Raw genomic sequence first — 115,343 nt, 5'->3', positions numbered from 1 at the left:
TGTTCTTCCTTCTTCTCTCTTAATTCTTTCTTTATCCTTGGAAAGAACCAGCTCTGCATTCTGCGCAGCAAGTTCCATGAGTTTCTCTTTCTGTCCTCTCTCAGGAACAGTAATATATACTCTGCTGCCCTTTCTCTGAGTCAGCCATTTCTCGATGATCTCCATGTCCTCTATTGGCTCAGGAAGCATCAGCTCTCTTGGTATAAATGGAGTTCCGGCATAGAACTGTTTAACAAAGTTAAGAAGTATCTCTGCCTGCGGGTTTTCTGATACATGTGTCATATAGAAATGCTCTCTTCCAATGAGCCTTCCATCTCTTACAAAGAAAACCTGAACTACTGCATCTTTATCATCCGATGCTATTGCCACAATATCTTTATCCTCCATAGAGGAGTCTGTCATCTTCTGTTTCTGGGCAACCACTTTGACGCTAGAGAGAAGGTCTCTGTACTTGGCTGCATTTTCAAAATCAAGTTCTTCGGAAGCAGCTTCCATCTTATCCTGCAGGTCTTTGATGATCACTGTATAGTTGCCGTTTAAAAAATCCAGTGCGCCATCAATTCTCTTTCTGTACTCTTCCTTGGAAATAGCGCCGGTGCAAGGGCCGCAACACTGCTTCATATGATAGTTGAGGCATGGTCTCTCAAGGCCTATATCTCTTGGAAGCACTCTGTTACAGGTCCTGAGCCCATATATCTTATTGATCAGGTCAATTGTGTCTTTAACAGCAGCTGCGCTGGTAAAAGGTCCGAAGTATCTGGACTTGTCTTTTTTCATAAGTCGGGAAAAGAGAACTCTTGGATAATCTTCTGATACGGTCACTTTAATATATGGATAGGTCTTATCATCTTTGAGAAGTGTGTTGTATCGCGGCGAATTCTCTTTTATCAGGTTGTTCTCCAAAACAAGAGCCTCAAGTTCAGAGTCAGTTACGATATATTCAAAACGGGCAATCAGTTTGACCATCTGATCTATCTGAGGGCCACGTCCAATATTGGCACGAAAATAAGACCTGACACGATTGTGCAGGTTTATGGCTTTTCCAACATACATGATGGTATCATTCTCATCACGCATGATATAAACTCCGGGCTTATTGGGGAGTTTTTTAAGTTCTTCTTTTATATCAAAATTACTCATCTATACAATAATATCACACAAGCCCTGCTCACGATATTGTGAACAGGGCTCTAATGTTTTTTATTTTATAACTTATTATTTGTCAAAATCATTTGGTACATTTGAAAATCTTCCGCGATTATCATTTCCTACTTCCGGCTGATCATTGCTGTCTGAATTATCACCGGCAGGTGATGCTGTATTCTGAACACCGTCATCTGTTACCTGGGCGTCGAATATACTCTGGAACTGTCCGTATTCAGGCGCCTGACTCTGATCAGGATTCTGTGGATTTAATGATGAACCGTTATCCTGGTCAAATATCGATGGAGTGTCTGGTGTCTCTTCCTTCTTGGGAGTTTTAACTGGAACATTCTCACCAACAAGTGCTGATTCAGCTCTTGTAGCATAGATACGTCCACGCTTAGCTGCCTCAATTTCCTCTTCTGTAGGCTCAGGAATATTCTCAACCTCGCGGTATATCTTCATGAATTCCTTACCGGTAATAGTCTCTTTTTCAATAAGGAACTGAGCAATCTTGTCCATAGCATCAAGATGTTCTCTGATGATCTGTTTAGCCTTCTCGTAGCACTCTGCAAGGAGCTTCTGAACTTCTGCATCTACAAGAGTTGCTGTCTCATCACTGCAATTGAGAACTCTGTTGCCATCAAGGTATCTGTTCTGAACTGACTCAAGCTGCATAAGTCCAAATCTGTCGCTCATACCAAACATTGTGATCATGCTGCGAGCCATTGATGTGGCTTTCTCGATATCATTCTCAGCACCGGTTGTAACAGTGTTGAAAATAACTTCTTCTGCTGCTCTTCCGCCAAGAGATACGATAATGTCATCAATGATCTCATCTTTGGTCTGAAGGTATTTCTCATCTTCAGGAACCTGCATAACATATCCCAATGCTCCCATAGTTCTGGGAACAATTGTAATTTTCTGTACCGGCTCTGTATTCTTCTGAACGGCGCTGATAAGTGCATGTCCAACTTCGTGATAAGAAACGATCTTGCGTTCTTCCTTGCTAAGGATTCGGTCTTTCTTTTCCTTACCAACAAGAACCTGCTCAACAGCTTCCATAAGATCCTGCTGACATACATACTCACGATGAGCCTTAACCGCATTGATTGCAGCCTCGTTGATCATGTTGGCAAGATCAGAACCAACTGCTCCGCTTGTAGCAAGGGCAATTCCCTTAAGATCAACAGTTTCATCCATCTTAACATCCTTGGAATGAACCTTGAGGATTTCCTCACGGCCCTTGAGATCAGGCTTGTCAACTATGATCCTTCTGTCAAAACGTCCTGGTCTAAGAAGGGCTTTATCAAGGATTTCAGGTCTGTTGGTTGCTCCAAGTATAAGAACACCCTTTGAAGAATCAAATCCGTCCATCTCAGACAAAAGCTGGTTAAGAGTCTGCTCTCTTTCCTCATTGCCGCCACCGTACTTACTGTCACGGCTACGTCCGATAGCATCAATCTCATCTATGAAAATAATACATGGCGCATTCTTACTTGCCTCGCTAAAGAGATCACGTACTCGGCTGGCACCTACACCAACATAGAGCTCAATGAAATCTGATCCTGCAAGGGAATAAAAAGGAACATGCGCTTCTCCTGCTACAGCCTTGGCAAGAAGTGTCTTACCTGTTCCTGGAGGGCCCACAAGAAGTGCTCCCTTTGGAAGCTTGGCACCAATCTTGGCATACTTGGCAGGATTGTGAAGGAAGTCTACAACTTCAACAAGTGACTCTTTTGCCTCATCTTCGCCAGCTACGTCCTTGAAAGTAACACCTGTTTCCTTCTGGACGTAGATCTTGGCATTGCTCTTACCTACGCTAAGAGGACCTCCGCCTCTTCCCATCTTCCTGAAGATCAGTGAAAGAATGAGCCACATAAGTAATATAGGAGCTACATAATATAAGAAGAATGAAAGAATGACACCTGAATTATCCGGCACTTCGCTGCTGACTGTGACACCTGCCTCAATCATGCGCTGCGTCAGATCGCTGTCATCCTCTGCCTTTCCTGTGTAATAGGTCATTGTGCCAACGCCGCCCCAGGTAGTTACAAGACTTGGTCTTCCTCCCTGTACTTTGTCAGCATCTTCCTTTAATGTAATATTGATCCTGTCGTCAGTAATAACTATACTATCGACTCTACCTTCATCCACAGCCTGTATAAACTGTGTATAAGTCCATTCCTGATTAGTATTTTCTGAGAAGGCACGAAGGAAATATGTCATGCAGATCATGGTAACAAGAGCTGCAACCAGTAACAATATTATATTCTGCCTTCTGGGTGAATTTGATCCATCACCAAGTGGATTATTATTTCTTTGATTTTGATTATTATCCATACCTTTTTTCCGTTTCTTACATTATAATTATTAATGTTATGATAATTGAGCGTTTTAGTCAAACCTCTATTAGCAATATAAAGCCCGATATTATCTAATATTTGTTTCTTTCGCAAAATTGTATCGCGTACAATATATTTTTTCAAGTTGATAATTCTAAAAGATTTATAAATATTTTTCCAAAATTACCTAGATTTTCTATCCTATAATATATATAATAGGATTTTGTTTTGAAGTAACAATTCTACAAATTCATAAAGTATCTCGTCAATTATCAGGAGGAAATCATTAAAATGGCAGTTAAGTACATTTTCGTTACTGGCGGCGTTGTATCCGGACTTGGCAAGGGTATAACAGCAGCATCACTAGGAAGACTACTCAAGGCTCGTGGCTATAAGGTTACGATGCAGAAGTTCGACCCCTATATTAACATTGACCCCGGAACTATGAACCCTGTTCAGCACGGAGAGGTATTCGTGACTGAAGATGGTACTGAAACTGACCTCGATCTTGGTCACTACGAAAGATTTATTGACGAGAATCTAGATAAAAATTCTAACGTTACAACCGGTAAAATTTACTGGTCCGTTCTTCAGAAAGAGCGCCGCGGAGATTATGGCGGACGCACCGTGCAGGTAATCCCTCACATCACCAACGAAATAAAGAGTAAATTCTATAGAAACTTTACCGATGATGAAACGCGCATCGCAATTATTGAAGTCGGCGGAACAGTCGGAGACATCGAATCTCAGCCATTCCTTGAGGCAATCAGACAGTTCCAGCATGAGGTAGGACATGAGAACGCTATGCTTATTCTCGTTTCACTCATTCCTTATCTTCGCTGCTCTCAGGAGATCAAGACCAAGCCTACACAGTCTGCAGTTAAGACAATGCAGGGAATGGGTCTTCAGCCTGATGTTATTGTATGTCGTACAGAGATTGAACTTGATCAGGAGACCAAGGATAAGATAGCTCTTTTCTGCAACGTTCCTAGCAGTCATGTACTCAATAACCTTGATCTTGAGTACCTTTACGAAGCTCCTCTTGCAATGGAAAAAGAGCATCTGGCTCAGGTAGCATGTGAATGTCTCAATCTTAATTGCCCGGAACCTGATCTTACAGATTGGAAGGCAATGGTTGATACTCTCTACTCACTCAAGCATGAAGTTAAGGTTGCTCTTGTTGGTAAGTACACACAGCTCCACGATGCTTACATCTCTGTAGTTGAAGCTCTCAAACATGGTGGTATCTCTAATCAGACAGCAGTCGATATCAAGTGGGTTGATTCTGAGGGAGTTACTGATGAAAACGTTGATGAAATCTTCAAGGATGTAGACGGAATCATTGTTCCCGGCGGATTTGGCGACAGAGGTATCGAGGGAATGATCACTTCTATCAAATATGCGAGAGAAAACAACGTTCCATTCCTTGGACTTTGCCTTGGAATGCAGCTTGCAATAATCGAATTTGCAAGACACGTAATTGGTTATAATGATGCTCATTCAATCGAGTTTGATCCTAATACTACTCATCCTATGATAGCTCTTTTACCAGATCAGAATGGTGTTGAGGATATCGGCGGAACCCTTCGTCTTGGTTCATATCCTTGTGTACTTGATAAGGATTCCAAGGCTTATCAGCTCTTTGGTTCAGAGAATATCACTGAGCGTCATCGTCATAGATATGAGGTTAACAACGATTACAGAGCAGTTCTTGTTTCTAATGGAATGAAGCTTTGTGGCCTTTCTCCAGATGGCAGGATTGTTGAGATGATTGAGCTTCCTTCTAATCATTTCCACATGGCTACACAGGCTCATCCTGAGCTTAAGAGCAGACCAAACAGACCACATCCACTCTTTGCCGGTTTCATTGGAGCTTCACTTGAGCATGAGAAGAACCGATAAGGCTTTTCACTGAGACTACCTTGTGTAGTCTCTTTTTTTTTGCGTAAATAAAGCCCCATGGTTTGAAACCATGGGGCTTATCGTTGAAAGGAAACTAACTCAAAGCTTTGGGCCAGCTGCTACAAGAGCCTTACCTGCGTCATTGCCTTCATACTTCTTGAAGTTCTTAGTAAATCTCTCTGCAAGATCCTTAGCCTTTGTCTCCCACTCAGAAGCATCAGCATATGTATCTCTAGGATCAAGAATTGTAGGATCAACTCCTGGAAGTGATGTAGGAACTTCGAAATCGAAGATCGGGATCTTCTTAGTCTCAGCCTTGTTTACATCGCCATTAAGGATTGCATCGATGATACCACGAGTATCCTTAATAGAAATTCTCTTACCTGTGCCGTTCCAACCTGTGTTAACGAGGTAAGCCTTAGCGCCAGACTTCTGCATCTTCTTAACGAGCTCTTCGCCGTACTTTGTAGGATGAAGCTCAAGGAATGCCTGTCCGAAGCAAGCTGAGAATGTAGGTGTAGGCTCTGTGATACCTCTCTCTGTTCCAGCAAGCTTAGCTGTGAAACCTGAAAGGAAGTAGTACTGAGTCTGCTCAGGTGTAAGGATAGATACTGGAGGAAGTACTCCGAACGCATCAGCTGAAAGGAAGATAACGTTCTTAGCATCAGGACCAGCAGAAACCTTGTTAACCTTCTGAACGATATTGTTAATGTGATCAATAGGATATGATACACGTGTGTTCTCTGTAACTGACTTGTCATCAAAGTCAATCTTACCAGCAGCATCAACAGTTACGTTCTCAAGAAGAGCGTTTCTCTTGATAGCGCCATAGATATCAGGCTCAGCGTCCTTATCAAGACCGATAACCTTAGCATAGCAGCCGCCCTCGAAGTTGAATACTCCGTTGTCGTCCCAACCGTGCTCGTCATCACCGATAAGAAGTCTCTTAGGATCTGTTGAAAGAGTTGTCTTACCTGTTCCAGAAAGACCAAAGAAGATAGCTGTGTTCTTACCTTCCATATCTGTGTTAGCTGAGCAGTGCATAGAAGCCATGCCCTTAAGAGGAAGGTAATAGTTCATCATTGAGAACATACCCTTCTTCATCTCTCCGCCGTACCATGTATTGATGATAACCTGCTCACGGCTTGTAATATTAAATGCTACGCAAGTCTCTGAGTTAAGACCAAGTGCCTGATAATCATCAACCTTAGCCTTAGAAGCATTGTAAACTACGAAATCTGGCTTGAACTCAGCAAGCTCAGCATCTGAAGGCTGAATGAACATATTCTTAATGAAGTGAGCCTGCCAAGCAACCTCAACGATGAAACGAACTGCCATACGAGTGTCTTTGTTAGCTCCACAGAACGCATCAACAACAAAAAGTCTCTTGTTGCAAAGCTCTTTCTTGGCGATCTCTTTAACCTTAGCCCAAACTTCTTCGCTCATTGGGTGGTTATCGTTCTTGTACTCGTCAGATGTCCACCATACAGTGTCCTTAGAATTCTCATCCATAACGATGTACTTATCTTTAGGAGAACGACCTGTGTAGATACCTGTCATTACGTTAACAGCACCAAGTTCAGTGTCAACACCCTTCTCATATCCTGTAAGATCTGATTTTTTCTCTTCTTCATAAAGAAGCTCATAAGATGGGTTATGAACTATCTCGGTAGTACCTGTGATGCCATACTGGCTTAAATCGATGTTTGCCATTTTGTGACCTCTCTTCTTATAATATTTTTGTTACGAAAAATCCTATATTGCTGTTATAGACAACAATCTATGTCAGATTATTGTAATAGCGATAAACAATATACAGATAATTCGCAGATACACAAGTAAATTAGTGGGCAACTTGCGCCCGCTACTACATTTATACTACAAAGTCCAGTTTTTAACAATCTTTTTAGGGCAATTTTCTATTAAATTACTGTAAAAAAAGTTAGCTTTTGCTAAAGGTTTCCCCTGCTTCAATCTCGAAACAAACGACGCTGTGAGGCTTTAACTTTACTTCTTTTTTATCCTTGATAGTGTACCTGCTGCCTTCCCATACATCTATAGCCGGAAACTCATCTTTTGTATCAAGTCCAAGGTCCTTGAACTTGATCTTAGCCGAATTTTCTTTTTCTCCAATATTAAACACAGCAACGTAGAGCTTGCCGTCCTTGGTCTGGCTCTTCCAGATAACCATGTCATCTTTTCTGGATATTTCTCTTGCCTTCTTGCCGTGCTTATGCATATTAAGAAGCTTTTTGTTAGTTAAAAGAGATAAAGTAAACTCGTCATTATCTCTCATTTCCGCACCGATCATAAGAGGTGATCTGAAAATGCACCATAATGTCATGAGTATTTTCTGTTCATCCTCTGTAAAGTGTGTATAATGGCCCTTGTTTGCTCTCGCAGGATCATCTGAAAGTTTATGTGTTTCGTCCCCTGATGCATCCTCACAAACGCAGAGATGGCCAATTGGAAGCATATCACAATCAGGCCAGTGATCCTTACAGCCAATGCCTTCCCACGCTTTACATCTCTCAAACATTCCATAGAGAAGATCCCATTTGTCCCAGAAATCGTCGGTCATACGCCACATATTGGCATTGTCCAGAAGGAAGTCCTTCTGTTCTACTCTTGCCGGTCCGGGAGATAAAGACAAAACGATATCTCTTCCGCAGTTAGCGATAGCTTTCTTGATCATTGCGATCTCTGAAAATCCCGCACCTGGTGCCTCCGGTCCGCAGTCAATTCTGGCTATATCATCAACTTTTACATAGTCAATTCCCCATTCAGCATAGAGCTTGAATATCGAATTATAATACTCCTGCGCACCCTCACAATTTGCATCTACACCATACATATCTGTGTTCCACATGCATATTGACGCTGGATGTGCAATATCTCTTGCTGTAGCTTTGCTTCCAAGAATAGGAGTATTCCTGTGAACCGCCTGTCTCGGAACACCTCTCATAATATGGATTCCAAACTTAAGCCCCATATCGTGAATCTGCTCTGCTATAGGTCCAAATCCTTTTCCATCCCTTGCTGAAGGAAATCTGTCTGTTGCCGGCATTAGTCTGGAATACTCATCCATCTCGAGATCTGTAAACTTATGATATGCATGGGAGTCTGCTCCGGGTTCGTACCACTGAATATCACAAATAATGTACTCCCATCCAAATTCCTTGAGATTCTCTGCCATATATCTGGCATTGCCAAGTAAAATATCCTCAGTTACAGCTGCGCCATAGCAATCCCAGCTGTTCCACCCCATAGGTGGTCTTTTCGCTACATAGCTTTTTTCTTCGCTCATAACACCTCCAAATACTATATTTATTCCCCAAGTAATTCTTTATATATCTCTCTTTTACCTACGCCTCTGTCAGCAGCAACCATCTTCATAGCTTCTTTGCGAGGAATTCCCTGATCTTCATAGAATTTCATGTGATCCTCTACTGACATATCCTGCCATGATTTACGTTTTTCTTCATCCTGCTCCTCAAGGCTCTTTCCTTCTATCACCAGAACATACTCGCCTCTAGGCTCATTATCCTTGTAAAAAGAAATAGCTCTTTCTATAGTTGTTGGATTAACATCCTCAAACTTCTTGGTAAGTTCCCTGCATATAGAAATTCTTCTGTCTCCAAGACTTTCATACAGATCATCTAAAGCTGCTCTTAAATGATGCGGAGCTTCATATACTATAATAGTTCTGCTCTCATCCTTAAGGTCTTCGAGGATTCTTTTTCTGGCCTTCTTATCATCCTGCGATGGAAGAAATCCTTCAAAGCAAAATCTCCTTGTAGATAAGCCTGACAGAGTAAGTGCTGTGATGCACGCAGCAGGTCCGGGAAGCGATGTTACTGTAATTCCGGCCTTGTGGCACTCTGCAACCAGAACTTCTCCGGGGTCTGAAATCGCCGGAGTTCCTGCATCAGTAATAAGTGCGACGTTTGTTCCTTCTTGCATCTTCCCAATCAAGTATTGTGCTTTATCATACTTGTTATACTCATGATAACTTGTCATTTCAGTATGTATGTCAAAATGATTTAATAGCTTAATGCTATTTCTTGTATCCTCCGCAGCTATCAGATCAACGCTCTTTAAAGTCTCAAGAACTCTGAAAGTCATATCGTCCAAATTACCAATCGGAGTAGCACAGAGGTAAAGTTTTCCTGCCATCTATTTCTCCTCTATTTGATATATGCCTATATCCATTAGTATCCGTAAATATCGTATATTTCTCTTGTGTACTTGCCCTGCTCTTCGTAGATTATCAGCGGCTCTTCCACCGTGATCCTGGGTTTACCGCCTCTGGCCCCTTCTATCAGCACCATACTTGGTTCCTTATCCACAAAGGGATACACAAGCCTCATTCGCTTAGGCTCTACCTTGTACTCATGCATTAGAACCATTATTTCAGTCAGTCTAAATGGCCTGTGGACCATATAAAACTTACCGCCACTTTTAAGACATCTGGCTGCTGCCTTTATTACATCCTCAAGATCACATTTGATTTCATGTCTCGCAATAGCCTTAGGTCCATCCGGATTCTGCAGTCCATGTCCGCCTATCATATAAGGTGGGTTGCTTGTTACAACATCAAAAGAGGCAGCCTCAAATAATTGATCTGCCTCCTTAATGTCTCCTTGTACAATTTTCACCCTGGCCTCAAGGTCATTAAGAAGAACGCTCCTATTCGCCATTTCTGCAGAAGCTTCCTGGATCTCAAGACCAATCAGTTCTCTGGCATTTGTCTTGGCTGCCATAAGGATCGGGATGATTCCTGTGCCTGTTCCCAGATCAAGACATCTTCCCCCCTCAGGAGCATTTGCAAATCCGGACAAAAGAACTGCATCCATCCCAAAACAGAATTTATCGGGATCTTGTATGATCCTGTAGCCATTTCTCTGCAGGTCATCCAGCCTTTCATTAGGCTTTAAATCAATTGTCCCCAAGTTTAGACTTCCCTTCCTGTTTCTCTTTCTTCTCAAGAGCCTCAAGCTCTTTGATCTCTTCGTCTTCCTGAGAATTCTTTTTATTATTGTTCTTTTTCTTTTGCTTCTTTTTGATAAATTCAAGTTCCTCGAGCTTGTACTCGTGAACCTCTTTCTCATCATCTACATCAACGAGAATCTTAACTGTCTGTCTAAGAATATTGACGCTTGAAACTTCTCCCTCAAGTCCGTCATTGGCTCTGCAGAAATCGCCCACACCCGGCATTTTCCTGTTGAGTTCTTCGTAAACATCCTCTTCATTCTTGAGGCAGCACATAAGTCTTCCGCAAACACCTGATATCTTGGTTGGGTTAAGGGACAGACTCTGTTCCTTGGCCATCTTGATAGATACAGGTACAAAATCAGAAAGGTAGGAGTGGCAACAAAGTGGTCTTCCACAAATGCCGTAACCACCTATAATCTTGGTCTCATCACGAACGCCTATCTGGCGAAGCTCAATTCTGGTCTTGAAAACCGCTGCCAGATCCTTAACTAATTCTCTGAAGTCAATTCTTCCATCGGCAGTAAAGTAAAAGAGAATCTTGTTATTATCAAATGTGTATTCTGCATCAATAAGCTTCATATCAAGGTTGTGCTTTTTGATCTTCTCAAGACACACCTTGAAAGCTTCCTTTTCTTTTTCCCTGTTAGCCTTCTCCTGCTCGTCATCCTTGGTACTTGCAGTTCTAAGGACAGTCTTGAGAGGTTTAACCACCTCTTCATCTTCAATATCCTTGGGAGCAGCTACTACTGTTCCGTACTCAATTCCTCTTGCAGTCTCAACAATTACATGGTCACCCTTTTTGATTTCGTATTTACCTGGTGAAAAGTAATATATCTTGCCGGCTGTTCTAAATCTTACGCCGATAACTTTTGTCATAAGTTCTCCTTAATGCCAAGGAGCATCAGCTCCAAAGCTATATCTATATTAACATTGGAATTAATGCGATTCTTCGCTGTTTCCATATTCTTAATAATACGATTAATTCCATCATATGTACAACTGCGTGTAGCATCTCTAATATACGATATCTTATCAGTGAAAATCAAGTGATTATCTTCTTCTGTAGCCTTATACACCAGCATATCCCTAAAGAGAAACAAAAGGACGTCCATAAAGTCCTCAAGTGCCTTGGTATCTATGCCTTTCTTACTGTTCTTGTCATCTTCCTCAGAAGGAGCAAGAAGTTCATGAACTCTGTCCATCATATCATGGATTTCAAGCCCTTTTAATTTACTTACTAACTCAATAGTTCCATTTTTGAGCTCATCAAATCTTTCATTTGAAGCAAGTTCGAGTGCCTTTCCGACATTTCCTCTCGCAAAAGAAGCACATAATACCGCCTTATAGTCAACCACATGGCACTCTTCCATCAGGTATTTCCTGATAGAATCATCCTTAACAGGTTTCATTGGAAGAACTATGCATCTACTGATGATCGTCTGTAAAAAGGCATTGATATTGTTAGTGAGGATAATGATAACAATATATGAAGGCGGTTCCTCAAGTGTTTTAAGAAGTGCATTCTGCGCTGCCTGAGTCATTTTCTCGCCTTCAGGTATAATGTAAATTTTATACTCACTTTCGTACGGCTTGATAACTACATCATCACGAAGCTTCTCCCTGATGTCATCTACACCAATACTATTGGGCTTCTCATGAGTGATGGTAATTATGTCCGGATGATTATCACTTAAAGCCTGCACGCATGAATGACATTCGTTGCAGGCTTCTATATATTCGTTCTTATTCTCTCTGTGCTCACACTGCAGTGCTTTGGCAAATATCCTGGCAATATACTCTTTTCCGGAGCCATTCTCTCCCGAAATAATATATGCATGAGAAACCTTGCCTGTACTAAGCGCATTCTGCATGTGCTCTTTCATCTGATTCTGGTCTATTATGTCGGCAAAATCTGCCATTTTATATCCCCTTATCCCCAATTATCTCTACAATGCGGTATTTAGAATACTATCTCTCTTGGCTGTAATAGCTTATTCCGATTATTAAGTGGCTGATTTCTATCAACGTTCAGGTGAATATATCAAGCAAAAGACCCTGAATCTGCCCGATTTTTGCAAGAATCGCAATATTATCCTTCTCATCCTTAACAAGTTCTCTTGCAAGCTCATCAAGCTCGTCGTCCACCTGTCTGATAATACCGTAAACCCTGTGCCTTCCTTTTCTATCAAGGAAATTCTCTCTGGAAAAGACATGAGACCTTGTAACTACTTCATTCATGAAGTCTTTGATAAGGATGCGGTATCTCTGCATGTCCTTAATATCATTCTTCTTGGAAATCCTCTCACCTTGCTGAACAATATCCTGCATCATCAAATTCAGGCGTTCTGCGAGAGATGAATCTTCAAGCTTACTGGTGAGCACAAACTTAAAATCCCCACCTGCCTCCTGAACCTGTTCAGGTGCCGGTGCCTGTTGCGGCTGCGTGATATTATTTATCTTAATATCCATGCTGTGCCCTCCTGTACTCAAAAAGAATTACATCTTGCCTATGACCATACTTACAATAGCTTTTAGATTAATCACTTCTTTTTACCAGCAATGTGTTCTATATTTCAATTATAATACATTCGCTTTTCTGTATTAAATATTTATATCAGGCATTTCTATTTTGAATAGTTAGTTCTACTATGATTACTTATTATCCTGAATAAAAGATCTTATCTCTGAGATACAGCTCTGTACATCATCATTATTATTAAAACGTCTTGTAACTCCTGCCTCAGAAATCTTGTCCTCGCTAAAATCCTCTTCGTCAGCAAGAAATCTTCTGCACATCTCATCATACTTGGGATTTTCCTGCTTATCTTCTCTGTCCAAAGCCCTATGAAGCCTGATCTTAGTATCAACATTTATCAGAACCGGTGCTACTATTTCCTGGCCAAAATAATCTCTAAAGGAACAATATGACTCCAGAGTACCTATAACGAGATAGTCTCCTTTTGCAAGGTCTATCTGTCCGTCATCTACTGTAAAGTATCTCCACTCACCATACTTGGTGTGGTACGTTCTCTCCTCGATGATCTTTTCAGCATCTTTAAGTTGCTGATACTCCTGTTCATTTTTAAAATAATACTCTGCCCCATCTTTCTCGCCATCCCTCATAGGACGAGTTGTGTAAGGCACTATCTTTTTTAAACCGAGCTCTTCATCCTGAATAAGATACTTGTAAATTGTATCCTTGCCTGATGTGCTCTTTCCCATCAAAAGAAAAATCTTCCCCATTGTCTGTTACCGTTTTCTACTATTTATTCCATAAAAAGAATTAAGCACAATATTCATATCATATTGTGCATTTAATTCTAATCAGTTCTATTTATTTTATCACAGTTCTTCTACACGAATCATATTTGTTCTGCCTGGAATACCAAGTGGTACACCTGCTGTCAGAACTACCTTATCTCCTGCCTTGAGATAGCCTGCATTCTTGGCAGCATTGATAGCTTCCTTGAACAATTCATCTGCTGTATCTTCCTGTCTGATGTGAAGTGGAGCAACACCCCACATGAGGTTTGCCTGTCTGCATACAGTAGGGTTGATCGTACAAGCGATTATCTGGCAATTTGGTTTATATCTTGAAACCATACTTGCTGTAAAGCCGGACATTGTGACTGTAAGGATAGCATCTGCATTAACTTCTGCAGCAATATTACATGTAGCATGTGAAATTGCTGTTGTAGAATCTCCGGGAGCGTAATCTCTTTTACGGAGTCTTCCTACATAATCAATATCGGCCTCCGTTCTCTCAGCAATTCTAGCCATAGTCTTAACAGCTTCAACCGGATAATCTCCTGATGCTGTCTCACCAGAGAGCATGATTGCTGTTGTTCCGTCGTAAATAGCATTGGCAACGTCTGTAACCTCAGCTCTTGTTGGACGTGGATGATGTATCATAGAATCAAGCATCTGTGTAGCTGTAATAACATATTTGCCTTCAGCTTCTGCCATCTTGATCATTTCCTTCTGAACAACAGGAACATCCTCAAATGGAACTTCTACACCCATGTCACCTCTGGCAACCATGATTCCATCAGCTTCCTGAAGGATTGACTCAAGATTGTTAATACCCTGTGTGCTCTCAATCTTGGCAATAATCTTCATCTGACTGTTCTTCTCTTTAAGAATTTCTCTGATAGCTAGAACATCATCCTTAGTTCTTACAAAAGAAGCAGCAACAAAGTCAAATCCCTGCTCGCATCCAAAGATAATATCGCTCTTATCCTGTTCACTGAGGTATGGCATTGTAAGCTCTGCGCCAGGTACATTCACACCTTTTTTATCTGAAACTGGTCCTCCGTTAATTACTGTACAGATAATATCTGTATCTGTTACTTCATCAACTCTGAGTTCAATAAGTCCATCATCAAGAAGAATTGTCATGCCTTCCTTACAATCATTTGTAAGCTCTTTATATGTGATAGCAACTTCATCCTTAGTGCCCATGATATCTCTTGAAGTGAGAGTAAATCTCTGGCCTGTAACAAGTTCTTCCTTGCCATTCTCAAAATCCTTGAGTCGAATCTCAGGTCCCTTGGTATCAAGCATAACTGCGATAGGAAGTTCAAGTTCATCTCTCAGTTTCTTGATCCTGTCATATTTTCTCTTGTGCTCCTCATGAGATCCATGAGAAAAATTGAAACGAGCAACATTCATTCCTGCGAGCATTATCTCGCGGAGCTTCTCCTCACTTTCACTGGCAGGTCCGATTGTGCAAATTATTTTTGTCTTACGCATATAAATCCCTTTCTATACTCCATACCCTGATTCCTATCATCTGTGCATATGTCAGCAAGTCCCTGCACATTCATCCCCTGATCAAGGTAATGCCTTATTTCATGAATAATCTTCCCGGAAAAGACTTCTCCCGGTGCTATAAGTGGTATTCCCGGTGGATATAGATTGATAAATTCAGCCGAAACTCTGCCTTCCGCATTAACCAAACAAACAATCTCCGTATCAGAGTCCCAGGCCTCGCCCAAACTAACCGCCACCTGCGGAAGTGCATACTCCACTCTGGAGCATGTATCATTCTCATCCGTTTCCAAAGTCGTGTTTAATTTATCGTCGTTGAATTTATTATCAGATTCTCGTGCCAATCTGGCATCTATTTCCAAGACTGCACTAATGAGTCTATTAATTCCCTCATCAGTATCCCATCCAGAAATAATAGCTAGAGCATATTTATCTCCGGCCATTTCCAACTGAAGATTATATTCCTCACGAAGTATATCATATAACGACTGTCCTGTCATTGTGCCATTCACAACATAAATCACGACTTTTGAGGCATCATCTATTGCACTTTTCCCCAAAACCTTTAAAAATCGGCATTTTCTTGTGTCATTTTGAATCCGGTTTCTTAATTCAAGTAACCTGTCTACATATTTATTACCATTTTCCCGCATTTCTTTGATACATAAATCTATAGATGACATAAGTACATATGAAGGGCTGCTCGTTTGATAAATACGCAAAAACCGTTTTAACCTGCCCCTGTCTATAAGATTTCCCTGTACATGTAAAAGGGCAGTCTGCGTCATTGATGGCAGTGTTTTATGAACACTATGGATCACAATATCTGCACCCATTTGTATTGCATTCTTAGGCAGACAGCCATATTCTTCATCACTATATGTTTTAGCCCCAACAAAGCCTAAATGCGCACCGTGCGCTGCATCGACAATAAGCGGTATATTTCTTTCATGACAAGCCTTGGCTATTTTCTCTATATCTGAACACTTACCTTCATATGTTGGTGATGTTATAAATACAGCTCTGATATCATCAGTAATATTAGGTACTACATCTTCTAATGAATAACTATCGGGTATACCATAAACAGAGTCTATATAGTAAGGAAGATACTTAACCTTTAGATGCCTCAAATAGACTGCATTATAAAAAGACTTGTGGCTTCCTCTCGCTGCCAGAATTGTCTCTCCCTCATTTAAAGCAGCTGATACTGCTGATAGAACACCACTGGTACTTCCATTTACCAAAAAGTATGTCTTATCACTCCCATATAATTCATTAGCTCTATTCTCTGCATCAAGTATTATTCCTGATTCGTCATGAAGATTATCAAATCCATCAATTTCTGTTATATCACAACGAAAAGCACCCTTCATCGGGGTGCTCTCTAAGTTTCGCTTATGTCCTGGCATATGAAGCGGATACATTTCCGAATCAGCCAGCTTGATCAGTTCCTGGTACAAATCAGGCATAATTAACTCTTATCTTTCCTTTTCTAAGCTTGAGTGTTTCCAATACTGAAGAATACTTATCTGCAAGACATACTATCCAAGCCTCTCTGCATCTGGGAAGATGGCTTACTGTAAGAGGCCACATGTGCTTGTATATAATATCTTTCTCTCTCTCAGATAAAACAAAATCTCTTGTCGCATTCCTAAGTGCAATTCCCGGATGATAAAAACCGTGAAGCTTAGGATGAAGATTTCCCGGAGAATCCGCATTGTGCCAATCATACAAGAAATAGTCATGTAGCAGAGCGCCTCTAACAAGCTCTCTTTCCTTACAATGAACGCCTAAAGCTCTTCCAAGTTTGATAGCACAAAGAGCTACATGCAGGCAATGCTCATAAACTGTTACATTACCATGTTGAACAAATTCCTTAAGTCTTAAATATTCATAAGAACCAAGAATATCTGATCCATGTTTGATTATAATACTCTTGTATTCTTCATTAGCCTCTAATTGGTCTAAGACTTCCGGATTAAATGTATCAGGATCATAATCCTTAACATCCAAAAGCTTCCTAATTGCTTGTCTATCTTCATTCGTAAGCATATGATGCATACTTACTACCTCGCCCTCTCTACTCTGATTGTTTTATCTTAACATTAATATCGGAGAAAAGGATAAAAAACCTGAAAAAAGAGGATTAAGAATTATTTTTATCAATAAAAAGGGAAAAAAGAATTTAGAAAATAAAAAAGATGCCTAGAGTCGGAATCGAACCAACGACACGAGGATTTTCAGTCCTCTGCTCTACCAACTGAGCTATCTAGGCATATAGTAGCGGGGACAGGATTTGAACCTATGACCTTCGGGTTATGAGCCCGACGAGCTTCCAGACTGCTCCACCCCGCGTCATTATAAATCCGCACCTCGTACGAATTGTATGTTAATTTTCTTTGTCTAAGACAAAAAAATAAATGGATGGCGGTGGATTCGAACCACCGAAGCAATTTGCAGCAGATTTACAGTCTGTCCCCTTTGGCCACTCGGGAAGCCATCCATATAGAGCCGATGAGCGGACTCGAACCGTTAACCTGCTGATTACAAATCAGCTGCTCTGCCAATTGAGCCACATCGGCTTACACACGAATTGTGTTTTTGTTTTTGAGTGGGGCCTACAGGGCTCGAACCTGTGACCCTCTGCTTGTAAGGCAGATGCTCTCCCAGCTGAGCTAAGACCCCGTACAAACAAAATAGCCAAAATTATGAAGTTAAGCGACCCGAAGGGGGTTCGAACCCCTGACCTCCGCCGTGACAGGGCGGCGCTCTAACCAGCTGAGCCACCGGGCCATTTATGAAGTATTTGTACCTTCAAAACCGAACACTGATAATCTAAATCCTAACCTCTTTCTTGTTCCTAACCTTCTTTGGATAAGCCCTCGACCTATTAGTACACATCAGCTGAACACGTTACCATGCTTACACCTTGTGCCTATCTAACCTCATACTCTCTAAGGGGTCTTACTGCCGAAGCAGGGATATCTCATCTTGAGGGGGGCTTCACGCTTAGATGCCTTCAGCGTTTATCCCTTCCGGACGTGGCTACCCAGCCTTATGCATCTGGCGATGCAGCTGATACACCAGCGGTCCGTCCATCCCGGTCCTCTCGTACTAAGGACAGCTCCTCTCAGATATCCTACGCCCGCGCCGGATAGGGACCGAACTGTCTCACGACGTTCTGAACCCAGCTCGCGTACCGCTTTAATGGGCGAACAGCCCAACCCTTGGGACCTGCTACAGCCCCAGGATGCGATGAGCCGACATCGAGGTGCCAAACCACTCCGTCGATGTGAACTCTTGGGAGTGATAAGCCTGTTATCCCCAGGGTAGCTTTTATCCGTTGAGCGATGGCAATCCCACTTTCATACCACCGGATCACTAAGTCCTACTTTCGTATCTGTTCCACCCGTCGGTGTCACAGTCAGGCTCCCTTATGCCTTTACACTCTTCGAATGGTTTCCGTCCATTCTGAAGGAACCTTTGAGCGCCTCCGATACCCTTTCGGAGGCGACCGCCCCAGTCAAACTCCCCGGCAGACATTGTCCCCGGACCTGTTTCAAGATCCTTGGTTAGAAGCCCAGCATCATAAGGGTGGTATCCCAACAGCGACTCCGCAGCAACTGACGTCACTGCTTCATAGTCTCCCACCTATCCTGTACATATGGTACCGGACCCCAGTATCAACCTGGAGTAAAGCTCCATGGGGTCTTTCCGTCCTGGCGCGGGTAACCAGCATCTTCACTGGTACTTCAATTTCACCGGGTGCATTGCCGAGACAGTGCTCAAATCATTACGCCTTTCGTGCGGGTCGGAACTTACCCGACAAGGAATTTCGCTACCTTAGGACCGTTATAGTTACGGCCGCCGTTTACTGGGGCTTAAATTCAAAGCTTCGATTGCTCTAACCTCTCCTCTTAACCTTCCAGCACCGGGCAGGCGTCAGCCCATATACCTCACCTTTCGGTTTCGCATAGACCTGTGTTTTTGCTAAACAGTTGCTTGAGCCTCTTCTCTGCGGCCTGATTTCTCAGGCTCCCCTTATCCCGAAGTTACGGGGACATTTTGCCGAGTTCCTTAACAATGCTTCTCCCGTCGGCCTTAGGATTCTCTCCTCATCCACCTGTGTCGGTTTACGGTACGGGTTATGTATACGCTATAGTGGCTTTTCTTGGCAGTCATATCTGTCGCTTCTCTACTTATTTTCGTTCCCCCTTGCGGGACCGGTTCTTCCTTCCCCGGCTCGACCCTTTTGCCTGCGTCCCCACAGTTCTGATATACATAAGTGCAGGAATATCAACCTGCTGTCCATCGCCTACGCCTCTTCGGCCTCAGCTTAGGTCCCGACTTCCCCAGGGCAGATCAGCTTTACCCTGGAATCCTTGGATATTCGGCCTGGAGGATTCTCACCTCCATCTCGCTACTCATTCCGGCATTCTCTCTTCTATACACTCCGCTGCTCCTTTCGGTACAGTTTCTATGCAGTACAGAATGCTCCCCTACCGATCAGATGTACCCGTAGATACATCCAATCCCTAGGCTTCGGTGTCGTGTTTCAGCCCCGGTAATTTTCGGCGCAGGACCTCTCGGCTAGTGAGCTATTACGCACTCTTTGAATGTGTGGCTGCTTCTGAGCCAACATCCTAGCTGTCTATGAAATCCCACATCCTTTTCCACTTAACACGCACTTTGGGACCTTAGCCGTAGATCTGGGCTCTTTCCCTTTTGACTACCCAACTTATCTCGTGTAGTCTGACTCCTGCGCTCAGCCTATATGGCATTCGGAGTTTGATAATCTTTGGTAAGCGGTGAAGCCCCCGCGGATATTCAGTGCTCTACCTCCATTAGGCATGCTACAGGGCTAGCCCTAAAGCTATTTCGGGGAGAACCAGCTATCTCCGAGTTCGATTGGAATTTCTCCCCTATCCACAGCTCATCACCACCCTTTTCAACGGATGTGTGTTCGGACCTCCACAGCCTTTTACGGCCGCTTCATCCTGTCCATGGATAGATCACCCGGTTTCGGGTCTATGTGAAGTGACTTATCGCCCTATTCAGACTCGGTCTCCCTTCGGCTATTTACCTTAAGTACTTAACCTCGCCTCTCCACATAACTCGCCGGACCGTTCTACAAAAAGTACGCGATCACCCTCGTATGGGGCTTTCGCAGCTTGCAGGCACAGGGTTTCAGGTTCTCTTTCACTCCCCTCCCGGGGTTCTTTTCACCTTTCCCTCACGGTACTGTTTCACTATCGGTCACCAAGTAGTATTTAGCCTTACGGGGTGGTCCCCGCGTGTTCAGACAAGGTTTCACGTGTCTCGTCCTACTCTGGATACTGTCTCGCTTTGACCGCTTTCGGATACGAGGCTTTCACTCTCTCTGGCTGGCCTTTCCATGCCATTCTTCTAGCAGTCTCCATCGATTTTACAGTCCTAACCCCAGGAAGCAAGCTCCCTGGTTTGGGCTCTTCCGCGTTCGCTCGCCGCTACTTACGGAATCACTTTTGTTTTCTCTTCCTCCGGCTACTTAGATGTTTCAGTTCACCGGGTTCCCTTCCTTAACCTATGGATTCAGTTAAGGATGACAGAGGTCTTCTCTGCCGGGTTGCCCCATTCAGATATCTGCGGATCAAGGATTATTTGCATCTAACCGCAGCTTTTCGCAGCTTATCACGTCTTTCATCGGCTCTTGGTGCCAAGGCATCCGCCCTGCGCCCTATACAGCTTAACCATTTTCAGTCAGCTTATAGGAACTGTCCATTATCTTTCGATAATCTTAGTTCTCATTTCTTATGATGTATAGCGTTACTCATAAGAATGATTTATTTTTTCTTGTTTTGGATTTTCGATGTCTTTTAATCGTAGATTATATCTGGATTAAAATATTTCTCAGTATTCGGTTTTCAAGGTACAAACTTCTGACCGCTTTAGCAGTCATCAGAGACCAAAAGCTTTCTGATCTCTGATCATTGTTAAAGCTTTTTTATTGATCCGGCAGCCACCTATCCTCCCATACCGTTGCCAGTATAGTACTTTCGGCCGCCCACGTCTTAACCGTCGTGTTCGGGATGGGAACGGGTGTTTCCCATGGGCGCATCGCCACCGGAAATTTCTTGATGCCCTCGGCATCTAAACAGTAATACAACTCCCTACTTCATTCCTTCTCTTTTCCTTAGAAAGGAGGTGATCCAGCCGCAGGTTCTCCTACGGCTACCTTGTTACGACTTCACCCCAGTTATCCGACCTGCCTTCGACGGCTCTCTCCTTACGGTTAAGTCACCGGCTTCGGGCATTTCCGACTCCCATGGTGTGACGGGCGGTGTGTACAAGACCCGGGAACGTATTCACCGCAGCATGCTGATCTGCGATTACTAGCGATTCCAGCTTCGTGCAGGCGAGTTGCAGCCTACAGTCCGAACTGGGTCGTTATTTTTGAGATTTGCTCCGGATCGCTCCTTCGCTTCCCTTTGTTACGACATTGTAGCACGTGTGTGGCCCAGATCATAAGGGGCATGATGATTTGACGTCATCCCCACCTTCCTCCAGGTTATCCCTGGCAGTCTCCATAGAGTGCCCATCTTACTGCTGGCTACTATGGACAAGGGTTGCGCTCGTTGCGGGACTTAACCCAACATCTCACGACACGAGCTGACGACAACCATGCACCACCTGTCTCAGATGTCCCGAAGGACTAAATGCATTACCACTTATTCATCTGGATCTCAAGATCTGGTAAGGTTCTTCGCGTTGCTTCGAATTAAACCACATGCTCCACCGCTTGTGCGGGTCCCCGTCAATTCCTTTGAGTTTCATTCTTGCGAACGTACTCCCCAGGTGGAATACTTACTGCGTTAGCGACGGCACTGAATGCCTATGGCACCCAACACCTAGTATTCATCGTTTACCGCGTGGACTACCAGGGTATCTAATCCTGTTTGCTCCCCACGCCTTCGAGCCTCAACGTCAGTTGCTGTCCAGTAAGCCGCCTTCGCCACCGATGTTCCTCCTAATATCTACGCATTTCACCGCTACACTAGGAATTCCGCTTACCTCTCCAGTACTCTAGTCAAACAGTTTCCAAAGCAAGCCCACGGTTGAGCCGTGGGGTTTCACTTCAGACTTGCTTGACCGTCTGCGCTCCCTTTACACCCAGTAAATCCGGATAACGCTTGCCCCCTACGTATTACCGCGGCTGCTGGCACGTAGTTAGCCGGGGCTTCTTAGTCAGGTACCGTCATCTCTCTTTCGAGCCTTTCTTCCCTGCTGATAGAGCTTTACATACCGAAATACTTCTTCACTCACGCGGCGTCGCTGCATCAGAGTTTCCTCCATTGTGCAATATCCCCCACTGCTGCCTCCCGTAGGAGTTTGGGCCGTGTCTCAGTCCCAATGTGGCCGTCCGACCTCTCAGTCCGGCTACAGATCGTTGCTTTGGTGGGCCGTTACCCCGCCAACTGGCTAATCTGACGCGGGCCCATCTCATACCACCGGAGTTTTTCACACTGAGTCATGCGACTCTGTGCGCTTATGCGGTATTAACAGCCGTTTCCAACTGTTATCCCCCAGTATGAGGCAGGTTGCCCACGCGTTACTCACCCGTCCGCCACTAAGATACAACAAGCTTTGACCGAAGTCTCTGCAGCGTTATATCTCCGTTCGACTTGCATGTGTTAGGCACGCCGCCAGCGTTCATCCTGAGCCAGGATCGAACTCTCACGTTTAAAAGTTTGATCAGGCTAGAACTAAGCTTGGCTTTTGTTCTGTCCGTTATTTACTAATTCTTTGTTCTGAATAATTCTCTTGGAATTTTTCAGGGTTGCATTACTGTTTATTTGTCAAGGAACTTTGTTGTAGCTCTCGGCTGCAACTCATTTAGAATAACACAGCTTCAAGTTCTTGTCAACAACTTTTTAAATTTTGTTTCTGCCCTTTTCGAAAACAGTTACCGGGTCAAAGCCTCTTTCTATAAGTAACTGCCCTTCCGCAACGGGCAAGAGCTATTATAGCAAAGCGATTTTATAAATGCAACACCTTTTTTAAGATTTATTAAAAAAGTTATAAACTCACTAGATATAGACGCTTTAGCTGATATTTCATCCTAATTATAGTGTTGTATTTAAATCATTCAGATTGCTTTCATGTTGTTTTATACGAATGAATTTCTACTCTGGCAATCTTCCTATCGAATAAAAAAACTCCTAAGAACTATTGTCCTTAGGAGCTATGAGCTAAACGGAGAAAGCGGGATTTGAACCCGCGCACCGCGCGAACGGTCTACACCCTTAGCAGGGGCGCCTCTTCAGCCACTTGAGTATTTCTCCATGCCTGAATTCCTCTACCAATATGTGGTTTGAATTCTTGCGCCTGCAATAATCAAGACGCAAGTGTAATTATACAAAGGTGTAATGCCTTTGTCAATCAGTTTGTATTATTTTATCTGTATCTTTTTGGTATATTGGTCACTCATACAAGGTAATGACAATTGATCAATAGTCTTTGTTCAACTCTGTGATTTGTTATACAGATCATTGCCCTCTGAATCTATAACAACAATCGCCGGAAAATCTTTAACTTTCAATCGCCTGATAGCTTCTGTTCCCAAGTCATCATAAGCAACCACTTCAGATTGTACTATAGCCTTTGAAAGAAGAGCACCCGCTCCTCCTATAGCAGCAAAATACACTGAGCTATTTCTGACTATGGCTTCCTTTACTTCTGCCGACCTTTTTCCCTTACCAATCATTCCGCCAAGTCCAAGATCCAAAAGATCCGGAGTATACTTATCCATCCTGCTTGCTGTAGTAGGACCGGCAGACCCGATTGGCCTTCCTTCTCTCGCCGGAGATGGTCCCATATAATATATGATATTGTCTTTTATATCTATAGGTAATTCTCCGCCCTTGGCGAGTATTTCAGCCATTCTCTTATGAGCAGCGTCTCTGGCTGTATAAATAGTTCCGGTTATATATACCATGTCGCCTATCTTAAGTTTTTTGACTACCTCTTTATCAAGTGGTGCATGAATGTTTAATTCCATAATAAAAAGTGCTCCGTACGTTATCATATTTCTCTGGTCACATGTCTGTTCACATGACAGCATATATTAACCGCAACAGGAAGACCTGCTATATGAGTAGCATAAGTATTAATATTTACTGCAAGCGCCGTAATCCTGCCTCCAAGGCCTGCGGGACCAATTCCTGTAGCATTTATCATATCAAGAACTTCCTCTTCCATTTTTCGGATATACTCAATATCTGAATGTTCTCCGACAGGTCTGGTAAGAGCTTCCTTTGCCATCTCTGCACATTTTTCAAATGTTCCGCCAATACCTACACCAATAACCATTGGTGGACAGGCGTTAGGTCCTGCATCCTTAACGGCCTGAACTATAGCATTTTTAACGCCGTCCTCTCCGTCTGCAGGCTTGAGCATGAAGACACGGCTCATATTCTCGCTACCAAAGCCCTTGGGTGCGCATGTGATAGTTATACTGTTACCAGGGACAATATCGTAATGGATCACTGCAGGTGTATTATCTCCTGTATTCTTTCTGATAAGAGGATCTCCCACTACTGACTTTCTGAGATATCCCTCTGTATATCCCTGTCTGACTCCCTCGTTAATTGCATCTGTGATATTGCCACCTACAAAGTGCACTTCCTGACCTACTTTAACAAAGAAAACTGCCATGCCTGTATCCTGACAGATCGGAATCTGATCTTCTCTGGCAATATCAAGGTTTTTCTGCAACTGAGAAAAAATCTGTCTTCCCAGCTCAGACTCCTCTTTATCACGGGCATCATTCAATGCTTTCTGCATATCACCAGACAGCTCATAGTTTGCATCTATGCACATCTGTCTGACTACTTTTGTGACTTCTGAAACGTCAACGTCACGCATGAAACATCCTCACTCTCCAACTATTGTTTTTCTGATTTCTACAAGCTCTTCAGCTGAAGGCTGAGTTGGTTTCCATAGAATATGCTGTCCATCATTACTGTATCTAGGAATGATATGCAGGTGAAAATGCATAACAGTCTGTCCTGCAACCGGTCCGTTATTCTGTACAAGATTAAGTCCGTCGCATCCGAGTTTCTCTTTGATTTTAGAAGCAACCTCTTTTGCCACTTTTGCAGCACCTGCAACTGTTTCCTCCGGAATTTCAAAAAGATCTGCATAGTGCGCCTTAGGGAGCACAAGTGCATGCCCTTTTGTTGCAGGGCCATTATCAAGAATAACTCTAAACTCAGAATTCTCATAAATGGTATTAGAAGGTATCTCCCCATTTGCTATCTTACAAAAAATACAATCACTCATCACGCAATTCCCTCCATGTCTTTTCTATTGTTAAATAAGATAATATTGATTATTCCAAATATGAAACCCGCTATAAATCCGCCTAAATGGGCAATTGTGTTAGCTCCTTGCTGAAAAAAACAGGCTTCAACCACAAAGAGTAGTAGAAATAGCAGTCTTACCAGCATTGATTTATCCTGTGCCAGGCTCTTGCGGTTAATTACAAGCCACACAACAAGAAATCCTACAATTCCCATCACTGCACCGCTTGCTCCAAGCGATACCCAGGTAACTTCATTTCTGACTTCATAAGCCATTGATAACAGATTACCAAAGATTCCTGCTGCCATATACATTATTCCATACGCAACATGCCCCAGGTAATTTTCTATGATTGCTCCAACCAATAGCAGAATCATCATATTATTAAACAAATGGTTTATATCCTGATGTAAAAACATTGCTGTTACAAGCCTGTGATATTCGCCATCCTGTAATACTGAGGGAGTATACATTACCCCTATCGTATAGATGAACGGAAAAAACATGCTTCCAAGCACAAATATTACAGCATTAATTATCACAAGGGCTATCGTTACATATGATGACTTGTATATTTTTTTCTGCTTCTCTATAAATTCTTGATTCTTATAATCTGAACTATCCGGCATTTATACGCATTAAGCCCTCTTAAGCCATAAGATCAAACAGCTGATCCATGCTCCTCAAAAGCTTAAAGTCTCCCTTCATCTTGATACTGCCTGCCATAAATGCTCTCTGGAATGTCATCCTGCCTTCGAGGACATCCTCAAGGATGTGCTGATCTGTAGAAATCATGACATCACATCCATCCTCGTCTCCAACATAGCAATTGCACTTACTGTTATCCACATCAATGATGATTGGCTTGGACTTAGGGCTGTCCTGTATTGTTATCTTGTATTTGGCTCTGATTCCAGTAACAGGCGTAAACTTCTTGTTAAGTAGTTTAACATATTCGTCAACATTTCCAACAGCAGTATCATCCTGTCCCATCTTATCTCTGAATATGCTCGCAAGCTCCTGAAGGTCCTCTTTCTGTGTACGAACATAATTATCGTCTGAAGCATACTCTGATAATTGTTCTGATTCCTGAGGTGTCAGATCTATGCCCTTAGCAACTGCAACTTTATTGATCACTGCCTGATTGCTTGCGGGAAAAACAGGCATTTTCTGATTGATCGTACGATAAATATTCTCTGTCTTTTTCTCTATGATCTTGGTATATTCGCTACTATTCTCAAGCTTGGTCGTATCAGCTATATAACCGCACATTCCATCACATGGAAGTCCCCCAAGCATTTCCCAGGCGGCCGCCAGACTCATCATTCCCTCGCGCTCGCCATGAGTTGTGGACATAACTACTGGTGCCATATATATTTCTTTTATATGGTCTTTGTCTCCATATAGCCAGCATGCATCCAAAAACTGCATGAGATAGCCGCCAACGCCATACCACTCTACCGTTGATGCCAGAATAATTCCATCTGCATCCTTAAGTGTATTGGGAAGCGCAGTTATACCATTTCGCTGTTCATACAGATTATACTGCTGAACTTTAACATTTAATTCCTGTAAAATAGCTGTGATCTGCGAGATAACGTATAGCGTAGGGTCATCAATTATGCCTCTGCCACCGTAATAGATATTAATCTTCATGGATACCCCCTCCAACCAGTTAAGGGTATTATACCATAATTCCGGCTTGTTAAATACTAAGGAGCGCCAATGCACAGCGTTTTTTACCTGCAGTCAAAGCATATTTTTCCGATTCTGATTTCATCTCCCTCTTCTATATAGCATTTTTCCTGTGGATTAAGTCTAAGGCCATTTCTGAAGGTTCCGTTCGTAGAACCAAGATCAACAACAGATACTCTTCCCTGGCTGTCTCTTATAAATCTGCAGTGCATTCTTGATACACTAATATCATTTATCACCTTATCTACACAGCCTTCCATTTTTCCAATAGTAATCGGGAGTTTATCAAGTGCAATCCTTATTGTTTTGGATGCGTTTCTACTATATAAAATAATATCTTTATCGCAATCTTCATCATCAGACAGCACAATTGTCTCCCCGCATTGCGGCCTGTTTCGCACTGCAGATGAGGCTGCCGATGTTACGTGAACCTGATTCCCATAGCTTTCCTCGTTCAAATACTCTTCATTTATATAATCATTGGCAAAAGAACTATCTTCTCCATAATCTAAATAGTCCTTATCTACTTCATCAAGTATCTCCTTCTCTTTCTTTTTAAATCCATGAAAGCCATTGGCAGTAATGTCTTTTACCCCCATTAAAATACCTATAAGTCCTGTGATCATAGACAAGACGATCACAACTATAGAAAGAATGTCCTCTCCCTTTGAAAGTATATAATTCATTCTGATATACATCATGGCGCACAACAGGCCCATGAACAAAAGCCCAAAAATCAGCTGAATTTTCCCATCTATTCCGGTTCTTTTTGTTTTATCGCCTAAAGCAGCGTTATCTTCAATATCATCTAAATCATCACCATATAAGTCGTCGCTGTAATCCTCCAGTTCCTGTGTATCTGTCTGCATTTGAGTCTTCCTGACAGGATTCTGTTCCTGATTACTTATGTCCGGTGCCGCTCCATTTAACACCTGCTCCAGGCAGTCCATTACAAGTGCATTTTCAGCAGACATTTTCTCAGAACATGAATATATCATTTCGACTGCTGCCTCATCATCATGGTCCACCAGCTCAAAGAGCTCATCCGCAAAGCTTCCAAAATCCGCCTGCTCTGTCTTAAACGGGCAATACATGAATTTGTACTCGTTAGTTGAAAGGTCAACATACACGCTTTTCCCATCAAGAATTACATTCTCCATTCCAAGCAGATATTCAGACAGACCTTCCAGTGCATTTTTAAAAGAGCTCAATAGATTTCTAAGCTCATCTGCATTCATTCCATTTACTGCATATCTGTCCCTCAGGCTCTGCATTGAGTTTATCTCGTAGTAAAGGTAGTTCTCGTTATTTATATTTCTGAGATCACAAGGGATAAATCCCTTTAGATTCCCTCTCTCAAGCATTCTGATCTGGTAGTGCACACCCTTTTCCAGTTCAGGCGCCTCATTTCTGATTATCAAATAATTATGTTTAAGTTCTCTATAATATCTGTATTCCATTATTACTCCTTAGTTCCTATATCCCTGATTCGTTTGACCGTCCTTATATGCCCCGGATAATCTCTCTGCTTGGCATACTCTCTGGCCTCCAGCATCCAACTTCCTTTTGGTTTCAAAAAATAGTTCCCCATAGCACCATGTCTTGTCTTTGTACTTCCGGAAACTTCTATCTCTTTTCCTGAAGTGCTGCATTCAAATTGTGGATAAGTGTTGCCATAATACTTTTTACCGGCAACAAGGTTTTTCTTCTGAGCAACTACTGCGGAGGGCTCTGTTTCTTTATCCATAGATGCTCTGAAAGCGAGAATATAGCTATCCTGAGTCAGAACGCACCTTGCATAAACGTGATTTGTAAAATATATTATCAAGGCAAAAACACAAATGACCATTGGAACTATAAAAGAGGCTTCAACCGTCATATAGCCAGGCAATTTACGCATATAAAAGCCACCCCCGTTCCGGCTGTCAAAAAAGGGATGAATGGCAGTCTGGTTTTCCTGTTTCCCTTTTTGAGCACTAATATTCCTATCGAGTAGATGCAGCTGAAAAACAGCGCAGTCATCAATCCCAGCACAGCTCTATCAAGTCCAAACACCGGGCCTAAACTCATCATCATTATGCCGTCAGCAAGGCCAAGTTCTCCTCTTGAAATAATGCTTATAAGAATCATCAATGCTCCAGGCATAAGCGACATTACATCTTCTGCTGCAAAAGAGCCGAAAACTATGGCAAGTAGCATATTCAGAAAGGCTAATACTCCGGTGCCTCCGAGCAAAAAGACTGGTATTTCCATCTTTTTAATATCTGAAATTGATGCTATTAGCATTATGAACATCACAAGTATCTGTATTATCATTTGCATTTTTTCATCCGCACCCGCTACAGGGGCCTCTACCTCCTACTTCTGAAATCGGAATTGTGTATATCTTTCTCTTGAGTCCCGGACAACTTACATTTGTATGAAACTTTTCTCCGTAATCTGTTATGAAAACATTCCCTCCAGCAACATTTCCGCCACAATACTCACATGGATAATATTTGGATCTGTCCTTATTTCTAAGCGAACCAACCTGGGAATAGGTCACACTTTTGACACTTGGCTTAAGATATCTGCAGCCCACATCCCTATGGTAAACTTCCCCATGTTCTGTGACATATACCATCTCTTCCTGAATGTCACTTAAGTCACTTCCGCCCGCTACATCATAACCAGTCCAGGCATGTCCGTAATATCTTGATTCCACCATGAAATCCTTAAAACCAATAAGCGGAATAATCGGATGAACCCTGTAATCAACCACGATATCCACTATATCCCCTCCGGTCATTATCGCTGAGGAGAGCATATTAAGACCATTTATTCCATCCATTACAGGGTTTCCGGTAAGTTTATCTTCAAGCCTTCTCTTTACCTGATATATTGCATAACCGCTAAGAGCCCCTACCTCAGCGGCTCCGCCGTTATTAACACCTATCAGATCCTCACCCTCCCTGATGTCGTAGGCCATAATAGTTACTTCATTACCGATCTGATGAAGAACGCCTTCCATTTCTGACTGAACCCTGATAATTTCTATTGCTCCGATGATATTCACAAAGAAAAAGATAAAGAGTGGAAGTGCGATAGATGCCTCAAGGGTCATGGACGCAGATAAAGACACTTCCTTAAGGAATCTGATTGTCTGGAGTAAATATCTTGCTTTTATTATTTTTTTATCGGAAGTGCCCTTAATTCCATCCACGACCTCCTTCTGACATCTGTCGCCTCTTTTACCTCTCATACCCATATATCCTTTCTATACTTGCTTCATATCCGTATCTAGTTCCTATTTCAAGCTCAGCCCTTATTATGTCTACGCAGTAATCCAGCTTAAATGAGCTATTTCCATCCGTTCGCCTTACATCCATCTCTATTACATCCGCCATTCTCCTTAGCTTCGTCCCTGCATCAGTCAAAAACAGTTTCATCCTGAGATAATCCTGATAATAAAGTCCTTCCCCACAATCACTCCCCAAGTGATCTCTAAAGGAGAACATATTAGTAAGGCTCAATTTCCATGTTGAATCAGATTTAAAAAGTGGAACTCTTCCTCCCGAAAAGAGGATATGAAGATCAGATATAGACTCAGCAAAAGTCCATGCAAAAAGAATTGAATATTTGATAGGGTCTTTTAATTCCGGCAAAAACAGTATTATTGAAAGTGCGCTCGCCAGAAGTTCAGCCTCGCTTACCTTGGCTTCGCATCCAAATAAATACAGCATATTCGATGCCTGCCTCCAAAAGAGCAGAGTTCTGGCCATCTTCTCAAGGTTTGCATAATCACTATCCTGACCATATGCCAAATATTCAAGCTGATACTTAAGAAGCGATTTCTCAAATTCTGCTCCGTATCTACTACATTTCTCATAATAGTACTGATCAAAAATCAGGTTTTGTCCGCCGCTTATCCCTGATTCATCAAGCCCTGTTCCCCTGTTAAGATCTCTGTGAGAGGCATAGTCCTGCAAATTCACTCTTACTGTCGATATTGATGACTTATCTTTAATAGCGAGATTTAGCGCACCAATTCCTCTTTGGGAGTTTACAACATCAGCAGGATTACCTATGGATATTATCTCTTTTTCGCCATTCTCTTTTTCTATGACCGGAAGCTCATAAGAATCTATAAGTTCCTGGTTTTCTCTGGCTAGTTCATCCACATCTATAGTGTCCAGTTCACCACTCTGAAGGCTTCCTACATTTTCAAGGACGCTGCTCATAAGGTTCCCTATGGGCTCTCCTTCCATGTAAGCCATTATCTGCCTTGACAGCACAGCCATATTATTATCTGTCGCCACCGAATATCCTGAGATCCTTGCATCTTTGCAGTACATAGCGGTCATCGTCTGTGCATTCATAAGGCCTCCAGCCCTGCTCCTGTCAAAATTCTTCTGTGCATAATTTCTAAGATGCTCCTGAACATTTGTTATAGAGTGATTCCCTGTTCCATAGGAAGCATCTACCATAAGAAGTCCATATTGCTCATATAGCGCTCTGCTATACTCAGACAACACGGAATTTAATGAAATATCTGCTACACATTCCGTTTTCATGCGGACCGCACCGATCCTGGCTCCCTGAAAAAGAGCCAGTACCAGTGACAGTATTATCATGATCGACAATGACAGAAAAACTGTTATATATCCTTTAATTTGTGATTTCACGAGTTTCTTCCCTGATGGTCTTAAAGACATCTTCTACAATTCCTGAAATCTGCTTCTTAAATACAATTACAAGTCCGATCAATACTACGATTATCAGAATAACCTCTACAGTTCCCATTCCGGCTTCATCATTCCAGAATGCCTTGATACCTCCTGTGATCCTGTTTCCAATACTTCTTGCTTTATTCTGTAATTCCTTCATTTTTTCTCCTCTTTTCTTATGTGTTTGTCTTTTATTGCATTTACATTTTCTTCTTTAGAATGTCATATATGCCGGGATCATGATTATTATCATTACGATCATCAGCATTAACATCATTGGCAAAAGAAGCTTAGTTCCCGCTTCTTCTCCGGCTTTTCTTGCCCTGTCCAGCCTATCTTCCTGTGACTTCCTTGCCTCTTCGTTTAACAGGCGCAGCAGTTCACTGTTTCCTTTCCTAAGATTCTGAGATAGCAGCGTACTTAGTCTTGTATACTGCTGTCCTCCGCATCTATAGCCAAATTCCTCATAGGCATCACTTTCTGATTTGCCTGCAGCTAGTTCTCTTGTGGTTCTAAGAAGCTCTTCATAAGCAAAGCTCTTTTCCTGCCCAGCTTTTAGTTTGGCAACATAATTCTCAGAGAGCTTACCGATAATATTTCTCATAGTCATTCCCGCACCAAGATATAGAACCATTTGAGAGACAAGTCCAGGATAATCCTTTAAAAGCCCCTCGTTTCTTTTCTCAATTTGCTTGGCAAGCTCTTTGTCTTTGAGCACAAAACTGGCAGCGCCTGCTATCAGGAGTATAAAAAGAAGTGTGATGCTGTTATCTTCTTCTTTTTCCTTCCATGTAATCCTGCTATTATCGTACTCAAGTGGCAGCGCCATCTGATCATCATAACGAGACTTATTGTTGCTTCTTTCAATCAGTGTTTTTATCTCTTTCTGAACAATCTCTACTGCCGTAAGCTTCCTATGAACGACATTGGCATATAGCACCTGTTCCCAGGTATTACCGTTGTATTTATAGGTTGCAGTCAGTGTTATGACTTTGCCTTTTTCCGGCACGTAGTCCCAATCGATTTCTCCATCGTACTTGCAAACATCCTGGTCATCTATTTTCCATGAAATATCAAATGGATACCCTTCAACTTTCCTGATAAGGTTAAGATTCTCAGTAACTTTCTCCAAAGACTCATTCTGTCCAAGTATAGTGGTCTCCAGCTTTGCGCTGGCTTCTTCAAACAAGTTCTGCGCTTCCTCTTTGGTGTATAGCTTTTCATCTATTGTCACATTAAACTCGCCAAGCACGTCACCATTTTCGTCATTGGCAATCAGAGTTGTTGCAAGTGCGCCTTCTCCAGGAGCCTTTCTATCTATCAGATTCCCGTCGTGTATCACTCCTCCAAAGACTGTTTGAAAGTGCAGCAGTATTGCAAGTAAGCTTCCGCAAAGAGACAATATCAGAACTACACTGATCTTTTGCGCATAGTAATCAGCTTCAAGTTTATCTGCCGCCTGTTCTTTATTAAGTGTTGTTAACTGCGTCCTGACTTTCCGGGCACTGTAAATTTTTTTCCTGTTCTTAAGTATTCCGTAAACATAAAGTGATATCCTGTAAAAGACCTTGGAAATACCTGTTTCGTTTATTTCCCATGGAATCTTTGTCTTTTGGGACATTATTCCAAGGGCCAGTACAACCGCAGGAATTATCAAATAAACTATTACTATCATTCTTATCCCCTTTTTAAATGGAAATATTTACGATTTTCTCAGAAAGATAATACGAGATGCAGTAGATAACCATACAAACTGCCATTAGACATATTCCCAAAACATTGTGGTAAAGCGCATCAAAGAATCCGGGACTTGTAATACTGATATAGAAAATAATAAAAAAAGGCACCATGTTCATTATTCTGGCTTCCAGCCTTTTAGCACTTATCAGGACCTCAATCTCTTTTTCCACTTCCAGCTTTCCCGAAATCACACTGATAGTTCTATCAATGATTTCCGTCATATTTCCGCCATTTCTCTTAGCAACTGAAAACACAAGAGCAAAATCCTGTATATCAGTATTAGTTGTTTCTTTTCCCATACCAAAGATCAGTTTTTCTAAAGGAACATTGTTTCTAAGCCCCTTACTGATCCTTGACAGATAAAAAGATATATCGCTATTTTTTCCATACAACAGATCCATGTCTCTCCTTGCTTCCATAAATGCATTCTCAATTGAAAAACCTGCTTTTAAGCTGGTAAGCACTGAGAAAATCGCATCTTTAAACTGTATTCCAATCAGTCTGCACTTTTTATTTTTCTGATTTTTCCTCTGCATAAGAGTCCATGGAATAGCTATCGGAGAAATAATCCCCACAGCAATCCATGAGTCAAAAAACAATCGGCCAAACATGATAGCAATTAGCAGTCCCTGCAACAGATAGATAATATCCCCCCTATGAGGACGGAAGTTCAAAGCCTGCTGCCACAAGCTTTTCAGTATTTTTAATTTCACCTAGTTTCCTCCACTCTCCCTTAACCTTCTCATTCGAATTATTATTGCTCTCCACAAATCTAAACAGTGGATTTAATCTGATCCTACCGGCCCCATCAAGCTCTTTTTCCACCTCACTGATTTCAAGAACTTTTCTTGACCTGTCGCGAAGTCTGCCAAGGTGAACGATGATATCAATTCCGGCAGCGATCTGTCCTCTGACAGCAGTTAGCGGTAGTTCCCCCATCCCCATCAGGCTCATGGTCTCAAGTCTATACAGCATATCGTAAGCGCTGTTGGCATGTCCCGTACTCATTGACATATGGCCGGTATTCATAGCCTGCAACATATCAACGCATTCTCCGCCTCTGACTTCCCCAACAATAACCCAGTCCGGGCGCATTCTAAGAGATGATTTGATCAAGTCTCTTATTGTGATAGGCGCGCAGCCTTCCACATTGGCATTTCTTGCTTCAAGACGTACCAGATTGGGAACTCCCATTATCTGTAGCTCCGCAGAATCTTCTATTGTCAACACTCTTAAATCCTTGGGGATAAAATCCGACAATGCATTTAGAAAGGTGGTCTTGCCTGAGCCTGTACCACCTGAAATAAAGATGTTGTAACCTGACTTTACAAGAATGCCCAGGTATTCGCACAAATATGGTGATATTGATCCTAAAGATATAAGTCTCTCAATATCTATAGGCTTATCCGGAAATCGTCTTATTGTTATGATTGGTCCATTAAGGGCTACCGGATCCAGCACAATGTTTACGCGGCTACCGTTTGATAATCTTGCATCAACTATGGGCTGAGACTGATTGACAACTCTGTTGCAAGAGGCAACTATCTGCTGGATAACATCTTCAAGTTTTTCTCCTGACTCAAACTTTCCGTTAAATCTTGATAGAGATCCGTTTTTCTCAATAAAGATATTGTCAGTACCATTGACCATGATTTCCGTGACTTGCGGATCATCCACCAGTTGCTGCAAAACATCAAGTTTCCTTATGGAATTGAAAATCTGCATTCTAAGGCGCTTTCTGTCCTCAACAGAAACAGCCAGATGGCGTAATCTTTCGGATAGTCTCTGATCTACAAGTCCATACATTTCTTCGTCGGAAATGTCTCTGGAATAGTCAATAGAGCTTATAATCTCCTGCCGAAGGCTTCTTTTCAGGCTCTCAAGCTTCTGATCCATCTGTTATTCCCTCACTTATAAGAAGCCCTTCTATAAAGTCGTTATATTCGCTTCTATCTCTGATATCCGGCACCCTGCACTTAACAAGTTTTTCCCTGAGCTCTTCCATTTCGCCTTGAAGAAGAAGATCTTCAAAAAGCTTTATTTTATACTGATCCGCACTGTATTGTCTGGTAATAGTTATAAGCCTGTTACTAAGAGCTGCTATATCAAAAAAGTCACCGGGATGCTCTGTGAGGTCTACTACTATATAGTCATAACCACATTCGTTTGCCAAAAGGTTGTAGAGCTGCTTAACCTTGAAACAATCGATTTCTTTGATCTGCATCGCAGTTCTGGCAGGCATGACATAATCAACTCCGTTTTTTGTCTTTTTAATTTTCTGAAGATGAAGGCCAAATTTCTCCGGTTCCAGATCCGCATAGTACATGAGATCTGTAATATCTTCATCACTTGTAACCCCCAGAATCTGTGGCAATGTGGAAAAACTCTCAAAGCTCAGAAAAATAACTTTTGCGCCCTGTGCCAGTTTCTCAGAGATATTGACTGCAAGCGTTGTCTGACCGCACTTCGACAAAGGTGAATAAAGACTTAGAACTTTGCCTTTTCCCGGAGATGCCTCTATTCCAAGGCCGGAAAACTCTTCAGCATCATCAGCGCAAAAGCTCACGATTTCCTTGGAGATCATCGATGCAGGCTGATACTTACTGACAAACTTTTTATTTATATCATTTCCACCCTGATCCATTACTATGCTGCTTCCGCCAAAGCCTTCGTCAAGAACTATCATATTCCGCACATGACCATATAATCTGCGTTCATCAATACCTTCAAGAGCACTCTCTGCAATCATCAAAAGAGATGCCTTTGTCTTATTTATGAACTTTTCCATCAAGTCGCAATCAGTAAAAGAAAAGATATCAAAACCAAGTCCCAGGTTACTCCTTAAAAACTCATCCAACCTCCTGCAATAAATTTCGTCTTCATCGCAAATCACAAGTTTCAATCTGTTCATACAATTCCTCCCAGGACAAGAATAGTGCTGGCAAAGACGGGAACCGCAAAGTGCAAGGTTTTCTTTTCCCTCTTAAATATGATGATCACCAATGAAATTGCTCCTGCAATCAGGAAAGAAAATAAGATACAGGAATATAATTCCTGAAATGACAAAAAAGATGCTGTAGATAGTAATAATTTTACGTCGCCGGCAGCAATGCCTTTTAACCAGTAAATTGGCATCAATACCAAAAATGCTGTTAAAGTCGCCATAAGTGCTTCCGCGAATCTCCCGCCGCCTTGTATCAAAGCAGCGATCAGGCCTGTAAGAAGACCAGGCACTACCCAAACATTATAAATCTTGTCTTTGTACAGATCAGTAATGACTGCTCCTGACAAAAACAAAAGCAAAACCGCTCTAATCTTTATCCACTCCTTTCAAAGTATTTGTCGAGCTCGCGATTTAAGAATTTAGCACCATAGTATTTTTTTGTAAACCCCTGCAAATTTCGTGTTTATGAACTAGCATTAATTTTTTGTTCGATTGGAATCGAACACTTTTACATTTAATGCCAGCACAGAAAAAGAGCGGGATCAGATGCTTTTTTTCAAGTATCCTTCTCTTTCCGCTCTTTTGAATAACGTATTATTCTACTCTATTTATTATTAATACAAGCTGTAAAATTAATATTCTTAAGATTTTCTTAAGCTCTGTAGCCTCGGTTCATTGAAGAAGCAGTAACGTCTTCATTTAAGCTATATTTGCCATAGGTAAGACCAGCATAAACTGTCTGTGTATTTCCCATTGTCGGCTCGCTGACATCAAGAGCCTCAATCTCTTTGTATGCTGCATGAAGCAGTTTAAAATTCTGCTTTACTTTATCAAGTCTTCCTCTGCTGTTATGAACACCTGCCGCTGTCAGCTCTGTCTTAAAAAAGATATAGAGTTTATGAAGCATTCTGCCAAGCTCAATTCTGCGATTCACTGACCTGATAAGCTCATCGATCACGCTCTGGGCATACTGAAGGTTTCGTTCTGTCAAATCTCTTTTTCCTAGGTCCATTGCTTCCTCAGCGTCGCTTATATAGTCAATCACCATCTCATACAATATTGTGATCATCTGCGTCTTGTTAGCCTGAGTGATCTTAAGTGTATATTCCTGCTTTTTTTCCTGAGTCATAGCCTATCCTCACCTTCGTATACATAGTCAATTACTGAAGCAGCTGTAAAACCTGAGAAGGTCTTTCATTGGCCTGTGCCATCATTGAAATACCAGCCTGGGAAAGAACCTGCTGCGTTGAATAAACAGTCATTTCCTCAGCCATATCGACATCCATAATTCTGGAATAAGCAGCTGTCATGTTTTCAACTGTAATATCCAGACTGCTGGAGGTATGCTCAAGTCTGTTCTGATAAGAGCCCAGTCTGCTTCGGATTGAGCTGATATTGGCAAGGGCCCCTTTTACTTCCTCAATTGCTTCAAGAGCACCTTCAGGGTTCGCCATATCAAGATTATAAATGCCAAGTGTTGTGAGATTAACCTTAGGAATTCTGATATCGAGTGTCTGTCCCTCGTTTGCTCCAACCTGCATTGTCATTGCACCGCTTGCGGTAAGATCAACAAATAATGTATCGCTTAACGATCTGTCAATCTGGATATCAATTTTCTTTCCTGTACTGTCACGAAGAGTCAATACATCCTCATTGACGGATGCGATCATACCATTATTCATATATGAGGTTGTGGTGCCATCGTCATTAACTCTCTCGATCTTAATAGCCTTGTCACTATCATTTTCAAAGAATATTCCCTGTTTATCTACACCTGTTGTTCCTGTAAGATGCAGGTAGGAAACGTCTATTCCTGTAATTTTGTAAACTCCGGCTTCTACAACATCCGAATAATTAACAACCTTGACTGATGCATCAGTCTGAGATCCTGCAAAGGTATCACCAATAGTTGCATACCCCTTTAAATCGAAGGTTCCATCAAGGATACTCTGACCATTGAACTGAGTTGTTTGAGCCATCCTTTCAATTTCTTCTTTTAAAAGAGATGCTTCCTCCTGGATTGCTTCCCTATCAGAATTTGTAAGAGTTCCATTACTTGCCTGAACCGCAAGTTGATTCATTCTCTGGAGAATTTCCTGAATCTCGGAAAGAGATCCATCTGCAACCTGAACAATTGAAATACCATCATTGGAGGTATCACCGGCAACACCGAGTCCTTCAATCTGTGAATTCATTCTTCTGGACATCGCAAGACCTGAAGGATTATCCTTGGCGTTGGCGATTTTCAAACCGCTGGATAATCTCTCCAGTGATTCAGATAAAAGAGTATCATTACGCTGAAGCGCATTATTAGCGATCATCGCTGACACATTATAATTGATTTTCATTTCTACCTCCTTAGAGAGCCTCTATAAATGCTTTTGCCATAGACAGTAAAGTACTAGTGTCTGTAATATTCTTTTGATTGCCATCCGTGGCATTTGCATTAGCTGTTCCTACTGAGATAGGCTGTGTCTGCGCATGGTAAAGGATTGCTATTTTTTCCTGACTTACGCCAGAATCCCTTAGTTTCTCAGCCAATTTAACGCACATTTTAGATCTAACGCTTTCCAGATATTCTACTTCTTCCGTGCTCTGACCATAAGTCGTGGTGATCATTCCACTGACTATACCATTCTTTTCATATAAAGTGGCTGTGATCAGGCCATAGGAATAAGTCTGAATACTGGCTTCCATCCGTGAATCCATGCTTTCGTCATTCTTTAGGGTAATATGCATGGAAATCTTTTGCCCTTCAATCTCGACAGGTACATCGAAGGTGCCCCTTTCGGAGCCTGCGCTCATAACGGTAAGTCGTCTCTGCATGAGGTTTATTGCCCTTACGTCAATATAATTGTCATCCTCATCCATAAGCAGTTCTTCCAAGCCATCAGAAATGTTCAAAAGAGCATTCTTATAAACGTCTTCATAATTCTGCCCACCAAGAGCGTCCACCAGCAAATTCTGCTCTTTGGTGGCCATCTCTTTTAACAGCTCTTCCGATTTCTGCCATATTGTTCCGTTCTTGCGGTCTCTTCTATTGGAGATCATTGCTTCCAGGTTACTGAAATTTGCTTCGATCTGAAGATTCTTAAGCTCTTCAAACGAATTATCCGCATCCTTGACCTGCGTGGTCTCCCTTATCTGCCTGACAACTTCGCCAGCATATTCCTTTTCGAGTTCCTCTGATACCCCAGCCTCTTGCAGGTCCTTCGCAAGTTTTGGTAAAAGAGTATTCTCATCAGGCTTAGCCTTTTGAAGTTTCTCGGGCTCAAGATTCTCATATACTATATCGGCCTGTGAACGATAAAACCTAAAGGCCGAACTGATTTGTTCATCAATTTTTAATTGCCCTGTTCCATCTGATGCACTAATGCCTCCAAAATCATCATCAACTACATAATCAAGTCCTCGCTTTGATGACTTCTGAGTTCTAGTAGCTGTTAAAAGATTTCCCAGTGTCATTCTGCCGCCGGTCTTAAGCACAGAACCTATCGCCTGGTAGTCTCCTGTTTTGATCGTATGGAACAGTCTGTAAATTCCTATAAAGGATTCTTTCTCTGCTTCTGTAATATCATTTTGGTGCTCAAGCTTATATAGGAACTTGGCATATTTCTCATCAGACTTAGAGCCGCCCCTGTCAGAAGAATCGCCCTCAAAATTTTTATCAAGGTGCTCCGATAGTTCCTCAATCGTCATGCCAAGAGGATTTCTTCCCTCTCTGATAATATCAAGCACAGCACCCGGCTTAAGCCTTTCTAATGTGGACTTTAGCATCTGATCCCAGGATCTTACCTTCTCAAAATTCTCTTTGGTCATTTCCATGGTGTTGTATCCTAGGATCCTGACAGCCCTTCTGTTCTCCTCGCTGATTTCCTGATCCATATCTTTGAGGATTTCATCCACATTTCTAAATGCCTTTTTAATGCTATCTCCAAGGTCTGCTCTGGGTGCAGTCATCATAGGCTCATAGCCTTTTTGAGCTTCCTGATAGCGCATCTGCAACTTCCTGGAAGCATCGCTGATCCCCCAGAGTGTTGCTGTATCCATCTCTCCAAGCATTGCGCCTGAAATGTCGGCAGGACCATTACTAATAATTCTTACACTACTGATTGTCGCGCTCAGGAGATAGCTCTTATTCTGCGGTGTAACATTAGTGATCTTGTCTATTGCAACTCCTGCTGTTTCGCAGGCAAGATCACCAAGGAGATTATGAAGCTTTTCAATAAGCTGCTCCATCGGCGCTGTATCTATGGAAAATCCACTTGAAAGAAGCTGTCTGTTAGCTTCAACAGTCATCCGCAGTCTAACTTCTTCAAGCTGCATTCTGGCCTGGATAAAGCGCGGATCTTCGGTACCTACGTTACAGCCCTCTGCATATGCAGGATCTGCACCGCATTTTCCTGACTCGTTTATCAGATTAAAGAGATTTATCTCTTTTCCCGATTGTATTCCTGTTCTGATTCCATCATCAGTTATATTTTTTGTTTCATTTTTAAGATCAATTGCTTTGGAATAAAGGCTTCTTGGATCTGCAATATCTGCTGATGTAGCCTTGTGTCCGTCAGCAATCGCCGAGGCAATTGCCTTCGCGGCAGTTTCTTCTGAAATAGGAAAAGAGATTTCTTTTACCTTATGTGCACAATTAAGCGTTTCAGGTGTAAGCGGTATCCCCTGTCTTATTGTCCACTTTGCTTCCTCTCTGACCAGCTCGCTATCTTTATCAAGTCCCGCCTCTTCAATTATCTTATCTATCTGCCCATCGAGCTGTTCCCAATCGTAGTTTTCTGCTTTCTGAGCATAATAACCACCTGCATCCTGCGCATAGAATCCTCTTGCGGCCGCATTCTGGCCATTGGTACTGTGAGAAGCAAGATAGATATTCTCAATGCTGCTTCTCATGTTATTGTGTACCAGATATTTAACTGCAGCGTCATCAAGTCCCTGTATATCAGAGACTTCTGAGTAAGCTACGCTTGCTGCTTTTATATTTTCGTATGTAACCGGGATGTCATTTTCATGAAAGCTCTTTTGAAGTTCCTGTGCAAAAGACATGCTGCCTGTGATCCTTGCCAGTTTATCGAGGCTCATATTGTCGTTAAAGCCTACAATTTCTCTGCCGGACTCCAAAAGAACACTCTTGATCTTATCAAGAATGGTCACAGTTTCAGTACTGTCCATATTTTTAATATCAAATCCATCCCGAGAAGCTTTTGCATAATCCTCCTCAGACATGGTATTTGATAAAAGAGCCATATAGTTATGCTGTGTCAAAACGTCCGTGTTTTCAGCCATTTCACTGATATTCTCAGCGTTTTTGGCCTGACAGGCATAAGCATTATTACTGAAAATGCTTGAATCAAGCTGTATACTTACAGGTTCAGTAATTACAGATCTTGATCCGCCGGCTTTGGAAGCGAAAGTCTCCTTTGGTTCCATCCCAAGGATATACAAACTCTCGTCCTTGCCGTGGCCGGTAATTGCCTGAAAGTTTATATTCATCTTTTTTCCTCATTAACAAAAATGGTGATGAACATATTGTCCATCACCATTTATTTCGGCTTAGTTTTTAAAATCTTTAATTCTTTGTTTTCTTCGTCTGAAAAACAAATACTTCTGCGCCGTAAGGCGGAAGATCAAATTCTATGCTGTAATCCTTGTAATCACACAGACCTTTTACTGCCTTGATCTTATCGGGAACGCTACTGCCACTGCCGCCATAGCACTCCTTGGCACTGTCGAGAATCTTTGTATAGGTTCCATCAAATGGAACACCTACCTTAAAGCCCTTTCTCTCCATTGGTGTCATATTAAGAACAAAGAGAATATTGTCCTTGCCATTAGATGCCCTACGGTAGAAACTATAGGTGCTGCGCTCCTTGTCGTCGGCATTTATCCACTCAAAGCCGCCCCAGTCATTATCTACTTCATAGAGAGCAGGATATTTTCTGTATATTTCCAGAAGTTTACCTACATAGTCCTTCATTCCTCTGTTAAGGTCGTTCTCCAAGAGGAACCAGTCAAGTTCTCTCTTCTCGCTCCATTCTCTTTCCTGACCAAAATCCTGTCCCATAAAGAGGAGCTTTTTACCTGAGTGACCAAACATGTAGGTATAACCAACTCTTAGGTTAGCATATTTATCAACCTTGTATCCTGGCATCTTCTCTACCATTGAGCACTTAAGGTGTACGACCTCGTCGTGAGACAATGGCAAAATGTAATTCTCTGAATCATTGTAGCTCATTGCAAAAGTCATCATGTAATGAGCACCCTGTCTAAAGTATGGATCAAGCTTCATGTATTCGCAGAAGTCATGCATCCATCCCATGTTCCACTTGAACGCAAAACCAAGACCATCCTCCTCTGGCGGAGCAGTAACCTTGGGCCACGCTGTAGACTCCTCAGCTATAGTGAGAATATTAGGGTATGTTCCCCTTACTACGCTGTTAAAATGTTTAAAGAACTCGATAGCATCGAGGTTCTTGTTATCTCCATATTTATTTGGAACCCACTGTCCATCTTTTTTGCCATAATCAAGATAGAGCATTGAAGCAACTGCATCTACCCTAAGTCCATCAATATGGAACTTGCGGATCCAGTATAAAGCATTGGCGATAAGGAAGTTCTTGACTTCCGGCTTGGCCAGATTGAATATCTTGGTTCCCCAGTCAGGATGTTCTCCCTTGCGAGGATCCGGATCTTCATAAATACATGTTCCGTCAAAGCATGCAAGACCAAATTCATCCGGACAGAAATGGGCCGGAACCCAATCGAGAATTACGCCGATTCCATGCTTGTGGAGCTGGTTGATCAGATACATAAAGTCTGTTGGCTCGCCATATCTGGCTGTAGGTGCATAGTAGCCAGTAACCTGATAGCCCCAGGATCCATCAAAAGGATGCTCAGCTATTCCAATCAGCTCTATATGTGTATACTTCATCTCCTTGAGGTATTCCACAATTCTGTCAGCGAATTGTCTATATGTATAGAAACCGTCCTCTGTGCCATCAGGATGTTTCATCCATGAGCCTATATGGCATTCATAGATGGCTATAGGCTGACGGTTCATATCTTTACCCTTAAGTGATTCATACCACTTGGAATCTGACCACTTAAAGCCTGAAAGATCTGTTGTTCTGGAAGCATTACCCGGCCTAAGTTCTGCATAATTCGCATAAGGATCAGCCTTGTAAAGCTTTCTTCCATCCTGAGCTGTAATGAGGAATTTGTATAAAGCTCCTATTGCTACTCCCGGAATGAACAAAGTCCAGATGTTACCTGTTTTGCTCCTCTTCATTTGATGGGCATTTTCATCCCAACCATTAAAGTCACCTACTACATGCACATCTGCAGCATTTGGTGCCCATACTGCAAAAAAGAATCCTTTTTTGCCCTTTTCTTCTGATGGATGAGCTCCCAATTTATCATAAATATCGTAATGTGTGCCCTGTCCAAATAAGTACTCGTCGTCCTCAGATATAAAAACCTTTTGACTCATAAATAACCCCCTCAGTTTATTTGTTACTTATTCCTTAGCGCATAAAATCTTTTTCTCTTAAGATGACCATGTCATTCTCATCATATCTCTTGTTGACAAGAACATCCACAAAGTGAGCAACTGAGCGCTTCTCTGCGTAGTAGATAGCATCATCCACAATATCCTTGACCTCTGCAACTGTCACCTCATGGTCAAGCGTCTGCCTCTCTGAAATTCTGGTATGAAGAGCAAGTATACCAAGATTATCAATAGCATACTCTTTTTCATAAGCGTACTGCCTTGCATAAGCAACAAGCGAATCATCATCAAGAGCCTGAATATCAACTCTGACATTAAAGCTCTGCTTAAGTGATGGATTCTTATCAAGGAATCTGTCCATATCTTCCTTGGTATCTTCCATAATAATAATGAGCCCCTTGTTCTCTTCCTGAAGAATTCCAAGAAGTTCATTGACTGTTTCCTGGTTAAGATCTGCAGCTCTCTGAATGATCAACGCACCATTTGCCAGCTTGTCAAAAATGCTGCTGGTACTCTTCTTGTTAAGAGTATTGGCTGTGATCTTGGCAACCTTGCCACTGAAATTGGAATCAGAAGCCTGTACTGCCTTAATAAGTCCCTTGGCAAGGTTAACAGTTCCTGCCCCCTCTTCGCCTGTGACGATAGCATTTCCTGTAAACGCATCCATGCTGAGATTATCAATTGCATTAATAATCTGTCTTCTGGATTTCTTGTGATGGATGTATGGTCCAAAGAGCTCTTTTTCCTCAGGAGTCATTGTCCTGACACGCTCTTCAATTTCTCTATTACCAAGATGCTTCTTGCCTGATTCTGTATCGGTCTTGGAATTCTCAGCCTTATCTTCATTAGCCGATTTCTGCGTCTTATCAACCTTAGGAAGAGGACCTGTTTGAGATTCCTCTGCAGGCTCATTATCTGATTCTTCTTCAGAATCCTGTTCTTCTGTATCAGAATCTGACTCATCGGCTTCATCCTGATCGTCGCTGTCAACATCATCTGAATCAACTGTGCCTGCATCAGCTTCTGTCTCATCTGATGTCTGTTCGTTTTCAGCTTCTTTTTCCTGCTCATCCCTGGCTACAGCTGCAAGTTCCTGCTCGACTGTATCTCTGTCTGCATCAACCTCCTCAGGTGTTTCCTCAGGAATTTTATCAAGTTCTGCAGAATCTGATATCGGAAGTTCCTCTTGTTCAGCTTCATCTATTACTTCATCAACTGCTGCGTTAATGACATCTTCTTTGTTAACAGACCAGTCGCCTCTTCCGGAAGCCTTTTCGTACTGTTCCTTTTTAAGAGCATCTGTGATAGCCTTCTCAATCTTCTCCTGAAGGCCTTCTCTTGTCTGCTCATCAAAATCAGCAAACATATTGCCTGTTTCGTCTGCAACTCTTTTCTTAACTGCTGCAAACTGCTTCTCTTGCTGGTCTTTTTTGAATTTCTCCCAGTTTCCAAGATACTCTTCAATACTGATCTGACCTGTTATCTGTTTCTCTACTTCAGGCTGTGGCTGGACTGCCATGCTGATCTGTCCATCTGATTCCTGTGCCAGCATATTCTCTAAGTGAGAAGGCATCTGGTAACTTGCATTAGGATGTATAACAGCTCCCGGAACTTCATCCTCTAGTGGTTTCTCCTCATATACAGGTGTTCTGTAAAGAGGTCCTGTCTGTGATGATTCCTGCTCGTATTCCTTGGCCTGTCCCAGAATAGGGCCATTGCCGCCATATTTAATATCAATTCCCATCTGCGGAGCAGTAGGAATATCCACTGTCTGAGTATCAAAAAAGACTTCCTGCATATTGCCTGTCTGTACAGACTCCTGAGTTTGTGCATCATTCTCAGATGCATAAATCTCTTTAAGCCCTGCTGCAAGTGTTTCCTGAAGATTCATGGTATTATATGCACTTACATCAACAGATGGCTCTTTAATCTCATTGATATGCGGATAAACTATTGTGTCAGGAGATGCATTCTGGACAGGTTCAGCTGTTTCCTGAACTTCTGAAGGCTCCTGTCCCTCATAAACAACTGTGTCCTGTACCGGTTCCTGAGGTATATTGCGAGACATGGTGTATTCTCTTATCACTTCATCTGTTACCGGTGGCATCTCTTTAGTAGGCTGTTTACCATCAGGAACATACTCTGCTGAAGGCGCAGGTATCTCTGCTGTATCTGCCTGAGTAGCCGCAGGAGCATCAGGTATCGTAGCTGACTCAGTCATGATACCGTTCTTAATCTTGTATCTGTTATATCTATCCTGCTGTTCAGGAGAAAGAGGTTCATGAAGGGCCTTAAGTTCAAGGGCTTTCATGACATATCTGCCCTCACCAAACCACAGAAACATCTCATCGCACTCTTCGACGCACTCAGTAGTAAGACCTACCCTGTGATACAGGTAAGCCAGCTCATATGCCCATCTCTCTCTATAGTCATGTTTTTTGAATTCTTCAAGGACAGCAATTCGCTCTTCAAGACTTACTTCCTGAGCCTCATAGAGCTTGTACTGTAAGATATATCTGCCAGTATCTCTTGGCGCGATCCTGACAAATTCTTTATAGTATTCAACCGCCTGTACAAATTCACCCATTTTAATGGCCAGTTCGCACAATGAATATACGATCGGCCTTCCTGTAGGATGCTTGTCATATGCCATGAGAAGAACATCTCTGCTCTCCTCAAAACGACGATTGATCTTATATAAGTCACTGATAGTGCAGAGCATAGACACGCTCTTGACACGCTTCCAGTCTATTGTATCAGCAATTCTCACTGCTTCGGCATATCTGCCTTCTCCAATCAGAGCCTTAATCTCATCCGCCCTGATCTTATACTCCACTTTATCCAAAACTTTTCCCCTTTGGTACCAACAAAACTACATACAAACCTAGTTTATCATAGCACTACTTCTTTGTAAAATATCAGAAAGCCTTGCAAACTGCTCTAAACTTAGAATTTCCCCACGTGCTTTTTCGTCAATTCCCATTTCTGCTAAGGCCGCCTGGACCTGATCTCTTGAAACCCTCAGTGCAGGATTATTTGCAAGAGAATTAGACAAGGTTTTTCTTCTTTGGTTAAAAGAAGTCCTGATGATCTCAAACATGTATTTTTCATCCTGCACACAAACAGCAGGCTCGCTGTATCTTGTGAGTTTAACAACAGCAGAACCTACTCCTGGCTGAGGAATAAAACTGCTGGGCGGAACGTCCATAACTTCGCTAGCCTTGGCATAATATCCCACAGCAAGAGAAAGAGATCCATAGTCCTTGTTGCCAGGTCCCATAGCCATACGATCAGCAACTTCTTTCTGCACCATTACTGTGATGCTCTCTATAGGAGCGCCACTTTCAAAGAGCTTCATGATGATTGGAGTTGTAATATAGTAGGGAAGATTTGCAACAACCTTAATAGGATTGCCGCCATTATACTCTTTAACAATTGCTTCTATATCTACTTTGAGAACATCCTCATTTATTACAGTTACATTGTCATACTCTGATAAAGTATCTGCAAGAACAGGAATGAGCGTCTTATCGATTTCAACAGCAACCACTTTACCCGCAGACTCAGCAAGATACTGGGTAAGACTTCCTATTCCCGGTCCGATTTCCAGTACGCAGTCATCTTTGGTCACTCCAGCCGCGCTAACTATCCCATCAAGAACACCACTATCTATTAAAAAGTTCTGCCCAAATTTCTTCTTGGCACTCATACCAAACTTTGCCAGTACTTCTTTGGTCCTTGCCGGATTTCCTAAATATGCCATATTTCCTCCAATTCAAATCTCTTATGGTCGTTAAAAAGCTTATTCACAGCTTGTACATTCTCTTTGCGTTTTCTTCAGTGATCCTAATTACCTCTTCCTCACTAATACCCTTTATCTCAGCCATCTTGCTGACAACATAAGGAAGATAGGTAGAGTTATTTCTTTTTCCTCTAAATGGCTCAGGGGCAAGATATGGACAATCTGTCTCAAGTAATATCCTGTCCATTGGAGTCTGCTCTACGACCTCCACCATTTTCCTGCCATTCTTGAATGTAAGAACACCACCGATACCTATATATAATCCCATATCTACACACTGCTTGGCAACTTCTCTGGAATATGAAAAACAGTGAACGACTCCGCCAATCTCTCCTACGCGCTCGCTCTTCAAAATATCCAAAGTATCTGCCGCCGCATCTCTTGAGTGAATGACTACCGGAAGCTCTACCTCTCTTGCTATATCAAGCTGAGCTTTAAACCATTTCTTCTGAAGCTCAGGTGCCGGATCAGGCCAGTGGTAATCAAGCCCTATTTCTCCAATCGCCACACATTTATCATCTCTGCTCCATTCGTAGAGCTTTTTGATGTTATCTTCATTAAGCTCTTCTACTTCCGAAGGATGAACACCCACAGCCGCGTAAAAGAAATCATACTCATGTGCTATATCTATTGCCTTCTGCGAAGTTTCAAGGCTTGCTCCAATATCAACTACATTTCCGATCCCTGCATCCTTAAAAGAGCCAATCAGGGATTCTCTGTCTATATCAAATTGCTCATCATCGTAATGAGCATGCGTATCAAAAATCATTTTTCCTCCAAAAAACACATCTTTTTTCTAAAAAACTTACTTTTTAGACCTGCTTCATATAATTTATCACAAAAATTTTGCTGTGAAAACCGCATAAATACTGCATTCCAAAATTTTTTTAAATTTTTTTCAAAAAAGTGCTTGCATTTTATAATTTGCCGTAGTAATATATCACTTGTCGTTAAGACATGGCCACACAAGCCAAGCAAACATAATAAGCACCGCTAGCTCAGTTGGTAGAGCACCTGACTCTTAATCAGGTTGTCCAGGGTTCGAGACCCTGGCGGTGCACGCCGAGTACTGTTTTCGTGGGTATATCTCATGGGGATGGTACTTTTTTTCGTGTTAAAATGAGCCACGCAAGATTCCATGAATCCAAAAATTTCTGTGTGGAGCTTGCTCAACTAAAGAATTTTTTGGATTTATGGAAATTTATGCGGCGAATGCCGCGTAAATGAGAAATGCGGAGCATTTCGAATCTTGCTGTATACCATAAAAGCCGCGACAACGAGGAACTTTGTTCCGAGTCTGTCGGTATGGCTCAATTCCCTTAGCATTTCGAATCTTGCAGTGCTTCACATCTTTTAAAAGCCGCGACAACGAGGAACTTCGTTCCGAGTCTGTCGGTATGGCTCATTCCCTTAGCATTTCGAATCTTGCAGTGTCTCACATATAACTAAGCTCACTCCCATGCTCTTTGAGCCATTTCCTTCTTTCTTTATAATCAGGAATTACTCTCTCAACATGTGCCCAGAATCTGTCAGAATGATTCATTTCTAATCTATGACACAATTCATGTACTACGACATAATCAATTATTTCTTCCGGTGCTCGCATCAAAAGGCAGTTAAAATTCAGATTGCCTTTCCCCGAACAACTTCCCCATCTGCTCTTCTGAAGTCTGATGGTAATATGGTTATAGTCAACTCCAATTATCTTGGCATATTTATCAACCTTAGGCGGCAAGATCCTTTTCGCCCTTGTCACAAGAAGCTTTATATCCTGTTCTGATAATGCTTTCCCCTTTGGTGCCTCATTTGCCCTTTCCTGCATCTTTTTAAGGCTTTTTTCTATCCAGTCGGACTTCTCCCCAACAAAACGGTTTATTTCTTTAATAGATACCTTTAGTGGCGCTCTGACTATAACCCTTAAATCCTTGGTCACTTCTATAGCTATTGTTTTTCTATTACTTCTAATTAGTTCTATGTTCTGCATATAAATATCTTAAGCCTTTTTCGTTCGGGAATAAAGCCAGGCCCATGCAAGCCCCATATAATAAATAAGACTCAGAACGCCTGAAAACGTCCTGAGTCTTATTATCTGTCACTATTATTTTACAAATTCTCCTGAGCTTTCTCAGGGTGCTCCAGCATCTCCTGCATTGTATGCCAGCCAAGTACTGCACATTTAACTCTTGCAGGCATATGAGCTACATCCTGAAGGGCAGCTGCTTCATCCAAAGCCTCTATACTCTCTTCGTCTGTAATCTCACCCTTGATCATTCCCATAAATGTTCCTGCAAGTTTAATAGCTTCTTCCTTGTTCTTGCCAAGTATCTGATCAACCATCATGTCAACTGATGCCTGTGAAATCGCGCACCCGTTTCCATCGTAAGAAGCCTCTTTAATAGTATCTCCATCAAGTTTAAGATATAGTGTAATATCATCTCCACAGCTTGGATTAACACCTCTAAGGACAAGATCCGGGTTCTCAATTTTGCCCTTATTAACAGGGTGAAGATTGTGTTCATTGACTATTTCACGGTATAACTGCTTAAGCTCCATATCCCATAACCTCTCTAACCTTGGATAGCTTATCAAGGAAGATATCTACTTCCTCTTCTGTATTATAAAAATATACACTGGCTCTAGCAGTGGATCCCGCTCCTATAAACTGCATAAGAGGCTGTGCACAGTGATGTCCTGCTCTGATACATACATGATCATCGTTTAGAACAGAAGACATATCATGAGGATGAACTCCTTCCATGGTAAATGTCACAATTCCACAGTGCTTTCTGTAATCCTTAGAGCCATATACCTTGATATAAGGCATTTTAGCAAGGCCTTCCATAAGCTTTTTGGTAAGTTTTAATTCTTGCTCTTCTATTGTATCAAATCCTACGTTTTTAATATACTCTATTGCAGCAGCAAGTCCTACAGCATCACCTGCATTCACTGTACCTGCTTCAAATTTATGAGGAATTTCAGCATAGGTAGCATCTGTTCTGGTAACATATTCGATCATCTCGCCACCAGTCAAAAATGGCTGCATTTTCTCAAGAAGCTCATATCTTCCATAAAGAGCACCGATTCCCATTGGTGCAAGCATCTTGTGTCCTGAAAGTGCAAAGAAATCAGCTCCAATTTCCTGCACGTTCACAGGCATATGTGGAGTTGACTGTGCTCCGTCAACAACTACTATTGCTCCCTTAGAATGAGCATATTCTGCTATTTCTTTAACCGGATTAGTAATTCCCATTACATTAGAAACATGGCCAATTGCAACTATCTTGGTCTTGTCAGTAATCTTGGATTCATATTCCTCTTTGGAAATAATGCCTTCTTCATCAGGCTCGAGAAAAACAAGCTTAGCACCATTCTTACGTGCTACCATCTGCCATGGGAGAAGATTACTGTGATGTTCCATTACAGAAACAACAATCTCATCTTCTTCATGAACATTTTCAAGTCCATAACTGTAGGCCACAAGATTAAGTGACTCTGTAGTATTTCTTGTAAAAATAATTTCTTCCGCTCTTTTGGCACCGATAAAATCAGCAACTGTGCATCTGGCATTTTCGTATGCATCTGTAGCTGCAACGCTCCAATCATATAATCCTCTGAGAGGATTGGCATTAGCTGTCTTATAGAAATTAGTGACAGCATCTAGTACCTGTCTTGGTCTCTGAGATGTTGCTGCGTTATCAAAATATACGTAATCGCCGGAATTCAAAATATCAAAGTCCTTGCGATAATCCTGCAAACTACCCATGGGTATTTCTCCTCGATAATCTATTAGAATATAGTATTTTTGCTCCATGAATAAAGTCATGGAGCAATTCTTATGATCATATTATTTCCTGAATATAATACTGAACTCTCTGCATAAGAGCCGCATCCGGGATAAGCCTTGCAACACTGTCAAGTCTTGCCTGATCATGATCCTCTTAGCCTCTTCTTCATCTATACCTCTTGACTGCATATAGAACAAAAGATCTTCGCCAAGCTGACCAATCGTAGCTCCATGTCTTCCGTCAACATCTTCTTCCTGACAGAGAATAATTGGCATTGTACGGTTAATTACATCTTCTCCCAAAAGAAGTACATCTTCCTGCTCATCACCTACAGAGCCGGCACTTCCATTTTTAAAATCAATAGTAAATCTCAGAGTTTTCTGGGCTTCATCCATCAACACACCCTTAAACTGCATAAGAGCATTGGTCTTTTTTCCCCTGTGATCAGCAACATAATTTATGTCGATCTGATGATCATCTCTTCCAAGAAATCCTATATCACTGGTAAAATCTGACTCTTTTGTTGCCAGGTTAATGTAGCTCCCATTCCAAACCTTCTTGGCTCCAAGCTCTAATCCTACAAGTCTGATAGCACCCTTCTCAAAACACACACCGCCAAGATCATCAAAATGAAGGTATCCATTTCCAAGCATCTGAGTCTTAACAAGATTAACTCTTGCCCCCTCTTCTACCAAAACTCTGGTGCTAACGCCAAGGAATCCGGACGCTTCTTTATCTTCTCCTGAAGCATAGTCCATAATAACTGTTACTTCAGAATTCTTTCTGGCATGTATGACATTAGATGCAAGGCATCCCTGTCCATCTTTCATATCAAAACGAATAACTACAGGCTGCTCAACAATAGCACCTTCATCTACTGTGTAGACATCACATGTAGCTCCAGCTGAAATAAAGAGCTTATCAACATCTACTCCCATTCCTGTTCTGATAACCTGCTCGGAATCTCTAGCAGAAGTATCACCATTTGGCTCTCCGGGAACTCCTGTAGAAACAAGGATCTTGTCTTTATTAGCCCTAAAGATTTCGCCTGCCTCCTCAAATGCGACGCCGCTATTAAGTGTAACGCCCTGAGGAACTGCGTCCGGCTTAGGGCAATCTACTGTATCTATTTTTATGTCTGAAGCATCAATTGTACTATCGTTAACCTTGAGAAAATTGTAGGTATAAACCGGAAGTACATTAACCTTCATATTCAAATCTGTATTCATGTTATGCTCCCAAATCTTAAACTAAGAAACAACCTCTATCATGTCTGATCAGTGACCGCTCATTTCAAGCTTGATCAGATTGTTCATCTCAACAGCATATTCAAGAGGCAGCTCTTTGGAAACCGGATTAGCAAAGCCGCTTACGATCATAGCCTTGGCATCCTCCTCACTGATTCCTCGTGACATAAGATAGAAAATCGCTTCATCACTGATTCTTCCTATCTTGGCCTCGTGTCCTACATCAGCGTCATTAGTACGAATATCCATTGCAGGGACTGTATCTGCTCGTGAAATACTATCAAGCATCAGGGAATCACATGATACTGATGCCTTCGCTTTCTTGGCTGTCTTCTGGATAGTTACGCTACTCCTGTAAGTACCAATTCCACCGTCCTTGGAAATTGACTTGGTAGAAATAACAGAAGAAGTTCTCTCTCCTACATGAACAACCTTGGCTCCTGTATCAAGATTCTGTCCCTTACCTGCAAAAGTGATACCTGTAAATTCCATCTTGGAACCATTTCCTTTGAGGATAGTCATAGGATACAGGTAAGATGTGTGAGAACCAAAGGATCCTGATACCCACTCCATTATTCCGTTTTCCTCAACAACAGCTCTCTTGGTATTAAGGTTATACATATTTTTGGACCAGTTCTCAATTGTTGAGTAACGAAGTCTCGCCCCCTTGCCGACAAAAAGCTCTACACAGCCGGCATGGAGATTGGCTACATTATACTTAGGTGCTGAACAACCTTCGATAAAGTGAAGATCAGCTCCCTCATCAACTATAATAAGTGTGTGCTCAAACTGTCCTGCTCCGGCAGCATTCAGTCTAAAATATGACTGAAGTGGTATTTCTACCTTAACTCCCTTAGGAACATAAACAAAAGATCCGCCTGACCAAACAGCTCCATGAAGTGCTGCAAACTTGTGATCTGTAGGAGGCACAAGTTTCATGAAGTGTTCCTTGATCATGTCAGCATATTCGCCGTGAATGGCGCTCTCAAGGTCAGTATAAATAACGCCCTGAGCAGCTACTTCATCTTTGACATTGTGATAAACAAGCTCTGAGTCATACTGAGCACCAACACCTGCAAGAGATTCTCTCTCTGCCTGTGGAATTCCAAGTTTCTCAAATGTGTTCTTGATATCCTCAGGAACATCTTCCCACTTACCCTTCATGTCTGACTTATGTCGTACATAAGAAGATATTCTGTCCATATCAAGTCCCTCTATGCTAGGGCCCCAATTTGGCATCTTGATCTGTTCATACAGCTCAAGACATTTAAGTCTGAAATCGCGCATCCATTCAGGATCGTTCTTCTCCTCAGATACCTTGAGAACTGTTTCTTTTGTGAGACCTTCTGCCATACGATAGAAGTCTTTTTCTGACTCCACATCCTTAAAATCATATAAACTGCGGTCGATATCGGCCACAATCTGTTTGTTATCGCTCATATCAAACCTCTTTATACAAATCTCTCAAATCCGTTTGCATTGATCTCATCAACAAGTGAACCGTCGCCGGTATGAACAATGTTACCCTTAACGAGTACATGTGTATAATCAACATGGAGAGATTCCAAAATCTTAGTACTGTGTGTAATTATAAGAAGAGCTCCATCCTTCTTTTTCTGATATTCTTCAATACCCTTGGATACTGTACGAACAGCATCTACATCAAGACCTGAATCAGTCTCATCAAGTATTGCAAACTTAGGGTTGAGCATAAGAAGCTGCAGAATCTCAGCCTTCTTTTTCTCACCACCTGAAAATCCTACATTAAGATCTCTGTCTGCATAAGATTCATCCATAGAAAGTATCTCCATGGCTGCCTTAAGTGATTTCTGGAATGCAAGAAGCTTAACAGGAGCACCTGTCTGAGCATGATATGCATTTCTGATAAAGCTGCTAAGAGATATTCCGGGAACCTCATATGGATTCTGGAATGAAAGGAACATTCCAGCCTTGGCTCTCTTATCAGAAGAAGCATCTGTGATGTCCTGTCCCTCAAATGTGATGCTACCATTAGTTACGTTATAATGTGGGTTACCCATTAGAGTAAATCCAAGAGTTGACTTACCTGCTCCGTTTGGTCCCATGAGCACGTGAGTCTCGCCCGGCTTGATATCCAGGTTGATATTATGAAGTATAGGAAGTTCATTATCTATTGATACTGATAAATCCTTGACCTGTAATAAAGACTGTTCTGACATAACAATAGTTCCTTTCGTTTATACGCAAAACCATTTCCTACTAACTTAGTAGGATTTATATTAACACCAGCAAAACACTATGTCAAATGACAAACAAAGATAGTTTATCACAAAAAAACTTGACACACTATATAAAAGTTAGTACAATACATTCTTGTCAGCACCTTGCGGGTGTAGTTCAATGGTAGAACACCAGCCTTCCAAGCTGGATACGTGGGTTCGATTCCCATCACCCGCTTCTTGCTCTTTTTTTTGCAATTTTTCAAAATGCAAATGGTTTGCATTTGCATCAACGTCGATTCACATTTAGTAAAGGAGACAAAATGGAACTTATTTTAGACGTAGTACTAGATGCACTTATAGATTCACTCAAGATCCTTCCTTTCTTATTTATTACATATCTTATTATGGAATATCTTGAGCACAAGACTGCCGAGTTTACTTCAGGTATTGTAGAGAAGACTGAGTACTTTGGCCCTCTTTGGGGCGGACTTATTGGAGTCTTCCCTCAGTGTGGATTCTCTGCTGCAGCTTCAAACCTTTATGCAGGAAGAGTCATTACACTTGGCACTCTGATAGCAATATATCTATCTACTTCAGATGAGATGGTTCCTCTTTTTATTTCCGAGCAGGTGCCAATTCCTACTATGATCAAGATTTTGGCTATCAAGGCTCTCATCGGTATAATTGCAGGATTCATAATTGATTTTATTGTTCACGCATATCACAAAGCTCACAGCAAATCTGCAAATGATCCTGTACGTATAGAAGCTCTCTGCGAGAAAGAGCATTGCCACTGCGATGATGAGGAGGACACCGGATTTCTTGGCATTGCAAAGTCAGCTTTAGTTCACACTATCCACATATTCTTATTTGTGCTTGCTCTTTCACTTATTCTCAATCTTGTGATTGAACTCATAGGATCAGATAATGTAGCGCTTCTTCTCAAGACCAGCCCTGTTATCAGCCATATCCTTGCCGGAATTGTTGGACTTATTCCTAATTGCGCAGCTTCTGTTATCATAACTGAGCTGTACCTTGATCAGATGATCACTCTCGGAACCATGATGTCAGGTCTCCTTGTTGGCGCCGGTATCGGTCTTTTGGTTTTATTTAGAGTTAATGATGACAAAAAAGAGAACATTAACATTGCTATTTTGCTATTTGCTATAGGAACTGTTGTTGGACTTCTCATTGATTTACTGGGAATCACAATTTGATCAATGATATGGTAAAAGAGGTCACTTATGAGCTGTAAGATACACCCCGAATCGTACGATGAGATAATAGAGAGAAACTGGCCTGAAGGATTTAAGAAGACCAAGCAGAGAATAGATATCTACAAGATACTATACTCAAATCACGAACCTCTTTCAGCAGCGGAGATATACTCTCTTCTCAATAATGAACATCCCAAGGAGATGTATGCTTTTTCAACTATTTATAGGAATCTCATAGCCTTTGAAAAAGCAGGAGTAATATCCAAAACCATTTTATCTACTGAAGAAAATGCTGTTTATGAACTCAATAATGGTAAGCACAGACATTACGCAGTCTGTCTCAAATGTCACAAAAAAATACCTCTTGGCACTTGTCCGCTCCATGAGATCAGCCACGAAATAGAGCATTCTATTCCCGGCTTTGAGATAACCGGACATAACCTTGAAGTATACGGCTATTGTAATGATTGTAAGTAAAAAATATTAGAAACGTACGCCGTTATGTGCACTGAAAAAGAGCCATCACACTCAAATGAATGTGATGGCTCTTCTTCCATGTACTGGCTAAAGCAATTGATTATTAACTAGTTATAATACCTGGTGTAAAAAATCTAATTGAATTAGTTGTTTGATGCCTCTGATGTAGCTTCTGAAGCAGCCTCAACTGCCTCTTCTACTGATGAAGCGTCTGATGCAGCCTCAACTGCCTCTTCTACTGATGAAGCATCTGATGCAGCCTCAACAGCCTCTTCTACTGAAGATGCCTCTGATGCAGCCTCAACAGCCTCTTCAACAACTGAAGTAGCCTCAACAGAAGCCTCTACAGATGTCTCCTCAACAGCTGTCTCTACTGTAGCCTCTCCACAACCAGCAAGTACTGCTGCAGAAAGTGTTAATGCTGAAAGTAATGTTACGATATTCTTCTTCATAATATATAATCTCCTCTTCTTACCTTATACTTTGCAATTACATTGCAAGCCAATTGCTTCAGTACGAAATATGATTATATACTCGAAAAAAAATATTGTCACGAATAAACATGTGCATAATATCTTAAGATTCTTTTAAGATTTTGTTCATATTTAACAAAAATCTTAAAATAAATCAAGTTTTTAGAAGTATCCACCGCAAGAAACTGTCGCTGAATCGGTTTCTTTATCATACTCAAATGTTAAAGAGACACCTTTTTCCGAAACATTTCTAAGGTCTTCACACGGAATATTGTAACTATTGCCGGCTGTATCCGTTACAACAAACTCCCACTCAGAGCTGTCCTTATATACTTCAAGCTTGACACCCATAAGTGTATATCCGGAAATAAGTGACTGCTCATCCCCGGCAATAAGATTATCAGAATAAGAATCTGCCGTAATATCATGAAGTACAATGCTCGAAAGATCTGCTCCCATTTTATTGATGATATACGAGTCTATCTGAACATTCTTGGCGAGCTCCTCTTTTACAGCTGTTTCTTCCTGATATGTTCCTGTCAGTTTGGACTGAACTGTTGTATACTTCTCAGATAGTTCTGTAATTGTTGGCAATACTTCATTTATTTTTTTATCACTCATATTAGTGAAGTCAATTGCCTCTATCTCTGCTACCTGTACACCAAGCTCATCAAGCTCTGATCTCATCGATGTATCAGCAATATCAAGGTAGGTCTCCTCCGCAGCATCTCTTGCCGCAAGAAGCTGATCTCTTGCTCCTTCTGCTTCTGTAAGTTTATCCTCAGATGGCTTGCACCCCACCAAAAGAAAACACATAAGTATCGTAGTTAATAGAACCGATCTTCTTTTACTCATATTAATCTCCATTTCATAAAAATCAGATAGTCCTATTATAACCCTTAACCCGCTGATGCCAAAACAGAATTATCGTAGTAGTAATCCATGATAAGGCCAACAACATGCGCGTAGCTTACTTTTCCCGACTCTACTCCATTTACTTTAAGGTTAGTATCAATAAATGCATCTGCTGCCTTTTTTACAGTAGCTGTCTTTATCACAGCCTTTTTCTCTACTTCCTGCCAGCCTTCCTGAGACAAAAACTGATTGTCATATTTAACCCTGTCAGATATCTTCACATGGGACTTATACTCTTTTTCACTGACAGCCTTATAGAAATCATTATTAACGTAATTGAGTACTCCAAGGTATCCGCTGTACTGGAATACAATGTTATCTGAACTTATACAAGCCAGGAATCCAAAGAAGTTTGCTTCATCTTCATATATATATCCGTGAGTATGGGCAAGCTCATGGCACATAGTAAATGGCTTGTTGAGCATATTCATCGTGTCATTGTAATTAGCTTCCATTGAAAACGGGAAGTAATACCCCTGCATAAACTGCTGACACATGAAGTCAGAAAAGAAAAGTGCTTTGGGCTTAACGTAATACCCTGAAAGTCTGGGATAATCGCCCGAAATGTTCTGCATGGCGTCGATTGCTGTCTGAGCCATATCCCCTTCAAACTTCACATTGCCATTCTCATCATGGGGAACCTGTTTGGATAATTCATTACACTTGCGCACTATAAAGTCCCTTAGCTCAGTCAGTTCAGCCAGATTATATTCGTCTTCTCTTGGTAATCCAGCAACCTCAAGCTTGGAGCAATGATACAGAACAAAGCAGTTAAGACTCATCACCACAGTGGTAATTGCAAGAAGAACAGGTGTAACTCTGTATAGAATATTAGAAAATGCATCGCTCTTTTTTCTAATTAAGAGATATCTTTTTCCATTATTATTCCTAAGCTTGCCAATAGCCATAAGGATTGTGTGAAAAACAATAAATACCACCACTACAGCCAGATACAGAACTACCGCCACAAGCATTTTTTCTCCAACAGAAAATCCCACCAGACTTGTAATCCTGCCATATGCACTTGTAATTACCGGAAAAACATATGTGACATAGAAGTCAGAAAAAGCCGCACTTTTCCATGCAGCCAAATTAAAGAGTACGCATAACAAAATAACTATGATAATAGGTAAAGAAAAAGAACTTCTCCCTTTCTTCATTGAAACCCCTCCCGAATTATTTTGGTATGTTTTATTTTACTATTCAAATATGTACTCCAAATGACAAAAACGCTCAAATCTGTTCATACTTTATACATATATTTCAAAAGTAGAAATCACAAAACCAATTTGATAGAATTAATGAGTAGCTAAATATTTTGTAGAAATGGATGGACACATGAAATTATTAATCGCAGATGATGAAACCGAGCTGGTAAATGCTTTGGTTGCCATTCTCAAACACAGTAATTACACAGTTGATGCTGTATATAATGGAACAGATGCTTTGGATTATGCCCTAGCGGGTGACTATGACGGCATCATTCTTGATATCATGATGCCCGGAATGGACGGAACTGAGGTTCTCAAGAAAATTCGTGAAAAAGGCCTCTCTACTCCGGTTTTATTCCTTACTGCCAAAACGGAAGTCGACGACAGAATTCGAGGTCTTGACCTTGGTGCTGATGACTATCTTCCCAAGCCCTTTGACATGGGAGAGCTTCTGGCCAGAGTGCGCGCAATGCTAAGGCGCAAAGCAGATTTTTCTCAGCCAAATCTCACCTGTGGTAACCTTACTCTTGACAGGGCAGGTTATGAATTATCTACTCCCGGGCATGACAAGATCCGTCTCTCAGGCAGGGAATTCCAGATGATGGAACTTCTCATGACATCTCCCGGAAGAATTATTTCAGTTGATAACTTTATGGACCGCATATGGGCTGACGGAGAAGCTGACGTTAATGTTGTCTGGGTCTATGTATCAAATCTTCGCAAGAAACTGGCTTCTCTTGATGCAACATGCGAAATCAAGGCCTCACGTGGTCTTGGCTACTCTATAAGCGAAACCTGATCTGTAACTTATTCTTCCATTTTCTCTATTTTCTGATCATGAGGCTTAACAATGGTTAAAAAGCTTAGGAAAAAATTTGTGATAACGGCTATGTTATCTCTTTTACTGATCCTTGTTGTTATGATTGGCGTCATAAATGCTGTAAATCTCTACAGCGTGTATCAGGATGCAGACAATCTGCTCTCTATTCTGACAACTAACGATGGACGTTTCCCTGGTATGAATAACGAAGCCTTCAAAAAACACTTCGAACAGGATAATTCTTCCTCATCTTCGTCATCCCTAGAGACGCCTGTTCCTCCTAATGAGCGCTTTGCTCCGGATGCGCCTTTTTCTTTTGCCAGGCTTAACATCACGCGATCCGCTGAAATGCCTTATCAGTCCAGATATTTTGTAGTCAAATATGACTCATCGGGGAATGTAACAGAGACTGATCTTCTCCACATCGCCGCAATTACGGAGGATGATGCCAAAGAGATAGCTGCAAGCATTAACTCTTCAGGTAAGAGTAAAGGAATGTACCATTCCTACAGATATAAAAAGAAAGAAAATGATGATGGTTCATCACTCATTGTTTTCATCGACCTAAGCGCTTCTCTTTTCAATTCATTCAAGCTCCTGATCCAGTCACTTATTATTGGAGCACTTGCCCTAGTCGCCATGTTCATTCTCGTTTTCATATTTTCAAGTCAGGCTGTAGCTCCTGTTGTTGAATCACTTGATAAGCAAAAGAGATTTATAACAGATGCTGGTCACGAGCTCAAAACCCCTCTTGCCATTATCTCGGCGAACGTTGATGTTCTGGAACTTGAAGCAGGAAAGAGCGAGTGGACCAGCAGTATTCGCAACCAGACCAAGAGAATGAACAGCCTTGTTAAAAATATGCTGACTCTCTCCAGAATGGACGAAGAGCGGATAAACGTTGTATTTTCAGATTTTGATCTCAGTCAGACAATACGCGAAGCAGCCACTTCTTTTCAGACCGTGGCAGAGTCCAAGGGCAAAAAGTATCAGATTGATATCGCAGACGGAATACATATTACAGGCGATAAGAATGCTATAAATCAGCTTGCATCGCTCCTTCTTGATAACGCGATCAAGTATTCCTCTGAGAGTGGAAGCATTCATGTCATTCTGTCCAAAAACAAAAATATAGTTTTTGAAGTAGCAAATACATGCGATAATATTCCAAGCGGCAATCTGGACAGACTCTTTGACAGGTTCTATCGCGCTGATTCATCAAGAAGCCGTGAAAGTGGCGGCTACGGAATAGGACTATCTGTTGCAAGAGCCATTTCAGTCTCGCATGGAGGAAACATAGAGGCTGTAAGAGATGGTGATAAAATAATCAGATTTATCGTCACCCTCCCCGGGCAGCTTCCCAAAAATAAAAAATAAGCCAGAAAAAAGGCCGTTATCAGAAGTATTATTGTCTCTGATAACGGTCTCTTATTATATAACTCTATATTAAAGTTCTTCACTCTTTACCATAACAGGTCTTGAACAGCTGATCTCAAGATTTCCATTTCTCTGTCTCATCTCATCCATCATACCCTTTGTAGATGCTTTCTGTCTAAGAACAATCTTGTATGTCAGCTTATATAAGCTGCCCATTCCTGATGTCTTTACTTCTTCAAGTTCTGCCTTTGTTGTATACCTTCCAAAGATATCATCAAAAATTCCTTCAAAATCAAGGCCTTCGGGAACTGTTACTTTAAGGGTCTTTTCTTCTGCAAGAGCATCGCCAAATCCACAATTAGAAAGAATAAGGTTAGCAAGTGTAATGATTATTGCAAAAAGTGCTGCTATTCCGATGTATCCCATACCTGTTGCAAGTCCTACTGCCATAGCAAGGAAGATACTTGTGATTTCTTTACCTGTACCGGGTGCTGAACGGAATCTTACAAGTGAAAATGCTCCTGCTACCGCAACACCCGCTCCGATATTGCCATTTACCAGCATGATAACAACCTGAACTATCGCAGGGAGAAGAGCCAGCGTAACAATATAGCTCTTAGAATAGTTATTTTTGATTGTGTACATAAATGCGATAAATACGCCAATAGCAAGTGAGCAAAGTGTTGCGATCAGAAATGTTGCTCCTGTAATTGTTCCATTTGCCATAATGCTTCCAAAGATCATATCTGTAGTCATTTTCGTTTTCTCCTTTTTCTTCTAAATCTGTATTTTGAAATCAAATGCTTTTACACTGCCTTACGAAACAAGGCAATATTTGACTCTTTTTCCTGCGATTCCATGTATTTTTCACTCATCAAGTCCTGATAGCCTCTTCCATATTTGGAAAAAGAGGTCTGTCTTATATTAAGCTCATCGAGGATTCTCGCCATTTCTACTGACATAGCACCTGCAATTTTTAGCTCCATCAGGTGCTGACCCGGTAAAAGAATATCTTTTCCTACGTTTCCTTCAGTCAAAGAGAGCTTATCTGTTCTCCACCTGATATTAGTATCAAAGGTGATCCTAAGCTCCGGATCATGGATTCCTGCCATTGCAATTCTGTCATAGGATATTGCCATTGCAGGTCTTATTCCTTTATAGAACTGCAGAAAATAATCTATCTCGTCCGAAATCTGTGATCTTTTTTCTATTTCTTTACCATTTACCAGATAATCGACCGCCTTGGCATATGGCATTGAAATTCTTCTTTTGTATACGACGCCTTTATATTTTTTCTTGATCTCGATAAAAGCGTTGGTCTCATCATTTGCAATTCCATATGTTCGAAGTCTTAACTTTTCTTTATACACGGGTTTTTCCAACGATCTCTCTATAAGCTTATAATCCGGTGTGTCAAAATATATGTTTAAGATGGATGTTTTCCCATAGCTGTCGATGGCTGCCATATTTTCCAGTCTCTTCATAAGCTCGGTGTACTGCATATCATCCAACAGAAATTTAGTCTCTATTCTTTCAAATACATCTTTAAATCCGCCCATTGCCTGTCCTCTTTCTTATATTTTTCTGCTCGGTTTTGTTATCTTATGAGGTCATTCTAGAAGGGCAACCTAAAAATAACTTAAAACGAAAATAAACTATTCATGATATAATTAATGTATTACTAGACATCAACATAGGGGAGGTTACACATGTACAAAAAAGGTGACAAAGTTATCATTTTAGACTACAATGGCAAGCCACTAGTTCCCCAGGTCGTTGCCGAAGTAGAAGACGTTTACGGAGAAGACAGGGTAAGGTTATTATTACCGGATGGGGCATGTTGTCTTGAATTTGTTGATCATTTTGAAAAGATAGATGATGAGACATATGATAAGTATCTGCACGCCGTTCAGGAAAGAGAAAAGCCGCTGCCTGTAGATCTGCAAATTGACATCAGGAAGTTTGCAGCCAAGCACCATAGGCGCAGAAAAGACGAAATCCTCAAAAAATTCGACCAGGATAAGCGCTATGTTTCGATCTTAAACGCCTACACCGGCCGAGTTATGATGTATGGAAAAGAAAATATTAATGAAAGATTTCTATGGGAATATAAGGAAGCTCTCTATGGAATAGTTGAAACAAGGACCTTTTTCCACGAGCTCGATGACTCAATCCCTATTCCCGACCTTACATAATCCAATTCCCATACCTACCAGAATGTAGGCGTAGGGCATTGACATTACCTGGGAAAAAGAAATCTGTTCATAAACTAAATATGAAATTATAGGGAGTCCAAAAGCTAAGGCTTGGGGCTCCTTTTCTTTTATCTTTATCAGCTGATAAATTACAGAAATAAACAAACCTATGTAAAGAAAGGCTCCTAACAGTCCTCTCTCTATGAGTGTTGTCATAAACTCACAATGTGCATTAGTTAATACCAGATCACCGAACACATTTCTAAAAGAGCTGCTCCACATACTATCTGCCATAGCGTATGGATATATGCAGTCCTGCCCAATCCCCACAAGCTTTTGCCATGAAGACAGGCCCATAAACATATCAAGGCACATACGATAGATAATTCCACGTCCGTTTCCAAAGCTGTCATCAAAAGATGAAATCAGCCAGGCTGCGCAGCAGATAGCAAGCACTGACAAGCATACACCGCATACCCACTTATACACATTTACTCTAAAGGGCATATTGATCTCTTCAAAGAGCCTTCCAAGTCTATATAAAAAGAATGCGGCTGCTACAAGGATTATCCCAATATGAGACTTACATATGGTCAAAAGAATTGTCTGCTCGTAATTATAATAACTTCCCCAAAATGCTATTAGCATATCTACGATTGTCATCGATATTCCCAGAACTACAGCCTGTATCAGAAATTTTCTGAATAGATTTCTGTCTGAAAGCGACCAGAATAACATGAAAACATAACATGCTATCAATATCAGCGTCGCACCATCACTTCCCTGTAAAAAAAGTGCTATCAGTCCTACAACCGTATATAATCCGCTAAACATAAATCTTTTTGAAAAAGCTTTGGATAGAAACATTAAGCTTATTCCAAGCGGAACCCATATAGCCAGGTACCCTGAAAACCAGTTAATATTTCCAACTGTTGAAAGGAAAGATGTATTCTGTCCATTTATATCAATAGGATAAATGGAAAATCTGTTCAATATAGAAAGGATCATTTCCAAAAAAGGAACTATCATAAGTATGACAAGTATCTTTTCACCTGTTTTATACTTGTTTAAGCTAAATATAATGCAGAATGCGATAGCTATACTTAAAGTAAGAACACCGTTTCGCCAGCCTTCTATACCAAAAAATGCTGTTCTTTTAAATGAAGAAAAGATAAATGTTATCAGAACAGAAAAAGCGTTTCCATAAAGAAAAAACTCTGAAGCCAAGACCTTACTTTTAGCATGAAGTTCTTCATCTACCGCAATGTCGGATTGACCCCTTTTTGCAAAAAGTATATTAAAAAGTATAAGCGCAGCAAATGGTGCACTGATCAAAAGATAGCAAAGAGACTTGGCTTCCCCAAGTTCGTAATAACCATCCTTCATATATATAGGTAAAACTCCGCACAGGAGTATCAGATATATTGTATAAAGAATCTGCATCTGTTTATGTCCCTGTCATAAAGATTTTTCAAGCATTTCTCTTATCTGTGGATTATCAGGCTTAATTTCAAATTCCATCTTCTTTCCTGTTGATGGATGTTTGATTATATATTTATAGCTGACAAGGCAAACATCTCTGGCGCCTATCTTGTCTGTAAGTGTCCTTGATTCTTCCGTCCCGTATTTCTGATCTCCAATTATCGGATGGTCAACATTTGCCATCTGCACACGTATCTGATGGAAACGTCCTGTTAGCAGCTTAACTCTGACAAGCGTGGTTTCTTCGTTTTCTGCTATAACTTCGTACTCAAGAATAGCTTTTTTGGCCTCTCCACCAATTATCCTTATAGTCTCGCCATTACTACGTGTAATAACATTATCATTTATTTTTTTGCTCTCTTCTTCAGTTACTACAGCAGCCAAGCCATCTTCTTTCCTGACAAGGTAGTTCTCAAGTCTGCCTTTTTTATCAGCGAAGTTTCCCTTGCAAAGGGCATAATAATACTTCTCTGTAGTTCTGTCCTTAATCTGCGCAGCAAGCTTTGTTGCTGCCTTTTTTGTCTTGGCAAGGATCAGCACACCTTCAACGGGCTGATCCAGTCTGTGGACTGTTGCCACATATGGAGGCTTTCTGTCTGAAGTCTTTTCTCTGTTCTGTCGGCCTATATAATTTCTGGCGGCGCTCACAACATCCATGTTATAGGTTCTTGCACCCTCTGTAGCTACTCCTGATGGCTTGTGGCATACCAGAATATCATTGTCTTCGTAAATATACTTAATATCCTTCATATAATTCCTATCGCGCAAGTGCGCAAACTTAAAAATACTCCTATCCGGATAAACCAGATAGGAGTTATTATTATACCTTAAATCTGTAACCTACGCCCCAAATAGTTTCGATGTACTGTGGATTAGAGGTATCATACTCAATCTTTTCACGGATTTTCTTGATATGAACTGTAACAGTTGCGATATCTCCGATAGAATCCATATTCCAGATCTTTCTAAAGAGCTCTTCCTTGGTAAATACATGATTAGGATTTTCTGCAAGGAATGTAAGAAGATCAAATTCCTTGGTTGTGAAGCTCTTCTCTTCATCATCTACATATACTCTTCTGGCAGTCTTGTCAATCTTGAGACCTCTGATTTCAACGAAATCGTTGTTCTCATGACCGGATCCCACAAGTCTTGAATATCTTGCCATATGCGCCTTAACACGGGCAACAAGCTCTGAAGGGCTGAATGGTTTGGTAATATAGTCGTCCGCACCAAGTCCCAAACCTCTGATTTTATCGATATCATCCTTCTTGGCTGAAACCATGAGGATCGGCACATCTTTCTTTTCCCTGATGTGCTTACAAACCTCAAATCCATCCATTCCCGGAAGCATAAGATCAAGGATTATCAGATCAAACTCTTCTGCAAGAGCGGTCTCAAGACCAGCATCCCCCGTATTCTCAATTTTTACTTCAAAATCACTAAGCTCAAGATAATCTTTCTCAAGATCAGCAATGGCCTCTTCATCCTCAACAATAAGAATTCTACTCATACACTTATCTCGCCTTTCTTTTTATTGTGTTTCATGATCTACTGTAACTGTTTCCTGATTGTCTGCATACTCTACGTATTTACGCAGTACAAAATGCATGCAGGTTCCTTCTCCTTCATGGCTTGTGGCCCATATATAGCCGCCATGATCTTCAATGATTTTTTTAACTATTGATAATCCAATTCCGCTTCCACCCTGTTTGGAGTTTCTGGAAGCATCTGTTCTGTAGAACCTGTCGAAAATATTAGGAATATCTCTCTGAGCAATTCCCTTACCATTATCCTCAAGCTCTACCCTGATGGAATCAATTTCATCAAGAATCCTTATGTCAATCTGTCCCGTGCCATCATCCCTGTCGAGATATTTGACACTGTTGCTGACTACATTATTGATCACTCGCTTTATCTGCTCAGGATCAGCTACTATCTGAGTATCAGGAGTTGTGAGATTGGAGTAATTAAGTTTGATTGACTTACTCTCAAGATCAGCTCCGATTTCCTCAATACAGTCTCCAAAATATTCACCTACATTAAGCCTGATGAAATTATATGGAATCCTGTTATTATCAATACTGGAATACAAGGTCAGCTCGTTAATAAGGTTATTCATGTCATTCGCCTTATTGTTGATGATCCTTATGTATTTCATCTGCTTCTCAGGGTTGTCGGCTACGCCTTCCAATAGTCCCTGTGAATAGCCCTTAATTGCTGTGATAGGTGTCTTGAGGTCATGGGAAATATTACTGATCAACTCTTTATTCTGTTTCTCTCTTAGTATCTTCTCCTCTGCAGACTCCTTGAGCCTTAGTCGCATGTCCTCATAGTTACGGTACATGGCGCCAATCTCGCCTTTTTCCTTAATATCAGTAGGAAGAATGTAATCGAAATTACCGTCCTGAATATGCTGCATCGCAACATTGAGCTCATCAATAGGCTTGAAGAAGCTATTGCCTATCCACATTGTTAGAAGAACACTTGTGAGAAGCAGTATCAGAATGATTGCTATGCCCATATAAATAAGTAATGACGCTGTCAACGCAGTTCTGATACCTGAGATAATATAAAGACTTCCCTGATCCCCTGTAGAAAACCTGAAATCTATCTGTTTAACTAAATGCTTGGAAGCAGTGTAATAAATGCCCTTTACATCTGTTCCATAACCCGGCAGCTCATCTACTACATCCTTGGCACGATCCATATTTGCCACATAATAGATATCCTCATCCCGCTTAACCAGTAGAAAAGAATATTTAGATGCAATCTTGCTATCTACACTCTCAAGAAAAGATTTGTCTTCCAGAATAAATGGGTTAACAATTAGTGCAAGCGCTATATCATGTGTAACTTCATCTGTCATGTCAGAAAAGGCTTCACTTGGATCAGATACCATGCTGTAATCAAATCCGTTCGTAATATCGTCAAGCTTCTGTTCATAAACAAGATATCTGCCTATTGCAAAAAATGTACCGATTGCCAAGATTATAGGTATAATAACTATCGCCACTGACGTGATTAAGAGTTTTGTTCGAAAACGCATCCTGCACCCCCGGCAACCTATATCTATGCACCTACCAAAATTATATCATAAAAACGTTTATGATTGTTAACATCCTATTCCCTATTTAGTAATATATTATTTATCTTTATGAAAATTTCATTTATAAGCTTTAATGATCCTATCATATTCTTCATCGGTTATAGGAAGAACTGTACCGTGTTTAAAGCCATAAGGGAAGCTAAACTCCTTATCTGAGCGAACAAATCTGCCTGTCGAAATATCTTTTGCCACAAATGGAACATATCCCTGTTTGGATTTCTCGCATCCGTAGAAATCAAGCATCAGGCACCAACTGCCATCAGGAAGCTTGTAGCATGTAGGCGCTTCATACTGTCCTGCCTCAAGCTTATCCATTTCCTCGTCAAATGCAGGCATTCTCTCGTAAGTTCCTGTAAGAGTTTTGCCTCTTTCAAGTATGATATGTTCCGGATTGAAATCACTCTTTACAAATCTGTAGTAGTATCCGTCCTCATAAACAATATTGGAATCAATAATCCCTGTATCTGATTTCTTGCACAGCATTACTGGGGCTGTAAAATTTATAAAATCTGCGGTCTTGGCATAGTAAATTGCCATCTCATTGTCAGACTGGGCTGGATATCTTGATGACCAGTGAACCATATAATCGCCGGCTTCTTCATCATAAATAATATCCGGAGCCCATGCACAGCCATAATTATCATCAACTACTCTGACAAGCTCCTGCTCAGACCAGTGAACAAGATCCTCTGATTCCCATTTAGACAGATACTTGCTGCCTTCTCTGTTAACAATATTCCAGTTACTCTTATACTTGGTAGCAAAATTATTGGCAAGTGAAAGATCTGTTGCGAGAATTACAAATGTATTGTCTTTTTTCCTTGTAATTGTAAAATCTCTTACGCCCTTTTCACCAAGCTTACTCTCTAAAATTGGATTTCCGCCATTAACCTGTTCCCAGTTAAAGCCGTCTTTTGATACTCCAAAGTATACCTGTTCCCCATCAGGTGTGAACTTTTCTTTAAAATGTACAAATAAAAAAGCTCCCATAAATCCTCCAATGATCATATTTTTAGCTTTATCTAAAATATTATATTTTCAGCTTAAAAAAATCAAGAATTTATAATGCATAACTATAATCAAGTAAAGTTCACTAATATTTTACAGCTTGATTATTGATTAGCTAATTTTTCTCTGTTACACTTTTAGACGGATAACAAAAACGTTTTCCTTACGTATTCCTATAGGAGGGATTTTTACAATGATCAATTGGAATAATCTTGATACACTTAAATCTTACAACGAGCTTAAGAATGCAGCTTCTGTTAATCTTGTAGAAGCTATGACAGGTGCAAATGGCGCCGAGAGAGTCAAAAAGTATTCTGTTCCCATGGCTGCAGGCCTTAATTACAACTACGCAGCAAAAGAGGTTGATGACAATATCTTATCTGCTCTTGCTGCTCTTGCTGATGAGGCTCAGCTTACCGACAAATACGAAGCTCTCTATAATGGTGAAGTTATAAATACCGGTGAGAAGAGGATGGTTCTTCATCAGCTTACTCGTGGTCAGCTTGGTAAAGATGTAGTAGCTGACGGTGTTAACAAGCGTGAATTCTATGTTAAAGAGCAGAAGAGAATCGCTGATTTTGCAAACAAGGTTCACTCAGGTGAAATTGCAAATGCAAAGGGCGAGAAGTTCACAACAGTAGTTCAGATTGGTATCGGCGGATCAGACCTTGGTCCTAGAGCTATGTATCTTGCTCTTGAGAACTGGGCTAAGAGAACAGGCAACTTCAAGATGGAAGCTAAATTCATCAGCAACGTAGATCCTGATGATGCTAGCGCAGTACTTAATTCTGTAGATGTTGCTCATTCAATCTTTATCCTTGTTTCCAAGTCAGGTACAACACTTGAGACACTTACTAACGAATCATTCGTTACAGATGCACTTAAGAAGGCAGGTCTTGATGCAAGCAAGCATATGATTGCTGTTACATCTGAGACATCTCCTCTTGCTAAGAGTGATAACTACCTTGAAGCTTTCTTCATGGACGATTATATTGGCGGCCGTTATTCTTCAACATCAGGTGTTGGCGGAGCAGTTCTTTCTCTTGCTTTTGGTCCTGATGTATTTGCTCAGTTCCTTGATGGCGCTGCAGAAGAAGACAAGCTTGCAACTAACAAGGATTTCCTTAAGAATCCTGCAATGCTTGATGCTATGATTGGTGTATATGAGAGAAACATCCTTGGCTATGACAGCACAGCTGTACTTCCTTACTCACAGGGCCTTAGCCGTTTCCCTGCACATCTTCAGCAGCTCGATATGGAGTCAAATGGTAAGAGTGTTAACCGTTTCGGCGAACCAATCAACTATGTAACAGGTCCTGTTATCTTTGGTGAGCCTGGAACTAATGGACAGCATTCATTCTATCAGCTCCTTCACCAGGGAACAGACATCATTCCACTTCAGTTCATTGGCTTTAAGAACAGCCAGCTTCAGAACGACGTTAACATTCAGGACAGCACAAGCCAGCAGAAGCTCTGCGCAAATGTAGCAGCTCAGATTGTTGCTTTCGCATGTGGTAAAAAGGATGACAATGCCAACAAGAACTTCGAAGGCGGACGTCCATCAAGCATTATAATTGGTGATGAGCTTAATCCTAAGTCTCTAGGTGCACTCCTTGCTCACTTCGAGAATAAAGTAATGTTCCAGGGCTTTGTATGGAACATCAACTCCTTCGACCAGGAAGGTGTTCAGCTTGGTAAGGTTCTTGCCAAGAAGGTTCTTGCACATGAGACAGATGGAGCACTTGCTGAGTACAGCAAACTTCTGAATATCTGATATATCTTTTAATGACAAGAAATAGAGCCCCACTCCTATTAACAGGAATGGGGCTCTTTATCATTTATTATTATAGATTAAAGTGTCTGTAATAACTCTAATGTCGCTGCTGCGCAGTCTCTTGCTGCCTTAGCTTCAAATTCTGGATAATCCATGATCTCGCTTCCATCAGCTTTATCAGAAATAGCGCGGATGATAAGGAAAGGAACATTGTTTAGATAGCAGGCCTGAGCAATTCCGCAGCCTTCCATCTCACAACAGATACCACCAAAATCTCTTACAATGGCATCCTTGACCTCTTTATCGCAGATAAACTGATCACCACTGCAAATTCTTCCTTCGAAGATTCCAAGGTCAGGCGCTGCAACCTTGATCGCTGCCTTAGCTTTTTCTCTAAGAGTAGCATCAGCTGTAAATGTAGCTGTGTCAAGCTGAGGGATTTCTCCCTTCTGATATCCGAACACTGTTGCATCTACATCGTGGTAACAAGCATCTGTTGAAAGAACTATGTCACCAATATTGATACGCGCATCAAGTGAACCTGCTGCTCCTGTATTTATCACATGGGTTACTCCAAATGTATCTACAAGAATCTGAACGCAAATACCTGCATTTACCTTGCAGATACCACTTCTGACTACAACAACTTCTGTATTTCCGAGGCTTCCCTCATAAAACTCCATAGAAGCTTTTGTAACAGTATTCTTAACTGTCATCTTACTCTTGAGGGTTTCTACCTCAACTTCCATAGCACCGATTATTCCTATTTTCATGTTGATTCTCTCTTTCGATTATTCTGGGTAAACAAGGTGTTTGTCATCAATGTTATAAAGAGTGTTATCAAGATATCTTTTGGCAAGGAATTTGGCCATTCCAAGATTCATATCGAGATAGTTTCCGCAATCTCTTGCGCTTGCTCCAGGCACCTCGCCCTCGAAATCTCTCATGAATTCATACATTCTTGTGATAAGAGGAACAATCTCTTTTGAAGAAAGGTCTCCTGCAAGGACAACATAGAATCCTGTTCTGCATCCCATAGGTCCAAAGTAGATTGTTCTATCCTTATATTCTGGATCATTTCGAAGGAATGTAGCGCCAAGATGCTCCATTGTGTGAACTTCTGCAGTGTTCATAACAGGCTCCTTGTTAGGGGCTGTCATTCTGAGGTCAAATGTAGTAATAGTTTCCTGGCCAACCTTATCTTTTCTGGATACATAGATTCCAGGCTCAAGGTCAAGATGATTGACGGTAAAGCTTGCTATTTTTTCCATAGTGATTATTTACTCCTTAGGCGGTTCGTTGAATACCTCGTAAGAATCGATCAGGTACTCACGAATATTATTATAGTCGCGATTACAGATTGCTGTATACAGTGTATCAACCATAAAGAGCTGTGCAAATCTGGAGCTTGTTATACCACTCTTTTTATCAATTTCAGGAGAAGTTGTAAAAAGAACATGGTTACAACCGGTTGTAAGAGTGTTATTGCCAAGTTTTGTAATGGCTATTGTAATAGCACCCTTCTGGGTTGCAATGTTATAGAGCTGCATTACTTCTTTGTTCTTAGGATTGTCCACGAAGAAAATTGCAACATCTTCAGGAGATATCTGAGATACAGTCATCAGATTCATGTGGTGATCCTGATTGAAAATAACGTTGTAGTGGATTCTAAGAAGCTTACAGTAAAGGTCATAGGCAGCGACACTTGCAGTACCTACGCCGAATACCTGTATCTGTTTGGCTGTAACAATCTTATTTACAACCTCGCTAAAGCTGCCAGTGTCAAACAATCTGTAGGTTGTCTGAATAGCCTGCACGCTGGTTGCACAAATATTATCAGCAATCGACTGTAATGAAGTATACTCGTTAACGTCCTTAAATGCAATCTTAGGTCCCTTGTCTGCCTGCTTAAGAGAAACATTTGCTTCAGAATAATAGGCGTTTTTCAGGTCTTTAAGTCCGCTATAACCGATTGCCTGTGCAAATCTGGTCCATGCGGCCTGCGTAGTTCCTGATAACCTTGCCAGTTCTTTTATCGGGTATTGGAAAAGATCATCCTTCCTCTCAAGGACAAAGTCTGCAACCATCTTCTCCGCTGCCGGTAAAGTATCATAGCAACTCTTGATTTTTTCACTGACAATATTCATGAGTATTCTCCTGTATTTCATCTACAATGGCGGATCAAAAACAATTATTAAACCGTCAAACAATGTTCAAAACTTCACATATTTAGTATACATTAATAATTATTTCAATAACGAAATAAATTTTCAAAGTTTTGAAAAGTATCTATAAAATCTTTATAAATAGTGCACAATTTAATTCCCTTTTGTGCTATGCTTTAGAGGTAGGGATTTTTAGAAATAATAGTGCAAACATGCACTTTTGCGGAGGCGCAAGAAAGGAGACTAGATTATGAAATGGGTATGTCAGGTATGTGGTTATGTTCATGAAGGAGATCAGCCACCGGAGGCTTGTCCTGTATGTAAGGCACCTGCTGAGAAATTCACCAAGCAGGAAGGCGACAAAGTTTGGGCTTGCGAGCATGTTGTGGGTGTAGCTTCATCTGCTCCTGATGAAATCAAAAATGGATTACGTGAAATGTTTAATGGAGAATGTACTGAGGTTGGTATGTACCTTGCTATGGGTAGAGTAGCTATCCGCGAAGGTTATCCTGAAATCGGTGCTTTCTTTGAAAAAGCAGCATGGGAAGAGGCAGAGCACGCAGCTCATTTCGCAGAGCTCCTTGGAGAAGTAATTACAGATTCTACTAAGAAGAATCTTGAACTCCGTGCTGACGCTGAATATGGCGCAACTCAGGGACGCGCTGATCTTGCCAAGAAGGCTAAACAGCTTGACCTTGACGCTATTCATGATGCTGTTCATGAGATTGGAAGAGATGAAGCAAGACATGGTAAAGCTTTTGCAGGTCTTCTTAAGAGATACTTTGGTTAATCCATAAGATAAATTAAGCTCTACTCATATCAACAACCGGGAGTAGAGCTCTTTTTTTGTATAATTACTGGATTTCTTCATTAAGAATCTTCACAATAGCATCTGTTGCTGACTGAAGACTGCTCTTATTCATATTAGCGAGGAATTTATCTCTATTCTCATAAAGGTCCTCAATTGTTTCTACTAGAATATCCTCATCAAGTTCATCATTATCAATCACAAGTGAGAATCCCTGCTGCTCAAATGATTTGGCATTGAGCATCTGATCTCCTCTGCTGGACTTGGTAGAAAGAGGAATAAGAATATTGGGTTTCTTGAGTGCAAGAAGCTCACATATTGAGTTTGCTCCCGCTCTTGAAACAACTATGTCTGCCATGGCGAACAAGTCTTTTAACTCATTCTTAACATACTCAAACTGCTTGTAGCCTGGAACAGAGAGTTTAAGATTGTCCATCTTCTCTTTGCCACAGATATGAACTACATTGAACTGTGGAAGTAGTCTTGGAAGTGCAAATCTTACTGTCTCATTGACTGACTGAGCACCAAGGCTTCCGCCGATTACCATAAGAACAGGCTTATCATCTGTAAAGCCGCAAATCTTTCTGCCTTCTTCCCTTGATCCATTTCCGAGTTCTTCTCTTATAGGTGTTCCGGTTAAAATAGCTTTATCCGCTGGTAAAAGTCTCATTGTCTCAGGGAAATTGCAACAAATCTTCCTTGCTCCCTTCATACTGAGCTTATTGGCAAGTCCCGGTGTGATATCAGATTCGTGAACAATGTATGGTATTCCCAGAACTTTAGCTGCCCTGACAACAGGAACGCTTACAAATCCGCCCTTCGAAAAGATAATATCGGGGTTGATCCTCTTAAGAAGTGTAATTGATTCAGTGAATCCCTTCATAACCCTGAACGGATCTGAAAAATTCTTGGGATCAAAATATCTCCTAAGCTTACCTGTAGCTATTCCGAAATATGGAATGTTATAGTCTTCGATAAGCTTTTTCTCAATTCCTTCATATGAGCCGATATAGAATATTTCATATCCAGCTTTCTTAAGTGCAGGAATAAGTGCAATATTAGGTGTTACATGACCTGCACTTCCGCCTCCTGTAAGGACGATTCTCTTATTAGCATTTTCGCTCAATTCTATAACCTTCTTTCAGATTGCTATATCAAGCCTGCATAGCCTGCTCAATTGCATATGATAACTGATCCGGGCATGATGTATTCTTAAAGCCGCACTTGATGCCACGAAGCTTGCCAATAGCATCCTCACACTTCATACCTTCAACAAGTTTGGATATACCCTGAAGATTGCCATTGCATCCATTTGTAAATTCTACGTGTCTGATTATTCCTTCCTCAACTTCTATATCTATCTGTGTTGAGCAGGTTCCTTTTGTCTTATATACCATAAAAAAACTATACTCCTAACTCACTTACGTGTAATTCGGAGTATAGTATATCACATCTTACTGTTCCGCAACAGTTTGATAGGTCAAAAGCCCCTTTTCTTCGTATTCCAGAATGTAGTCGTTAACTACTCTGTCAGAAAAAGCTTTCACTTCCATGAGTTTATCCTCATAGTTTTCAGGTGTCAGCTCATAATCACCTGCTATTATCTCATCAAGCATAAGCTTATTGATCTCAGGTGCAAAATGTATTGAATCCATGTACAGCTCAAGGTTAGTTGCAACCTCTTCCTGAGCCTGGAAACAGAACACTTTAACATTGTTATATTTTAAAAGCTCACCTGTCATCTGGATTTCATTATAAATATATGCATCTCTTTCACCAGACCTTACAACTCCATCCCACCAGAGCATAGAGTATACAGGATAAAAGAATATAAATTCTGTCTCAGGATGTGCCTTAACCTGACTTGTCAAAAGAGCTATGTTTCCGGCAAGTTCACTGCTATATACAGTCTCATCCATCATAGGCACCACTTCGTTTGATCTGTGATAAAGGCCAAGCGCCATATCAGAATTAAAGCTCTTCCATTTAGCCCAGTTATAGGATAATCCTTCATCGTAATCGCCGATAAAAGAATTGGCAATTTCATAAGGAATCTTCTCAAACAATACATCTTTATTAAAAAGATATCTCACATCATTAAATGGATTTCTGTCATATAAATACATTGGACAACCGGTGGATTCATAAGTTGTCTCAGTTGAACCGGAAAGAGCTGACGGATCAATATTATAAAAAACCATTTTGATATCGTGATCTGCAAATGCCTCATCCATCAGATAACACAAGTCTGCTGTTGCTCCATAACTTCTGATAGCCTTAATGGATTTTACGCCATAAGCACTGTCATACCAGGCATTGTCATTATTCTCCATAACTGATGACCCGACCAGAAGCGCATCATAATCAAAATTCCTAAGTGTTCCGATACACTGATATTCTTTATCACTCAGAACCGCCTTAAGCCCAAACCATGGCTTATGATAGTGGTAAAAAGGATCAAAAACATAAACCATACCACCAACCAGTAAAGCTACTGCCAGGATAGATACTATAAGTCTTTTTATGAATTTAACTGAATTATTATTTTGGTTCATAAAACTGTTTCTTTCTAATTATTACTAGAACTGGAAGTAAATAAAAGTGCTGACATTTGACAGTGAAATGAAGGACCATATAAATAACACTACAAGTCCAGCAATTGTCTTTTTATCAAATCTGGTTTCCGTAACGATTTCTTTTGTGTTCTTCCTCGTCATGACAAATGCACTTATAACTATCAGGAGCACAAAAGTTGCAACATATACAATATTCACCATTTCAGGCTTACCCATCTGTGTAAAGAGCTGTCTGAAAATATAGTTCTCCGGAATAGCCAGATTTTCTGCAGTCTTGTATAAAAATCCCGGATATGTCCACACAAAGAGTCTTCTAAACATGGCACCAACATATTCAAGATTCTGAGATCCAAAGAATATGAGGGAAATAACAAACATCGTAAATGTTACAGCATTTCCAACTGCTCTCGGAACCACAAAAAGTGGCTTTTCTCTCAAAAGATAGCGTGTTTTCTTATTAGCTTTTTCCGGCTCTGTAACTCCTGTTATTCCAAGGTTATCCCATACAACCAAAAGTCCCTGCATGAGTCCCCAGCACACGTATGTCCAGCCTGCGCCGTGCCATAGGCCACTTAGTACAAATACTATAAGTACATTTATTACTGTGCGAAGCTTGCCTTTCCTGCTTCCTCCAAGTGGGATATAAACATATTTGATAAAGAACCTTGAAAGAGTCATATGCCAGCGCTGCCAAAGCTCTCTTGAAGTTGCTGCCTTATAAGGCGAATTAAAGTTATCCGGAAGTTCAAATCCCAGCATCAGACTCACACCGTTTGCCATGTCACAATATCCCGAAAAATCTAGATAGATTTCGAAAGTGTAAGCGAGCATAACCAGAATTACAGTTATGGTATCCAGATAATATGTATAGTGAAAGCCGTAGTTTACCGCCTTGGCAAGATTGTCTGCAAGGAGAACCTTCTTGGATAGTCCTATGATAAAAGACATTATTCCTCTGGCCAATTTATCAGGATCTGTCTTTCTAAGGCTCTTGTCCCTGAACTGATCTGTCATTTCCTTGTGGAAAGCAATAGGTCCCTGAATTAGCTTGGGAAAATATGTAGTGTACATCAGATACTCAATAATATTGTAATGCGGAGCCTTGCCATTTGCCCTGTCTACAATAAAAGATATCTGCCCGAAGGTAAAAAAGCTGATTCCTATCGGCATAAGAATTTCTTTTGCCGTAAAAGTTGCTCCTGTAAGTGCATCGAGATTCTCAACAAAAAAGCCGAGATACTTAAGGTAAAACAAAAGCGCAAGGTTAAACAAAACTCCAATGACTTTTATTACTGTTCTAAAGTAAGGCGCTATTTCTTTTTGCTCTTTCCAAGCCAAAATGCCGCTTAACAGGTAATTAACCGAAGTGCTGATCAGTAGGACCAGTAAAAATCCTGCTCCAAAAGTGTAATAGAAATACAGTGACATACCAATAAGGAATACATCTGCCACTGCATATTTCTCTATCTTATTTAAAATGTTCCATCCAATAAGAAGAATCGGAAGGAATATAAGTAAAAACGTAAAGGAATTAAAGCCCATATATTTCTCCATCTAATAAACATCATGAAGAGTATAACAAATTCGTTGTTTAGTGTAAAACCACAGACTTAAAAAGAGGAAGGCAGAAGCTCTGCCTCCCTCTGGGGATTAATTTTTACTATAAATAAAACGATTAGAAAATACCTTTTTCTGTCTTGATAAGAACACCGTTCTCGTCAAATGTGTATCTGCGGAACAGTTTAACAATCTGCTCATTCTTAGCAAGTGTTCCGTCTTTCTTTGCGTAGTACTTTTTGTCACCAACTGTGATCATATAGTCCTTGGCAACTCTTCCATTGTCCTTACAGAAGTAATCCTGTCCATCATATGTCACAAAGCCAGTCTTCGCCTTGCAATCATCGCCGAAGAAATATTCGTTATGATATTTCTCAAGCTTAACATTTCTTGCAAGAACACCATCAGCACCTGCGCAGTAAACTGCACCCTCAAATGTAAATAATGCATTCTTTGAAACCTTACCATCAGCCTTGCAATAGTACATGTTGCCATCTACTTTCTGAAGACCTGTCAGTTTCTCGCCATTTGCTGTAACTACATATGTCTTGCCATACTTGGTAACAAGTGTTCCTTCAGGTTCTTCTGGTGTCTCTGGTGTAGGAACTTCTGGTGTAGGAACATCTGATCCATCTGCAAGAAGAATTGTTCCAAATACTTCTGTTGATGACCAGCCATTACCAGTCTTGTCAGCCCAGTTAAGTGTTCCTACTCTCTTGCCTGAGTTGTCTGCATCGTTAACCTGAATATCAAGGCCTACCTTAGCACCTTCTACAGGAGCTATGTCTGTCCACTTAAGTGCTGCTTCAATCTTGTAGCCATCTTCTGTAACAACTACTTCAGACTTGATGTTTTCTTCTACACACTTTGTACCATTAAAGCTGTGTGTATTCTCGAAGTTGATTCTGTACTGCTTGTCATCTGCTTCATAAGTACTTGTCTTGTTGTTATTCTCATCTACAAAGATTTCAACTGAATCCTGCTCCCATGCATCTGAAGATGCCTTGTTGAGAACTGAATCTTTAACATCAGCAAGTACATAGAGGTATTCATCATCCCAAAGGATCTTGGCGCTTGCAGATGCCTTAGCACCAACTTTGATAGCTACAGGAAGCTCATCTGCTGTCTTCCAGGCTTCATCATCAAACTCACCATCAATAACAGGTGTGCCCTTCTTAACTACTGCAAGTGGCTTAATTACTGTTTCAGCAAAGAACTTGCTGGACTGAGCATGCTTAAATGTTGTGTCGTTAAATACAGCAAGGAAATCACCGTCATTAACTACAATATCAAACTTAACCTTGTTAGCTGTAAGAGCTTCAAAGTCAACAGGAACATTTACTACTGCCTCGTATCCATTTTCATTTTCTGTTGCTTCTTCTCTCTTTACTACTACTGATTTGATTCCTGTTCCGTCATCTGCATAAACTGTAAAGAAATCATCCTGGCCAGTTGTTGTATCTTTTATTACAACTTTAACGTCGATGCCATTCTCACTCCACATAGGGATAAACTTGCCAGCAACAAACTCATATACATTACCAGCTGAGAAATCATTATTTACATTCTGTACAAGTGTTATTGACTTTACTTCAGGCTCAAGTTCTCCGGCATTTGCAATTGCCCAGAAGCAATCCTTAGCCTTGTAGTAATCATCAAAGAGAAGTGGATACTGTCTTGCGCTTCCGTCTGCGCCGCCACCGTTATTGTTTGATGACTGGAGCCATGAATGCTTATCTGTTACTCCCCAGATTGTCATACCTGTGAAGTTTACGCCGTCTTCTCTAAGTCTTCTGATTGTGTCATAAACTGCTTTGTATCTCTCCGCAAGTCTGTCATCCTTGGCACTTGTAGCACCCTTGAAGTCAAGCTCAGTTACCTGAACCTGGTCAACGATAGCTGCATAAGCCTTGGCTGCTGTCTTGAACTGCTCCATTGAAGGATTGTTGGATGCAATCTGGTAGTGAGCCTGCATACCCATACCATCAATTCTTGCACCAGGTGTTGCCTTAACATCTCTAAGAAGCTGGCAGATACCACCCATCTTGCTGCTTACTGTCTCGTTATAATCGTTATAGAAAAGAGCGATATCAGCAGGCATATATCTGTTAGCATATACGAATGCGTTTGTGATGAACTCCTGTGAGCCGTAAACTCCCCACCACTCTGATCTCTCAGATGCATTTCTGTAAGTACCTGTTCCATCACTTACTGCTTCGTTAACAACATCCCATCCATAGAAGAGATCTTTGTACTTGCTGTCTTCTGCTGTGAAGTGCTTAGCAACTTCTCTGATGTAGATCTCAAGACGCTTATTCATTACGTCAGGAGTTACATAAGGCTTGGATGTGTCATAATCTTCATGGAAGAAGAATGAAGGAGTCTGTGAATGCCAAACAAGAACATGGCCTCTTACCTGGATTTTCTTTTCAGGATGTTCTTCATTCCACTTAACGAATCTGTCAAGACGATCCTCAGGTCTTGAGAAATCAAGAACAGGGAATGGAACCATCTCACCATTGAGCTCATAATCAACTATCTCAGCATCTTTTCTGAGCATTGAATCAGGCTTAAGCTCGTTACCAAGAGTTACTCCATTGAAGTGCTTGTAAACAAGCTCCATATCAAGTGGATCGCCAAACTCATCGTAGCTTGCTGCTGTTCCGATGATGAAATCATCACCCATAAGCTCTGCTACAGGCTTTCTGAGGTCGACGATATCATACTCAACGCCAGCCTGAGGTCTGTCCTCTGCAGGAGTTGTATCTACAACAACTTCAATCTTTTCTACTGTTACGCTAAATGGATATGTCTGTTCATTCATTGCCATGATAGCAATTGCATCAACATCAGCTGTAACATTAGGATATGTTGTGTAGCTCTTGCTGCCATTTTTACCATAGTCAGCCTTGAGCTCTGTACCGCCTCCATATGTCTTAATGCAGATGCTCTGCTTATTAGCTTCTGCAAATGTAACCTTTACTGACTTAACATCAGGTCCCGGAAGTGTCTTTCCAAGAGAAACTCTGTACTCACGCCACTCTTTGTCAAACTCAAGAGTTGCTCCGTCTACTTCAGTACCTTCCCATGCCTCAGTAAACTTAAGCGCATCTCCCTCAAGAACAATTGTCTCCTCGTTCTTAGGAGCTTCTGTCTCCTGCTTATCAACAACAACCTCGTCAATAGTGATGCCATATGGGTACTCAGCTTCTCCTGATGCCATTGACATAACACCAATATATCTAACATTGCCATCATATGTAGGATTAAATACATATTCACAATTCTTATCACAGCCATAATTTGCATACTTCTCAGTCATGTCTGCGTCATAGAGCTTGATTGCAACGTTCTTATCCTGTTTAGAAACTTTTACAGTAAGTGCCTTAACATTAGCTACTGGAACTGTCTCTCCAAGATCATAGCAATACTCCTCATACTGCTTGGAAAAAACGAGCTTTCCTGAAGTCTTGGCACTCTGATTCCATCTGTTAAAGAAAACAAGACTATTTTCTTCTTCAGCTGGCTCTGCTGATGTTTCAGCTGAAGCCTCATCTGTTGCTTCCTTTGCAGATTCATCTGAAGACTCCTCTGTAGCTTCTTCAGCCACTGAAGCCTCAGAAGAAGCCTCATCAGCAGCATCTTCTACACTTGTCTCAGCTGAACTTTCTTCTACTGCTGCTTCTTCCACTTCAGCAACCAGTGAGCTACCAGTTGCTGCTTCTGCAGCAAATACCTGTGTTACACCGGTACCAACATTTGTTACAGTTAAAAGACCTGCCATAACAAACGATGATATCCCCAACCATCTTTTGTGCATACCTATACTTTTCCTCCTGTTTTACTAGTTTGTTTTGTGCAAATCCCCTAAACACAATTGTACTAAATATAATTATTTAGTATTTTCGTATAGTATGCTTACCAAAAAGTGCTATTCACTGGTTACATTTTGCAATTTTTAATAAAGTTTTTAGATTTTATTTAGTTTTTATCAGATCTTTCCAATATGACGTTATTTCTCTTAGCTCATGTCCTGTAACTTTTACCCCATCATAGGTATGTTCAAAGCTTATGACTGCCTCTCCTCCAGCCTTTGTGCCGGCTTCCATTCCCTGGTCCGCTACAAAATTGCCCAGCGAGTAATATACAAGGCATTTTTCTCCATCAGGTCTTTCGATTTCTTCAACTTCCTGAATTACATGCGGATGACTTCCTATGACTATATCAGCTCCGCCCTTGGCAAAAAGAGCCGCCATTTCTCTCTGTCCGGAATTTGCCGCTTCTTGGTATTCATCTCCCCAATGAGCAAAAACCATTACAATATCTGCTTCTTCTCGTGCTCTTTGTAAATTCCAGAGTAGCTCATTTCGTTCTTCATCACTCTTTGGAAGATAATGAACTACATATGGGAATTTCTCTGATATATCCCCTGCATTTGTTCCGTAGGTATATGAAAATATGGCAAAAGAAATACCGTTTCTACTAATAAGTTCATAGGGCCTAAGAGAAACATCTTTCCTATCCTGAATTCCCGGACATATTAGATTTTCTGATTCATAGAACCTTTTGGTATATTCAAGTTCTCCTATTCCTTTATCAAGAATATGGTTATTGGCACATACAGCGATGTCAAAGCCGGCATTTACAATAGCATCACCAACGGCGGTCGGAGCTCCAAAAGAAGGGTATCCTGATATCATTCTGGCATCATCTACTAAAGCAGACTCTGCATTAAATGCAGCAATATCAGCGCTTTTTATGTCATCTAAAAAAGGCTTATAGAGAAAATCAAATTTTCCCTTTTCGGCTCTGTTTGCATATTCATAAATCGGAGTGTGTATCAGATTGTCTCCAAAGGCTACAAAACTGACCTTATTCTCTATATTCTTAAGCCCAAAACTCTCCCATTTCCAGAGGGTACAGTTACCATCGATATCCTCAAATAAAAGAATCCTGTTATTCTTTTCCATAAGTTTCATTCTGTTTATAAGGATTCCGGTTTCAGAGGCAAACCATTTCTGAGTTACTGTACCCTTCTCATCAACTCCATATATAAATACATGCTGCGAATATGTCTTTTCATCAGACTGTATCCAAAAGGGTCTGTGTCTGCCAAATAGTCCCTTCTTCCAGACAACTGCAATGATTTCAGGCTTTCCATCACTGTCAATATCCGTAGTTAAAGCGTCCTGGATCTTAAGCTTTTCATCTGTTAAAAAAGTTCTTTCACCTTTGTCGCTTCTTACTTCCAGACGTTTTGACTTTATTTCCGTTGTATATCTTGCCTTATCTTCATCAAACTTTAGTTCAATGCTTTTTTCCTGCCATCTAACCCAATTCGGAATAAAGTTTCTTTCCCACCCCAAAACTGCGCTTATTGCAACGCAAGAAGCTACTACTATCCCAAAGGATAGCAGTAGCTTCTTAAAGTTAACTTTTTTAAATAAAAAGCTCTTCATCATTCACCAACTCTGTAGCTCTTTGTCCAGTCAGCTCTTTCATATTTGTTCTCTACAGTAATCCAATCCCAGTTGTCATCCAGATATCCGCCCTTCATCATATTTCTCCACTGGGAATCTGTAAGACGATTGTCAATGCTCTCTTCAAACTGATAGAAGCTGTATGCACCACCCACTGCAACATGGAGCTCCCCATCAATAGGAAATACTACGTAGATAGTGTCAACTCTTCCCGTACCAATTTCCAGAACTGTTCCATTTGGATCAGTTGCTATATCTGTGACTACTTCACATGGCGCCTGATTACTGTCATAGAGCTCTTCATCAAGGTTATCCTGATTAGCTTCTCTCCAGAAATGCTCTATATATCCGCCGTAGCTTCTGATAAATTCGTAGTCGTCATCGCTAAGTTCTTCATTTTTAAGCTCTTTTTCTGATATTGCCAAAAGAGTTCCTGCTATTTCCGAAAGCTTATCGAGATTTTCTCTGGATGAATCACTTAACATCCCATAACCATCAAGACCTTCTTTGGTCTTTTCTGACAGGAATTTGAATCTGCTGTAAACAACAGGCTGTGGGTCAACATATCCTCTGTCATCCAGCACTTCTTCATCGCCACCACCCATTTCTGCCATTATCTGTTTAGCATAAAGAACTGTGTCATGTTTGAGCTCTGTGTAAGACCCTGCAAAGGTTTCGAGATTCTTTTTGTTCCACTCACTGCTATGCATATATGAAGGATATCCCTGACCTTTTTCTTCCAAAAGTGGTCTAAGGGTGTTGAGCCATCCTGAATAAAGACTTGCATTCCAAAGCGTCGCATCGTCATTGTTAAAGTGCTCAGACATGATCGTCAGATTATCTGTGTATCCTTCATAGTCTGTAGCGCCCTTTTCTTCAAGGATTTTCAGCGCTTCATCTGAGCCAAGTGCAGCAGGAGTATCGAGTACATCAGGAAGATATCTCTTTTCTCCATTCGAATTTTCTTTTACCGAGCTGTATACAAGCCTTTGCATGATAGCTGCATCTACTGTAAATCTCTGTCCCATAAATCTATAGGTTGGAATAACAGGATTGTCTCCATCTTCTACTGGAACTGAGTTGATCTGAGGCATTTTGAGGTCTTTGACTTTATTCATCACTTCATTTAACGAAGCACTATCAGCTGACAGACCTTGTACATCAGAAATCTGTCCGTAAACGTCTGTTAGTATCTGATTAAACTCTATAAAGCCCGGATCATCTGAAGCTCCGGCAAAAAAGCTTGTGATCTTATATATTCCATCCCATTTATTCTGAACCGTACTAAGAGCACAGGTCTGGAGAATCGCGCTCTTTACCATATCTTCATTATCAAGGGCAAATCCGATCCTGCCATACCACATCATGGCTCTGAAATACTTCTCAAGCTGCTCATCTCCCTCGTAATATCCGCGTACCTTGTACTGACTATAGTCCTCGACAAGTCCTGTAAGCGCACAATCATCAATTCCTGCAGCTGCCATTATTTTGTCATATTCATCCCTGCAGATACTCTCATCATCTAAAGCTGCTGTTGGAATCTCTGTTGCCTCATCCTGAAGAAGACTTCCAATATAGAAAAATGCTACATTTCTGCGAGCTGCATTCTCCCATTCAGTTCCCTTAAGGGCTTCAAACTGCTCCTCTGAAAGCCTGAGCATATCTGCTCCAAGGCTCTTCAGCTCATCAGCAAGATATGTCTTTTCTGAGGTCTTCATGAGATGCGCAAAATATAAGTGATATGTATGCATCAGAGAATCAACTGTGATAAAGTTAGGAATCTGACCGTATCTGTTTCCTTCATAAACATCAAAGAATTCTTCAGCATACCCGGGAATAATAGCAAAACTATTCTCTGACAGTTTATCAATAAGAGCCTGTGGATGATTATATTCACTCTCTTCTGATATATCGAGCCTGTACCTGAGACTCGGATGTATCACAACATTAGTAAGTCCTTGCTCTACCTTATATTCTGGAATTGACGGAACAAGTCCCTGGTCATAATAGATCGTTTCTTCACTTCCAAGAAGTGACTCATTAGTAGAAATAGGAACAATGTCTGTTCCTGAATTTGCAGAATCAGTCTTATTCTCATTCTGAACTGTTTCCGCCTCCTGATCTGATGTGCTTTCAGATGAATTAGTGTCTACACTTGCAGCATTTCCACAACCTGTGAGCATTGCAGCAATCAGAAGTACAGCCAATACTTTTTTCTTCATAATACCCTCCTCATATAGCAATATCTATATAATTACCAAAGTCATTTTCACATTCATAACTTTTGACACCTATATCATATATATACGAACAGCCAAATCTTTTGTTACGTGTTATCCAACATTTCTGACAATTCCTATAGATACATACTGGTCAAGAACTGCGCCGTAATCTGTTTCCTCTTCTTTCTGTGGATTAAACACACCATCCACAACGAGGCTCACACCGCCATTTGCAAATTCCTCAACTTCTCTGTATCTGTCTGTAAAAAAGGACTTTCTGGAAACCTTTCTGTCTCTGAGTATTCCTTTACACTCATCTCCATTACAATTGGGGAAATTCACATTCCAGATCTGTCCCTGAACATAGGGCTTATCAATTAATTCCGCCATGATATCTCTCAGATACTTATCTGTTGCCCCATGCTCAGATGATGCTCCTTCAGAAAAAGCTATAGAAAGCACTCCCTGAAACTCTCCCTCAAAGGCTGCTCCTGCGGTTGCTGAATACTGAATATCACATGCAACGTTATAGCCAAAATTTATTCCGGACATTATCACGTCAGGTCTCTCCGGAAGAATATTTAAAAGTCCGACTCTTACACAATCGGCCGGTGTTCCTGTACATGAATAAGCATGAACTCCAGCGACAGAAAAATTATAAGGATGGACATCTATCGGATGACGCAGTGTAATACTGTGTGATGCAGCGCTCCTCTGACTCTCAGGTGCTATAACCCAGACTTCACCAAACTCTTTGGCCGCCTCTGCCAGTCTTCTGATGCCATCTGACTCAATTCCGTCGTCATTAGTAATTAGTATTTTTCTCATTTTTCATCTCCAAATATGTTAACAGTCCTCTTAATAATACTCTTTTATCAAAAAAGTCGCAAAGAAATGCAATTTTTAGCCCTCTTGTTGTAAAATAGAATTATGCAAAACAAAACTAATGTTCGTCAAAATTATTATATTGCAATAGATCTTAAGTCTTTTTATGCATCTGTTGAATGTCAGGATTTAGACCGCAATCCGCTCACCACAAACCTTGTGGTTGCTGACAGGAGCAGAACTGAAAAGACTATTTGTCTTGCAGTTTCTCCATCTCTTAAAAAGTTTGGAATTCCCGGAAGAGCAAGGCTATTTGAAGTTACTCAAAGAGTTAAAGAGATAAATGCAGAAAGGCTGCGCAAAGCCCCGGGGCATAAGTTCACAGGCGAATCCGATGATGAAGAAGCCCTGGATAAAGACCCATCTCTTAAGCTTTCCTTCATTGCCGCAGTTCCAAGAATGTCTAGGTATATCGAGCTCAGCACTCAGATTTATCAAATTTACCTTAGATACATTTCTCCTGAGGATATCCATGTCTATTCTATTGACGAAGTATTTATGGATGTTACCAAGTATCTTGGGATATATAACAAGACTCCCAGAGAGCTTGCGCAGGAGATGATCAAAAATGTAATGAAAGAAACCGGGATAACTGCGACTGCCGGAATAGGAACAAATATGTACCTTGCCAAGGTAGCTATGGATATTGTTGCCAAACACACTATGCCCGATGAAAATGGTGTGCGTATGGCTGAACTTGACGAAATCAGCTACAGAAAGCTTTTGTGGGATCATGAACCTCTTACTGACTTTTGGAGAGTTGGCCGTGGTTATACCAAAAAACTCAATGCTCTCGGGATCAGAACCATGGGAGATATCGCTAGATGCAGCCTTGGAGGAGAGAGAGATTTTTTTAACGAAGATATTCTCTACAAACAGTTTGGTATTAATGCCGAGCTTTTAATTGACCATGCCTGGGGCTATGAACCATGCACAATGGAGATGGTCAAGGCCTACAAACCCGATAACAACAGTGTCAGTCAGGGGCAGGTTCTTCACTGCCCGTATACCTTTGATAAGGGCAGGATAATAGTTAAAGAAATGGCTGAAGCCCTTGCAATGCAGCTGATGGAAGAGGAGAAGGTTACAGACCAGATCGTTCTGTCTGTTGGTTATGACATTGAAAGTCTAAATGACCCTGAGATCAGGAAAAAATATCACGGAGAAATTGCCAAAGACTACTATGGCCGTCTTGTTCCTGTACACGCCCACGGAAGTGATAATCTTGAAGAATTTACAAATCTTAGTAGTCACATTATTGAGAGTGCTCTTAGGATCTATGACATACAGGTTAATGAAGCTCTCCTTATAAGACGTATTAATATTGTCGCGGCACATGTTCTAAGTGAAGCAGATGCAGCCAGGGAAAAAGAATCCTCTTATGAGCAGCTGTCTCTTTTTGTAGATTATGATAAAAAGGAACAGGAGAGGAAGGAGAAAGAGTCCAAGGATGCCAAGGCCAAGGCGCTTCAGAAGGCTACTATGGAAATACAAAAGAAATTCGGAAAGACTGCGATCGTTCGTGGAACTGCCTATGAAGAAGGCGCCACAGGACTAGACAGAGCTAAACAGATTGGTGGACACAAGGCATGAGTATAGATAAATACAAAGATATGATATATATGGACAGGCCAATTTCCAAAAAGCATACGCCAATGCCTCTTGAAAACAGGGCTGCGCAGTTTGCACCTTTTGCCGCCCTAACTGGATATGACGATGCTGTCAATGAAACTTCCCGTCTTACTGTTAACAAAATCGAGCTCAGCGAAGAAAAAAAGGCTGAGCTCGACTTAACACTGTCAAATCTTAATTCAGTTATTACAACCAATCCAAAAGCTTCGATCACTTACTTTGTTCCGGACTCACTTAAAGCCGGAGGTGATTACGTTACAGTAAATGCCAGTATCAGGAAAATAGATTCCGTAAGCCGCACTATAATTCTGATGGACAGGTCTGTCATTGCTATCGATGATATTATCAGCATCGAACCTGAGGATGGCGACGTCTGATATTATCCTCTTAGCATGAACTTTCTGACTATATCTATTCCAATCTTGTAAGGAAGAGGGCGTACGACCTTGTCTGCCTCTTTGATCATCTTCCTGATCGGTATGCTCTGAGGACAATGCTGTTCACACTTTCCACATTCTATACACTGAGTTGCAAATGCCGGCTCTTTCTTAAGTCCGACAGTCTGGGCATATTCAAATCTGGCTGCCGATTTACTCTCAAGGGCAGTCATATTGTAAACTCTAAATAATGCAGGAATATCAACTCCCTTAGGGCAAGGCATACAATATCTGCAGCCAGTACATCCTACAAGCTCTGATTCAGATATTATTTTCTTGACCTGATCTATTAGCTCAAAATCTGCCTGGGTAAAAGAGCCTGCCTTTGCATCAGATGCAATCCTGCAATTCTCCTCAACCATTTCAATTGAGTTCATTCCTGACAAAACGCATGTGACTTCCGGCTGATTCCATAACCATCTAAGGCCGTACTCTGCAGGAGTATAGCCTGTATCCTGCGCTCTTATCAGCTCTTTTGCCTTATTGGGAAGAAGGTTAACAAGCTTACCTCCGCGAAGAGGCTCCATGATGACTACAGGAATTCCCTTCTTGGCTGCATATTCAAGTCCCTTACGACCTGCCTGAGAATGCTCATCCATGTAATTATACTGAATCTGACAGAAATCCCAGTCGTATGAATCAAGGATACCTATGAAGTCCTCTGTGTTTCCATGATAGGAAAAACCGATATTCCTGATCTGTCCGCTCTTTTTCTTTTCCTCAACCCATTCTCTGATTCCGACTCTTTCGAGCTTGTCCCACTGATTCAGGGCTGTCATATGGTGCATAAGATAATAATCTACATATGTTGTACGAAGTCTCTTTAATTCTTCATCAAAATACTTATCAAGAGCAGCTCTGCTACCAACAAGATACTGAGGAAGCTTGGTTGCTATATTTACCTTTTCTCTGATGCCATTTCGTTCAAGGATTTCTCCAAGAGCTGCTTCACTACCTGAGTAAACATAAGCAGTATCAAAATAATTAACGCCCATCTCATAGGCTTTCATTATCTCTTTTTCTGTCTTATCAATGTCTATACCAAGGCCATTTGTAGTAAAACGCATACATCCATAGCCAAGGATTGATATCGGTTCCCCGTTTCTATTCTGCCTGTACTCCATAATTATCTCCTTACCATAAAAACAACAATTGTTATAAGGAAATTATATTATCAAATATTTATTTTGTAAAATTATATTTTACACGCTTAAAATTACAGGTTATCTTGTAAGGTCCTGAACCCACTTATATTTCCTGAATCTGTACATTACCCACGGAATCTTACCTACTTCATCAAGGCAGGTGCAGGCATAAACCAGAAGAGGAGACCAGTGGAATACAAAAGCTCCGGCAAGTGCCAGCGGAATCGCAATACACCACATTGTGACAATAAGACTGTACATGTCAAAAAGCGTGTCTCCGCCGCCATCAAGAACTCCGTTGATCGTTACTGTATTGACCGCCCTTCCTATCATGTATACAGACATTATGATCATCATACCTACAAGATAGTGTCTTGCTGTATCTGTGAGAATTACGCCGTTTACAACAATTGGAGTAGCCAAAAGAACCAGCGCTGTAGAAACAAAACCTATTACGTATGATATGTTCTTGAGCTTTATTCCATATTGCTTACCAAGCTCAAGTCTCCCTGCGCCCAGCTCGTTTCCAACAATAATTCCCGCAGCGCTTCCAATTCCGTTACATAGACAGCAGATCAAATCCCTCACCACAGCAGCAATCGAGTTGGCTGCGGCAGCATCTACGCCAAGATGTCCCATGATAGCTGTATAGGAAGTAAATCCGATTCCCCAGCAGAGTGACCCACCAAGAAGTGGCAGATACTGCCTCATGAAATCCTTGTACAACTGGATAGGTATGGAAAAAAGTCTTTCAAGTGCAGGTCTTACATATTTTGGCTTAAAAGAAATTGTAATGCACAAGATAAGCTCTATGATTCTGGAAATTGTTGTAGCAAGAGCCGCTCCTCTTGCCTCCATTCTTGGCGCTCCCAATAAACCAAAGATAAAAACAGCATTCAGCCCTATGTTCATAAGGACTGCACTTGTGCTTATAAGAGCACCCGCTTTAACATTTTCTGTTACCTTCATTATTGACAGATAGCTCTGGGAAATACCGGTAATAAGATAAGACCAGCCGGCAATTCTGAGATAACTGGTTCCAATTGCAATAAGCTGCGGATCAGAAGCAAATATATGCATGAGCTGCCCTGGAATAAGCTCGCACATGGCAAAAAAGATAATGGCTACAACTTCACTTGAAATGAGCATCAGATTAAATATATTCTCAAGTGCCTTTTTATCGCCCTTACCCCAGTACTGTGCTCCAAGTATTGCTCCTGCCGTAGTAGAAGAGAAGAGGAACATATTCTGAACAAATTGTATCTGTGTTGCCAGAGAGACTGCTGTCATCTGCTCCTGAGTCACTCTTCCAAGCATCAGTGCATCTGCAGCCGCAACCATCGCAAGCATCAGACTCTGCAATGCTATAGGGAGAGCTATTCTCGTAAGATTTCTATAAAACACTTTGTTATCTATTGCTTTTTCCACAAAAACTCCTTTAGTTTCCACATATTTACGGTATGAAAGCACAACCGATAGTGTACAACTTTTTCTAATTCAATTCTATCATGTTACCAAATTAGAAACTAATTGCAACATTTATCTATATTCTGTTGTTATATAGTTGTAAACAAACATTCATGTGTTAGAATTGTTAATAGTCTAATAATAATGGGTTTTTAGGAGGAGATTAATTATGTTTTGTCCAAATTGTGGAACAGAAATCAAAGAAGACGTATTGTTTTGTCCAAACTGCGGTGCAGATTTAAGCGCAGCCAAGAATCAGAGTGAAACAGTTGATCAGAATGTAAACGCTAACGTAAACGATGTACAGCCACAGGCTCAGCCTACAGGTTTTGATTACAACGCTTATCAGCAGAACACTTATCAGCAGGGTAATCCTCAGCAGGGCGCACCTTATTGCTTAAACGCAGGCGGTATTCAGAAAAGAGATCTTGCAATCGCAATCATTTTAACAATCGTTACTTGCGGTATTTACGGAATTTACTGGTTCGTAGTTCTTACAGATGAGACTAACCACATTACAAACCAGACAGAGGCAACATCAGGTGGTCTTGCATTCCTGTTCTCTATTATTACATGCGGTATTTACTACTTCTACTGGTCATACAAGATGGGAGAGAAGGTTGATATGATCAAGGGAACACCTAACGGAAGTTCATCCATTTTGTTCCTTATCCTCAGCATCTTTGGTCTTGGCTTTGTAAACTACATCATCGCTCAGGATGCTATCAACAATTTCGTTGCTTCTTGCCAGTAATTACAAATTATAATCACTCAAAAAGGTCTTGAGAGCATAGCCCTCAAGACCTTTTTATTATCTTAATTATACCTGATCACTTGGCAAGACGGATTACATTCCAGCTGCGTGCAGGAAGTGTACTTGTAAGTATTCCCTTTGTAACCTTAGAATTCTTGGTAGCATCAACAGGCTTAACATTATCAGGATTTTCCTCAGTATTAACTGCCTCAAGATCCTTGTGTGTAAGTACGCTGTGCTCAACAACCTTGTAATCTGCGAACTGTCTGAGATCACATGTGAGCTCAAAGTCATCTTCAAGATTCTTATTAACAGCAAAGAGTGTTACAGCTTCATTCTCTTCATCTGCAACTACTACACAGTCAACGTAAGGAGCATCGCCATGCTTGGATTCATAAGTAGGAACCTTAACTACTGTGTTGAGAACTTCTCCACGTCCATAAACACTTGTCTGCATATATGGATAGAAAATAGTCTGTCTCCATGCACCTGTATCAGATGTCATGATAGGAGCAATAACGTTAACAAGCTGTGCAAGACATGCAATCTTGACTCTGTCTGCATGACGGAGCATAGTGATCAGCATTGATCCGACAAGAAGTGCATCCTCAAAGTTGTAAATATCCTCAAGCTGATGTGGATGCTCAACCCACTTCTCAAGCTTCTTATCCTGTTCATTTGAGTGATACCATACATTCCACTCATCGAATGAAAGGTTAATATCTTTCTTTTTCCTCTTAACAGCCTTAACATAATCGCAGATGCTGACAACCTGGCTGATGAACTGATCCATAGCTACGCTGTTTGCAAGGAAGTTAGGTGTGTCATGCTCAGCATTACCATAGTACTGGTGGAGTGAGAGATAGTCGATGTTGTCATAAGCACACTCAAGAACTGTTCTCTCCCAGTTACCAAATGTAGGCATAGTAAGATTAGATGAACCGCATGCAACAGTCTCAATTGTAGGATCAACAAGCTTCATGATCTGGCCCGCAAGATCTGCCTTACGACCGTATTCTTCAGCTGTAAGATGTCCTGTCTGCCATGGACCATCCATCTCATTGCCAAGGCACCAGAGTTTGATTCCGTATGGATCCTTAACTCCATTCTTGATTCTCATGTCTGCGTACTTGGTTCCGCCCTTGCTGTTGCAGTATTCTACAACGTTCTTGGCATCATCAATTCCTCTTGTGCCAAGGTTTACTGCGTACATAGGCTGTGTACCGCATTTCTTACACCAGTCCATGAACTCATCAAGACCAAACTGGTTTGTCTCTACAACTCCCCATGCAAGCTCTATTCTGCGAGGTCTGTCCTTCTTGGGACCTACGCTGTCTTCCCAGTTAAAAGATGATACGAAGTTTCCACCCGGATATCTGACGATAGGAACGTTGATTTCCTGGATGAGCTTCATAACGTCTTTACGATAGCCGTTTTTATCTGCAAACTTGTTGCCCGGCTGGTATATTCCTTCATATACAGCGCGTCCAAGATGCTCGATAAAAGAGCCAAAGATACGCTCATCAACCTTACTAATAGTAAAGTCTCGATCAATACAAACCTGTACTTTGTTTTCGTTTTTTGTCTTTTTCATTTTAAATACCTCTAAAATAATTTACAGTCACATGAATAATATAATACATTCTTAATAAAAATGAAATGGAAAAAACTCATTTATTTATAAAAAATAATGATAAGATGGTATTATTAGAAATGGCATTTTTACTAATGCACAATATATGGATTGGAGTTATTGATGAGTAAAAACAATACACTGGTTAAACTTGGTATTTTTTCTTCAGTTTTTGGAGGAATATTTGCCTTTAGCAATTATATCTACAAGATTTCTACTGTTCCCAAGCAGCACACAGACGCAGACGATAACAGGGATTTTGATCCTGCTATAACAGAAGGCAGAAAATTTGTCAGAAATCATCCTGACAGACAGGACTTGTTCATAGATTCCATAGACAAGTTAAAGCTTCACGCTTCTTATATCCCATGTAAGGAATCCAGTCACAGATATGCAATAATAATCCATGGTATCTGGGACAATCACGAATCTAACGGCATCTATGCCAGACATTACCTCGAAAAAGGTATAAACTGCCTTCTTCCTGACCTTAGAGGATTTGGTAAGAGCGAAGGTGATTATATCGGATATGGATATGATGACAGACTTGATATTATTGAATGGATCAACTATATCATCAAAAAAGATCCCGAGGCCCGCATAATCCTTCATGGCATGTCCATGGGATCAGCAACAACTCTTATGACAACAGGAGAGCATCTTCCAAGAAACGTTAAGGCAGCAATAGCAGACAGTGCTTATGCTACACTTCGCGAACAGTTTGCTCACACCTATAAGTCCTTCAAAGGCTCTTTTGTTCCTGTTCCGATAGCTCTTTTCCTGGCAAGAGTGATGATATATTTAAGAGCAGGATATGATATTAACGAGGTTAATCCTATTGAAGCAGTTAAGAATTCATCTACTCCAACTCTTTTCATGCATGGAGATGATGATACTTTCATAGATCCTCATATGTGCTCAAGATTATACGAGGCTGCCAAATGTCCCAAGCAGTACTGTATGATCCTCGGTGCAGGTCATATTGAGGGAGTTGTAAGAGACCCGGTAAATTATTGGGCAAAGATAGATAGCTTTTTATCTCAGCTTGAATTCTGATCAGAATAATCTTATATCAAGTACAAAAACACTGCCGCTAATCCTCTTCAGATTAGTGACAGTGTTTTTAATACAAATAGCCATAGTGTTAAAGAGAAGGAACATCCAAAAGTCGTCATCATTACAATACTGCTACTGAGAGTTCCTTCATGTCCCATGTTTTTGGCCATTACAAAGCTTGAAACAGTGGTCGCTGATCCAAGCATTACAAGTAGAGCTATGATCTGCTCATTTCTAAAGCCCATAAGAACTGCAAATGGCATAAACAGTCCTACAAGCGCAAAGAGTTTTATGAAACTTGCAAGTAATGTGGGCTTAATTTTATTTATCGCCTTGGAATAATCAAAGGTTGCTCCCATAGCCATAAGCCCAAGGGGAGTTGATAGTCCTCCAATACTTGACACCATTGATCCAAGTATCTTTGGCATCGGTATCTTAAACAAAGACCAGAAAAGCCCTATGAATATTCCAATAAGAATGGGATTTTTGACTATTCCGATAAGTGTCTTTATTATCAGCTCTTTTCTTACCTGGTCAGAGTTATCGCTCTCACTGGTGTATCTTCCCATAACTACAGACTTGGGTGCTGTAGTCATCAAAATGATCACTGCAAAAATGTTATAAAGAGGAACGCTTCCAATTATCATAAGTGGTGCCATTCCACTGCTTCCGCTTCCGTATATGTTATGGATAAAAGCTATTCCCAAAAGAGCTGCACTACTGCGGTATGAACCCTGAATGAATTCACCTCTTTCAACTTTGTTACTAATGATAAGTCTTGATATTGCTGTTATCAGCAGAATACTGCAAAGCGTTACGCAAAAGCAGAATATGACAAATCTGCCATTCCAGCTCCCTGCAAAATCCTGCTTCGCAAGATCTTCAAACAAAAGAACCGGTAGCGCAATCTTAAAGACAAACTTATTCATCCATGTTGCTGCTTTTTCGTCTATTATATGAATTTTATTAAAGATATATCCAAGCACCATCAAAAGAAAAATCGGTAACGTCGCATTAAGACTAAATATCAGATTATCCATTATTTCAAATCCCCATTGTTCTCACTTTAATTGCTCAAATCAAGGTCCGGGATCATTGCCTCCCGGACCATATTGATTTTATGCAAATTGTGCCTGATAAAGCTGATAATAAGCACCTCTTCTGGCCATAAGCTGGTCGTGATTGCCTGCTTCCATTATACCGCCACCGTTAATAACAAATATACGGTCAGCATTCTTGATTGTAGACAGACGATGAGCTATAACAAAGCTTGTTCTTCCCTTTAAAAGTGCCTGAATTCCTTTCTGAACCAGCATCTCTGTGTGTGTATCTATGCTACTTGTAGCCTCATCAAGAATGAGTATCTTGGGCATTGAAATCATAGTTCTCGCAAAGGCAAGGAGCTGTCTCTGACCAATAGAAAGGCCTGCGCCTCTCTCTTTTAACTCAGTATCATAGCCGTTCTCCAGATTCATAATGAAATCATGGGCGTTAACTGCCTTGGCAGCTGCGATCATCTCTTCTTCAGTAGCATCAAGATTTCCGTACATTATGTTCTCACGGACAGTTCCGTGGAAAATAAAGTTATCCTGAGTCATGATACCCATCTGCTTACGAAGACTGTTTATTGTGACGTCAGTCAGGTCATAGCCATCAACCAGTATCTTACCTTTCTGGATATCATAGAATCTGCTGATGAGATTAACAATTGTTGTCTTGCCAGCTCCAGTTGGACCAACAAGGGCAATTGTCTCACCCGGTTTAACATCAAAGTTAACATTCTCAAGAACTCTTGTCTGAGTTTCGGTTCCCTCATCGTAGGTGAATCCTACATTTTCAAAAGAAACACTTCCACTTATTTCAGGAAGTTCCTTAGCACCTTCTTTATCTACAATCTCAGCCTCTGTATCAAGGATATCAAAGACTCTTTCTGCAGCAGTAATATTGGTTATCAGCTGGTTATAGTAGTTGGAAAGTCCCATTATAGGACTCCAGAACATACTCGAATAGCTTGCAAAAGCAGTAATAAGACCAACAGATGCTGCTGTATAACCAAGTAGTCTTATGGCAACAAGATACAGGATCATACTGCTGATAGCCCAGCTCATGTCTATTGAAGGACCAAAAAGATCAGCTGCTCTACAGGCTGAAATATAGGCATCCCTATGAGCATTAGCAAGTTCTCTAAAGGTTGTCTTGGTCTCTTTTTCCGCATGAAAACTCTGAACTACCGATATTCCAGCAATATCCTCATGAACATAGGCATTCATGTTTGATGCTTTTTTACGAACATCCTGCCATCTCTTATGATTGACATTACGGATCCAGAATATGCTGACAACCATAATTGGCAGCGAAGCAAAGCATCCAAGAGCAAGCTTCCAGTCTTTTATCAACATAATGATAACTACACCAAATACCGTAATAAAGTTCGGAATAAGGTTTGTAATAGTATTGGCCATTACATCTTTCATGGAGTTAACATCACCTATTATGCGGGCCAGGATCTTACCTGTCGGCCTGTTGTCAAAAAATGTAAATGACAAAGTCTGGATGTGCTCATACAGCTCCTGCCTGATATCTAGCAGGACTTTATTTGCAACCTTGTTCATCATATACATTCTGAGCTTAACAAAAAGAATGTATATAACGCCAAGTGCTACTATGATAGTAGCGATTGTTATAAGACCTCGGATATTCTTATTAGCCACATGTACGTCTATAGCATATTCTATGAGAAGCGGGCTTATAAGGCTTATTCCTACGGTAACTATCAAAGAGATAAAAACCGGGATTATTTCTGCAATATGAGGTCTCAGATATCTGATCATTCTGACAAATATCTTTTTTCGGTCCGTATTGGACATTTGCTCATCTTCACGAAATGAGTTAGCTGCCATTACGCACTCACCTCCATTTCCATTGGGACTCCGTACTGAGCTATATAAGTCTCATAGTATAGTCCCTTTTTCTTAAGGAGCTGCTCATGTGTACCGCGCTCCGCAATTTTTCCATCCTGCAGATAGATGATCTCATCTGCATTCCTAACTGCAGAAATTCTGTGAGCGACGATAACACGAGTTGTACTCTTTATTTCATCAAGTGTCTTCTGAATCTCAGATTCAGTTTCCATATCAAGTGCAGATGTAGAATCATCAAGAATAAGTATAGGTGCATTCTTAGATATAGCCCTTGCAATGCTGATTCTCTGCTTCTGACCACCGGATAAACCTACACCTCTTTCACCTATTACGGTTTCGTAGGAATCTTCCAGCTTTTCAATGAAATCAGATGCCTTTGCCATCTTGGCTGCACTCTTTATTTCATCCATCGTCATATCATCTTTTCTGCCCATACGGATATTTTCTTCAATTGTGTCAGAGAAAAGAAATACATCCTGCATAACAACAGCTGTCGCACTTCTTACCTGCTCAAGCTCCATATCCCTTATTTCTGTACCATCAAGCTTGATGCTTCCGCCTGTAGGATCATAGAAACGCTGTATCAGATTTATGATAGTTGACTTTCCTGAACCTGTCTGTCCCATGATTCCAAGCGTTTTTCCTGCTTTTAAAGAAAAGCTTATATCTGACAGAACCTCTTTTCCTCCAAGTTCGAGGCTAACATTTTCAAATTCAATCTCTCCCTTAACGTCATTGACATGAACAGGAGCAGGATTTACTGAAAGTGTCGAATGCTCTGCATATATCTTTTTAATCTTCTTCATAGATGCAAGAGAGCTTGAGAACTCGTTGGTGATCCATCCAAGTTCCTCCATAGGCCATGTGCAGTTTCTGGTGTAAATAATAAACGCTGTTAAACTACCAAGGTTCATATGGCCGTTAATTACAGCTATTCCTCCAAGTACTGCAACAGCTACAGGAAGAAGAGTTCCTGCGAGCATAAATACAGGATAGAATTTTATGAGAGCTCTTGCTTCCTCCATGTTGAGATCATAGTATTTTTTATTGTGCTTAAAAAATTTCTTTATCTCATAGTTTTCTCTGGCAAAAGCTTTAACCGTTCTGACTCCGGCCAGATTTTCCTCAGCCGTTGTAGTCATCTCTGCATTCTCTTCGCTGATCGCATCATAGACCTTATCAAGCTTTTTCTCCATTATGATAGCTGTTGCTCCGCAGATTATCATAAATGTAAGAGGTAAAAAAGTAAGTGGCACGTTTATAGAAAACATGAAATAGATGATGAGTACAGAGTTTAGTGTTACCTCCATGCCTCGCATAGCCACCATTCCAACAAGCTGATAAATCTTGTCGATGTCATCTTTTACCCTGGCCATAAGCTCACCGGTACTGGAATCATCGAAATAATCTAGAGACAGGCTCTGAATGTGATCAAAGAGATCCTTTCTCATCTCGGTTCCGATGGTGATGCAGTTTTTATCAAATGTAAATTCCTTGTAATATCCAAATACACTTCTGCCTATACCTATCAGTATTATCGCCAGGAGCAAATATGGAAAATAAGTGTAATCGTTGCCTACAAGTACTTCATTAACTATTCGTTCTGTAACTTTTGGGAACATCATGTCAAGGGCAATCGCAATCAGCATGAAAACAGTTGCCATTGTATATGTTGCCCAGTGCTTTCGCACATAACTTCCAAGTGTATTCATTGTTCCTCCATTTTTTGAAATAGATTGATTCGTTTCTGGTTACTCCTCAAGCCTCGGGTATTGTGCAATTAAGAAACGGGCCCGGTTTCCTAATTAGGCATAAAAAAACCCCAGGTAAATTATCAACAAACTTACCTGGGGAAACCATGTCACAATATATATTCAGATGCAGTATTAAATAGCCTTATCCGAACATAATATCCCGAGGTAAAGTCTTTGAAAAATGATTCGCTTTAATTCTTCTCGCCACAAGATTAAACATATTCCTTACCTCGCTTTCTTTAATATTTATCAACCTGTAGCAAAGTTGATATGTTGATGATTGCACAATAAAATTTCATTGTCAACATTATTTTCAGATATTTTATATTATTATCATGAAATTCTGAGAGTAATTAATAATTTATTGTTGACAATCTAATTTTATAGCAGTATTATTTTTACTAACTTAATACTTTAAACCAATGAAGCGGAGATAACGTCTATGATGCCTTCACAGAGAGCCTGATCAGCTGAGAACAGGTAAGATACACATATTCAAATGGACCGCCGAGGGTGCAGTCAAATGTGTTTTTGCACAGAGTATTCTGCAACGGAAGACTCCCGTTAGTAGTCAGAGATATGATGAAGTCTATAAGATTCTTATAGAAACGGTATCTCACATAAGCGCGTAGTTTACTACGAATTCAAGGTGGCACCGCGGATAGTATAATTGTACATTCGTCCTTGACAGAACAGACTTCTGTCAGGGACTTTTTTATTTCATAAAGCGTTCTGACAGATGAGTCGGAACGCTTTTTTATTACAAATCAATTAGTCAAAAGGAGAGAATGAACATGATCAAAGAAGCTATTGTAAAAATCGTAAACAAAGAAGACCTCACTTATGATGAAGCCTACTCAGTAATGAACGAGATCATGAGTGGAGAAACTACTCCTACTCAGAATGCAGCTTTTTTATCTGCACTTTCTACCAAGAGTGCGAGAGCAGAGACAACAGATGAGATTGCAGGCTGCGCAACAGCCATGAGAGAGCACGCTACTCAGGTTGAAACAGGCATGGATGTTTTCGAGATTGTTGGAACAGGCGGAGATAATGCCCAGAGCTTTAATATTTCAACTACTTCAGCACTTGTCGCTGCAGCTGGTGGAATGAAGGTCGCCAAACATGGTAACAGAGCAGCTTCTTCCAAATGTGGAACTGCAGACTGTCTCGAAGCTCTTGGAGTAAATATTGACCAGAGTCCTGAAAAATGCGTAGAGCTACTAAATGAAGTCGGAATGTGCTTCTTCTTTGCACAGAAATATCACACTTCCATGAAGTACGTAGGTGCAATCAGAAAAGAGCTTGGTTTCAGAACAGTTTTTAATATCCTTGGACCACTGACAAATCCCGGAAAGCCTTCAATGCAGCTTCTTGGAGTTTATGATGATTATCTCATAATTCCTCTTGCACAGGTTCTGATAAACCTTGGAATAAAAAGAGGAATGGTTGTATATGGCCAGGATAAACTTGATGAAATTTCAATGAGTTCACCAACTTCTGTATGTGAGATCAAGGATGGATGGTATAAGTCATATACAATACGTCCTGAGGACTTTGGCTTTAAGACTTGTTCAAAGGCTGAGCTTGTAGGAGGAACGCCTTCAGAAAATGCTCAGATCACAAGGGATATCCTCTCAGGAAAAGAGCGAGGACCTAAGCGTGATGCAGTCCTTATGAATGCCGGTGCTTCTCTTTACATCGGTGGTAAGGCAGATTCATTGGCCGATGGAATTAAACTTGCTAAAGAGATAATTGATTCAGGAAAAGCAACAGAAACGCTAAACAAACTTATTGAACTTAGCAATAAGTAATATTTAACCGGAGAAAATGATGTCAGATAAAACAATACTTGATGAGCTTGCCTCTTTTGCCAAATACAGAGTTTCAGAATCCATTAAGCAAATGCCGCTTACCGACTTAAGGAGAGAAGCAGAATCTCTTCCAAAGGGGTTATTCGAATTTGAAAACGCCCTTAAAAAGCCAGGTCTTTCCTTTATCTGTGAATGTAAAAAGGCTTCCCCTTCCAAGGGAATCATATCAAGAGATTTTCCGTATCTTGATATAGCAAAAGAGTACGAAGAAGCCGGAGCAGACTGTATATCTGTGCTGACTGAACCAAAGTGGTTTCTTGGAGCAGATTCCTACTTAAAAGAAATAGCTAGGGCTGTGAGTATTCCATGTATCAGAAAAGATTTCACGGTAGATGAATACATGATCTATGAAGCGAAGCTTCTGGGCGCCAAGGCTGTTCTTTTAATCTGCTCTATCCTTGATAAAGGTCAGCTACGCGAATATATCAACATATGTGATGCTCTTGGATTATCTGCACTTGTTGAAGCTCACGATGAAAAAGAGATAGAAACAGCTTTAGATTCATCAGCAAGAGTGATTGGTGTTAACAACAGGAATCTTAAGGATTTTAAGGTTGATACTGCAAATAGCAGGAATCTGCGAAATCTCGTTCCAAGTGATCGCATATTTGTTTCAGAGAGTGGCATCAGGTCAGTAGAAGATATCAGGGAAATCAAAGATTTTGGAGCAGATGCAGTTCTTGTCGGTGAAGTGCTCATGAGAGCTGAAGATAAAAAAGCTCTATTAACTGAGTTTAAGAAAGTCTGAGGTATGTTGTGACCAGGGTTAAAATGTGCGGTCTATTCAGAGATGAAGATATTTCCTATGCAAATGAAGTAAAACCTGACTATATAGGTTTTGTCTTTTACCCCAAAAGCCACAGATACGTAAGCATTGAAAAAGCTCAAAGCCTTAAAGCAAGGCTTGATCCCGAAATAAAGGCTGTTGGAGTATTTGTCGATAGTGACATCTCTTTTATCAAAGAGCTTGTAGCTAAGAATATAATCGATATAGTTCAGCTTCATGGGCATGAGGACAGTAATTATATACATGAACTTAGAAAAAGTATTGATAATCCCGATATTTCCATAATCCAGGCAATAGTTATAAAAAACGAGGCTGATATATTAAGGCTTCCTCAAAATGATTTCATAGATAATGAATTCTCTGCTGATTATTATCTAGTGGATTCCGGAATGGGAAGTGGAAGCTCTTTTAACTGGGATTTATTAAAAGAGCATAACGGGAAGATATTTCTGGCAGGAGGCCTGAATACTGAAAATATTGCCAAAGCACTTTCTACAGTTAAGCCATTTGCTGTGGATGTAAGCTCAGGAATTGAAACAGACAGAATAAAAGATTTTGATAAGATGAAAAAATTCATCTCATTGGTAAAAGAAAATAGGAGTGAAAGAAATGAGTAAGTCCAGAGGAAGATTTGGTGTTCACGGAGGTCAGTATATACCTGAAACTCTTATGAATGCTGTGATAGAACTTGAAGAAGCCTACAACCATTACAAAAATGATCCTGAATTTAACAGAGAACTATCTGAGCTGTTAAACGAGTATGCAGGTCGTCCTTCAAGATTATATTATGCTGAGAAAATGACAAGAGACCTTGGTGGAGCAAAGATTTATCTCAAAAGGGAAGATTTGAACCATACCGGAGCTCACAAGATCAACAATGTCCTTGGTCAGGCTCTTTTGGCCAAAAAAATGGGCAAGACCAGACTCATAGCTGAAACCGGCGCAGGTCAGCACGGCGTAGCTACTGCAACTGCTGCGGCCTTAATGGGAATGGAATGTGTTGTTTTCATGGGTGAAGAGGACACTAAGAGACAGGCGCTTAATGTCTACAAGATGAAGCTTCTTGGCGCTGAGGTTATCCCTGTAACATCCGGAACCGCTACTCTTAAGGATGCAGTTTCTGAAGCCATGAGAGAGTGGACTTCAAGGATTGATGATACTCATTATTGCCTCGGCTCTGTTATGGGACCACATCCATTTCCTACTATAGTCAGAGATTTTCAGGCAGTAATCTCCAAAGAGATCAAAGAACAAATGCTGGAAAAAGAGGGTAGACTCCCCGATGCTGTTATTGCCTGTGTTGGAGGCGGCTCTAATGCTATAGGATCCTTTTACAATTTTATTGACGATGAATCAGTACGGTTAATCGGATGTGAAGCGGCCGGAAGAGGCATTGATACCTTTGAAACTGCTGCAACTATCAACACCGGAAGACTTGGTATTTTCCACGGCATGAAATCTTATTTTTGTCAGGATGAATATGGACAGATTGCTCCTGTTTATTCAATTTCAGCCGGGCTTGATTACCCTGGAATCGGACCGGAGCATGCCTACCTTCATGATATTCACAGAGCCAAATACGTTGCTATAACAGATGATGAGGCAGTAAATGCATTTGAATATCTCTCCAAAACTGAAGGAATTATTCCTGCTATAGAATCTTCTCATGCTCTTGCATACGCTATTAAACTTGCTCCTACAATGGATAAAGACAAGATCATCGTTGTAACTATTTCCGGAAGAGGAGATAAAGACTGCGCTGCGATTGCACGCTATAGAGACGAAAATATTTCAGATTGATATAGAAGAGGAGTAAAAAATAATGAGTAAAATAAAAACAGCTTTTGAAAATGGCAAAGCTTTTATAGCCTTTATCACATGCGGAGATCCAGACCTTGAAACAACTAAGGAAGCTGTCATTGCAGCAGTAAAGGGAGGAGCTGACCTTATAGAGCTTGGCATACCTTTTTCTGATCCAACAGCCGAAGGCCCCGTTATTCAGGGTGCTAATCTTCGCGCATTAAACGGAGGCATCACTACAGATAAGATTTTTGAATTCGTTAAAGATCTACGAAAGAGCGTTTCAGTTCCTATGGTTTTTATGACTTACGCAAATGTAGTTTATTCCTACGATTCAGAAAAGTTTATCAAAATATGCAGTGAAATTGGTATGGATGGACTTATTTTACCTGATCTTCCTTTTGAGGAGAAAGAGGAATTTGAAGATACCTGCAATAAATATGACATAGACCTTGTCTCGTTAATAGCACCAACTTCAGAAAAAAGAATATCTATGATTGCCAGAGAAGCTAAAGGCTTTATCTATGTAGTTTCAAGTCTTGGCGTAACAGGTACCAGAAGCAGTATTACTACTGATCTTGATTCTATTGTTAAAGTAATTCGCGAAAACACTGATATTCCATGTGCTATCGGATTTGGTATTTCTACACCTGAACAGGCTGCTAAAATGTCCAATATCTCAGACGGCGCAATTGTTGGCTCTGCTATTATCAAGCTGTTAGAAAAACATGGTAAAAACGCCCCAAAATACATCGAAGATTATGTACATGAAATGAAAGCAGCTATGTGATAGGTTATATAAAAAAGATCATTTAGAAATTACTCTAAATGATCTTTTTGTATATTATTTAAGCTGTTTTATTCTTTTTAGATTATCATCTGTCTCTTTTAACATTTCACGAAGTGACAGATTTTCTTCATAGCTAAATTCACAAATAGAATACTGTAGATGATTGATGTATCTACTGGACTCTGATAGGAGATTAGCGTTCTGAGTAGACATTTCCTGTCTGAAACTCTCAGCCTTACCTTCTTCGTCAGATATCTCTATAACAGCAAATTCATCGCCTCTTATTCTACCGTATATACTATTCTCAAAAACCTTTTCAAGAATTCCTGAAACCTTTTTAACAGCTCTGTCGCCTTCCTCATGGCCATACATATCGTTTATTCCCTTGAGGGACTCCATGTGAATATAAGCAACAACTGCGCATTTTCCTGGTCCGAAGTTATCTTTAAGAAGATCATAGGCCTTGGCAAAAAAACCTCGTCTGTTAAGGCCACCTGTAAGATAGTCCTGATCCCCGATATGGTCAAGAACTGAATCATCTCTTGCAAGTTCTTCCTGAACTTCATAGAGTTCTTCATTTGTCTTCTTAAGCTCTTTTTCCAGGTAAGATACTCTTGAAGTTCCTGTAATTATGCTAAGGAGATTATCCTGAAAATGATCAATGTAATAATCCGATGTAAACTCAGTAATAACAAGACCAAGCTGATATTCTCCTACAAAAAGAGAACCTGCTATCAGCACCTTAGCCTTGCCATGTGTAATACTATCGATTACTTCACTGGTTTTTATAATATCATTTTCATTGTTTTCTGGTACTATTCCATTTACAAGTCTGGACTTACAAAGAATAGTTTCAGGCTTATTCCACCAGTATTTAATAGTATTTCTGATTTTCGTATCGTATAGAAGTATAGCGCTATTCTTTATGCCTTCAGCAGCAAAAGTTTTAGATATTACTTCATATACTTTTTCATCAGGATACTTTCTGTGGAGAAGAGGGCTACTGATCCTAAACAGCACATTTAAAGCTTCTGCAGCATCTTTTTCTACAAAGTTAAATGTTTTGGCCTGCTCAGGAACAGGTAATTTACCTTTTTCTTTAAGTCCAATTACATCACAAACAGCCTCATATCCAAGCTGTTCAAGCTGATCCCTGTCATTTGTAATTTCATTGACGCAAACAAAACCTTCAACCTCGGAAAGGGTTAAAATAGGTATACCCTCAAACTTTTTGAGCAGTGATTCCTTTTTGAGGATCGGTACCTTTTTACCTATTCTGTCGATATCAATTATTAGTGCATCAAAACCAAAATCCCTTGCATAGTCAAAAAGTGCTGCGTACTGATATGCATACGGATTATCATCTTCAGCTTCTGTCTGCAGGTACTTGCCGGGCATAACACAGAGGGTAACATCTTTATCCCTCGCAGCCTGGCTAGCACCTATGCATATTTTCTTAACGTCTCTGTCTTCAAGTTCTGATACCAACAATCCGATGTTCATAGGCCCCTCATTCCTCTGAAGAATCCCTGTTGCTGTTAAACTGACTTATGACAAATTATTCCTCGTCATCATCAGCAGTTGTAATATTTTCTTCCTCAACTTCCTCACTTACGTCATCGATATTATCAATATCGTGATCTCCGTCAGAAATCTTTTCTCTTACCTTGGCAATCTTAGCAACAGTTACACCCTTATCAAGATTGATCATCTTAACACCTGATGTTACTCTGCCATGGATTGTTATTTCATCCATTCTCAGCTGAATAATGATTCCTGCATTAGTGATCATCATGATCTCATTATCATCATTAACAGCCTTAACACCGATTACATTACCGGTCTTCTCAGTTATCTTATAACACTTAACACCCTTACCGCCTCTGAACTGGCTATGGAATTCATCAAGTGTTGTTCTCTTACCGTATCCTTTTTCAGAAACAATGAGAAGTGAATCTCCCTGAGTATTGAGCTGCATTCCTACAATTTCATCTGTATCATCCAGCATCATACCGCGAACACCGATAGAAGATCTGCTTGTAATACGAACATCACTTTCATCAAAGTGGATACACATACCATTCTTGGTTACAAGGAATACTTCTGCATCCTTGGTAACTGTCTTAACTTCAATGAGCTCATCATCATCACGAAGAGTAATTGCAGCAAGTCCTGTCTTTCTCACATTTGAGAAATCTGTGATAGGAGTCTTCTTGACAGTACCTTTCTTGGTAACCATGAACAGGCACTTTTCTTCATCCTCAAAGCCCTTTACAGGGATCATAGCAGAAATCTTCTCACCTGGTGCAAGCTGGAGGAGATTAACAATTGCCATTCCACGTGATGTTCTTGAAGCTTCAGGAATCTGATAAGCCTTAAGTCTGTAAACTCGACCAGTATTTGTAAAGAACATTACGTAGTTATGAGTTGTAGTCATAAGGATATCTTCAACATAATCGTTATCTATTGTTGTGATACCCTTAATTCCCTTGCCACCACGATTCTGTGCCTTGAAGTTATCAATTGACATTCTCTTGATATATCCAAGACTTGTCATTGCTATAACAGTATTTACGTTAGGAATCAGATCCTCTGTATCAATGTCAGAATCATCCTGTCCAATCTGTGACTTTCTGTCATCGCCATATTTATTGGCAATTTCAGATATTTCGGTTCTGATTACTCCTAAAAGTACTTTTCTATCTGCAAGAATAGCTTTCAATTCCTCGATTTTCTTGAGAAGATCAGCGTGCTCCTGTTCAAGCTTGTCTCTTTCCAAACCTGTCAGAGTACGAAGTCTCATATCTACAATAGCCTGAGCCTGAACATCTGTAAGGCCAAATCTGCCCATCAACTGTTCCTTGGCAAGAGCTACTGTTTCACTACCTCTGATGATCTTGATTACTTCATCAATGTTATCAAGGGCTATGAGTAATCCCTCTAAAATATGATTTCTCTCTTCAGCCTTATTGAGATCATACTTGGTTCTTCTTGTTACAACTTCTTCCTGATGCTTGATGTAGTGCTTGAGCATCTCAGTTATAGACAGAACCTTCGGCTCATTATTAACGAGCGCAAGCATGATAATACCAAATGAATCCTGCATCTGAGTATGTTTATAGAGCTTATTGAGCATGATATTAGGATTAACATCATTACGAAGCTCAATTACTACACGCATACCCTCACGGTCAGATTCATCTCTAAGAGCAGTAATTCCATCAAGTTTTTTGAGCTTAACAAGCTCAGCAATCTTGGCTATCATATTAGCCTTATTAACAAGATATGGAAGTTCTGTTACAACAATTCTGTTCTTGCCATTCTGCATAGGCTCAATGTTTGTAACAGCTCTTACTATAACCTTACCACGTCCGGTTCTGTAAGCCTCTTCAGCACCTCTTGTACCTAGGATTATTCCTCCTGTAGGGAAATCAGGAGCCTTGATAATATCAAGAATTTCTTCAATCTCTGTTTCTCTATCTTCAAGAACTCTGTTGTCAATCATCTTAACAACAGCATTAACTACTTCTCTGAGGTTATGAGGTGGGATATTAGTAGCCATACCTACCGCAATACCTGTAGTACCATTCACCAGAAGGTTAGGATATCTACTTGGGAGAATTGCAGGCTCTTTTTCTGTCTCATCAAAGTTAGGAACAAAATCTACAGTGTCCTTATTGATGTCAGCAATCATCTCCATTGATATCTTGGTGAGTCTTGCCTCTGTATATCGCATGGCAGCTGCACCATCTCCGTCAACAGAACCAAAGTTACCATGTCCGTCAACAAGACAGTATCTCATTGACCATGGCTGAGCCATATTAACCAATGCACCATAGATTGAACTGTCACCATGTGGATGATACTTACCCATAGTATCACCGACGATACGCGCACACTTACGATGTGGCTTATCCGGACCGTTATTAAGCTCTATCATAGAATACAAAATTCTTCTCTGAACCGGCTTAAGACCATCTCTTACATCTGGAAGAGCACGAGATGCAATAACGCTCATGGCATAGTCGATATAGTCAGATTCCATTGTCTTCTGAAGATCAACTTCTTTTATTCTGTCAGTGGTTGTCTTATCAAAAACGTCATCTGGCATTTCATTGTTGATGTTATTATTATCTGCCATTACTTTTTATCCTTTTCCTTGAGAAATATAAACCTTTCTCAGATTTTTACACTCAATTCTTTTTTATTCTGATCATTTGAAAGAGATAACATCAGAATATATCAATATTTTTAACAAACTTAGCATTCTTCTCGATGAATTCTCGTCTTGGTTCAACCTTATCACCCATAAGAGTAGTAAACGTTACATCGATATCTGATGAAGACTCTTCATCCATGTTAACTCTCAAAAGGACTCTTCTCTCAGGATCCATAGTTGTTTCCCAGAGCTGTTCCGGATCCATCTCTCCAAGACCCTTATAACGCTGGATCTTGTTATTCTGATCACGTCCAACATCTGTAAGGATCTTATCAAGTTCCTCATCAGAATATGCATACCAGACCTTTTTATTCTTCTCAAGCTTATAAAGAGGTGGCTGAGCAAGATATACATGGCCCTGCTTAATAAGCTCAGGCATAAACCTGTAAAGGAAAGTAAGCATAAGTGTAGAAATATGTGCACCGTCCACATCGGCATCGGTCATGATGATAATCTTGTCATATCTGAGCTTACTGATATCAAAGTCATCATGTATACCTGTTCCAAATGCTGTGATCATAGCTTTGATTTCAGCATTACCATAAATTCTGTCAACTCTGGCCTTTTCTACGTTCAGGATCTTACCACGAAGTGGGAGAATAGCCTGAGTCGCACGGCTTCTGGCTGTCTTAGCAGATCCACCGGCGGAATCTCCCTCAACGATAAATATTTCGCAGTTCTTAGGATCTTTATCTGAACAATCTGCAAGCTTACCAGGAAGTCCCATTCCATCAAGAGCAGACTTACGTCTTGTAAGATCTCTTGCCTTTCTGGCAGCATCTCTTGCTCTCTGGGCAAGTATAGCTTTTTCAAGAATCTGCTTGGCAACATTAGGATTCTGCTCAAGATAATAGGTCAGCTGTTCTGATACAACACCTGCTACAGCTCCTCTTGCCTCGGAGTTACCAAGTTTCTGTTTGGTCTGGCCTTCAAACTGAGGATCTTCAATCTTAACAGAAATAATAGCTGTCAAACCTTCTCTGATATCTTCACCAGTAAGGTTTTCTTCGCTATCCTTGAGCATCTTATTAGCTCTTGCATAGTCATTAAATGTCTTGGTAAGAGCAGCCTTGAATCCCTCAAGGTGAGTACCACCTTCAGGAGTATTGATGTTATTAACAAAAGTGTAGATACTCTCATTGTAAGAATCATTATGCTGGAAAGAAACTTCTACCTGTACATTGTTTCTGTTTCCTTCAAAGTACATAATGTCCCCGTAAAGAGAAGTCTTATTCTTGTTCAGGTACTGAACAAATTCCTTAATTCCGCCTTCATAGTGGAATGTCTGCTGAATAGGATCTTCGCCTTCTTCAACACGCTTATCTGTAAGAGTAATCTTAAGTCCCTTAGTCAGGAAAGCCATCTCACGAAGTCTCTGCTTGAGTACGCTATACTCAAACACAGTTGTTTCCCTGAATATCTCAGCATCAGGTTTGAAGTATACTCTTGTACCTGTCACATTCTCAGGAGCTGTACCAACTTCCTTAAGAGGGTAGCAGACTTTTCCTCTTTCATATCTCTGCTGATAAACCTTACCTCTACGTGTAACCTGTACTTCAAGCCATTCTGAAAGAGCATTTACTACAGAAGCACCAACACCGTGAAGACCACCTGATACCTTGTATCCTCCACCGCCGAATTTGCCGCCGGCGTGAAGAATAGTAAATACAACTTCTACACCTGTAAGTCCGGATTTATGGTTAACGTCAACAGGAATACCACGTCCATTATCCTGAACAATTATCGTATTATCCTCATTGATGGTAACTTCGATGTGGTCGCAGAAACCTGCAAGCGCTTCGTCAACAGAGTTATCTACTATCTCATAAACAAGATGGTGAAGTCCTCTGCTGGCAGTAGTACCAATATACATACCCGGTCTTTTTCTTACAGCCTCAAGTCCTTCAAGAATCTGGATTTGATCGGCACCATATTTTACTGCTTCTTCGCTCATTTTATGCTCCATTTCTTTAATTCTCGCTGCTTATTGTTCCATCAGTAACCTTAAACAGCTTATCTATTTCAAATCTGTTATTAACAAATTCATCAAGTCCGGTACATGTAACAATTGTCTGAATATCTCCAATTGTGTTAAGCAGATAATTTTGTCTGTTGCTATCAAGTTCAGACAAAACATCATCAAGTAAGAGTACCGGATTTTCCTTTTTAGCTCTTTTTACAATCTCAATCTCTGAAAGTTTGAGTGAGAGAGAAGCAGTTCTCTGCTGTCCCTGAGAGCCATATTTTCTAATGTCTATTCCTTCGCCATATTCATCACAGTCTGCTTTTTTCTTTTGAACTACAAAAGAAAAATCGTCCTTGTGAGGACCTACAGTTGTCTGCTTGGCGTAAGTATCTTTTTGTCTTGCAGCCCTTAATTTCTTTTCGAATTCATCAGCACTTACATTTGGCTCATAGTAAACTGACAGGAACTCTTTATTTCCTGTTAACTTCTCATGAATAGGTCTTATTATTTCGTTAAGATCTCTGATGAATTTTTCTCTAGTCTTGATAATGACGGATCCATATTCACATAACTGCTTGTCCTGCACATCTAAAAGAACACTATTCTCCGGATGTTCATATAAATCCTTAAGAACTTTATTACGTTCTACAACAAGTTTGTTGTACTTAGAAAGACTATTAAGATATATCTGATCTAATTGACACAGCTCCATATCCATGAACCTGCGCCTTTCAGAAGGGCCATTTTTAATAATACTAAGATCTTCCGGTGAGAAAAAAACTACATTGAGCATCCCTATAAGATCTGATGCCCTTTTTATCTTCTGACCGTCTATTGCAATTCCTTTTGTTTTGCTGCTGCGAAGATGCATATCTACGCGATATTCAGCATTATCTTTCTCAAGAATAGTCCTAATATGGGCCTCATCCTTGCCAAATCTTATTATCTCTTTGTCCTTGCTGCCTTTATGTGATTTGGTAGTGGCTGAAACAAAAATAGCCTCAAGAATATTAGTTTTTCCCTGAGCGTTGTCTCCATACAATATATTGGTACCACTGCTGAAATCAATCTTTACATTCTCGTAATTCCTGAAATCAGCAAGTTCTAATGACTTAATAATCATTTTTCAATCTTAACCTGTGTGCCATCGTATTCAAAAATGTCACCATCATACAGTTTACGGCCACGTCTTTCCTCAACTTCTCCGTTAACCTTAACAAGTCCGGCCTGGATGTCATTCTTGGCATCCACACCAGAACCTTCAAGCCCAGCCTTTTTAAGAGCCTGACCAAGCTTTATAAAATCATCACCTTCACGTAATCTGATTGTTTCCATTTTGCTAAAATCCTATAACTAATATTTTATCCAAAATAAACTCATAACAGTAGAACTATGATCAGTCTACTGTTGTGAAGTTTACAGGAAGTACAAGATAAATGTATGTAGATTCCTTATCTCTGATAAAGCACGGAGCCTTAGGATTGACCATATAAATATCAACCAGCTCATCATCAATAACTCTAAGAGCATCAATGAGGAACTTAGGATTGAAGCCAATCATAAGATCTTTACCCTGTTTATCTATTTCAATTTCTTCATCCATACTACCGATAGCAGAATTGATCTTAAGCTCTATCTTGCCATCTGTAACTGAGATGATAACAGGCTTCTTGTCGCCTTCTTTAACCAGAAGAGTAGCACGGTCTATACAGTCAAGGAATTCCTTTCTGTTAATGCTGATCTTGGTTTCATAATCGCTTGAAAGCATCTGATCAATACTGAAGTATTCACCCTCAATGAGTCTTGATACAACTGTTGTCTTATCGAACTCAAAAAGAACATGCTTATCTGTAAAATAGATATTTACCATTTTCTCGATACTGTCACCGAGAATCTTACTGATCTCACCAAGTGTTTTACCAGGAACTATTACTTTCTTGTAAGGATAACTACCGTTTAACTTAACTTTTCTAATAGAGATTCTATGACCATCAAGTGATACAAGCTTTAAATTCTCTCCATCTACTTCAAAGAGTTCACCTGCCATCATCTTGTTAGCATCATTTTCTGCTATAGAAAAGATAGTCTGCTGAATAACATTTCTAAGAGTATACTGTGATACTGTTACGCCATCGATTTTCTCAATTGATGGAAGATAGGTAAAATCATCACCTTTTCTGCCAATAAGATTGAACTTAGCTCTCTCACAACTGATAGTAACTTTATTAGTGCTGTCTGATTCAATAGTTACATCATTATCTGGGAGTTTTCTTACTATGTCTACAAATATCTTGGCATCTAAAGCTATATAACCTCTCTCGACAATGTTACCTTCTACTACAGTCTGTATACCAAGTTCCATATCGTTAGCAATAAATTTGATAATGCCCTCTGTTGCATCTACTAGTATGCATTCAAGAATAGACATTGTTGTTTTGGAAGGAACTGCTTTTGAAACAATCTGCAGACCACTTACTAGATTTGATTTAGAGCACACAAATTTCATTTAACCACATACTCCCTTCACTGGCCAAAATGTATAAAATAAATATTAATAAATAATAAAAGAATTAATAATAGCTGTTGAAAAGTGTAAAACCTATTCTATTATACAATTTATGCGGCTTTTTTACAAATTTTTGGTTGTTGAAAACAAAAAAATTAGTGTTGAAAATTAAAAAGTTATAAACAAGCCAAATTTTGACAAATGAGATATAAAAAAGTTAATCCACCCTAATTCACAGCTAATCCCCAACTAAATCACAAGTTATCAAGATAGTTATCCACAAATGTGTATAACTTTTTATTTTTTGTGAATTACTTATTATAATGAAGGATTTAGTTTCTTCATTATTATATCCAGGTTTTTGTTGAGTTCTTCATCAATCTTGATCTGTTTTTTTATCTTGTTGATTCCACTCATAACTGTTGTGTGATCTTTTTTACCAAGAAGCTTACCTATTTCTTCCAAGGAAGCATCTGTATGCTCTCTGCAAAGATACATGATAACCTGTCGTGGAAGAACAATTTCGGAATTTCTCTTTTTGGAGAAAATATCTTCCTTCTTGGATCCATATTGCTCACATACTGTGTCGATAATAAGCTGTGGAGTAATAACCTTGGACTTATCAGGATAAATAATATCCTTAAGAGCTTCCATTGCGTTCTCGAGAGTAATATCAACATTATTAAGTCTTGAGTAAGCGATGATCTTGTTATATGCGCCCTCAAGCTCACGAATGTTTGATTTGATATTAGTAGCAATATAATTAATTACTTCTGCATCAATATGTTTACCATAGTTCTCTGCATTCTTCTGCAGAATTGCCATTCTGGTCTCATAGTCAGGAGACTGTATATCTGCAATAAGACCCATCTCGAATCTTGATCTGAATCTCTCTTCAAGTGTTTCCATTTCCTTAGGCGGTTTATCAGATGAAAGAATGATCTGTTTACCGGCCTGATGGAGTTCGTTGAAGGTGTGGAAAAACTCTTCCTGTGTTGACTCTTTACCTATAATAAACTGAACGTCATCGACCATGAGTACATCTACTGTTCTGTACTTCTCACGCAGCTTGGACATGCTCTCAGCCTTACCACTTCTGATAGACTCAATAACTTCATTGGTAAACTGCTCAGATGTTACATACAATACCTTGGCTCTTCGATTATGTTCCATTACAAAGTGGCCGATTGAATGCATAAGGTGAGTCTTACCAAGTCCTGGTCCTCCATATAGGAAAAGAGGATTATAAGAGATTCCGGGTGATTCAGCTACAGCAAGTGAAGCTGAATGAGCAAATTTGTTGTTACTACCTACTACAAATGTATCGAATCTATATTTAGGATTTAGATTTGAATGCTCTGCATTAGAATTGCCTAAATATGAGGATTGATCGTTAACTTCATTTTTTTCTTCATGTGTTTCTTCATTATTAATAATGTCTTTGTTCAACATGAAATTAATATCGACCATCTCTCCTAGGAATTCCGAGATAGATACTTTGAAGAAATCAATGTAGTTCTTACTGATATAAGAAAGAGCCACCGGGTTATCCTGTGGAATAAGGATCATAACAGTATTGTCCTTAACTCCGTATACAGTAAGAGGATCGATCCAGGTTCTATAAGAAATATCTGTGATTCCAGACTCAATTCTTATACTCTTTTTGATTTCTTCCCAATTTGATTTAAGTTGTTTTGTGATTTCTATTGATGATTGCAT

Annotated in this window: 93 protein-coding genes, 9 tRNA genes and 3 rRNA genes (1 of these 105 running past the window's edge); 19 read left to right on the top strand and 86 right to left on the bottom strand. The window is 40.6% G+C overall.

Annotation, left to right across the window (positions count from 1 at the left end; translation table 11 throughout):
- Positions 1–1,140: the 5' portion of an excinuclease ABC subunit UvrC gene (uvrC, locus tag BPR_RS00525; protein ID WP_013279504.1), read on the bottom strand. Its footprint begins 732 nt before the window's first position; 1,140 of the gene's 1,872 nt are visible here — the first part of the coding sequence; the start codon lies at positions 1,138–1,140; the stop codon falls past the left edge of the window.
- Positions 1,141–1,215: 75 nt separating this feature from the next.
- Positions 1,216–3,486 carry an ATP-dependent zinc metalloprotease FtsH gene (ftsH, locus tag BPR_RS00520; RefSeq protein WP_013279503.1) on the bottom strand — a complete coding sequence of 757 codons (2,271 nt, stop codon included), beginning with the start codon at positions 3,484–3,486 and terminating at the stop codon, positions 1,216–1,218.
- A 293-nt stretch (positions 3,487–3,779) separates the two neighbouring features.
- Between ftsH and BPR_RS00515 the strand changes: the two genes are divergently transcribed.
- A complete protein-coding gene (locus BPR_RS00515; protein WP_013279502.1) occupies positions 3,780–5,390 on the top strand; it encodes a CTP synthase in 1,611 nt (536 codons plus the stop codon).
- A 99-nt stretch (positions 5,391–5,489) separates the two neighbouring features.
- Here the strand turns inward: BPR_RS00515 and pckA are convergent, their stop codons facing one another.
- From pckA to BPR_RS00295, 44 genes are all read right to left on the bottom strand, one after another.
- Complete coding sequence (gene pckA, locus BPR_RS00510; protein WP_013279501.1) at positions 5,490–7,103, bottom strand: phosphoenolpyruvate carboxykinase (ATP); 1,614 nt, start codon at positions 7,101–7,103, stop codon at positions 5,490–5,492.
- Positions 7,104–7,332: 229 nt separating this feature from the next.
- Positions 7,333–8,697 (bottom strand): glycoside hydrolase family 27 protein, encoded by a 1,365-nt coding sequence (locus BPR_RS00505; protein ID WP_013279500.1) that lies wholly within the window; start codon positions 8,695–8,697, stop codon positions 7,333–7,335.
- Between the two features lie 20 nt (positions 8,698–8,717).
- A complete protein-coding gene (gene rsmI, locus BPR_RS00500; RefSeq protein ID WP_013279499.1) occupies positions 8,718–9,566 on the bottom strand; it encodes a 16S rRNA (cytidine(1402)-2'-O)-methyltransferase in 849 nt (282 codons plus the stop codon).
- 35 nt (positions 9,567–9,601) lie between these two features.
- Positions 9,602–10,246, bottom strand: a complete 645-nt coding sequence (locus BPR_RS00495; protein ID WP_013279498.1) for a tRNA1(Val) (adenine(37)-N6)-methyltransferase — start codon at positions 10,244–10,246, stop codon at positions 9,602–9,604.
- A gap of 82 nt (positions 10,247–10,328) precedes the next feature.
- The gene (locus tag BPR_RS00490) at positions 10,329–11,261 is read right to left on the bottom strand and encodes a PSP1 domain-containing protein (protein WP_013279497.1); all 933 of its coding nucleotides are present in this window, start codon (positions 11,259–11,261) and stop codon (positions 10,329–10,331) included.
- Entirely contained in the window at positions 11,258–12,304 is a 1,047-nt protein-coding gene (locus tag BPR_RS00485; protein WP_013279496.1) for a DNA polymerase III subunit, read from the bottom strand. The genes BPR_RS00490 and BPR_RS00485 overlap by 4 nt, the downstream gene beginning before the upstream one ends.
- A 109-nt stretch (positions 12,305–12,413) precedes the next feature.
- The gene (locus tag BPR_RS00480; protein ID WP_013279495.1) at positions 12,414–12,854 is read right to left on the bottom strand and encodes a YaaR family protein; all 441 of its coding nucleotides are present in this window, start codon (positions 12,852–12,854) and stop codon (positions 12,414–12,416) included.
- Between the two features lie 183 nt (positions 12,855–13,037).
- Positions 13,038–13,628, bottom strand: coding sequence for a nucleoside/nucleotide kinase family protein (locus BPR_RS00475; protein ID WP_013279494.1), 591 nt, complete (start codon positions 13,626–13,628; stop codon positions 13,038–13,040).
- A gap of 99 nt (positions 13,629–13,727) precedes the next feature.
- Entirely contained in the window at positions 13,728–15,137 is a 1,410-nt protein-coding gene (gene pyk, locus BPR_RS00470) for a pyruvate kinase (protein ID WP_013279493.1), read from the bottom strand.
- Positions 15,119–16,627: an aminotransferase class I/II-fold pyridoxal phosphate-dependent enzyme gene (locus BPR_RS00465; protein WP_013279492.1), complete on the bottom strand. Its 1,509-nt coding sequence runs from the start codon at positions 16,625–16,627 to the stop codon at positions 15,119–15,121. The genes pyk and BPR_RS00465 overlap by 19 nt, the downstream gene beginning before the upstream one ends.
- Positions 16,620–17,219: an HD domain-containing protein gene (locus tag BPR_RS00460; protein WP_013279491.1), complete on the bottom strand. Its 600-nt coding sequence runs from the start codon at positions 17,217–17,219 to the stop codon at positions 16,620–16,622. The genes BPR_RS00465 and BPR_RS00460 overlap by 8 nt, the downstream gene beginning before the upstream one ends.
- A 141-nt stretch (positions 17,220–17,360) precedes the next feature.
- A tRNA-Phe gene (locus BPR_RS00455) sits at positions 17,361–17,433 on the bottom strand.
- 6 nt (positions 17,434–17,439) lie between these two features.
- Positions 17,440–17,513, bottom strand: a tRNA-Met gene (locus BPR_RS00450).
- Positions 17,514–17,579: 66 nt separating this feature from the next.
- Positions 17,580–17,661, bottom strand: a tRNA-Tyr gene (locus BPR_RS00445).
- A 6-nt stretch (positions 17,662–17,667) separates the two neighbouring features.
- Positions 17,668–17,740: transfer RNA gene (locus tag BPR_RS00440), tRNA-Thr, on the bottom strand.
- A gap of 30 nt (positions 17,741–17,770) precedes the next feature.
- Positions 17,771–17,843, bottom strand: a tRNA-Val gene (locus tag BPR_RS00435).
- Positions 17,844–17,877: 34 nt separating this feature from the next.
- Positions 17,878–17,951: transfer RNA gene (locus BPR_RS00430), tRNA-Asp, on the bottom strand.
- A 77-nt stretch (positions 17,952–18,028) separates the two neighbouring features.
- A 23S ribosomal RNA gene (locus tag BPR_RS00425) occupies positions 18,029–20,889 on the bottom strand.
- A 258-nt stretch (positions 20,890–21,147) separates the two neighbouring features.
- Positions 21,148–21,265: ribosomal RNA gene (rrf, locus tag BPR_RS00420) — 5S ribosomal RNA — on the bottom strand.
- Positions 21,266–21,334: 69 nt separating this feature from the next.
- A 16S ribosomal RNA gene (locus tag BPR_RS00415) occupies positions 21,335–22,879 on the bottom strand.
- The 16S, 23S and 5S rRNA genes sit together here with 6 tRNA genes alongside, the layout of an rRNA operon.
- Positions 22,880–23,391: 512 nt before the next feature.
- Positions 23,392–23,479 (bottom strand) — tRNA-Ser (locus BPR_RS00410).
- Positions 23,480–23,658: 179 nt separating this feature from the next.
- Positions 23,659–24,195: a Fe-S-containing hydro-lyase gene (locus BPR_RS00405; RefSeq protein WP_042257227.1), complete on the bottom strand. Its 537-nt coding sequence runs from the start codon at positions 24,193–24,195 to the stop codon at positions 23,659–23,661.
- 23 nt (positions 24,196–24,218) lie between these two features.
- Complete coding sequence (locus tag BPR_RS00400; RefSeq protein WP_013279489.1) at positions 24,219–25,061, bottom strand: fumarate hydratase; 843 nt, start codon at positions 25,059–25,061, stop codon at positions 24,219–24,221.
- Between the two features lie 9 nt (positions 25,062–25,070).
- Positions 25,071–25,478, bottom strand: coding sequence for an HIT family protein (locus tag BPR_RS00395; protein WP_013279488.1), 408 nt, complete (start codon positions 25,476–25,478; stop codon positions 25,071–25,073).
- Positions 25,478–26,128, bottom strand: a complete 651-nt coding sequence (locus tag BPR_RS00390; protein WP_013279487.1) for a rhomboid family intramembrane serine protease — start codon at positions 26,126–26,128, stop codon at positions 25,478–25,480. Before BPR_RS00390 ends, BPR_RS00395 begins: the two co-directional genes overlap by 1 nt.
- A 19-nt stretch (positions 26,129–26,147) precedes the next feature.
- A complete protein-coding gene (locus tag BPR_RS00385; protein ID WP_026663010.1) occupies positions 26,148–27,155 on the bottom strand; it encodes an SCP2 sterol-binding domain-containing protein in 1,008 nt (335 codons plus the stop codon).
- Between the two features lie 83 nt (positions 27,156–27,238).
- A complete protein-coding gene (locus BPR_RS00380) occupies positions 27,239–28,654 on the bottom strand; it encodes a DUF6382 domain-containing protein (RefSeq protein ID WP_013279485.1) in 1,416 nt (471 codons plus the stop codon).
- Between the two features lie 2 nt (positions 28,655–28,656).
- A complete protein-coding gene (locus BPR_RS00375; protein ID WP_143754239.1) occupies positions 28,657–29,094 on the bottom strand; it encodes a pilus assembly protein in 438 nt (145 codons plus the stop codon).
- Positions 29,070–29,510, bottom strand: coding sequence for an A24 family peptidase (locus tag BPR_RS19380; RefSeq protein ID WP_207636479.1), 441 nt, complete (start codon positions 29,508–29,510; stop codon positions 29,070–29,072). Before BPR_RS19380 ends, BPR_RS00375 begins: the two co-directional genes overlap by 25 nt.
- A gap of 10 nt (positions 29,511–29,520) precedes the next feature.
- Positions 29,521–30,435 carry a hypothetical protein gene (locus BPR_RS19375; protein WP_052301771.1) on the bottom strand — a complete coding sequence of 305 codons (915 nt, stop codon included), beginning with the start codon at positions 30,433–30,435 and terminating at the stop codon, positions 29,521–29,523.
- The gene (locus BPR_RS00360) at positions 30,425–31,858 is read right to left on the bottom strand and encodes a DUF5702 domain-containing protein (protein ID WP_042256268.1); all 1,434 of its coding nucleotides are present in this window, start codon (positions 31,856–31,858) and stop codon (positions 30,425–30,427) included. The genes BPR_RS19375 and BPR_RS00360 overlap by 11 nt, the downstream gene beginning before the upstream one ends.
- Positions 31,842–32,060, bottom strand: coding sequence for a Flp1 family type IVb pilin (locus BPR_RS21425; protein WP_013279480.1), 219 nt, complete (start codon positions 32,058–32,060; stop codon positions 31,842–31,844). Before BPR_RS21425 ends, BPR_RS00360 begins: the two co-directional genes overlap by 17 nt.
- 54 nt (positions 32,061–32,114) lie before the next feature.
- Positions 32,115–33,575, bottom strand: a complete 1,461-nt coding sequence (locus tag BPR_RS00350) for a type II secretion system F family protein (RefSeq protein ID WP_013279479.1) — start codon at positions 33,573–33,575, stop codon at positions 32,115–32,117.
- 13 nt (positions 33,576–33,588) lie between these two features.
- Complete coding sequence (locus tag BPR_RS00345) at positions 33,589–34,353, bottom strand: type II secretion system F family protein (RefSeq protein WP_013279478.1); 765 nt, start codon at positions 34,351–34,353, stop codon at positions 33,589–33,591.
- On the bottom strand, positions 34,295–35,536 hold the full coding sequence (locus tag BPR_RS00340; RefSeq protein ID WP_013279477.1) for a CpaF family protein: 1,242 nt from the start codon (positions 35,534–35,536) through the stop codon (positions 34,295–34,297). Before BPR_RS00340 ends, BPR_RS00345 begins: the two co-directional genes overlap by 59 nt.
- On the bottom strand, positions 35,520–36,551 hold the full coding sequence (locus BPR_RS00335) for a P-loop NTPase family protein (RefSeq protein WP_013279476.1): 1,032 nt from the start codon (positions 36,549–36,551) through the stop codon (positions 35,520–35,522). The genes BPR_RS00340 and BPR_RS00335 overlap by 17 nt, the downstream gene beginning before the upstream one ends.
- A complete protein-coding gene (locus BPR_RS19370) occupies positions 36,548–36,943 on the bottom strand; it encodes a prepilin peptidase (RefSeq protein ID WP_013279475.1) in 396 nt (131 codons plus the stop codon). The genes BPR_RS00335 and BPR_RS19370 overlap by 4 nt, the downstream gene beginning before the upstream one ends.
- Before the next feature lie 293 nt (positions 36,944–37,236).
- Positions 37,237–37,713 carry a flagellar export chaperone FliS gene (locus tag BPR_RS00325; protein WP_013279474.1) on the bottom strand — a complete coding sequence of 159 codons (477 nt, stop codon included), beginning with the start codon at positions 37,711–37,713 and terminating at the stop codon, positions 37,237–37,239.
- A gap of 31 nt (positions 37,714–37,744) precedes the next feature.
- Positions 37,745–38,932: a flagellin N-terminal helical domain-containing protein gene (locus BPR_RS00320; RefSeq protein WP_013279473.1), complete on the bottom strand. Its 1,188-nt coding sequence runs from the start codon at positions 38,930–38,932 to the stop codon at positions 37,745–37,747.
- Between the two features lie 10 nt (positions 38,933–38,942).
- Complete coding sequence (locus BPR_RS00315; protein WP_013279472.1) at positions 38,943–42,086, bottom strand: DUF6240 domain-containing protein; 3,144 nt, start codon at positions 42,084–42,086, stop codon at positions 38,943–38,945.
- Between the two features lie 76 nt (positions 42,087–42,162).
- Positions 42,163–44,082 carry a 1,4-alpha-glucan branching protein GlgB gene (gene glgB / locus BPR_RS00310; RefSeq protein ID WP_013279471.1) on the bottom strand — a complete coding sequence of 640 codons (1,920 nt, stop codon included), beginning with the start codon at positions 44,080–44,082 and terminating at the stop codon, positions 42,163–42,165.
- A gap of 34 nt (positions 44,083–44,116) precedes the next feature.
- On the bottom strand, positions 44,117–46,945 hold the full coding sequence (locus BPR_RS00305; protein ID WP_013279470.1) for a hypothetical protein: 2,829 nt from the start codon (positions 46,943–46,945) through the stop codon (positions 44,117–44,119).
- A 39-nt stretch (positions 46,946–46,984) separates the two neighbouring features.
- On the bottom strand, positions 46,985–47,863 hold the full coding sequence (gene rsmA, locus BPR_RS00300; protein WP_013279469.1) for a 16S rRNA (adenine(1518)-N(6)/adenine(1519)-N(6))-dimethyltransferase RsmA: 879 nt from the start codon (positions 47,861–47,863) through the stop codon (positions 46,985–46,987).
- Positions 47,864–47,906: 43 nt separating this feature from the next.
- Positions 47,907–48,671 carry a TatD family hydrolase gene (locus tag BPR_RS00295; RefSeq protein WP_013279468.1) on the bottom strand — a complete coding sequence of 255 codons (765 nt, stop codon included), beginning with the start codon at positions 48,669–48,671 and terminating at the stop codon, positions 47,907–47,909.
- Between the two features lie 218 nt (positions 48,672–48,889).
- Here BPR_RS00295 and BPR_RS00290 point away from each other — a divergent pair.
- Positions 48,890–48,962 (top strand) — tRNA-Lys (locus BPR_RS00290).
- A gap of 375 nt (positions 48,963–49,337) precedes the next feature.
- On the opposite strand, the gene BPR_RS00285 is transcribed toward BPR_RS00290, so the two are convergent.
- The 6 genes from BPR_RS00285 to sufC all read right to left on the bottom strand — a co-directional run bounded on the left by BPR_RS00285 (position 49,338) and on the right by sufC (position 55,132).
- Positions 49,338–49,886 (bottom strand): M48 family metallopeptidase, encoded by a 549-nt coding sequence (locus BPR_RS00285; protein WP_013279467.1) that lies wholly within the window; start codon positions 49,884–49,886, stop codon positions 49,338–49,340.
- Between the two features lie 119 nt (positions 49,887–50,005).
- Complete coding sequence (sufU, locus tag BPR_RS00280) at positions 50,006–50,455, bottom strand: Fe-S cluster assembly sulfur transfer protein SufU (RefSeq protein WP_013279466.1); 450 nt, start codon at positions 50,453–50,455, stop codon at positions 50,006–50,008.
- Positions 50,445–51,665: an aminotransferase class V-fold PLP-dependent enzyme gene (locus tag BPR_RS00275; protein WP_042256266.1), complete on the bottom strand. Its 1,221-nt coding sequence runs from the start codon at positions 51,663–51,665 to the stop codon at positions 50,445–50,447. Before BPR_RS00275 ends, sufU begins: the two co-directional genes overlap by 11 nt.
- 81 nt (positions 51,666–51,746) lie before the next feature.
- Entirely contained in the window at positions 51,747–52,916 is a 1,170-nt protein-coding gene (locus BPR_RS00270) for a SufB/SufD family protein (RefSeq protein WP_013279464.1), read from the bottom strand.
- Between the two features lie 48 nt (positions 52,917–52,964).
- Positions 52,965–54,374, bottom strand: a complete 1,410-nt coding sequence (gene sufB, locus BPR_RS00265; RefSeq protein WP_013279463.1) for a Fe-S cluster assembly protein SufB — start codon at positions 54,372–54,374, stop codon at positions 52,965–52,967.
- Positions 54,375–54,385: 11 nt separating this feature from the next.
- Positions 54,386–55,132, bottom strand: a complete 747-nt coding sequence (sufC, locus tag BPR_RS00260; RefSeq protein ID WP_013279462.1) for a Fe-S cluster assembly ATPase SufC — start codon at positions 55,130–55,132, stop codon at positions 54,386–54,388.
- A gap of 167 nt (positions 55,133–55,299) precedes the next feature.
- On the opposite strand from sufC, the gene BPR_RS00255 reads away from it, so the two are divergent.
- The 3 genes from BPR_RS00255 (at position 55,300) to BPR_RS00245 (ending at position 56,829) form a co-directional block, all read left to right on the top strand.
- Positions 55,300–55,370 (top strand) — tRNA-Gly (locus tag BPR_RS00255).
- Between the two features lie 85 nt (positions 55,371–55,455).
- Positions 55,456–56,352: a putative manganese transporter gene (locus tag BPR_RS00250; RefSeq protein WP_013279461.1), complete on the top strand. Its 897-nt coding sequence runs from the start codon at positions 55,456–55,458 to the stop codon at positions 56,350–56,352.
- A gap of 27 nt (positions 56,353–56,379) precedes the next feature.
- Positions 56,380–56,829: a Fur family transcriptional regulator gene (locus tag BPR_RS00245; protein ID WP_013279460.1), complete on the top strand. Its 450-nt coding sequence runs from the start codon at positions 56,380–56,382 to the stop codon at positions 56,827–56,829.
- Positions 56,830–56,972: 143 nt separating this feature from the next.
- On the opposite strand, the gene BPR_RS00240 is transcribed toward BPR_RS00245, so the two are convergent.
- The 3 genes from BPR_RS00240 to BPR_RS00230 all read right to left on the bottom strand — a co-directional run bounded on the left by BPR_RS00240 (position 56,973) and on the right by BPR_RS00230 (position 59,377).
- Positions 56,973–57,281 carry a hypothetical protein gene (locus BPR_RS00240; protein ID WP_013279459.1) on the bottom strand — a complete coding sequence of 103 codons (309 nt, stop codon included), beginning with the start codon at positions 57,279–57,281 and terminating at the stop codon, positions 56,973–56,975.
- A gap of 183 nt (positions 57,282–57,464) precedes the next feature.
- Entirely contained in the window at positions 57,465–58,157 is a 693-nt protein-coding gene (locus BPR_RS00235; protein WP_042256263.1) for a hypothetical protein, read from the bottom strand.
- A 44-nt stretch (positions 58,158–58,201) separates the two neighbouring features.
- Positions 58,202–59,377: a DUF3810 domain-containing protein gene (locus tag BPR_RS00230; protein ID WP_013279457.1), complete on the bottom strand. Its 1,176-nt coding sequence runs from the start codon at positions 59,375–59,377 to the stop codon at positions 58,202–58,204.
- Between the two features lie 178 nt (positions 59,378–59,555).
- Here BPR_RS00230 and BPR_RS00225 point away from each other — a divergent pair, with 178 nt between their 5' ends.
- Positions 59,556–60,227 carry a response regulator transcription factor gene (locus BPR_RS00225; RefSeq protein ID WP_026663043.1) on the top strand — a complete coding sequence of 224 codons (672 nt, stop codon included), beginning with the start codon at positions 59,556–59,558 and terminating at the stop codon, positions 60,225–60,227.
- Between the two features lie 51 nt (positions 60,228–60,278).
- Positions 60,279–61,625 carry a sensor histidine kinase gene (locus BPR_RS00220; RefSeq protein WP_013279455.1) on the top strand — a complete coding sequence of 449 codons (1,347 nt, stop codon included), beginning with the start codon at positions 60,279–60,281 and terminating at the stop codon, positions 61,623–61,625.
- A 69-nt stretch (positions 61,626–61,694) separates the two neighbouring features.
- Here BPR_RS00220 and BPR_RS00215 read toward each other — a convergent pair whose 3' ends face one another.
- Together BPR_RS00215 and BPR_RS00210 are read right to left on the bottom strand one after the other, a co-directional pair.
- Complete coding sequence (locus tag BPR_RS00215) at positions 61,695–62,381, bottom strand: DUF4956 domain-containing protein (protein ID WP_013279454.1); 687 nt, start codon at positions 62,379–62,381, stop codon at positions 61,695–61,697.
- A gap of 50 nt (positions 62,382–62,431) precedes the next feature.
- On the bottom strand, positions 62,432–63,184 hold the full coding sequence (locus BPR_RS00210) for a polyphosphate polymerase domain-containing protein (RefSeq protein ID WP_013279453.1): 753 nt from the start codon (positions 63,182–63,184) through the stop codon (positions 62,432–62,434).
- A gap of 150 nt (positions 63,185–63,334) precedes the next feature.
- On the opposite strand from BPR_RS00210, the gene BPR_RS00205 reads away from it, so the two are divergent.
- On the top strand, positions 63,335–63,820 hold the full coding sequence (locus BPR_RS00205; RefSeq protein ID WP_013279452.1) for a hypothetical protein: 486 nt from the start codon (positions 63,335–63,337) through the stop codon (positions 63,818–63,820).
- Here the strand turns inward: BPR_RS00205 and BPR_RS00200 are convergent.
- The 5 genes from BPR_RS00200 to BPR_RS00180 form a co-directional block, all read right to left on the bottom strand.
- A complete protein-coding gene (locus BPR_RS00200; protein ID WP_013279451.1) occupies positions 63,794–65,263 on the bottom strand; it encodes an O-antigen ligase family protein in 1,470 nt (489 codons plus the stop codon). The genes BPR_RS00205 and BPR_RS00200 overlap by 27 nt on opposite strands.
- Positions 65,264–65,278: 15 nt before the next feature.
- Positions 65,279–66,052 carry an RluA family pseudouridine synthase gene (locus BPR_RS00195; protein ID WP_013279450.1) on the bottom strand — a complete coding sequence of 258 codons (774 nt, stop codon included), beginning with the start codon at positions 66,050–66,052 and terminating at the stop codon, positions 65,279–65,281.
- A 70-nt stretch (positions 66,053–66,122) separates the two neighbouring features.
- Positions 66,123–66,812, bottom strand: a complete 690-nt coding sequence (locus BPR_RS00190) for a response regulator transcription factor (protein ID WP_013279449.1) — start codon at positions 66,810–66,812, stop codon at positions 66,123–66,125.
- Between the two features lie 21 nt (positions 66,813–66,833).
- Positions 66,834–68,348: a sensor histidine kinase gene (locus BPR_RS00185; protein WP_013279448.1), complete on the bottom strand. Its 1,515-nt coding sequence runs from the start codon at positions 68,346–68,348 to the stop codon at positions 66,834–66,836.
- A 117-nt stretch (positions 68,349–68,465) separates the two neighbouring features.
- On the bottom strand, positions 68,466–69,398 hold the full coding sequence (locus BPR_RS00180; RefSeq protein WP_026663045.1) for a glycoside hydrolase family 43 protein: 933 nt from the start codon (positions 69,396–69,398) through the stop codon (positions 68,466–68,468).
- A gap of 211 nt (positions 69,399–69,609) precedes the next feature.
- Between BPR_RS00180 and BPR_RS00175 the strand changes: the two genes are divergently transcribed.
- A complete protein-coding gene (locus BPR_RS00175; protein WP_013279446.1) occupies positions 69,610–71,190 on the top strand; it encodes a glucose-6-phosphate isomerase in 1,581 nt (526 codons plus the stop codon).
- A gap of 77 nt (positions 71,191–71,267) precedes the next feature.
- On the opposite strand, the gene BPR_RS00170 is transcribed toward BPR_RS00175, so the two are convergent.
- From BPR_RS00170 to BPR_RS00160, 3 genes are read right to left on the bottom strand one after another with little or no spacing between them, the layout of a single operon-like run.
- Positions 71,268–71,963, bottom strand: a complete 696-nt coding sequence (locus tag BPR_RS00170; RefSeq protein WP_013279445.1) for a 5'-methylthioadenosine/adenosylhomocysteine nucleosidase — start codon at positions 71,961–71,963, stop codon at positions 71,268–71,270.
- Between the two features lie 18 nt (positions 71,964–71,981).
- Entirely contained in the window at positions 71,982–72,461 is a 480-nt protein-coding gene (locus tag BPR_RS00165) for an S-ribosylhomocysteine lyase (RefSeq protein ID WP_013279444.1), read from the bottom strand.
- A 9-nt stretch (positions 72,462–72,470) separates the two neighbouring features.
- Positions 72,471–73,337, bottom strand: a complete 867-nt coding sequence (locus tag BPR_RS00160; RefSeq protein ID WP_042256257.1) for a MurR/RpiR family transcriptional regulator — start codon at positions 73,335–73,337, stop codon at positions 72,471–72,473.
- A gap of 265 nt (positions 73,338–73,602) precedes the next feature.
- Between BPR_RS00160 and BPR_RS00155 the strand changes: the two genes are divergently transcribed.
- Positions 73,603–74,145, top strand: coding sequence for an NADH peroxidase (locus BPR_RS00155; protein ID WP_042256255.1), 543 nt, complete (start codon positions 73,603–73,605; stop codon positions 74,143–74,145).
- Between the two features lie 64 nt (positions 74,146–74,209).
- Here the strand turns inward: BPR_RS00155 and BPR_RS00150 are convergent, their stop codons facing one another.
- From BPR_RS00150 to surE, 8 genes are all read right to left on the bottom strand, one after another.
- Complete coding sequence (locus tag BPR_RS00150; RefSeq protein ID WP_013279441.1) at positions 74,210–75,289, bottom strand: undecaprenyldiphospho-muramoylpentapeptide beta-N-acetylglucosaminyltransferase; 1,080 nt, start codon at positions 75,287–75,289, stop codon at positions 74,210–74,212.
- Positions 75,290–75,317: 28 nt separating this feature from the next.
- Positions 75,318–75,560, bottom strand: coding sequence for a TIGR03905 family TSCPD domain-containing protein (locus tag BPR_RS00145; protein ID WP_013279440.1), 243 nt, complete (start codon positions 75,558–75,560; stop codon positions 75,318–75,320).
- 57 nt (positions 75,561–75,617) lie between these two features.
- Positions 75,618–76,718: a hypothetical protein gene (locus BPR_RS00140; RefSeq protein ID WP_013279439.1), complete on the bottom strand. Its 1,101-nt coding sequence runs from the start codon at positions 76,716–76,718 to the stop codon at positions 75,618–75,620.
- Between the two features lie 24 nt (positions 76,719–76,742).
- Positions 76,743–78,293 (bottom strand): MBOAT family O-acyltransferase, encoded by a 1,551-nt coding sequence (locus BPR_RS00135; protein ID WP_013279438.1) that lies wholly within the window; start codon positions 78,291–78,293, stop codon positions 76,743–76,745.
- Positions 78,294–78,414: 121 nt separating this feature from the next.
- Entirely contained in the window at positions 78,415–82,116 is a 3,702-nt protein-coding gene (locus tag BPR_RS19365; RefSeq protein WP_013279437.1) for an endo-1,4-beta-xylanase, read from the bottom strand.
- Positions 82,117–82,273: 157 nt separating this feature from the next.
- The gene (locus tag BPR_RS19360) at positions 82,274–83,758 is read right to left on the bottom strand and encodes a CapA family protein (protein ID WP_013279436.1); all 1,485 of its coding nucleotides are present in this window, start codon (positions 83,756–83,758) and stop codon (positions 82,274–82,276) included.
- Positions 83,755–85,998, bottom strand: a complete 2,244-nt coding sequence (locus BPR_RS00120; protein ID WP_052301769.1) for a DUF3160 domain-containing protein — start codon at positions 85,996–85,998, stop codon at positions 83,755–83,757. The genes BPR_RS19360 and BPR_RS00120 overlap by 4 nt, the downstream gene beginning before the upstream one ends.
- Positions 85,999–86,109: 111 nt before the next feature.
- On the bottom strand, positions 86,110–86,826 hold the full coding sequence (gene surE / locus BPR_RS00115) for a 5'/3'-nucleotidase SurE (protein ID WP_013279434.1): 717 nt from the start codon (positions 86,824–86,826) through the stop codon (positions 86,110–86,112).
- Positions 86,827–86,928: 102 nt separating this feature from the next.
- Here surE and BPR_RS00110 point away from each other — a divergent pair, with 102 nt between their 5' ends.
- Both BPR_RS00110 and BPR_RS00105 read left to right on the top strand, forming a co-directional pair.
- Positions 86,929–88,476: a Y-family DNA polymerase gene (locus tag BPR_RS00110; protein WP_013279433.1), complete on the top strand. Its 1,548-nt coding sequence runs from the start codon at positions 86,929–86,931 to the stop codon at positions 88,474–88,476.
- Positions 88,473–88,892, top strand: a complete 420-nt coding sequence (locus BPR_RS00105) for a hypothetical protein (protein WP_013279432.1) — start codon at positions 88,473–88,475, stop codon at positions 88,890–88,892. Before BPR_RS00110 ends, BPR_RS00105 begins: the two co-directional genes overlap by 4 nt.
- A gap of 2 nt (positions 88,893–88,894) precedes the next feature.
- Here the strand turns inward: BPR_RS00105 and BPR_RS00100 are convergent, their stop codons facing one another.
- On the bottom strand, positions 88,895–90,076 hold the full coding sequence (locus BPR_RS00100; protein WP_013279431.1) for an aldo/keto reductase: 1,182 nt from the start codon (positions 90,074–90,076) through the stop codon (positions 88,895–88,897).
- A 99-nt stretch (positions 90,077–90,175) separates the two neighbouring features.
- Entirely contained in the window at positions 90,176–91,525 is a 1,350-nt protein-coding gene (locus tag BPR_RS00095) for an MATE family efflux transporter (RefSeq protein WP_042256251.1), read from the bottom strand.
- Positions 91,526–91,733: 208 nt separating this feature from the next.
- Between BPR_RS00095 and BPR_RS00090 the strand changes: the two genes are divergently transcribed.
- On the top strand, positions 91,734–92,318 hold the full coding sequence (locus BPR_RS00090; protein WP_013279429.1) for a DUF4234 domain-containing protein: 585 nt from the start codon (positions 91,734–91,736) through the stop codon (positions 92,316–92,318).
- Positions 92,319–92,394: 76 nt separating this feature from the next.
- On the opposite strand, the gene arfA is transcribed toward BPR_RS00090, so the two are convergent.
- Entirely contained in the window at positions 92,395–93,912 is a 1,518-nt protein-coding gene (gene arfA / locus BPR_RS00085) for an arabinosylfuranosidase ArfA (RefSeq protein ID WP_013279428.1), read from the bottom strand.
- Between the two features lie 162 nt (positions 93,913–94,074).
- On the opposite strand from arfA, the gene BPR_RS00080 reads away from it, so the two are divergent.
- Complete coding sequence (locus tag BPR_RS00080) at positions 94,075–95,007, top strand: alpha/beta hydrolase (protein ID WP_013279427.1); 933 nt, start codon at positions 94,075–94,077, stop codon at positions 95,005–95,007.
- Between the two features lie 47 nt (positions 95,008–95,054).
- On the opposite strand, the gene BPR_RS00075 is transcribed toward BPR_RS00080, so the two are convergent.
- The 3 genes from BPR_RS00075 to BPR_RS00065 all read right to left on the bottom strand — a co-directional run bounded on the left by BPR_RS00075 (position 95,055) and on the right by BPR_RS00065 (position 99,640).
- Positions 95,055–96,047, bottom strand: coding sequence for an AEC family transporter (locus BPR_RS00075; RefSeq protein WP_013279426.1), 993 nt, complete (start codon positions 96,045–96,047; stop codon positions 95,055–95,057).
- A gap of 78 nt (positions 96,048–96,125) precedes the next feature.
- Positions 96,126–97,907 carry an ABC transporter ATP-binding protein gene (locus tag BPR_RS00070; protein WP_013279425.1) on the bottom strand — a complete coding sequence of 594 codons (1,782 nt, stop codon included), beginning with the start codon at positions 97,905–97,907 and terminating at the stop codon, positions 96,126–96,128.
- Positions 97,907–99,640: an ABC transporter ATP-binding protein gene (locus BPR_RS00065; RefSeq protein ID WP_013279424.1), complete on the bottom strand. Its 1,734-nt coding sequence runs from the start codon at positions 99,638–99,640 to the stop codon at positions 97,907–97,909. The genes BPR_RS00070 and BPR_RS00065 overlap by 1 nt, the downstream gene beginning before the upstream one ends.
- A gap of 836 nt (positions 99,641–100,476) precedes the next feature.
- Between BPR_RS00065 and trpD the strand changes: the two genes are divergently transcribed.
- Genes trpD through trpA form a run of 5 tightly spaced genes read left to right on the top strand, consistent with a single transcriptional unit; the run spans position 100,477 to position 104,933 of the window.
- Complete coding sequence (gene trpD, locus BPR_RS00060; protein WP_026662437.1) at positions 100,477–101,496, top strand: anthranilate phosphoribosyltransferase; 1,020 nt, start codon at positions 100,477–100,479, stop codon at positions 101,494–101,496.
- Between the two features lie 16 nt (positions 101,497–101,512).
- Positions 101,513–102,304 carry an indole-3-glycerol phosphate synthase TrpC gene (gene trpC / locus BPR_RS00055; protein ID WP_013279422.1) on the top strand — a complete coding sequence of 264 codons (792 nt, stop codon included), beginning with the start codon at positions 101,513–101,515 and terminating at the stop codon, positions 102,302–102,304.
- 23 nt (positions 102,305–102,327) lie between these two features.
- On the top strand, positions 102,328–102,960 hold the full coding sequence (locus BPR_RS00050; RefSeq protein ID WP_242662173.1) for a phosphoribosylanthranilate isomerase: 633 nt from the start codon (positions 102,328–102,330) through the stop codon (positions 102,958–102,960).
- Positions 102,953–104,143 (top strand): tryptophan synthase subunit beta, encoded by a 1,191-nt coding sequence (trpB, locus tag BPR_RS00045; RefSeq protein ID WP_013279420.1) that lies wholly within the window; start codon positions 102,953–102,955, stop codon positions 104,141–104,143. The genes BPR_RS00050 and trpB overlap by 8 nt, the downstream gene beginning before the upstream one ends.
- Positions 104,144–104,165: 22 nt before the next feature.
- On the top strand, positions 104,166–104,933 hold the full coding sequence (gene trpA, locus BPR_RS00040) for a tryptophan synthase subunit alpha (RefSeq protein ID WP_013279419.1): 768 nt from the start codon (positions 104,166–104,168) through the stop codon (positions 104,931–104,933).
- A 54-nt stretch (positions 104,934–104,987) separates the two neighbouring features.
- Here trpA and BPR_RS00035 read toward each other — a convergent pair whose 3' ends face one another.
- The 7 genes from BPR_RS00035 to dnaA all read right to left on the bottom strand — a co-directional run bounded on the left by BPR_RS00035 (position 104,988) and on the right by dnaA (position 115,343).
- Positions 104,988–106,436 (bottom strand): GGDEF domain-containing protein, encoded by a 1,449-nt coding sequence (locus BPR_RS00035; protein WP_013279418.1) that lies wholly within the window; start codon positions 106,434–106,436, stop codon positions 104,988–104,990.
- A gap of 55 nt (positions 106,437–106,491) precedes the next feature.
- Positions 106,492–109,044, bottom strand: a complete 2,553-nt coding sequence (gene gyrA / locus BPR_RS00030) for a DNA gyrase subunit A (protein WP_034475593.1) — start codon at positions 109,042–109,044, stop codon at positions 106,492–106,494.
- A gap of 121 nt (positions 109,045–109,165) precedes the next feature.
- A complete protein-coding gene (gene gyrB / locus BPR_RS00025; protein WP_042256245.1) occupies positions 109,166–111,106 on the bottom strand; it encodes a DNA topoisomerase (ATP-hydrolyzing) subunit B in 1,941 nt (646 codons plus the stop codon).
- Between the two features lie 16 nt (positions 111,107–111,122).
- On the bottom strand, positions 111,123–112,241 hold the full coding sequence (gene recF / locus BPR_RS00020) for a DNA replication/repair protein RecF (RefSeq protein WP_013279415.1): 1,119 nt from the start codon (positions 112,239–112,241) through the stop codon (positions 111,123–111,125).
- Complete coding sequence (locus tag BPR_RS00015; protein ID WP_013279414.1) at positions 112,238–112,453, bottom strand: RNA-binding S4 domain-containing protein; 216 nt, start codon at positions 112,451–112,453, stop codon at positions 112,238–112,240. The genes recF and BPR_RS00015 overlap by 4 nt, the downstream gene beginning before the upstream one ends.
- 61 nt (positions 112,454–112,514) lie before the next feature.
- Entirely contained in the window at positions 112,515–113,624 is a 1,110-nt protein-coding gene (gene dnaN, locus BPR_RS00010) for a DNA polymerase III subunit beta (protein ID WP_013279413.1), read from the bottom strand.
- 318 nt (positions 113,625–113,942) lie between these two features.
- Positions 113,943–115,343 (bottom strand): chromosomal replication initiator protein DnaA, encoded by a 1,401-nt coding sequence (gene dnaA, locus BPR_RS00005; protein ID WP_013279412.1) that lies wholly within the window; start codon positions 115,341–115,343, stop codon positions 113,943–113,945.

The organism is Butyrivibrio proteoclasticus B316 (assembly GCF_000145035.1).
GTDB lineage: Bacteria > Bacillota > Clostridia > Lachnospirales > Lachnospiraceae > Butyrivibrio > Butyrivibrio proteoclasticus.
The sequence above is the reverse complement of the archived record's forward strand: the minus strand, read 5'-3'. Positions and strand labels throughout refer to the sequence as shown.

Coding starts and splice junctions, on each gene's coding strand:
- BPR_RS00295 (WP_013279468.1), bottom strand. CDS start 48,671: ATGATTTTTGATACGCATGCTCATTACGATGATGAGCAATTTGATATA.
- BPR_RS00285 (WP_013279467.1), bottom strand. CDS start 49,886: ATGCAGAACATAGAACTAATTAGAAGTAATAGAAAAACAATAGCTATA.
- BPR_RS00465 (WP_013279492.1), bottom strand. CDS start 16,627: ATGCCTGATTTGTACCAGGAACTGATCAAGCTGGCTGATTCGGAAATG.
- recF (WP_013279415.1), bottom strand. CDS start 112,241: ATGATTATTAAGTCATTAGAACTTGCTGATTTCAGGAATTACGAGAAT.
- gyrA (WP_034475593.1), bottom strand. CDS start 109,044: ATGCCAGATGACGTTTTTGATAAGACAACCACTGACAGAATAAAAGAA.
- BPR_RS00245 (WP_013279460.1), top strand. CDS start 56,380: ATGAGCTGTAAGATACACCCCGAATCGTACGATGAGATAATAGAGAGA.
- dnaA (WP_013279412.1), bottom strand. CDS start 115,343: ATGCAATCATCAATAGAAATCACAAAACAACTTAAATCAAATTGGGAA.
- BPR_RS00120 (WP_052301769.1), bottom strand. CDS start 85,998: ATGAAGAAAAAAGTATTGGCTGTACTTCTGATTGCTGCAATGCTCACA.
- BPR_RS19380 (WP_207636479.1), bottom strand. CDS start 29,510: ATGATAATACAGATACTTGTGATGTTCATAATGCTAATAGCATCAATT.
- BPR_RS21425 (WP_013279480.1), bottom strand. CDS start 32,060: ATGAAGGAATTACAGAATAAAGCAAGAAGTATTGGAAACAGGATCACA.
- pckA (WP_013279501.1), bottom strand. CDS start 7,103: ATGGCAAACATCGATTTAAGCCAGTATGGCATCACAGGTACTACCGAG.
- pyk (WP_013279493.1), bottom strand. CDS start 15,137: ATGCGTAAGACAAAAATAATTTGCACAATCGGACCTGCCAGTGAAAGT.
- rsmA (WP_013279469.1), bottom strand. CDS start 47,863: ATGGCATATTTAGGAAATCCGGCAAGGACCAAAGAAGTACTGGCAAAG.
- BPR_RS00140 (WP_013279439.1), bottom strand. CDS start 76,718: ATGAACCAAAATAATAATTCAGTTAAATTCATAAAAAGACTTATAGTA.
- BPR_RS00175 (WP_013279446.1), top strand. CDS start 69,610: ATGATCAATTGGAATAATCTTGATACACTTAAATCTTACAACGAGCTT.
- BPR_RS00165 (WP_013279444.1), bottom strand. CDS start 72,461: ATGGAAAAAATAGCAAGCTTTACCGTCAATCATCTTGACCTTGAGCCT.
- BPR_RS00220 (WP_013279455.1), top strand. CDS start 60,279: ATGGTTAAAAAGCTTAGGAAAAAATTTGTGATAACGGCTATGTTATCT.
- BPR_RS00090 (WP_013279429.1), top strand. CDS start 91,734: ATGTTTTGTCCAAATTGTGGAACAGAAATCAAAGAAGACGTATTGTTT.
- BPR_RS00225 (WP_026663043.1), top strand. CDS start 59,556: ATGAAATTATTAATCGCAGATGATGAAACCGAGCTGGTAAATGCTTTG.
- BPR_RS00200 (WP_013279451.1), bottom strand. CDS start 65,263: ATGCAGATTCTTTATACAATATATCTGATACTCCTGTGCGGAGTTTTA.
- BPR_RS00400 (WP_013279489.1), bottom strand. CDS start 25,061: ATGCGTGACGTTGACGTTTCAGAAGTCACAAAAGTAGTCAGACAGATG.
- BPR_RS00475 (WP_013279494.1), bottom strand. CDS start 13,628: ATGGGGAAGATTTTTCTTTTGATGGGAAAGAGCACATCAGGCAAGGAT.
- BPR_RS00215 (WP_013279454.1), bottom strand. CDS start 62,381: ATGACTACAGATATGATCTTTGGAAGCATTATGGCAAATGGAACAATT.
- BPR_RS19365 (WP_013279437.1), bottom strand. CDS start 82,116: ATGCACAAAAGATGGTTGGGGATATCATCGTTTGTTATGGCAGGTCTT.
- BPR_RS00270 (WP_013279464.1), bottom strand. CDS start 52,916: ATGAATACAGATTTGAATATGAAGGTTAATGTACTTCCGGTTTATACC.
- BPR_RS00050 (WP_242662173.1), top strand. CDS start 102,328: ATGTGCGGTCTATTCAGAGATGAAGATATTTCCTATGCAAATGAAGTA.
- BPR_RS00380 (WP_013279485.1), bottom strand. CDS start 28,654: ATGGAATACAGATATTATAGAGAACTTAAACATAATTATTTGATAATC.
- BPR_RS00180 (WP_026663045.1), bottom strand. CDS start 69,398: ATGGGAGCTTTTTTATTTGTACATTTTAAAGAAAAGTTCACACCTGAT.
- BPR_RS00275 (WP_042256266.1), bottom strand. CDS start 51,665: ATGGGTAGTTTGCAGGATTATCGCAAGGACTTTGATATTTTGAATTCC.
- BPR_RS00100 (WP_013279431.1), bottom strand. CDS start 90,076: ATGGAGTACAGGCAGAATAGAAACGGGGAACCGATATCAATCCTTGGC.
- BPR_RS00065 (WP_013279424.1), bottom strand. CDS start 99,640: ATGAATACACTTGGAAGTTATGTGCGAAAGCACTGGGCAACATATACA.
- BPR_RS00315 (WP_013279472.1), bottom strand. CDS start 42,086: ATGAATATAAACTTTCAGGCAATTACCGGCCACGGCAAGGACGAGAGT.
- BPR_RS00015 (WP_013279414.1), bottom strand. CDS start 112,453: ATGGAAACAATCAGATTACGTGAAGGTGATGATTTTATAAAGCTTGGT.
- sufC (WP_013279462.1), bottom strand. CDS start 55,132: ATGTCAGAACAGTCTTTATTACAGGTCAAGGATTTATCAGTATCAATA.
- dnaN (WP_013279413.1), bottom strand. CDS start 113,624: ATGAAATTTGTGTGCTCTAAATCAAATCTAGTAAGTGGTCTGCAGATT.
- BPR_RS00035 (WP_013279418.1), bottom strand. CDS start 106,436: ATGAACATCGGATTGTTGGTATCAGAACTTGAAGACAGAGACGTTAAG.
- BPR_RS00210 (WP_013279453.1), bottom strand. CDS start 63,184: ATGGGCGGATTTAAAGATGTATTTGAAAGAATAGAGACTAAATTTCTG.
- BPR_RS00135 (WP_013279438.1), bottom strand. CDS start 78,293: ATGGAGAAATATATGGGCTTTAATTCCTTTACGTTTTTACTTATATTC.
- BPR_RS00390 (WP_013279487.1), bottom strand. CDS start 26,128: ATGCCGGATAGTTCAGATTATAAGAATCAAGAATTTATAGAGAAGCAG.
- BPR_RS19375 (WP_052301771.1), bottom strand. CDS start 30,435: ATGAGAGGTAAAAGAGGCGACAGATGTCAGAAGGAGGTCGTGGATGGA.
- BPR_RS00070 (WP_013279425.1), bottom strand. CDS start 97,907: ATGGCAGCTAACTCATTTCGTGAAGATGAGCAAATGTCCAATACGGAC.
- ftsH (WP_013279503.1), bottom strand. CDS start 3,486: ATGGATAATAATCAAAATCAAAGAAATAATAATCCACTTGGTGATGGA.
- BPR_RS00250 (WP_013279461.1), top strand. CDS start 55,456: ATGGAACTTATTTTAGACGTAGTACTAGATGCACTTATAGATTCACTC.
- BPR_RS00145 (WP_013279440.1), bottom strand. CDS start 75,560: ATGGTATATAAGACAAAAGGAACCTGCTCAACACAGATAGATATAGAA.
- glgB (WP_013279471.1), bottom strand. CDS start 44,082: ATGAGTCAAAAGGTTTTTATATCTGAGGACGACGAGTACTTATTTGGA.
- BPR_RS00240 (WP_013279459.1), bottom strand. CDS start 57,281: ATGAAGAAGAATATCGTAACATTACTTTCAGCATTAACACTTTCTGCA.
- sufU (WP_013279466.1), bottom strand. CDS start 50,455: ATGGAGCTTAAGCAGTTATACCGTGAAATAGTCAATGAACACAATCTT.
- BPR_RS00460 (WP_013279491.1), bottom strand. CDS start 17,219: ATGCATCATATGCTTACGAATGAAGATAGACAAGCAATTAGGAAGCTT.
- BPR_RS00170 (WP_013279445.1), bottom strand. CDS start 71,963: ATGAAAATAGGAATAATCGGTGCTATGGAAGTTGAGGTAGAAACCCTC.
- trpD (WP_026662437.1), top strand. CDS start 100,477: ATGATCAAAGAAGCTATTGTAAAAATCGTAAACAAAGAAGACCTCACT.
- BPR_RS00485 (WP_013279496.1), bottom strand. CDS start 12,304: ATGGCAGATTTTGCCGACATAATAGACCAGAATCAGATGAAAGAGCAC.
- BPR_RS00160 (WP_042256257.1), bottom strand. CDS start 73,337: ATGAATATTGTCAGTGAAAAAATCAAGAGTTGCTATGATACTTTACCG.
- BPR_RS00320 (WP_013279473.1), bottom strand. CDS start 38,932: ATGAAAATCAATTATAATGTGTCAGCGATGATCGCTAATAATGCGCTT.
- BPR_RS00340 (WP_013279477.1), bottom strand. CDS start 35,536: ATGGATCAGAAGCTTGAGAGCCTGAAAAGAAGCCTTCGGCAGGAGATT.
- arfA (WP_013279428.1), bottom strand. CDS start 93,912: ATGAAAAAGACAAAAAACGAAAACAAAGTACAGGTTTGTATTGATCGA.
- BPR_RS00080 (WP_013279427.1), top strand. CDS start 94,075: ATGAGTAAAAACAATACACTGGTTAAACTTGGTATTTTTTCTTCAGTT.
- BPR_RS00515 (WP_013279502.1), top strand. CDS start 3,780: ATGGCAGTTAAGTACATTTTCGTTACTGGCGGCGTTGTATCCGGACTT.
- BPR_RS00490 (WP_013279497.1), bottom strand. CDS start 11,261: ATGACAAAAGTTATCGGCGTAAGATTTAGAACAGCCGGCAAGATATAT.
- BPR_RS00185 (WP_013279448.1), bottom strand. CDS start 68,348: ATGCGTTTTCGAACAAAACTCTTAATCACGTCAGTGGCGATAGTTATT.
- trpA (WP_013279419.1), top strand. CDS start 104,166: ATGAGTAAAATAAAAACAGCTTTTGAAAATGGCAAAGCTTTTATAGCC.
- BPR_RS00395 (WP_013279488.1), bottom strand. CDS start 25,478: ATGAGTGATTGTATTTTTTGTAAGATAGCAAATGGGGAGATACCTTCT.
- BPR_RS00230 (WP_013279457.1), bottom strand. CDS start 59,377: ATGAAGAAAGGGAGAAGTTCTTTTTCTTTACCTATTATCATAGTTATT.
- BPR_RS00190 (WP_013279449.1), bottom strand. CDS start 66,812: ATGAGTAGAATTCTTATTGTTGAGGATGAAGAGGCCATTGCTGATCTT.
- BPR_RS00480 (WP_013279495.1), bottom strand. CDS start 12,854: ATGGATATTAAGATAAATAATATCACGCAGCCGCAACAGGCACCGGCA.
- trpB (WP_013279420.1), top strand. CDS start 102,953: ATGAGTAAGTCCAGAGGAAGATTTGGTGTTCACGGAGGTCAGTATATA.
- BPR_RS00325 (WP_013279474.1), bottom strand. CDS start 37,713: ATGACTCAGGAAAAAAAGCAGGAATATACACTTAAGATCACTCAGGCT.
- BPR_RS00505 (WP_013279500.1), bottom strand. CDS start 8,697: ATGAGCGAAGAAAAAAGCTATGTAGCGAAAAGACCACCTATGGGGTGG.
- rsmI (WP_013279499.1), bottom strand. CDS start 9,566: ATGGCAGGAAAACTTTACCTCTGTGCTACTCCGATTGGTAATTTGGAC.
- BPR_RS00075 (WP_013279426.1), bottom strand. CDS start 96,047: ATGGATAATCTGATATTTAGTCTTAATGCGACGTTACCGATTTTTCTT.
- trpC (WP_013279422.1), top strand. CDS start 101,513: ATGATGTCAGATAAAACAATACTTGATGAGCTTGCCTCTTTTGCCAAA.
- BPR_RS00375 (WP_143754239.1), bottom strand. CDS start 29,094: ATGCGTAAATTGCCTGGCTATATGACGGTTGAAGCCTCTTTTATAGTT.
- BPR_RS00110 (WP_013279433.1), top strand. CDS start 86,929: ATGCAAAACAAAACTAATGTTCGTCAAAATTATTATATTGCAATAGAT.
- BPR_RS00105 (WP_013279432.1), top strand. CDS start 88,473: ATGAGTATAGATAAATACAAAGATATGATATATATGGACAGGCCAATT.
- BPR_RS00350 (WP_013279479.1), bottom strand. CDS start 33,575: ATGATAGTAATAGTTTATTTGATAATTCCTGCGGTTGTACTGGCCCTT.
- BPR_RS00205 (WP_013279452.1), top strand. CDS start 63,335: ATGTACAAAAAAGGTGACAAAGTTATCATTTTAGACTACAATGGCAAG.
- sufB (WP_013279463.1), bottom strand. CDS start 54,374: ATGAGCGATAACAAACAGATTGTGGCCGATATCGACCGCAGTTTATAT.
- BPR_RS00495 (WP_013279498.1), bottom strand. CDS start 10,246: ATGGATGCAGTTCTTTTGTCCGGATTTGCAAATGCTCCTGAGGGGGGA.
- BPR_RS00195 (WP_013279450.1), bottom strand. CDS start 66,052: ATGAAGGATATTAAGTATATTTACGAAGACAATGATATTCTGGTATGC.
- BPR_RS00385 (WP_026663010.1), bottom strand. CDS start 27,155: ATGAAGATTAATATCTATTACGGTGGCAGAGGCATAATTGATGACCCT.
- BPR_RS00405 (WP_042257227.1), bottom strand. CDS start 24,195: ATGGAATTAAACATTCATGCACCACTTGATAAAGAGGTAGTCAAAAAA.
- BPR_RS00335 (WP_013279476.1), bottom strand. CDS start 36,551: ATGAACAGATTGAAACTTGTGATTTGCGATGAAGACGAAATTTATTGC.
- gyrB (WP_042256245.1), bottom strand. CDS start 111,106: ATGAGCGAAGAAGCAGTAAAATATGGTGCCGATCAAATCCAGATTCTT.
- surE (WP_013279434.1), bottom strand. CDS start 86,826: ATGAGAAAAATACTAATTACTAATGACGACGGAATTGAGTCAGATGGC.
- BPR_RS19360 (WP_013279436.1), bottom strand. CDS start 83,758: ATGATGAAGAGCTTTTTATTTAAAAAAGTTAACTTTAAGAAGCTACTG.
- BPR_RS00235 (WP_042256263.1), bottom strand. CDS start 58,157: ATGAGTAAAAGAAGATCGGTTCTATTAACTACGATACTTATGTGTTTT.